Annotated in this window: 92 protein-coding genes, 1 tRNA gene and 1 other RNA gene (1 of these 94 running past the window's edge); 39 read left to right on the forward strand and 55 right to left on the reverse strand. The window is 40.9% G+C overall.

The genetic code is table 11. The features are described 5' to 3' along the window. Positions 1-60: 60 nt before the first annotated feature. The 9 genes from BLQ57_RS08480 to sdaAB all read right to left on the reverse strand — a co-directional run bounded on the left by BLQ57_RS08480 (position 61) and on the right by sdaAB (position 12585). Positions 61-1548 carry a TolC family protein gene (locus tag BLQ57_RS08480; RefSeq protein ID WP_087941008.1) on the reverse strand — a complete coding sequence of 496 codons (1488 nt, stop codon included), beginning with the start codon at positions 1546-1548 and terminating at the stop codon, positions 61-63. A gap of 4 nt (positions 1549-1552) precedes the next feature. After that, positions 1553-5383 carry an efflux RND transporter permease subunit gene (locus tag BLQ57_RS08485; RefSeq protein ID WP_087941007.1) on the reverse strand — a complete coding sequence of 1277 codons (3831 nt, stop codon included), beginning with the start codon at positions 5381-5383 and terminating at the stop codon, positions 1553-1555. An 82-nt stretch (positions 5384-5465) separates the two neighbouring features. Continuing rightward, positions 5466-5879, reverse strand: coding sequence for an HYC_CC_PP family protein (locus BLQ57_RS08490; protein WP_087941006.1), 414 nt, complete (start codon positions 5877-5879; stop codon positions 5466-5468). 119 nt (positions 5880-5998) lie between these two features. Then, positions 5999-6208: a heavy-metal-associated domain-containing protein gene (locus tag BLQ57_RS08495; RefSeq protein WP_087941005.1), complete on the reverse strand. Its 210-nt coding sequence runs from the start codon at positions 6206-6208 to the stop codon at positions 5999-6001. 46 nt (positions 6209-6254) lie between these two features. Then, a complete protein-coding gene (locus tag BLQ57_RS08500; protein WP_087941004.1) occupies positions 6255-8480 on the reverse strand; it encodes a heavy metal translocating P-type ATPase in 2226 nt (741 codons plus the stop codon). 83 nt (positions 8481-8563) lie between these two features. Continuing rightward, positions 8564-9133 (reverse strand): helix-turn-helix domain-containing protein, encoded by a 570-nt coding sequence (locus BLQ57_RS08505; RefSeq protein ID WP_087941003.1) that lies wholly within the window; start codon positions 9131-9133, stop codon positions 8564-8566. 112 nt (positions 9134-9245) lie between these two features. Next, positions 9246-10553 (reverse strand): efflux RND transporter periplasmic adaptor subunit, encoded by a 1308-nt coding sequence (locus BLQ57_RS08510; RefSeq protein WP_087941002.1) that lies wholly within the window; start codon positions 10551-10553, stop codon positions 9246-9248. A gap of 3 nt (positions 10554-10556) precedes the next feature. Further along, positions 10557-11900, reverse strand: a complete 1344-nt coding sequence (locus BLQ57_RS08515) for a TolC family protein (protein ID WP_087941001.1) — start codon at positions 11898-11900, stop codon at positions 10557-10559. A gap of 7 nt (positions 11901-11907) precedes the next feature. Next, positions 11908-12585, reverse strand: coding sequence for an L-serine ammonia-lyase, iron-sulfur-dependent subunit beta (sdaAB, locus tag BLQ57_RS08520; protein WP_087941000.1), 678 nt, complete (start codon positions 12583-12585; stop codon positions 11908-11910). Positions 12586-12749: 164 nt separating this feature from the next. Here sdaAB and BLQ57_RS08525 point away from each other — a divergent pair, with 164 nt between their 5' ends. From BLQ57_RS08525 to BLQ57_RS08545, 5 genes are all read left to right on the forward strand, one after another. Further along, the gene (locus BLQ57_RS08525) at positions 12750-13550 is read left to right on the forward strand and encodes an aminotransferase class IV (RefSeq protein ID WP_087940999.1); all 801 of its coding nucleotides are present in this window, start codon (positions 12750-12752) and stop codon (positions 13548-13550) included. A gap of 126 nt (positions 13551-13676) precedes the next feature. Beyond that, positions 13677-15320 (forward strand): sodium/sugar symporter, encoded by a 1644-nt coding sequence (locus BLQ57_RS08530; protein ID WP_087940998.1) that lies wholly within the window; start codon positions 13677-13679, stop codon positions 15318-15320. A gap of 2 nt (positions 15321-15322) precedes the next feature. Further along, complete coding sequence (locus tag BLQ57_RS08535; protein WP_087940997.1) at positions 15323-16825, forward strand: xylulokinase; 1503 nt, start codon at positions 15323-15325, stop codon at positions 16823-16825. A 37-nt stretch (positions 16826-16862) separates the two neighbouring features. Next, positions 16863-18176, forward strand: coding sequence for a xylose isomerase (gene xylA, locus BLQ57_RS08540; RefSeq protein ID WP_087940996.1), 1314 nt, complete (start codon positions 16863-16865; stop codon positions 18174-18176). Between the two features lie 178 nt (positions 18177-18354). Next, positions 18355-20259, forward strand: a complete 1905-nt coding sequence (locus BLQ57_RS08545) for a sialate O-acetylesterase (RefSeq protein ID WP_087940995.1) — start codon at positions 18355-18357, stop codon at positions 20257-20259. Positions 20260-20273: 14 nt separating this feature from the next. Here BLQ57_RS08545 and BLQ57_RS08550 read toward each other — a convergent pair whose 3' ends face one another. After that, entirely contained in the window at positions 20274-21332 is a 1059-nt protein-coding gene (locus BLQ57_RS08550; RefSeq protein WP_087940994.1) for an alpha/beta hydrolase, read from the reverse strand. Between the two features lie 4 nt (positions 21333-21336). Beyond that, positions 21337-21924 carry a hypothetical protein gene (locus BLQ57_RS08555; protein ID WP_139162697.1) on the reverse strand — a complete coding sequence of 196 codons (588 nt, stop codon included), beginning with the start codon at positions 21922-21924 and terminating at the stop codon, positions 21337-21339. 147 nt (positions 21925-22071) lie between these two features. Here BLQ57_RS08555 and BLQ57_RS08560 point away from each other — a divergent pair, with 147 nt between their 5' ends. Together BLQ57_RS08560 and BLQ57_RS08565 are read left to right on the forward strand one after the other, a co-directional pair. Further along, positions 22072-22638: a hypothetical protein gene (locus BLQ57_RS08560; RefSeq protein WP_087940992.1), complete on the forward strand. Its 567-nt coding sequence runs from the start codon at positions 22072-22074 to the stop codon at positions 22636-22638. Positions 22639-22656: 18 nt separating this feature from the next. Further along, complete coding sequence (locus tag BLQ57_RS08565) at positions 22657-23157, forward strand: hypothetical protein (protein ID WP_087940991.1); 501 nt, start codon at positions 22657-22659, stop codon at positions 23155-23157. A 2-nt stretch (positions 23158-23159) separates the two neighbouring features. Here BLQ57_RS08565 and BLQ57_RS08570 read toward each other — a convergent pair whose 3' ends face one another. The 3 genes from BLQ57_RS08570 to BLQ57_RS08580 are packed head-to-tail and all read right to left on the reverse strand — an operon-like array spanning position 23160 to position 25309. After that, positions 23160-23492 carry an antibiotic biosynthesis monooxygenase family protein gene (locus tag BLQ57_RS08570; protein ID WP_240507865.1) on the reverse strand — a complete coding sequence of 111 codons (333 nt, stop codon included), beginning with the start codon at positions 23490-23492 and terminating at the stop codon, positions 23160-23162. Beyond that, positions 23485-24072 (reverse strand): DJ-1/PfpI family protein, encoded by a 588-nt coding sequence (locus BLQ57_RS08575; RefSeq protein WP_087940990.1) that lies wholly within the window; start codon positions 24070-24072, stop codon positions 23485-23487. Before BLQ57_RS08575 ends, BLQ57_RS08570 begins: the two co-directional genes overlap by 8 nt. Before the next feature lie 19 nt (positions 24073-24091). Then, positions 24092-25309 carry a serine hydrolase domain-containing protein gene (locus BLQ57_RS08580; protein ID WP_087940989.1) on the reverse strand — a complete coding sequence of 406 codons (1218 nt, stop codon included), beginning with the start codon at positions 25307-25309 and terminating at the stop codon, positions 24092-24094. Between the two features lie 213 nt (positions 25310-25522). On the opposite strand from BLQ57_RS08580, the gene BLQ57_RS08585 reads away from it, so the two are divergent. Next, the gene (locus tag BLQ57_RS08585) at positions 25523-26770 is read left to right on the forward strand and encodes an NAD(P)/FAD-dependent oxidoreductase (RefSeq protein WP_087941010.1); all 1248 of its coding nucleotides are present in this window, start codon (positions 25523-25525) and stop codon (positions 26768-26770) included. A 53-nt stretch (positions 26771-26823) separates the two neighbouring features. Continuing rightward, positions 26824-27165 (forward strand): zinc ribbon domain-containing protein YjdM, encoded by a 342-nt coding sequence (locus BLQ57_RS08590; protein WP_087940988.1) that lies wholly within the window; start codon positions 26824-26826, stop codon positions 27163-27165. Positions 27166-27218: 53 nt separating this feature from the next. Here BLQ57_RS08590 and BLQ57_RS08595 read toward each other — a convergent pair whose 3' ends face one another. After that, positions 27219-28247 carry a sugar phosphate isomerase/epimerase family protein gene (locus BLQ57_RS08595; protein WP_087940987.1) on the reverse strand — a complete coding sequence of 343 codons (1029 nt, stop codon included), beginning with the start codon at positions 28245-28247 and terminating at the stop codon, positions 27219-27221. A gap of 136 nt (positions 28248-28383) precedes the next feature. On the opposite strand from BLQ57_RS08595, the gene arfB reads away from it, so the two are divergent. Beyond that, on the forward strand, positions 28384-28809 hold the full coding sequence (gene arfB, locus BLQ57_RS08600; protein WP_175444656.1) for an alternative ribosome rescue aminoacyl-tRNA hydrolase ArfB: 426 nt from the start codon (positions 28384-28386) through the stop codon (positions 28807-28809). Positions 28810-28823: 14 nt separating this feature from the next. Here arfB and BLQ57_RS08605 read toward each other — a convergent pair whose 3' ends face one another. Beyond that, positions 28824-29405, reverse strand: coding sequence for a DUF4136 domain-containing protein (locus BLQ57_RS08605; RefSeq protein ID WP_087940985.1), 582 nt, complete (start codon positions 29403-29405; stop codon positions 28824-28826). A gap of 275 nt (positions 29406-29680) precedes the next feature. Between BLQ57_RS08605 and BLQ57_RS08610 the strand changes: the two genes are divergently transcribed. After that, positions 29681-30265, forward strand: coding sequence for a uracil-DNA glycosylase family protein (locus BLQ57_RS08610; protein ID WP_240507864.1), 585 nt, complete (start codon positions 29681-29683; stop codon positions 30263-30265). Here BLQ57_RS08610 and BLQ57_RS08615 read toward each other — a convergent pair. The 5 genes from BLQ57_RS08615 to BLQ57_RS08635 form a co-directional block, all read right to left on the reverse strand. Beyond that, entirely contained in the window at positions 30251-31132 is an 882-nt protein-coding gene (locus BLQ57_RS08615) for a cation diffusion facilitator family transporter (RefSeq protein WP_087940984.1), read from the reverse strand. The two genes, BLQ57_RS08610 and BLQ57_RS08615, sit on opposite strands and share 15 nt — an antisense overlap. An 87-nt stretch (positions 31133-31219) precedes the next feature. Further along, complete coding sequence (locus BLQ57_RS08620) at positions 31220-32140, reverse strand: EamA family transporter (protein WP_087940983.1); 921 nt, start codon at positions 32138-32140, stop codon at positions 31220-31222. A gap of 156 nt (positions 32141-32296) precedes the next feature. Then, on the reverse strand, positions 32297-32503 hold the full coding sequence (locus BLQ57_RS21460) for a GIY-YIG nuclease family protein (RefSeq protein WP_244887414.1): 207 nt from the start codon (positions 32501-32503) through the stop codon (positions 32297-32299). 108 nt (positions 32504-32611) lie between these two features. After that, positions 32612-32914: a GIY-YIG nuclease family protein gene (locus tag BLQ57_RS08630; RefSeq protein ID WP_087939451.1), complete on the reverse strand. Its 303-nt coding sequence runs from the start codon at positions 32912-32914 to the stop codon at positions 32612-32614. Positions 32915-32957: 43 nt separating this feature from the next. Continuing rightward, a tRNA-Ile gene (locus BLQ57_RS08635) sits at positions 32958-33031 on the reverse strand. Between the two features lie 350 nt (positions 33032-33381). Between BLQ57_RS08635 and BLQ57_RS08640 the strand changes: the two genes are divergently transcribed. Then, the gene (locus tag BLQ57_RS08640) at positions 33382-34011 is read left to right on the forward strand and encodes an HAD family hydrolase (RefSeq protein ID WP_087939452.1); all 630 of its coding nucleotides are present in this window, start codon (positions 33382-33384) and stop codon (positions 34009-34011) included. Beyond that, positions 34004-35113 (forward strand): site-2 protease family protein, encoded by a 1110-nt coding sequence (locus BLQ57_RS08645; RefSeq protein WP_087939453.1) that lies wholly within the window; start codon positions 34004-34006, stop codon positions 35111-35113. The genes BLQ57_RS08640 and BLQ57_RS08645 overlap by 8 nt, the downstream gene beginning before the upstream one ends. A 46-nt stretch (positions 35114-35159) precedes the next feature. Here the strand turns inward: BLQ57_RS08645 and BLQ57_RS08650 are convergent, their stop codons facing one another. The 6 genes from BLQ57_RS08650 to BLQ57_RS08675 all read right to left on the reverse strand — a co-directional run bounded on the left by BLQ57_RS08650 (position 35160) and on the right by BLQ57_RS08675 (position 42592). After that, on the reverse strand, positions 35160-35456 hold the full coding sequence (locus BLQ57_RS08650; protein WP_087939454.1) for a rhodanese-like domain-containing protein: 297 nt from the start codon (positions 35454-35456) through the stop codon (positions 35160-35162). Positions 35457-35458: 2 nt separating this feature from the next. Next, positions 35459-37267: a T9SS type A sorting domain-containing protein gene (locus tag BLQ57_RS08655; protein WP_087939455.1), complete on the reverse strand. Its 1809-nt coding sequence runs from the start codon at positions 37265-37267 to the stop codon at positions 35459-35461. A gap of 6 nt (positions 37268-37273) precedes the next feature. Then, positions 37274-38035, reverse strand: coding sequence for a PASTA domain-containing protein (locus BLQ57_RS08660; protein WP_087939456.1), 762 nt, complete (start codon positions 38033-38035; stop codon positions 37274-37276). Positions 38036-38152: 117 nt separating this feature from the next. Next, positions 38153-41230 (reverse strand): T9SS-dependent choice-of-anchor J family protein, encoded by a 3078-nt coding sequence (locus tag BLQ57_RS08665; RefSeq protein WP_240507803.1) that lies wholly within the window; start codon positions 41228-41230, stop codon positions 38153-38155. Between the two features lie 11 nt (positions 41231-41241). After that, positions 41242-41490: a NifU family protein gene (locus BLQ57_RS08670; protein ID WP_087939457.1), complete on the reverse strand. Its 249-nt coding sequence runs from the start codon at positions 41488-41490 to the stop codon at positions 41242-41244. Positions 41491-41497: 7 nt separating this feature from the next. Continuing rightward, the gene (locus BLQ57_RS08675) at positions 41498-42592 is read right to left on the reverse strand and encodes an Mrp/NBP35 family ATP-binding protein (RefSeq protein WP_087939458.1); all 1095 of its coding nucleotides are present in this window, start codon (positions 42590-42592) and stop codon (positions 41498-41500) included. 164 nt (positions 42593-42756) lie between these two features. Between BLQ57_RS08675 and dnaG the strand changes: the two genes are divergently transcribed. The 5 genes from dnaG (at position 42757) to BLQ57_RS08700 (ending at position 49563) form a co-directional block, all read left to right on the forward strand. Then, positions 42757-44694 carry a DNA primase gene (gene dnaG, locus BLQ57_RS08680; protein ID WP_087939459.1) on the forward strand — a complete coding sequence of 646 codons (1938 nt, stop codon included), beginning with the start codon at positions 42757-42759 and terminating at the stop codon, positions 44692-44694. A gap of 89 nt (positions 44695-44783) precedes the next feature. Beyond that, on the forward strand, positions 44784-45995 hold the full coding sequence (locus BLQ57_RS08685; protein WP_087939460.1) for a bifunctional 3,4-dihydroxy-2-butanone-4-phosphate synthase/GTP cyclohydrolase II: 1212 nt from the start codon (positions 44784-44786) through the stop codon (positions 45993-45995). A gap of 71 nt (positions 45996-46066) precedes the next feature. Then, the gene (locus BLQ57_RS08690) at positions 46067-46717 is read left to right on the forward strand and encodes a hypothetical protein (protein ID WP_092824052.1); all 651 of its coding nucleotides are present in this window, start codon (positions 46067-46069) and stop codon (positions 46715-46717) included. Next, a complete protein-coding gene (gene surE / locus BLQ57_RS08695; RefSeq protein ID WP_087939462.1) occupies positions 46717-47502 on the forward strand; it encodes a 5'/3'-nucleotidase SurE in 786 nt (261 codons plus the stop codon). Before BLQ57_RS08690 ends, surE begins: the two co-directional genes overlap by 1 nt. A 93-nt stretch (positions 47503-47595) precedes the next feature. After that, positions 47596-49563 carry a tetratricopeptide repeat-containing sensor histidine kinase gene (locus BLQ57_RS08700; RefSeq protein WP_139162698.1) on the forward strand — a complete coding sequence of 656 codons (1968 nt, stop codon included), beginning with the start codon at positions 47596-47598 and terminating at the stop codon, positions 49561-49563. On the opposite strand, the gene BLQ57_RS08705 is transcribed toward BLQ57_RS08700, so the two are convergent. The 4 genes from BLQ57_RS08705 to BLQ57_RS08720 form a co-directional block, all read right to left on the reverse strand. Further along, complete coding sequence (locus BLQ57_RS08705; protein WP_087939464.1) at positions 49531-50403, reverse strand: type 2 periplasmic-binding domain-containing protein; 873 nt, start codon at positions 50401-50403, stop codon at positions 49531-49533. The two genes, BLQ57_RS08700 and BLQ57_RS08705, sit on opposite strands and share 33 nt — an antisense overlap. A gap of 225 nt (positions 50404-50628) precedes the next feature. After that, positions 50629-51954 (reverse strand): MFS transporter, encoded by a 1326-nt coding sequence (locus BLQ57_RS08710; RefSeq protein WP_240507804.1) that lies wholly within the window; start codon positions 51952-51954, stop codon positions 50629-50631. A 27-nt stretch (positions 51955-51981) separates the two neighbouring features. After that, complete coding sequence (locus BLQ57_RS08715) at positions 51982-54399, reverse strand: glycoside hydrolase family 31 protein (RefSeq protein ID WP_087939465.1); 2418 nt, start codon at positions 54397-54399, stop codon at positions 51982-51984. A gap of 202 nt (positions 54400-54601) precedes the next feature. Beyond that, positions 54602-55639 carry a LacI family DNA-binding transcriptional regulator gene (locus tag BLQ57_RS08720; protein WP_087939466.1) on the reverse strand — a complete coding sequence of 346 codons (1038 nt, stop codon included), beginning with the start codon at positions 55637-55639 and terminating at the stop codon, positions 54602-54604. Between the two features lie 344 nt (positions 55640-55983). Between BLQ57_RS08720 and BLQ57_RS08725 the strand changes: the two genes are divergently transcribed. The 4 genes from BLQ57_RS08725 to BLQ57_RS08740 all read left to right on the forward strand — a co-directional run bounded on the left by BLQ57_RS08725 (position 55984) and on the right by BLQ57_RS08740 (position 62627). After that, positions 55984-57024 carry a SusE domain-containing protein gene (locus BLQ57_RS08725; protein ID WP_087939467.1) on the forward strand — a complete coding sequence of 347 codons (1041 nt, stop codon included), beginning with the start codon at positions 55984-55986 and terminating at the stop codon, positions 57022-57024. A 73-nt stretch (positions 57025-57097) separates the two neighbouring features. Then, entirely contained in the window at positions 57098-59914 is a 2817-nt protein-coding gene (locus BLQ57_RS08730; protein WP_244887415.1) for an alpha-amylase family glycosyl hydrolase, read from the forward strand. 16 nt (positions 59915-59930) lie between these two features. Then, complete coding sequence (fbaA, locus tag BLQ57_RS08735) at positions 59931-60992, forward strand: class II fructose-bisphosphate aldolase (protein ID WP_087939468.1); 1062 nt, start codon at positions 59931-59933, stop codon at positions 60990-60992. A gap of 81 nt (positions 60993-61073) precedes the next feature. Next, positions 61074-62627: an alpha-amylase family glycosyl hydrolase gene (locus tag BLQ57_RS08740; RefSeq protein ID WP_087939469.1), complete on the forward strand. Its 1554-nt coding sequence runs from the start codon at positions 61074-61076 to the stop codon at positions 62625-62627. A gap of 3 nt (positions 62628-62630) precedes the next feature. Here BLQ57_RS08740 and BLQ57_RS08745 read toward each other — a convergent pair whose 3' ends face one another. Genes BLQ57_RS08745 through BLQ57_RS08755 form a run of 3 tightly spaced genes read right to left on the reverse strand, consistent with a single transcriptional unit; the run spans position 62631 to position 65008 of the window. Next, complete coding sequence (locus BLQ57_RS08745) at positions 62631-63929, reverse strand: D-alanyl-D-alanine carboxypeptidase (protein ID WP_087939470.1); 1299 nt, start codon at positions 63927-63929, stop codon at positions 62631-62633. Continuing rightward, the gene (locus BLQ57_RS08750) at positions 63930-64310 is read right to left on the reverse strand and encodes a DUF423 domain-containing protein (RefSeq protein WP_087939471.1); all 381 of its coding nucleotides are present in this window, start codon (positions 64308-64310) and stop codon (positions 63930-63932) included. It lies immediately after the preceding gene. A gap of 23 nt (positions 64311-64333) precedes the next feature. Further along, a complete protein-coding gene (locus BLQ57_RS08755) occupies positions 64334-65008 on the reverse strand; it encodes a YggS family pyridoxal phosphate-dependent enzyme (RefSeq protein ID WP_087939472.1) in 675 nt (224 codons plus the stop codon). Between the two features lie 218 nt (positions 65009-65226). On the opposite strand from BLQ57_RS08755, the gene BLQ57_RS08760 reads away from it, so the two are divergent. Next, entirely contained in the window at positions 65227-65619 is a 393-nt protein-coding gene (locus BLQ57_RS08760) for a DUF302 domain-containing protein (protein ID WP_087939473.1), read from the forward strand. Between the two features lie 75 nt (positions 65620-65694). Here the strand turns inward: BLQ57_RS08760 and ald are convergent, their stop codons facing one another. Continuing rightward, positions 65695-66813, reverse strand: a complete 1119-nt coding sequence (ald, locus tag BLQ57_RS08765) for an alanine dehydrogenase (protein WP_087939474.1) — start codon at positions 66811-66813, stop codon at positions 65695-65697. A gap of 429 nt (positions 66814-67242) precedes the next feature. Between ald and BLQ57_RS08770 the strand changes: the two genes are divergently transcribed. Continuing rightward, positions 67243-69657, forward strand: a complete 2415-nt coding sequence (locus tag BLQ57_RS08770; protein ID WP_087939475.1) for an alpha-ketoacid dehydrogenase subunit alpha/beta — start codon at positions 67243-67245, stop codon at positions 69655-69657. Positions 69658-69693: 36 nt separating this feature from the next. Here the strand turns inward: BLQ57_RS08770 and BLQ57_RS08775 are convergent, their stop codons facing one another. Further along, positions 69694-70365 (reverse strand): hypothetical protein, encoded by a 672-nt coding sequence (locus tag BLQ57_RS08775; RefSeq protein WP_087939476.1) that lies wholly within the window; start codon positions 70363-70365, stop codon positions 69694-69696. Between the two features lie 65 nt (positions 70366-70430). Here BLQ57_RS08775 and BLQ57_RS08780 point away from each other — a divergent pair, with 65 nt between their 5' ends. Further along, complete coding sequence (locus BLQ57_RS08780; protein ID WP_087939477.1) at positions 70431-71426, forward strand: acyl-CoA synthetase family protein; 996 nt, start codon at positions 70431-70433, stop codon at positions 71424-71426. 189 nt (positions 71427-71615) lie between these two features. Here BLQ57_RS08780 and BLQ57_RS08785 read toward each other — a convergent pair whose 3' ends face one another. After that, positions 71616-72773 (reverse strand): sigma-54-dependent transcriptional regulator, encoded by a 1158-nt coding sequence (locus tag BLQ57_RS08785; RefSeq protein WP_087939478.1) that lies wholly within the window; start codon positions 72771-72773, stop codon positions 71616-71618. Between the two features lie 16 nt (positions 72774-72789). Next, an RNA gene (rnpB, locus tag BLQ57_RS08790) (RNase P RNA component class A) lies at positions 72790-73212 on the reverse strand. A gap of 208 nt (positions 73213-73420) precedes the next feature. Between rnpB and BLQ57_RS08795 the strand changes: the two genes are divergently transcribed. Further along, complete coding sequence (locus BLQ57_RS08795; RefSeq protein ID WP_087939479.1) at positions 73421-75844, forward strand: TonB-dependent receptor; 2424 nt, start codon at positions 73421-73423, stop codon at positions 75842-75844. A 239-nt stretch (positions 75845-76083) separates the two neighbouring features. Then, positions 76084-76647: a DUF3109 family protein gene (locus tag BLQ57_RS08800; protein WP_087939480.1), complete on the forward strand. Its 564-nt coding sequence runs from the start codon at positions 76084-76086 to the stop codon at positions 76645-76647. A gap of 97 nt (positions 76648-76744) precedes the next feature. On the opposite strand, the gene BLQ57_RS08805 is transcribed toward BLQ57_RS08800, so the two are convergent. Next, positions 76745-77890 (reverse strand): acyltransferase family protein, encoded by a 1146-nt coding sequence (locus BLQ57_RS08805; RefSeq protein WP_087939481.1) that lies wholly within the window; start codon positions 77888-77890, stop codon positions 76745-76747. Positions 77891-77999: 109 nt separating this feature from the next. Here BLQ57_RS08805 and BLQ57_RS08810 point away from each other — a divergent pair, with 109 nt between their 5' ends. Then, positions 78000-78881: a PPK2 family polyphosphate kinase gene (locus BLQ57_RS08810; RefSeq protein WP_087939508.1), complete on the forward strand. Its 882-nt coding sequence runs from the start codon at positions 78000-78002 to the stop codon at positions 78879-78881. 27 nt (positions 78882-78908) lie between these two features. Beyond that, entirely contained in the window at positions 78909-81446 is a 2538-nt protein-coding gene (locus BLQ57_RS08815) for a family 20 glycosylhydrolase (protein ID WP_087939482.1), read from the forward strand. Positions 81447-81499: 53 nt separating this feature from the next. Here the strand turns inward: BLQ57_RS08815 and BLQ57_RS08820 are convergent, their stop codons facing one another. From BLQ57_RS08820 to BLQ57_RS08855, 8 genes are all read right to left on the reverse strand, one after another. Continuing rightward, positions 81500-82240 carry a sugar isomerase domain-containing protein gene (locus tag BLQ57_RS08820; RefSeq protein WP_087939483.1) on the reverse strand — a complete coding sequence of 247 codons (741 nt, stop codon included), beginning with the start codon at positions 82238-82240 and terminating at the stop codon, positions 81500-81502. Between the two features lies 1 nt (position 82241). Next, a complete protein-coding gene (locus BLQ57_RS08825) occupies positions 82242-84353 on the reverse strand; it encodes a c-type cytochrome domain-containing protein (protein ID WP_175444657.1) in 2112 nt (703 codons plus the stop codon). Positions 84354-84371: 18 nt separating this feature from the next. After that, positions 84372-85826: a DUF1501 domain-containing protein gene (locus tag BLQ57_RS08830; protein ID WP_087939509.1), complete on the reverse strand. Its 1455-nt coding sequence runs from the start codon at positions 85824-85826 to the stop codon at positions 84372-84374. Between the two features lie 2 nt (positions 85827-85828). Then, positions 85829-88150: a PSD1 and planctomycete cytochrome C domain-containing protein gene (locus BLQ57_RS08835; RefSeq protein WP_087939485.1), complete on the reverse strand. Its 2322-nt coding sequence runs from the start codon at positions 88148-88150 to the stop codon at positions 85829-85831. Between the two features lie 173 nt (positions 88151-88323). Further along, positions 88324-89673 (reverse strand): acetyl-CoA carboxylase biotin carboxylase subunit, encoded by a 1350-nt coding sequence (accC, locus tag BLQ57_RS08840; protein ID WP_087939510.1) that lies wholly within the window; start codon positions 89671-89673, stop codon positions 88324-88326. Between the two features lie 23 nt (positions 89674-89696). Further along, a complete protein-coding gene (accB, locus tag BLQ57_RS08845; RefSeq protein ID WP_087939486.1) occupies positions 89697-90167 on the reverse strand; it encodes an acetyl-CoA carboxylase biotin carboxyl carrier protein in 471 nt (156 codons plus the stop codon). Between the two features lie 87 nt (positions 90168-90254). Further along, complete coding sequence (efp, locus tag BLQ57_RS08850; RefSeq protein WP_087939487.1) at positions 90255-90818, reverse strand: elongation factor P; 564 nt, start codon at positions 90816-90818, stop codon at positions 90255-90257. Between the two features lie 27 nt (positions 90819-90845). Next, entirely contained in the window at positions 90846-91844 is a 999-nt protein-coding gene (locus BLQ57_RS08855; protein ID WP_087939488.1) for a beta-ketoacyl-ACP synthase III, read from the reverse strand. An 89-nt stretch (positions 91845-91933) separates the two neighbouring features. Here BLQ57_RS08855 and BLQ57_RS21560 point away from each other — a divergent pair, with 89 nt between their 5' ends. Next, complete coding sequence (locus BLQ57_RS21560; RefSeq protein ID WP_262481075.1) at positions 91934-92056, forward strand: hypothetical protein; 123 nt, start codon at positions 91934-91936, stop codon at positions 92054-92056. Between the two features lie 2 nt (positions 92057-92058). Here the strand turns inward: BLQ57_RS21560 and rpmF are convergent, their stop codons facing one another. The 3 genes from rpmF to pdxA form a co-directional block, all read right to left on the reverse strand. Further along, positions 92059-92250 carry a 50S ribosomal protein L32 gene (rpmF, locus tag BLQ57_RS08860; RefSeq protein WP_087939489.1) on the reverse strand — a complete coding sequence of 64 codons (192 nt, stop codon included), beginning with the start codon at positions 92248-92250 and terminating at the stop codon, positions 92059-92061. Positions 92251-92268: 18 nt separating this feature from the next. After that, positions 92269-92826, reverse strand: a complete 558-nt coding sequence (locus BLQ57_RS08865; RefSeq protein ID WP_087939490.1) for a YceD family protein — start codon at positions 92824-92826, stop codon at positions 92269-92271. Between the two features lie 86 nt (positions 92827-92912). After that, positions 92913-93938 carry a 4-hydroxythreonine-4-phosphate dehydrogenase PdxA gene (gene pdxA / locus BLQ57_RS08870; RefSeq protein ID WP_087939491.1) on the reverse strand — a complete coding sequence of 342 codons (1026 nt, stop codon included), beginning with the start codon at positions 93936-93938 and terminating at the stop codon, positions 92913-92915. Between the two features lie 106 nt (positions 93939-94044). Here pdxA and rsmA point away from each other — a divergent pair, with 106 nt between their 5' ends. From rsmA to BLQ57_RS08895, 5 genes are all read left to right on the forward strand, one after another. Next, positions 94045-94830 (forward strand): 16S rRNA (adenine(1518)-N(6)/adenine(1519)-N(6))-dimethyltransferase RsmA, encoded by a 786-nt coding sequence (gene rsmA, locus BLQ57_RS08875; RefSeq protein ID WP_087939492.1) that lies wholly within the window; start codon positions 94045-94047, stop codon positions 94828-94830. Then, on the forward strand, positions 94817-96184 hold the full coding sequence (mgtE, locus tag BLQ57_RS08880) for a magnesium transporter (protein WP_087939493.1): 1368 nt from the start codon (positions 94817-94819) through the stop codon (positions 96182-96184). The genes rsmA and mgtE overlap by 14 nt, the downstream gene beginning before the upstream one ends. Positions 96185-96189: 5 nt before the next feature. Further along, a complete protein-coding gene (locus tag BLQ57_RS08885; protein ID WP_087939494.1) occupies positions 96190-97116 on the forward strand; it encodes an NAD(P)-dependent oxidoreductase in 927 nt (308 codons plus the stop codon). A gap of 182 nt (positions 97117-97298) precedes the next feature. After that, a complete protein-coding gene (gene greA, locus BLQ57_RS08890) occupies positions 97299-97772 on the forward strand; it encodes a transcription elongation factor GreA (RefSeq protein ID WP_087939495.1) in 474 nt (157 codons plus the stop codon). A 55-nt stretch (positions 97773-97827) separates the two neighbouring features. Continuing rightward, positions 97828-98220, forward strand: coding sequence for an HIT family protein (locus BLQ57_RS08895; RefSeq protein ID WP_087939496.1), 393 nt, complete (start codon positions 97828-97830; stop codon positions 98218-98220). A 42-nt stretch (positions 98221-98262) separates the two neighbouring features. Here BLQ57_RS08895 and BLQ57_RS08900 read toward each other — a convergent pair whose 3' ends face one another. The 4 genes from BLQ57_RS08900 to BLQ57_RS08915 form a co-directional block, all read right to left on the reverse strand. After that, positions 98263-98697 carry a hypothetical protein gene (locus BLQ57_RS08900; protein WP_087939497.1) on the reverse strand — a complete coding sequence of 145 codons (435 nt, stop codon included), beginning with the start codon at positions 98695-98697 and terminating at the stop codon, positions 98263-98265. 69 nt (positions 98698-98766) lie between these two features. Continuing rightward, positions 98767-99948, reverse strand: a complete 1182-nt coding sequence (locus BLQ57_RS08905) for a class I SAM-dependent rRNA methyltransferase (protein ID WP_087939498.1) — start codon at positions 99946-99948, stop codon at positions 98767-98769. After that, a complete protein-coding gene (locus BLQ57_RS08910; protein ID WP_087939499.1) occupies positions 99935-101332 on the reverse strand; it encodes a high affinity choline transporter 1 in 1398 nt (465 codons plus the stop codon). The genes BLQ57_RS08905 and BLQ57_RS08910 overlap by 14 nt, the downstream gene beginning before the upstream one ends. A gap of 9 nt (positions 101333-101341) precedes the next feature. After that, positions 101342-102961, reverse strand: coding sequence for an ABC-F family ATP-binding cassette domain-containing protein (locus tag BLQ57_RS08915; RefSeq protein WP_087939500.1), 1620 nt, complete (start codon positions 102959-102961; stop codon positions 101342-101344). 162 nt (positions 102962-103123) lie between these two features. On the opposite strand from BLQ57_RS08915, the gene BLQ57_RS08920 reads away from it, so the two are divergent. From BLQ57_RS08920 to galE, 4 genes are all read left to right on the forward strand, one after another. Further along, positions 103124-106264, forward strand: a complete 3141-nt coding sequence (locus tag BLQ57_RS08920; protein WP_087939501.1) for a PKD domain-containing protein — start codon at positions 103124-103126, stop codon at positions 106262-106264. Between the two features lie 173 nt (positions 106265-106437). Beyond that, positions 106438-110001 carry a PKD domain-containing protein gene (locus BLQ57_RS08925; RefSeq protein ID WP_169712738.1) on the forward strand — a complete coding sequence of 1188 codons (3564 nt, stop codon included), beginning with the start codon at positions 106438-106440 and terminating at the stop codon, positions 109999-110001. Positions 110002-110141: 140 nt separating this feature from the next. Beyond that, entirely contained in the window at positions 110142-113150 is a 3009-nt protein-coding gene (locus tag BLQ57_RS08930) for a PKD domain-containing protein (RefSeq protein WP_169712739.1), read from the forward strand. Between the two features lie 66 nt (positions 113151-113216). Continuing rightward, the gene (gene galE / locus BLQ57_RS08935) at positions 113217-114224 is read left to right on the forward strand and encodes a UDP-glucose 4-epimerase GalE (RefSeq protein WP_087939504.1); all 1008 of its coding nucleotides are present in this window, start codon (positions 113217-113219) and stop codon (positions 114222-114224) included. Between the two features lie 42 nt (positions 114225-114266). Here galE and ggt read toward each other — a convergent pair whose 3' ends face one another. Next, a protein-coding gene (ggt, locus tag BLQ57_RS08940; protein ID WP_087939511.1) for a gamma-glutamyltransferase crosses the window boundary here: on the reverse strand, positions 114267-115343 show its 3' portion. The gene runs 618 nt beyond the window's last position; 1077 of the gene's 1695 nt are visible here — the last part of the coding sequence; its start codon lies off the right edge, out of view; the stop codon is at positions 114267-114269.

Below are 115343 nucleotides of genomic sequence, written 5' to 3' on the forward strand. Positions count from 1 at the left end.
GGGATATAATCATCCCCCTGTGTGTCGCGCTCCCGTCATGGATATTTCATGATGTTTCAATCAAAAGGTGAGCAGGGAAGAAGAAACCAAAGCCTCGAGTAAAGCTAGGCTTTGGTATTGATTGTTGATTGCATTGATGCGCTTGAGCTGGTAATTAAGTAGCTGCTGATGTGCTTGAAGCACATTTTCAAGTGTGGTGGCATTACTTGCATAGGCGGTTTCCAAAAGTTGTATTTGTTGGTTGACCAGTTCTATCTGAGCTTCGTAAAGAGAAAGATTACGCTCGCTTTCTTCCCAAGTTCGAAAGGCCTCAGCCCACTCCATCGCAAGAAGGTTTTCAGTTTTATTTCTTTCCAGCCTTTTGGATTCCTGTAATAGCTCCGCTTCTTTTATTTTGGACTTGATTTTTTTCCGATAAATGGGAAGCGTGATATTAACCATGGGCATGATCATATTTTCACCTCCCATAAACATTCCGTTTTCTGGTCTTGGAGCAAAAGTCATATAATTGACACCTGCACCCAGCATGGGTTTCCCTTCCAGATTTGCCATTTTGGCTTGCTGTTGATAGGCTCCAATCTCCGCATCGTACATTTCCAGCATAGGGTTATTTTGCCAGATGCTGTCTAGGATTTCCTGTTTTTGTAAGGAAAGCTGAGGCTGAACCAGCTGTGATGGAAGATTGATTTTTGCATCTATCCCTCTATTGAGTAGCTGATTGAATGTTATTTTTAGTGGTTCTTCATCGGCATGTAGTTGCTCGATGCTATTCTCCAATTCTTTGATCTCAATCTTTATTTGAAGTACAGCATTTATGGTTGTTTCAGAGCTACTCATGGCAGCGGTACCCATGCCTTCAGCTGAAGAAGTCGAAGAGTTGTTAGATGTGTTTCCCATTGCTGACATTCCCGATGAGGCGGAAGATGAATTAGAACTGGCAGCGGGAGTAGGTGAGGAGGGGCTAATTGTATTCCCCGAAGTACCGGATTTGAATCTCATCAAGGCCAATTCTTCGTATTTTTTTAGGAATTCAAGATTTTCCTGAGAAATCTCAATTTCTTCACGTAAACGAATCATTTCATACCAAGTCCGCTTGATTTGAAAGAAAAGCCGGTTTTTCTCTTCCAAAAAAAGCTGGTACTGAGCCTGAGCCATTTGATTAGCTTCTTTTTTTTGGGTGCTAATCATTCCAAACCAAGGAAACATCTGCATCAATCTGAAATCTGCCGATTGATTGCCCATAAACCTTTCCATCGGCTGTAAAAACACTCCCGCTTGCAATTCAGGATCCGGTAAGCTGGGTTGATGGCTTCGCTCAAGTGCCGCTTCATATCGCAAGTAGGAGGCCTTCAGACCTGGATTATTTTCTGCTGCTTCGAGAAGATAATCATCTAAGGATTGCGCCTGGATCTGTTCAGGTAAGAACAAGGAACCTTGTATGAGCAACCAGAGAAGTAGCATACCACAGTGCGGATTGACCTGTGGAAATAATAATTTCCACTTTTCCGTTCTTGGTTGATATTTCAATTTCAAAGTCTTATTTGTCATGACTTTAGGCGTTTAATTCCTCGGTAAAAACCTTGGAGTTGTTTTTAAATTTTCGCTCTGCCCACCAGCAGTAGAGTGTGGGGACTATGAATACTGTGGTGACTTCCAGAATCATCCCGCCCAAAGCAGGAATAGCCATGGGAATCATAATATCTGAACCTCTTCCAGTGGAGGTGAAAATTGGTAGCAAAGCTAAAAATGTGGTAGCGGTGGTCATCATACAGGGAAGAATTCTTCTTTTTCCTGCTTCAAGCACAGCTTCTCTTATTTCTTTGATGGATTTAGGTTCGTTTTCCCTGAAGCTTTGATCCAAATAGGAGGCAACTACTACACCGTCATCAGTGGCTATACCGAACAATGCAATAAAACCGACCCAAACGGCTACGCTGAGATTGTAGACCTTCATTTGAAAAAGGTCTCGCATATTATTTCCGAAAAGACTGAAATTCATAAACCAATCCTGTCCATAGAACCAAATCATTAAAAATCCTCCTGAAAAGGCCATTGCTATTCCTACAAATACAAATAGCGAGGTAGACACAGCCCTAAACTGAAAATAAAGGATCAGAAATATCAAGATCAAAGAAAGAGGAACCACAACCGAAAGGCGCTTTTCAGCCCGTAGCTGATTTTCATAAGAGCCAGAGAACTGAAAGCGCACTCCATTAGGAATTTCCAACTCGCCAGAGTCAATTTTTCCTTGAATGTAGCGCTGTGCATCTTCAACCACAGTTACCTCTGCGAATCCAGGCATCTTGTCTAACAATACATAACCTACTAAGAAGCTGTTTTCTCCACGGATCATATCCGGCCCAGGGCGATAGGAAATTTTTGCCAACTGCCCGAGAGGGATGTAGCTTCCTAAAGGAGTCGGTACTTGTAGATTTTCAATCGCGTAGGGGTCGTCTCTAAACTCCCGAGCGTACCTAACTCTAATTGGAAATCGCTCTCTTCCCTCTACCGTGGTACTGAGTTTCATGCCTCCTATGGCCGTCTCAATAAAATCTTGAACATCGACGACATTCATTCCATACCGGGAGATCTGATCTCTATCTATATCTAGTTCTAAGTAGGGCTTTCCTACGATTCGATCTGCAAAAACAGCTTCTTTTTTGACAGAAGGGACCTCTTTAAGGTATTTTTCCAACTCTAAACCAAAGGATTCAATCGTTTGTAAATCTGGGCCATATACTTTTATTCCCATAGGAGCTCTCATGCCTGTTTGCAGCATGACGAGTCGAGTTTCAATAGGTTGTAGCTTGGGAGAGGAGGTGACCCCCGGTAGATTGACTACGTTGACGATTTCATCCCAGATGTCATCTGCTGTTTGAATATGATCTCTCCATTGGCGAAAATATTCTCCATTTTCATCAGGGATTAGATCCTCCACTTGAATTTGATTGGGAGACATGGTGCCCCGATCATACAGTGACCCATCTTTCAATTCATATTTTCCATCTTTTATTTTAAATCTTAGCCGATTACCGTTTAGGTCCGTGGCATATTCTGATTTATAATTGATGGTATTTTCAAACATATTCATCGGAGCAGGGTCGATGGCGGTTTCTGCTCGCCCTGCTTTGCCCACTACCATATCCACTTCAGGTATCGCAGTGACTAGCATATCAAGTCGCTGTAAAACTTCTTTATTTTCCTCGACACCTGCGTGAGGCATAGTGGTAGGCATTAATAGAAAGGAACCTTCATTGAGTGAAGGCATGAATTCCTTGCCCAATCCAGGGAAAGTATGTGTCAATCCAGACCAAAACCCTGTAGTTCGGATGTTGATTCCTACGCTATCGAAGGCTTTGGGTACGATGCCAAATACACGCCCAAACCCCAACCAAACACTTACACCAAGAAGAATCACTAATAAAGGGAAGAGTAGGAAAGTCCCTTTGTTGGCCAGGCACCAATTTAGGATTTGGGGGTAAATTCGGATGAATCCTGCAAAACTACCCAAGACCAAGCCTAAGAGAAGGGCAATAAATATAAAGTTGGTGAATGTGCTCACTGATACACCTAATGGCATCCACTGCTGTGTCAAAAGCCAGGCAACAAATACTAGGGTGACTGTAATGATGAGCAGGTTTTTATTCTTTCCGATACTTTCTGGAAAATGAAAAGAGAGGCTATGTACCAGCCCGTAGCCGAAAAGTAACCAACCTCCCCATGACCAAAAAGTGAAAGCGATCAAAGGGCCAAGGATTAGTAATCCGTAATTCAAATAACGGCCAATTTTGCCTTTTGCACTTTTCAAACTGAAGATCCAATGTGAAAAAGCCGGCATAATCAGCAGCGTGAAGATCACCGCTGAGATCAAAGCAAAAGTTTTGGTATAAGCCAAAGGTCCGAAAAGCTTGCCCTCTGCTGCTTGTAGTGTAAAGACAGGCAAGAAGCTAATTATTGTAGTACTGACAGCGGTTAGGATGGCACCCGAAACTTCTGCAGAGGCAAGGTAAACGGTCTTGAGTTTGGACTCTCCTTTAGGGGCCATTTCTAGATGTCGAAGGACATTTTCATTGAGAATGATTCCTAAATCTACCATGGTCCCAATAGCAATGGCTATCCCTGAAAGGGCGACGATATTGGCATCGACCCCGGTATACTTCATAAAGATGAAGCACATTAATACTGCTAAGGGTAGTAGGGCCGAAATCAAAAGTGATGCTCTCAGATTATACACCATCACTATTATCACGAGGATGGTAATCAATATTTGTAGGCTGATAGCTTCATAAAGTGTCCCTAATGTCTCATAGATAAGACCTGTACGATCATAAAATGGCACTAGGGTCACCTTGGAGGTAGTACCGTCTGCCAAAGTCTTGGTAGGAAGGCCTTGGGAAAGCTTTTCTATCTCAGCTTTGACTCCTTCTATCACTTGTAGAGGATTGTCACCATACCTAGCAATGACGACTCCGCCCACTGCTTCTGCACCGCTTTTATCCAAGATACCTGACATGTTTCTAGGCTGTGGGCCAATATTTACTCTTGCCACATCCTGGATCCTGATGGGAATATTATTGGTGACTTTTACTACTGCCTTGTCCAAGTCGGCTAACTCTTCCACATAGCCCAATCCTCTGATGAAATAATCTACCCGATTGACCTCAATGGTATTGGCAGAAACGTCAAGGTTTGATTTGCGGACAGCTTCCATTACATCCATCAGACTCACATCGTTAGCTTTCAATGCACTAGGGTCTACATCGACTTGGTATTCTTTGACGTAGCCGCCTACGGAAGCTACCTCAGCGACGCCTTCCACCGCAGTAAGAGAGTAACGGACATAGTAATCTTGGATAGTTCTGAGTTCATGAAGGTCCCATCCTCCCGTGGGATTTCCTTCTTCGTCCCGCCCTTCGAGTGTATACCAAAAAACCTGACCTAAAGCCGTAGCATCAGGGCCTAGTTTGGGTTGTACGTCTTCTGGCAATAAATCGACAGGAAGTGAATTGAGCTTTTCCAAAACACGAGAACGGCTCCAATAAAACTCTATATCGTCCTCGAAAATGATATAGATGCTAGAAAAACCAAAGGCCGAACTTGACCTGACACTTTTCACGCCGGGGAGCCCCAAGAGTGAAGTAGTCAAGGGGTAGGTGATTTGATCCTCTACATCTTGAGGAGATCGACCCATCCATTCAGTAAATACGATTTGTTGGTTTTCCCCAATATCAGGAATGGCATCTACGGGAACAGGATCTCGAGGAAGTATCCCCACATTCCAGTTGAAAGGTGCCGTAACAATACCCCAGCCTATAATCAGTAGGAGGAATAAAATCGTGACTAGTTTATTTTCAAGAAAATACTTGACGATTCGGTTTATCATATATCATGAGGTTTAGCATTAAGAATTTCCCATTCTGTGTAGAAGGGCTTGCCTATGACAGCAGAGCTGCCAAACCTCAGGTCTAGATCAGGTAGGTTTCATACAGGATATGAAGTTCCTGTAGAAGAGGAGGGGAGGAAAAATATTCTTTTTCGTCATTAGCTTGAAAGAAAAAATCACTTCCAAAAGTAATAATATGAAAAAGTGCAACAGCAAAATTTAGGTCTAACGCTATCGTTAATTTTTTAAGCTGAGTTTCTTCATCAACTTGGAGATGCTCGGTAATATTTTCGCAGCAGGTGTTTTCATCCTGCTTATTATCTTCCTTGTTTTCGCTGTGGTCCATCGGCATTGCCATTCCACAGTCCAGGTGCTTTTGACCAAAACCAATTTCAGAATTCATCGCATAACCCATACAAAAATGGGTAGTCTTTGCCATCCCAACGGAGGAAAAGAATACAAATAATGCCATGAATATGGAAATGAAAGGTTTCATCGATTCAAAAGTACGGAAATTAATTTTATTTGTTCAAAATAGCTTCACTACTTCTGACATAAGGCATGAGTTAAGTCCTTGATCTTATGCCTTATGTCGGTTCAGTAGTTTCTTTGCACTTAGATTTCCTCTGCTATAAACCCAGCTCTTAACACCGCTTTTTTTATGTCTGCGGCTTCAAGACTTTCTGTTTGAACACTGAGGGTGCGCTGTGGATCTTCAAGGTTCACTTCCCAATTATTGATTCCACTTTGCTCGTTGAGCTTTGGGCTTACTTTTGAGAGGCAATTAGTACACTGGATGTTGGTTTTAAATTTCAAGGTTTTCATGCTATAATTTTTATTTGGTGAATAAATGGTGCTAACTGTATTGATTTTAAAGAGCTTTAGCCTTTAATCTCAGGCTATTCATGACTACAGAGACCGAGCTGAAAGCCATCGCTGCACCTGCAATCATAGGGTCTAGTAGAAACCCATTGATCGGATAGAGTATCCCTGCTGCTATCGGAATTCCGATCACATTGTAAACAAAAGCCCAGAAAAGATTTTGACGTATCCCACGTACAGTCTGATGAGAAAGCTTGAAAGCCTGTGGGATTTTCAGGAGATCAGAGGTAATCAAAGTAATCTTGGCTACGTCCATAGCGATATCCGAACCGTGCCCCATGGCTATACTTACATCGGCTTGTGCTAAGGCTTCGGAATCGTTGATCCCATCTCCAACCATAGCTACTTTTTTACCTTTTTGCTGAAGTTCTCGGACAATCTGTGCTTTGTCCTGTGGTAAGAGACTGGCCTTAATGTGAGAGATTCCTACCTCGGAAGCTATAGCTGTTGCCGTTTCTAAATTGTCACCTGTAAGCATCCATACATCAATATGTTGGTCTTTAAGCTTTTGAATGGCGTTTTTAGAACTTGCTTTCACTTGATCACGGATTCCAAGAATGGCAATTACTTTATTTTCAGAGGCAAAATAGATGATTGTTTGCGCATTTTTAGCCCAATCATCAGCTTTGGTGGCAATCTCTGAGGGGACAGTAATTCCCACTTCCTGGATGAGCGCGTAATTTCCCGCCCAATAAGTTGTCTCCTTTAATTGGCCTTTTACGCCTTTACCGGTAATACTTTCAAATTGTGATAGCGGAATTTTTTTGATTTTTTTCTCCTGAAAATATCGCTGAATGGCTTCCGCTAGGGGATGTTCGGAGACAGATTCTAATCCATAAAGTACAGAAGAAAGCTGCTCCTCGTCTTCCTTTTCGATAAACCAAGCAATTTCTTGGACGGTTGGCTTTCCAGAAGTGATTGTGCCTGTCTTATCCAATAGTAATGTGTCTATTTCGCGAGCTAACTCTAGGCTCTCGGCATCTTTGATTAAGATTTGATGTTCGGCACCTTTACCCATACCCACCATGATAGCAGTAGGAGTAGCGAGCCCAAGGGCACAGGGGCAAGCAATTACCAGTACAGAAATAGAGGTTAGGAGTGCCTGAGTAAATGCATTTTCTCCGCCTATAAGCATCCAAGTAACGAAGGTGACTATTGAAATCAGGATGACGGTTGGAACAAAAATGCCTGCTATTTTATCTACTAACTTTTGGACAGGAGCTTTACTTCCTTGGGCCTTTTGCACACTTTGGATAATCTGTGCAAGCATAGTCTCTGAGCCTACTTTCTCAGCCTCAAATTGGAAACTTCCCTTTTGATTTAAAGTGCCTGCAAAGACGGAGTCCGTTTTCTTCTTTTCTAAGGGGAGAGGCTCTCCCGATATCATGCTTTCATCCACAAAGGACATTCCTGATAGTACTTTTCCGTCAACAGGGATTTTTTCTCCCGGCTTGACAAGGATATGCATGCCTTTTTTGACCTCCTCGATGGGAATAGTCCGTTCCGACTCACCTTCTAAAATGGTCAAGGTTTTGGCCTGTAGTCCCATCAGTTTTCTTATGGCTTCTCCTGTTCCGGTCTTGGCCCGCTCTTCGAGTAATTTACCAAAAGAGATAAAAGTAATAATCACCGTAGCCGCCTCGTAGTAAACATGAGGACTAAGTCCTTGGCGGAGCCAAAATTCCGGATTTAGTGTATTAAAGACGCTAAATATGAAGGCAATTCCTGTACTCAGTGCCACCAAAGTGTCCATATTGGCTTTACCGTGACGAGCTTGCTTCCATGCATTTACAAAAAAATGGCCTCCAAAATAGAACAAAATAGGAATGGATAAAACGAGAGAAATCCATCTCCCTGCTTGCCAATCCATGAAAAACATTCCAATGATAAAAACGGGAAGCGTCAAAATAGCAGCTCCTATCGATTGTTTTTTAACTTTTTTATAGTGGTCTTTCTGATAGGTTTCCTGTGCATCTTGGGTGTTTTTACTTAAAATAAGTCCATAGCCCACATCTTGAAGTGCCTTATCTAAATCTTCGGCTGTGAGACTGTTTTCAAATTCTACCCAAACAGAGTTGGTGGCGAAATTTACCGAAGCGGCCTTTACTCCTTCGGTATAAGTCAAAATGGTCTCCACGCTTGAGGCGCAGGCTGCACAGGTCATCCCTGTGACTGGAAAGGTTTTCTTTTGGAGATTATTTTCCACGGTTTGCATAGTACAAAGATCGGATCTTTCGTACTCTAGTCTGTTATGAAATTTTGAGAAAAACTTATAAAATTTTGAGGGTTTGAAATGGCTTAAAGCTCATCCAGGTTTTTTCGCTTTCCGGAATTTTGTTTGAATTGGGAAGGAGTCATTCCTGTCTCTTTTTTAAATAGAGATGAGAGGTAAGCGGCAGAACTATAGCCCAGTAGAAAAGCTATTTCAGCCATTCCTTTTTCATCATAAAGGATCCATTCCTTGGCTTTTTCGACCTTTAGTCTCGTAATATACTTCTCGATAGTCAATCCTTCCACTTGAGAAAAAAGCCTACTCATTTGAGCGTAGTCTTGATCTAACTTTTGTTCTAAAAATTCAGAGTAATTAGTGGATAAAATTTCTTCGGAATGATGGATTTGATGAATCAAAGTGTTTTTGATGATTTGAATCAAGGAAGCGTTTTTTGACTCTAAAATTTCAAAGCCCTGCTCTTTCAGACGCTGTGAAAGTGCTTGGTGTTGCTTCTCATTGAGATGTTGATCTAGGTCTATTACACCCAAGTCTACAGATCGAAAGTCAATCGCTAGATCTGTTAAGATGTGTTTTATCGCTTGCACACAGCGCGGACAGACCATGTTTTTGACTCGGATTTGTATTGGTTTCTCCATGGTTAAAAAAGGTATCTGAATTTTAAAAAGTTCACATGCTACAAGAAGGAAGAAAAAAATCCTGACTTCAACGAAGTCAGGATTTTATAGGATCGATATAAGTACTATTGATTTATTTTTTGCTTTCTGTGGGGCGATTTGACTTTTCTATTTTGTCCCCGTCTTTTAGCTCCTTACTCACCGTAAAATAAGGTCCCGAAATCACTTCCTGTCCGGCGGTAAGCCCTTCTACTACTTCAATATTTTGAAAATCAGATATTCCTGTTTTGATTTTCGTCATTTTAGCGACACCGTCTTCTATTAAAAAAACCAATTCTTGTGGACGGGTGGTACCGTCAGATAGAGTGTCTAGTTTATCTTCTCTCGTTGTCACTGCGGCTAGAGGGACAGATAAGGTATTGTCCTTTTGATTGGTGATGATTTCTACAGAAGCTGTCATTCCAGGACGAAATGGATATCGATTGCCTTGATTGACTAGGTCCTGATAAGAGCTGTTTAGAATTCTAATCTTTACTTTGAATTCTGTGACGGCATCGGAAGAGGCTTTCGCATTGGCAGTGTTGGCAATACTAGTCACTATTCCTTTAAATCTTTTGCCATCTGAGGAATAAGCGTCAACATCTATTAGAGTAGTATCTCCCAATGAAAGCCTTACAATATCGTTCTCATTGACATCTACTCGGACCTCCATTTTTGTCAGGTCTGCTATCGTGAGCATTTCTGTACCGGCCATCTGTTGCGTACCCACCACACGTTCACCTTTTTCTACCAATAGATTGGAAACTATTCCACTCACAGGTGAATAGACACTGGTAAGTCTCAAGTTTTCAGCTGCCTCATTGACTGTGGCTTGAGAGCTTTTTACCACAAATTCGGCTGCATTGACACTTTGCTTGGCGGCTTCGAGATCTTTCTGAGCAGTAATGTAATTGGCTTCCGCTTGCTCAAAATCCGCATCTGATATTGCCTTTTGCTCGTAAAGTGATTTCTGTCGCTTGTATTCAAGTTCACTTCGTGTAAACTGGGCCTCAGCTCGTTGTAAACTTGCTCTGGATTGTGCTAGATTAGCTTGCTGCTGATTGAGATTGGCACGGCTTCGCTCAAGGGCTGAGATGAAATTATCTGGTCTGATTTTCACCAATAACTTACCCTCTGAAACTGAATCGCCTTCTTGTATATTTAATTCAATAATCTCACCTGCTACATCTGGACTTAGATTAACTTCTATTTCCGGCTGGATTTCTCCAGAAGCACTTACTTTTTCAATGATTGATTTATTGCCGACTTCGGCTGTTTCTACTTTAGTCACACTTTCTCCACCTATCCAGCCAGCTGATCTGGCGATGATAGCAAAAATGATCAGGATTCCGACTATACCCAGTAGGTAGTAGATAAATTTATTTGATTTTTTTGATGCCATGGTTTAGTTGAGGTTGATGGGATTGCCCAAATAGAAATCTAGAACTTTTACTCGGAAAATATAGGTGTATTTAGCATTGATTAAGTCCGCTTGTGCATTGAAGAAATTAGCTTGCGAAACTTGAAAATCCACTGAATTAATAGCGCCTAAGTCAAAACGCTGTTGAGAAATACGAAATGATTCCTCTAGACTCTTTACTCTTGTGAGTGAGGCCTGATAGGACTGCTCTGCAGCGAGCGCATTGTTGTATGCTGTTTCAATATCCTGTCTCAGCTGGTTTTCTGCCTCTTGCTGAGCGATTTCTGCAAGTCTTTCTTGCACTCTTGCTCTTTGTAGATTAGCCTTATTATTGAATTGAGAAAAGATTGGAATATTAAGCTGCAGATTCACCGATTGGGATAAGTTATTTTGTATTTGCTGTCCTAATGGGTCTGGTTCCCTGCCCGGCGCTGCCCGATCTACATAATTGGAGAAAAGATTGGCGCCTACCCCTAGCGTAGGGTAAAACTGACCTTTTGCGATTTTTACCCCTAGACGAGCACTCTCTAAAGAGGCTTCAGCCGCTTTTATTTCAGGCATATTGTCCACAGCAGCCGCAAATATAGAACTAGCGTCCTCTGTGAGTGTGAGACCTTCGTTGATTTCCAGTTTGGGTTCTATGATTTCAAAATCTTCCGTGTAGGGGATCTGAAGGGCCTGAGCTAAATTAAGCTTGGAAAGATTAAGCGATTGATAGGCATTGATTACCTCCAGTTCATTAGTAGCCACTTGAGCCTCTAGATCTAGTCGGTCCGCTAAAGGTAGCGAACCTGCATCTACCAATCTTGTCGTCCGGTCAAGCTGCTCACGTGTTGTTGCGAGCTGCCGTTCTGCGATTTTTGCCTGCTCTCTGTTAAATACAATGTTGATGTAAAGATTAATCACATTAAGTGTGATCGTATTCTTCGTTGCCTCGATATTATAGGTGCCTGCTTCTAGGTCTATTTTTGCCTGATTGATGGAGTTGGTCAGGCGCTGACCCGCGAAAAGCGTAGCGTTGGAATTGGCAGACACGTTGATATTGCCTATACGCTGCGTTTCAAAGAGGTTGGTTACGGGGTTAATAGATCTACCCCAGCGATATCCCGTACTTGCTCCGGAGGAAAGGGACGGAAGTCGTGCTCCTTGAGATTGGAGTAGTGTCGCTTCATTTGATAGTTGGTTTAGTTCACTTCGCTTCAGTGTCAAGTTGTTTTCAAGTGCTATTTTCACGGCTGACTCAAGATCTATGGGGCCGGTCAATTGTTGGGAATGAGCACTAAAAAAACCACTAACGCTAAAAGCTAAGCCTAGTAAAAGCTTTTTCATAAATTAGTTATAGGTCAATATCTGGTATGTAAATTAGTTCGTTTATCCAGGGTAAAGATTTTAAATATTCAATAGTAATGGGGGCGATTCCCGAGTCCATTTCAATGACATGGCAGGCAAGATCATTTTTTCCTTTTCTCGAGACCGACATGGTCGCAATATTTGTTTTTTCTTGAGCGATGACAGAAGAAATAAAGGCAATAGCTCCGGATACGTCCTTTGCTTTGATAATTAGTGTGTGGGCTTGTGCAGAAAAGTTGGCTACAAATCCGTCAACCTCGGCAATATTGATCAATCCTCCACCTAGACTTTCTCCTACGACTTCAATGCTTTTGCCATTTTTTGTCAAAAGCAATTTGATGGTGTTGGGGTGATGAATAGAAGAATTTCCGATTGACTTAAAGTGATATTTAAGCCCTTTTTCTTTGGCAATTTCTAAGGCATCTCTTATCCGCTCGTCGTCAGTCTTGAAATCCATCAGGCCCCCAATGATCGCTCGATCACTTCCATGACCTTCATAGGTTCTTGCAAAGGAATTGTAGAACAAAATCGACACCTCATCAGGAGTGCCTCCTAAGACTCGAATAGCAGCCCTAGCAATTCTCACTACTCCTGCCGTGTGGGAAGAGGAGGGACCTATCATCACCGGACCTATCATATCAAATACACTACTTTTTCCAGCCATCGCCTTTTGAACCCAATTTTAATGCTAAGGTAAAGTCTATTCTTATTTCTTTGGTCAATTTGTTGAATTATGCGCAATTTGAGCTTCTTTTTGATTTATTTCAAGAAATTTTAACAGTTTAGTATCTAAACATAATTCGATATTGTACGAATACGAACGTATTTATGAACGAATTTGAAACAGTATTTTATTCCGAAGGAAATTCGGGTCTTTGGCAGCAGAACCCCTGCCTAGGATTTCCTAACAGAGCTTTGAGTTTTGGAGATGGACTATTCGAAACTATGGTCTGGGAAGAAGGGACTATTCGATACTTTGACCTTCATGTGGAAAGATTGGTCAATGGAATGAAGCTGTTGGGTTTAGATATTAGTCAAATTGATCCAAATTCAGTCTTGGAACTAGTCAAAGGTGAAAAGCCAAGACGAATAAAGTGGATCGTATATCGGACTGGTGGAGGTAAATACTCGCCCGAAACTTCAGGAATTAATCAGCTTATTGAAGTCTCTGCATTTCAAGCGAGTGGCAAAGTTGTGAGTGAGGCAGTTTTTAGCAAAAAGGTGTTTTTGACAAAAACGATGTTTTCCCATTGTAAAACCTTAAATGCACTTCCCTATATTCTTGCGGCAAAAGAGCGGATAGAGCGCCAAGTAGATGAAATTATTTTGCTGGATTCTTTTGGCAATATTGCGGAAGGTGGTTCTTCCTCTATATTTTGGAGGAAGGGGGAAAAGGTATTTACACCTTCTTTAGCAACCGGCTGTATAGCAGGAATCAGCCGAAAGGTAATTATCCAAAAATTGGTAGATCAAGGGGTAGAAGTGACGGAGGGATTATTTAAAAAGTCTGATCTGCTGACAGCTGATCAAGTATGGATATCTAATGTCACCGGTATAAGGTATATCCAATCTGTTGAAGGACAGGATTTTCATTCTGAGCCCATGTCTAATCTCCAAAACTTATTTTGATTTTTTCAGCAAAAATGTTGAGAGGTTATAGCTCGTTCCTGCTAAAATCTTATATTTATTGCCTTATATTTTATCTATTAGTCTTGTAACAAAAACGTTTGCCCAAAAACTAACCTATTAATCCATATGCTCTTAGAACCCTTAGATTTAGTAGTATTTGTAGGATACTGTTTGCTAATTATTGGAATGGGGCTTTTTGTCTCTAGAGAGAAAAAAGGTCACGTGAAAAATTCCTCCGATTATTTTCTCGCCTCCAAAGCACTACCTTGGTGGGCAGTAGGAGCGTCATTGATTGCTTCTAATATCTCTGCAGAGCAATTTATTGGAATGTCCGGATCAGGTTTTGCACTCGGTTTGGCAATTTCTACTTACGAGTGGATGGCAGCAGCTACATTGTTGGTAGTGGCTATATTCTTCCTGCCCATATATATTAAAAAGGGTATTTATACCATGCCAGGATTTCTCTTGGATCGCTATGATACGCGAGTGAGGACAACTATGGCGATTTTCTGGCTTCTGCTCTATGTCTTTGTCAACTTGACTTCAGTACTTTATCTTGGAGCACTAAGTTTAAATACCATCTTAAATGTGCCGATGGTGTACGGAATCATAGGTCTTGCCCTTTTTGCGATGATCTATTCGATTTACGGTGGTCTCAAAGCAGTAGCATGGACTGATGTAGTGCAGGTGGTCTTTTTGATCGCTGGTGGATTGGCTACTACTTACATAGCGCTTCAGATGGTAGGCGGAGGAGATGCCTGGGAAGGATTGGGCTTATTAAGAAGAGAGGTGCCTGGACATTTTTCTATGATCCTATCCAAAGGTGAAATGATGATTCCTGACGGTAAGGGTGGTACTTACGATGCCTATCAAGATCTACCTGGAATATCGGTTCTAGTTGGAGGAATGTGGATTACCAATCTGAGTTATTGGGGTTTCAATCAGTATATTACACAGCGGGCCTTGGCGGCAAAAAGTTTGGATGAAGCCCAAAAAGGGATGATTTTCGCCGGATTTTTGAAACTATTGATGCCATTGATCGTGGTCATTCCAGGGATTGCAGCTTGGGTGATTGTAAAAAATGGGATCGATGTTGACTTTATCGAATCGATGAAGGATCCTATATCGGGTTTGACCAAGTCGGATAGAGCTTATCCCACCTTATTACAATTGCTACCTGTAGGACTTAAAGGTTTAGCTTTTGCAGCCTTGACTGCGGCGATTGTATCCTCTCTCGCGTCCATGGCTAATAGTACTTCTACGATTTTCACCATGGATATTTATAAGAAATACTTTGGTCAAAATGCAACTGAAAGTAAGCAGGTAAAAGTAGGTCGTATCACAGCAGCGGTATCTTTTATTATAGCAGCACTAGTAGCTCCTGCTTTGGGACAGTTGGATCAGGCATTTCAGTTCATTCAAGAATATACGGGCTTTATCAGTCCCGGAGTCTTTGCTATTTTCTTTTTTGGTGTATTCTGGAAGAAAACCACATCAAATGCCGCGTTAGTAGGAGCAGGACTTAGTATTCCGCTTTCTATTATATTGAAAGTTGTTTTTCCTGCACTTCCTTTTATAGACCGAATGGGTGTGGTCTTCTTAGTCTTGGCTACCTTGATGATTATCATCTCTCTAATAGAGGGTAAAGGAAAAGATCATCCCAACAGCATTACCATTGACAAGGAGTTGTTTAAAACTAGTACTGCCTTTAAAATCGGAGCATTTATCATATCGGGGATTATTGCAGCACTTTACATTGTATTTTGGTAATCATGAGAAAGCTTTTATTAGGAATAGATATTGGGAGTTCAAGTGTCAAAGCTTCTCTACTAAGTGCAGATACGGGGAAGGCTTTGGTGTCCAAAGCTTTTCCCTCTGAGGAAATGCCTATTGATGCTCCTTCTGATGGATTTGCAGAACAGGATCCTGAAATGTGGTGGAAATATGTGCAGCAATCCACACAATACGTACTCGATCAAGCCTCAGTCAAAAAAGGCGAATTGAAAGGTATAGGAATCGCTTATCAAATGCACGGCTTGGTCGTAGTGGATAAAAATCAAAATGTCTTACGCTCCTCTATAATATGGTGTGATAGTAGAGCAGTAGGCATAGGAGATCAAGCTTTCAAGAAATTAGGGGAGGATTATTGTCTAAATAATCTATTGAACTCTCCCGGAAATTTTACGGCTTCCAAACTTCGTTGGGTGCTAGAAAATGAGCCGGAGGTAGCTTCCAAAATCCATAAAATCATGCTTCCTGGTGATTTTATTGCCATGAAACTCACAGGAGAGATCAAAACCTCCGAAACAGGACTTTCTGAGGGGGTTTTTTGGGATTTTAAAGAAAATGGCCTAAGCAAAAAGGTACTGGATCATTATCAAATTGATCCGGACTGGATTCCTGAAGTAGTTCCCTCGTACTCTCTACAGGGAAATGTGATTGCTTCAGCTTCAAAACTTACAGGAATAGAAAAGGGAATCCCTGTGTCCTACCGGGCAGGAGATCAGCCTAATAATGCCTTTTCACTTCAGGTGCTTAAACCAGGTGAATTAGCCACTACGGCGGGTACCTCCGGAACGGTTTATGGCGTTTGTGACACGCCTCTTTATGATCCATTATCTCGAGTGAATACATTTGTCCATGTCAATCACACCAAAGAAAAACCTTCCTATGGAGTTTTACTCTGTGTAAATGGGACGGGTATTCTAAACAGTTGGATCAAGCGCCTGATGGGAGGGAGTCATATCTCGTATGATGAGATGAATAACTTGGCTTCGCCTGCCGGAATCGGTGCAGAAGGCTTGGTATTTATCCCCTTTGGGAATGGAACAGAGCGGATCATGCAAAATCAACCTGTGGGAGCTCACCTTCTAGGACTGGATTTGTTAAAGCATAGTAGAAACCATATGATTAGAGCTGCTCAAGAAGGTATTGTGTCGGCTTTAACTTTTGGCTTCAGAATCATGCAGGATATGGGTATGACATTGAATACAGTGAAAGCCGGGAAAGCCAATATGTTTTTGAGTCCTATCTTTAGAAAGACGTTTATCCACATGAACCGTGTCAACTTGGAGCTTTACGATACAGATGGAGCGCAGGGGGCCGCTAGAGGAGCTGGAATCGGAGCTGGAGTCTTTACTAATGAATCAGAGGCTTTTGAAGGTCTTGAACTATTGGAAACTTTTGAGCCCAATGAAAATTTCTTTGAGCCATATGAAGAAGTTTACCTCCGCTGGAAAAATCATCTGGAGCAAATCCAGAAAATGAAGCTATAATTAATCCTTAAACCTTTTAAACCTAAATAAACCTAATATGTCGAAGACTTATTTTAAAGGGATCGATAAGATTCCATTCGAGGGAAAAGAAAGTGATAATCCACTTGCCTTTCGATACTACGATGAAAATCGAGTGATTGGAGGAAAAACCATGAAAGAGCATTTTAAGTTTGCTATCGCTTATTGGCACTCGTTCTGCGGTACGGGAGGAGATCCCTTTGGTCCAGGCACCATCAATCATCCATGGGATGCTAATCCTGATCCAGTACAAAGAGCAAAAGATAAAATGGATGCAGCTTTCGAATTCATTACGAAAATCGGAGCACCTTACTATTGCTTCCACGACATAGACTTAGTGGATGAAGGCTCCAACCTTTCGGAATATGAAAGAAGAATGGAAATCATCTCCGACTATGCCTTAGAAAAGCAAAAAGAGACAGGCGTAAAACTGCTGTGGGGCACTGCAAATGTCTTCAGCAATCCACGCTACATGAATGGAGCCTCTACCAATCCAAATTTTGATGTGTTGGCTTTTGCAGGCACGCAAGTGAAAAACGCAATAGATGCTACTATTAAATTGAGTGGAGAGAACTACGTATTCTGGGGAGGAAGAGAAGGGTACATGTCTCTTCTCAATACGGATATGAAAAGAGAAACCGAGCACCTCGCTCGTTTCCTTACAATGGCCAGAGATTATGCACGTAAGAACGGATTCAAAGGCACCTTCTTTATCGAACCCAAACCGATGGAGCCTACCAAGCATCAGTACGATTACGATTCGGCCACTGTGATTGGCTTCCTCAGACATTTTGGACTGGATCAGGATTTTAAATTAAATATCGAAGTAAATCACGCTACCCTAGCTGGTCATACCTTTCAGCATGAGCTACAGGTCGCTGCAGATGCCGGTATGCTTGGGAGTATTGACGCCAACCGAGGAGATTACCAGAATGGTTGGGATACAGACCAATTCGCTCTGAACTTACAGGAATTGACTGAATCTATGCTTGTCATGTTGACTTCGGGTGGACTACAAGGTGGAGGTGTTAATTTTGATGCTAAAATCCGTAGAAACTCCACCGACATGGATGACTTATTTTTGGCGCATATCGGCAGTATGGATGCTTTTGCCAGAAGTATGTTGATTGCTCAAGATATTTTAGACAAGTCTGATTACTTGGAGAGAAGAAAACTACGCTATTCAAGCTACGATTCTGGCAATGGAAAGGCCTTTGAAGAAGGTAAACTGACTTTGGAAGATCTTAGAAATCATGCCATGGAAGTTGGAGAACCTCTTCAAATCAGTGGTAAGCAAGAGTACTACGAAAATCTTTTGAATCGATTTATTTAATCTTTTCGAAATGAAAGTAAGCTATCCGGTTCAGTTTTGGACCGGATATTTTTTTTCATGAAGTCAAAGCTTTGGCATTTTATTAGTGACTTGAGGTAAGTATTGCCAAAGGATTATTTTAACTTGTAGAAAGCTTAAATTCTGAAAAAATCCAATCACCCGCACTTAGTCTTAGACCATGAAGAATGCCCTCTTTTTATTGATTTTGACCTTAATTGTTTCTTGTCAATCTAACAAATTTGAATCCGATGTGGAATTGCCAAGATTGCTTTCCGATGGGGTGGTATTACAAAGGGATCAGGCGGTGAAGGTTTGGGGTAGGGGAGTTCCAGGTAAAAACGTGAGGGTCGGTGTGGCTGGTACCGTAGCTAGTTCACAGGTTGATGCAGATAGCACTTGGAAAGTGACCATTCCGGCTACTCCTGCGGGTGGTCCGTTTCTTCTTACAGTCAACCAAGAGACTGTAAAAGATGTCTATTTTGGAGATGTATGGGTAGCTGGCGGGCAGTCCAATATGGAGTGGCCCATGAAATCAGGAGTACTAGGTGCGGAAGTAGAGATAGATAGTGCTGATTTTCCTCAAATACGCTTTTTCAAAGTTGACAAGAGTTATTCTGTATTACCAAAGCAAGATGTTTCTGGCGGTAAATGGACGCTTGCTGACAGTACTCATTTGGGGGGTTTCTCGGCTATAGCTTGGTACTTTGCCAAACAAAATCATCTGGAGAAAAATGTCCCCATTGGCATCATAGAGTCCAATTGGGGTGGTACACCTGCAGAAGGCTGGACACCTGCATCCCTACTAGCTGGAATGGAAAACATGAGTTTTACAGAGGAGGCAAAGGATATAATAGAGAAGCCTGAGAAATGGGAAAGAGAAAATCTCGCCAATAAAAAACGAAGTGAGATGCGGGATTTGCTGGTCAACCGTCCCGATTCAGCCACCGCTTCTGAGGTTTCTTCGGTGAGCTACAATGATTCTCAATGGAGAAAAATCCAATTGCCTCAGAATAATCCTTTAGCACATATCGCGTGGCTAAGGAAAAACTTTACGCTTAATCAGAAAACAGGATTGTCTCTTTTTCTTCCTGATGTAAATGATATGGCCTATTTCTATATCAATGGAGTCCAAATTCACCATAAAGACTGGGGACAGAGTATGCCTGAACTCAGTATACCTGAAGAAGTATTGTTTCAAGGCAAAAATACACTCACAGTTCGATTAGTAAAGACTTGGAATAATCAACCAGTTTTGGGCTCAGCGGGTAAAATGTACCTTGCTCAAAACGGCAATAAAATCAATCTTGAGGGGACTTGGTCCTATTCCAATGATTTGATAGAGCCTCAGCTTCCAAAGGTGGAGAATTTGAACTGGAAGCCCGGTATGATGTATAATGCAATGATTCATCCGCTTACACATTTTGGAATCCGTGGTGTGATTTGGTATCAGGGAGAAAGTAATGCAGGAAGACATGGGGAATACAAAGGATTGTTTACGACATTAATACAAAGCTGGAGACAAGCTTGGAGTTTCGGAGATTTCCCTTTTCTTTTTGTACAACTGGCAAATTTTATGGAGCGCCAAGAACTTCAGCCAACTAGTGATTGGGCGGCACTGAGAGAAGCACAAAGAGAGGCTTTAGTGTTGCCTAAAACCGGTATGGCAGTTGCCATAGATATTGGGGAAGCAGAAGATATTCATCCTCGCAATAAGCAAGATGTAGCAGATAGATTGTGGAGAATTGCAAAAAAAATATCCTTTGGAGATAGCGTCATTAGTCAGGGACCCCTATTGGAGTCTGTAGAAAAATTAGGTGCAGAGCTGCGATTGGTTTACACTTCTGTAGGTGGGGGATTGAGCTTGAGCTCAGGAGATGAAGTCTTGGGCTATGCGCTCCAAAACCAAAATGGTGCTTGGAAATCTTTTCCGGGTAAAATTACAGGAGTAAATGAAATCAGAATAGCCATGGAATCGGGTTTTGATCCGGTCGAACTTCGCTATGCTTGGGCTGATAATCCCGCGGTTAATTTATATAACTCCGAGAACTTGCCCGCTGTACCTTTAAGGTTTCAGATCAGGTGAATTGATAAGAGATTTTATTTAGTCAACTCATTGGCTTTAATCATATCCTCGATCATATCTTCAAACTCAGGCCTTGGAGGAATTTTGACGACATTTTCTAAGAAATCAATGGTTTCAAACAAGACTCCCTCCCAATCGTCTGAAGTAATGGAACTTGCAATCACATGGTCGCCGGATTTAGGAAATGCTTTCTCTCTCTTGAGTGCCTCAGGCGTATTTACCTGCTGATACATTTCAAGCATTCTGGGGACGGATACTACAAAATCCTGCTCCTGTGCACTTTTATAATAATACCCTAAAAATAGGGGTTGATTGATCTTTTTGAAGGTATCCTCATTCATCATGCTGTATAGCAAAACGGCCAAGCTTTCGTATCCATTGATATGGTAATCTTCAGACCAAAAAGCAGCCTTTTCACCTTCCCGATTCTGATGAATTACCTTATTTTCCATAGCGCTGACTTCCATCAAAAACTTTTGCCAAGGTTTGAAAAAGCCTCCGAGCCGTTCTCCGTTTTCTCGGATTGCAGGTGAATACAGCGCAATGGCTTTGATTTCGGGCTGTTGGCTAGCTAGCAATAATGTTAACGCACCACCCATTGAAGTACCCACAACGATCACTTCATCTCCGAGACTTTTTCCGATTTGAAAAGCTTCTCCAGCAGCATCAGCTAGCTTTTGAGCAGATAGGTATTCCATTCCATTTTCTCTTCTGATCCCATGCTCCGGAAGTCGAGTTACGAATAAATTGGCACCAAAATGATTGGCCAAAAATCGATGGACCGGATCACCCTCCATAGGACTTGCTCCAAAGCCGTGAATATAAACAATGGAATAGGGTGTTTTTCGCTTATTGGAAGAGTCTGCCCATACGATATAGGCTTCGTTACCCGGCTTGAGACCAACTACAGAATCTTCCCGGCTGTGGATGTAATTTTCCAATTCTTGGATACGGGTAGGTATCTCTGGAAAATTTATACTTAATTCTTGTTTTTCGACCTTTGGTCCCAAAACGTACACAATGGCGAAAACCATTGCAAGAGCAAAAATTCCAAGGAAGAGTTTACGAAGCATATTTTCAACTGGTTTGAAGTAGGGGACTTTGAGTTTCTTTCACCAAAGCAGTTCCATCTTTTAGAAATACGAAAGTACGGGTTTTTAATTGTGAAAAATTAGTCGGTCTTAGTTTTAGATCCAATCCAATCACAGGTTCTATCTGACTGAAATCACGAAATTTTGCAAGAGTTTCTTTAGAAGTAGTCTCTAGTAAATAAGAAATATCTGTGCCCGCAGGAAGTCCCTCGAATGGCGCTGTCAAGACCACCGAAATATTTGAAATATTTCTTAGGTTTAATTGGGGAATGCAGGATAGAGCCATACTCTCCCAAGGGAATGAGAAGTTATTTCTGTAAAGATTACTCAATCTTTCTGGAGTGAATTCCAAAACTACCTGGAACTCTTCGAAGTCAACAGTGTCTGAAGAAGATGAATATTGATTATTGAGGTAGGGAGTGTAAAACACCTCGAAATCAATGAGATTAGCATTGACTGGATCAGGACAGCGGGCGTAAAGATCGGGGAGTTGCTCTTGTACACAAGCAAGTGTCACCATCAATAGTAGATAGCTACCAATTACAAAAAACGTGAACTGAATTTTTTTAACCATACCTGCCATATCAACTCTGATAAAATTAAGGATTCTCTGAATTGATTAATAAAATTTTAACCTAGATCGGAGAAATTTAACATTTGCGAATGAACAGAAGTATCAAAATGCTTCCTACTTTCGTATTGTATTGAAATAGCTACCTTAATGAAAAAGACTTTACTCCCGTTTTTGTTTTTATTTATTGGTTTTCAAGTTTTTGGCCAAGAAAAATTACCCTCTCAATCTGTTTTTCTCGAAGTAGGAGGTGCTGGCCTGCCTTATAGTTTTAATTACGATTTTCGTTTTGACCCCTCAAATATGAATTCATGGGGAATGAGAGTTGGTGCAGGTGGTTATACGGTTTCTGGAGGGGATTCTTTTTTCTCTTTACCGATAATGGCAAACAAGCTTTATGGAAAAGGGCCACATTACTTCGAGTTTGGAGCGGGGATGACTTTTTTCACATTCAGTAGAGATGCTTACACTTACTGCGAATCTGGTTATTTTGATAATAATTCGGGCCAATATATTTGCTCTTCCTATGCTCAAGATAATTTCAATTTTATCTTGGATGTGGATGGTTCTCCTAGCGTGATGGGTGTTTTGAATTTTGGCTATAGAAAAATCCCTGTGGATGGGGGCTTCACTTGGAAAGTCAATGTAAATCCGATTTTCAATAATAATGGTTTCTGGCCTTTATTCGCGGGTGTTGGATTTGGATATGCATTTTAAACTAAAGTAATTCAATTGATGAAACAGCTTTTATTGTGTTTTATTCTATCTCTATTCATATTTAATCTCGAGAGTAAAGCTCAAGAACAAGATCGAGAGCAGGGCAAAGCTTTTTATGTGGAGTTATTGGGAAATGGTATTTCCTACTCTATGAATTATGATCAACGATTCCAAAAACGGCTAGATGGTTTAGGTTTTCGTGCAGGGGCTTCTTTTTTATCTATCGGAGGGTCTTCGGTTGGAACAGTTCCGATTGGTTTAAATTATCTTTTAGGCAAAAACGGACAATATTTTGAAATGGGATTAGGCAGCACTTTTCTATTTGGAGGTGCCAGTACCGATTTTGCTGTTGGTGACGGAGAAGCTTTGAGTACTTATTTGGTAGGAACTATGAATTTTGGATACAGAAGTGAACCTACAGATGGAGGCTTTTTGTTTCGCGCCAATTTAACTCCTGTTTTTGGAGGGTTTGGATTTTACCCTTTTTATGGAGGGGTTAGTTTTGGATATGCGTTTTAAGTTTAGATTTTTTCAAAACCATAATCCTTTTCCACTAAGCAAATTCTTGTTTTGAAGGACTGATACCATTTGCTTTTTCCTCTTTCTTGTGCAATCTGATGTGCTGTTTGTACTTTCCATTTTTGGATAGCTTCTAAGCTTTCCCAATAGCTAACCGTGATACCCATCCCTTCTCGGGCGCTTTCATGGCCTAGATAACCCTCTTGGGTCTTGGCCAGTTTTACCATGAGCTCGGCAGTCTCTTCGTATCCCTCATCGATGCTGGTGCGAAGATTAGTGAAGATAACAGCATAGTAGGGAGGTTTTGGCGTATTAGCTATCATTTCTTTAGTCATTAAAGATTGGATACTCCATGTAATCCGCGACTGATTTCGCCAAATCATAACCCCACGTTTTACTAACCAGATTTAGCGATAGATCAATACCTGCCGATACTCCCGCCGCTGTAAATAGCTTTGAATTTGCCTCTACAAATCTCCTGTCAGGCTTAGGATTTCCATTTTTTACCAATTTTTCCAGATCAGCATAGACCGATCGATGGGTGCAGTATTGATTTCCATCTAATAGACCCAATTTGGCGGGGATTCTTGCTCCTGAGCAAACTGACATCGTCCATTTGGCCTGCTCAATAAGTTGATGGAGGACCTCCATGGAAGCTTGATTTTTTATGACTAGTTTACTCCCCTCTCCTCCAGGGATGACTAAGTAATCTATAGGAGGCAATTCAGAAAAAGCCATAGAAGGAATCACTTTCATTCTACCAATCGTGGTAATTGGTAATATTTTTTCGGAAAAAGTAAAAACCCTTAATTTTTCACTCTTGAGTAAGTCTGAAGCAGTTGTAAATACCTCAAAAGGTCCAACAAAGTCGAGCGGCTCTACTTGATCAAAAAGGTAAATTCCAAGATTTTTCATGCTATATAATGCTGTTTTGTTATTTGGGTAAGCTTTCTAAGATAAGTTCTATGAGTTTGGCTTTTTCGCTGTTGGGAATCCATCGTGCTACGATGACCAAATCATTTTTCTGATCTACATAAATCATATTTGTACCTGCACCTATATGAAGAAAAGCTGATTTAGGACCTTTAGGAACTTGTTTTTGATCTTCATTGAGAAAATAATTCATAAATCCATACCCAGGGTTGGCAGGGGTAGGGGTTTTTGATTTGAGCAGCCATTCTTCAGAAATCAGTTGTTGTCCTTTCCAATTACCATCTCGCAGTGTCAAATAACCAAATCTGGCCTGATCCCATGCGGAGAGCATCATACCACCACCCCAGTGAGAACCTCCTGAGACAGACTGTACGATTTCTCCGTCCAAGATGATGAAGGAATTTTCGTAACCTGTCCATCTCCAAGTGTCAGAGGCGCCTATGGGATCCATTATGTGCTCCTTGAGTACTTTAGGAAGTGGTTTTCTCCATACATTTAATAGCGCCAGTGCCAATACATTTACCCGTGTATCATTGTATTCGTAGACTGACCCAGGCTCATTTTGTGGGCGGGCTCTTTTCTGTGCAACACCTTCAGCAGGACGATCACCCCAGTCGGGCTTGCCCCACAGCGTTCCTTCCCAGTCTGATGTTTGACGAAGGAGATGATCCCATGTGATTTTGCGATTATGATCTGTATCAAACAGTTCAAACACATCATCTTCCATCACATGATCCGATTTGTTCATTAGTGTTTTATATGGCTCGTAGGGGTAAATAGGAGCCATGTAGGGGTATACTAGATCCTTCTCAGATTGGATTAGGCCTTTTTCCACCGCTAGTCCTGCTGTGGTAGATAGGAAGCTTTTTGCTACTGAGAAAGTCAAATCTACTCTATCCGGCTGTCCCCATTGACCTACCAAGTATCCTTTGTAAATAATCAAACCTGTGGCAGGACCTCTTGTTTTCATAGGTCCTACAGGATAGCCAAAAGGCTCTCTGCCGAACGCAGACTCATAATGTGCAATTTTTAAGTTTGGGTTTTGATTACTTTCATTGGCTATAGCGAATTCAATAGCTTCTTTGATTTTTTCAGGATTTAAGCTTAATTCTTCCGGAGATTTTGTTTCCCAATTTCCCTTATCAGGAAAGTAGCTTTGAGATCTGCCAACGCTTACAAGAAGAAGGGACAGTAGGAGGGTGCTTATTGTCTTTATCATATGATTGATTTCAAAAACCTAATTTGACACTAGTTTAAAGATTTTATCTTTGTTTTTGGAGTGAAATCGGATTTGATTTTGATAGTCGGGGAATGTATCTTTTTTTTCTGGGTAAAACCCTTTTGAATTTACCTAGTTGAAAAGATGACTACGGCAATCAATATTCGCAAATTGATTACATGTTTTTTTGATACACAACCCAGTAAAATAATTATGGAAAAGGAAAAAGTTTACATTGTAGGTGCAGGAGTCTCAGGTTTGGTAGCGGCCTTGGAGCTTGAAAAAGCTGGTTTTTCTCCCATCATTCTTGAAGGTTCCGATACTATCGGGGGCCGAATGAAAACAGATGAAGTTGATGGATTTTTATTGGATCATGGTTTTCAGGTGCTCAATACGGCTTACCCTGAGGCTAAAAAATACTTGGATTTTCAGGGGCTTAAACTCAAAACCTTTGATCCTGGAGCGGTAATTTTTGATGAGAAGGATTCTTATTTGATTTCGGATCCCATGCGCAATCCACTGAAGGTAGTTGGGATGGCTTTTTCCAAGGTTGGAAATTTTTTAGACAAGGTGAAAATGTTTAGTTTAACCCAGGAACTAAAAAAACAAAGTAATGAAGAGATTTTCAGCAAGCCGGCTGTCCCCACACTTCAATATTTAAAAGACTACGGTTTTTCGCCAACCATTATTGAAAATTTTTTCAAGCCCTTTTTCAGAGGGATTTTTCTTGAGAAACATTTGAATACAAGTAGTCGAATGTTTGAGTTTGTGTTTAAAATGTTTGCACTTGGCCATGCTGCAGTGCCTGAGAAGGGAATGGGTGAAATTCCTAAAATGCTACGAAAGCAACTTAGCAGCACGCAAATCTATTTTGAAACCCGAGTAAAAGAAATTCAAGGTAACGCTATTCATCTAGAAAATGGAGAGGTGATAATTGCTGACAGAATCATCGTTGCCGTACAACCTGATCGGGTTATGAAACAGTTGCAAGGACAATTCGCACCGTCCAGAAAAGTGATAAATCTTTATTTTACGCTCCAAAAATCCTTCATGGCTAGGCCTATGATTGGGCTAGTGAAAGGAGACCATCTGGTTAATAACTTGGTTTTTATGGATGATGTCTCACCGGCCTATTCCAAGGGTGATCGCTCACTTTTATCAGTCACAGTTTTAGAGTCTGATCTTGAAGAAAAGGATTTGGTGAAAGAAGTACAGCTTGAGTTGGCTGGAATTTCAGGAGTAAAGGCCGAGTATTTTAAGTATTTGAAAGGGTATTGGATTGACTATGCCTTGCCTAATCTAGATGATCTTAGGTATTCAATGCCTTTGACAGAATGTAAAATCACAGATCAAGTTTATTTGGCAGGAGATTATTTACTCAATGGCTCCATTAATGCAGCAATGACTTCGGGAAGAACGGCTGCTGAGGCGATTGTTCATTCCTACATGAGGACTCATTAAGAGTGAATTGACTTTTTGCGGCTTTTCTAAAGTAAAATCACGATCTTTAGCCAATGAAAACAGCCCCCCTTTGCCCTTCATGTCAATCTCCCTATGCCTACGAAGTAGGAGATAAATTTATCTGTCCTGAATGCGCATTTGAATGGCATCCAACCGATGCTTTGGATACTGTTGAGGAATCAAATGAAGTCAAGGATGCAAATGGTAATCTACTACATGATGGGGATTCGGTGGTAATTATCAAAGATCTTCCAGTAAAAGGAGCCCCTAAACCTATTAAGGCAGGTACGAAAGTAAAAAATATACGCCTTGTAGATGGAGACCACAATATAGACTGTAAAATAGATGGATTTGGCTCGATGGGTTTAAAGTCTGAATTTGTAAAGAAGGCATAAAAAAAAAGCAGAGAGTCTAGCTCGCTGCTTTCATATGTTGAGTTTAATACTGTCTAGGCTAAACTTTTTCGGCAAAACTCCAGACATTTTTGAACTTCCTGAATAGGGTTAGAATTTTCGGGTACTTCATACTCCAGTTCTATCGTAGCTGGGAATTTATACCTGTTTTTTTGCATCAATTTGAGTACTTCTCCAATGGGAGTGTCTCCGCTACCCCAGACTACATTTCCTTTACCATTTGCAGGGGTTTGGCGGTCTTTAGTGTGCATACTAAGGATCCGATCATGCTGTTTTTCAATGAGAGCAATCAGATCAGTATGTCCAGCGGCAATATAATGCCCCATATCTAAATTCAAGGTATTTCTTTTACTTTGAAGCAGTGCTGTATCCCAAAAGTCAAAGGTTTGCTGTTCATGCCCATGATAGGCTACATTCATTTTATTTTTCTCACCTAGCTGTCCGAGTCTCATGGTATGGGCATCATCGGATGGATGTTCTAGCGTTACATGAGAAGCTCCTAGGGCTTTTGCGGCTCTCATGCCATAGCTTATTTCTGCATCGGAATTGTTTTGACCAAAAGCAGCTGGCTTAAACGCATAGATTTCCACACCTGCCTGTTGGTACATTTTTCGAAGCTCTTCGAAGGGCTTCATGCTGGCCTTGGATCTCCATTCGGCTACTATTTTGGAGTAGGCATCAGCTTCTTTCTGAAGTTCTGCCAACTCTTTGGAATCTTCTTCACTCAGGGATTCTCCTCTACGGACTTTGCCACCTAGCTGCCACATTCGCATTCGATTGATAGGGGAAGCGGGCATTCCTGCAAAGCTTTCTGCAGGATCTCCCATGAGCTCGATGGCGGATATTCCGCATTCTTTGACGTACTTTAGGGTAGCCTCCGCACTTTGATCTGGGAGACTTCTAAAGGAATACGTGATACATCCAATTTGAACACCATTGATGAGTGAGTTGGGCTTTTTAAGGCTTTTGATCAGGTTAGGAGCACCTTGTAGCCATGCAGGGGCGAGTGCCAATCCTGCAGCACCAAGAGTGGATTTGAGTAGAAACTCTCTTCTGTTTTTCATTCTAAAATAGGTTTTAGGTCTATTGTTTCAAGAAAACAAAATAGGCAATTCTTAGGAAGAATATTAAATAATTTATCAAAATGGCTAAAATTGCTGTTGTTAGGTAGGATGAGGTACGATAGAACCAAAGTTTAAAATGATGAGTAAACTAGAGGATAAGATACGATCCGGAGAATTTTACAAAGAGCTTAAATTTCAAACCGCTCGTAGTGGAGGAGCAGGGGGGCAGCATGTCAATAAAGTAGAGACGAAGGTTCAGCTGTTTTTTGACATTTCAAACTCACAGTTATTGGATGATCTGGAAAAACAAAGACTCATGGAAAAGCTCCAAAATAGGATTGATCAAGAGGGAGTCTTAAGCATTCAAAGTCAAGAGAAGCGGTCCCAAAATCAAAATAAGGAAATCGCTGTGAAGAAATTTTACGACCTAATGCGAAGTGCTTTTCGAAGAAAAAAAGTGAGAAAGGCAACCAAACCTAGTAAGTCAGCTATAGAAAAAAGACTGAAAGAAAAGAAAGCCCGATCGGAAAAGAAATCAAATCGGGGCTGGTCTATGGACTAAATTTTTATTGGAAACTACTCCATGAATCGATTGACTACTTTAAATTCATTCATAACTCGATAGGCAGCTCTAGTGATTTCGGATTGAAAACTAGGAGAATCAAAATCGAAATTGGCAGCAGTATACCCTTGCCAAATTGTACTTCCTCTTTTGGAGTCGATTACATAAATCACAAGCATCCCATTGTTTTCCTTGTATTTGACCTGATTATAAGTTTCATCTTTTTCTCGCTCTTTGTCATCTTCATTGGCTTGAATGACCTCTACGCCTCTACGCTTAAGCCAATAATCAAATTCTGGCTGAACATACCCTCTGTATCGAATAGAGTCGGTAAAAATCTTATAACTGACCAGCATATCAGGTTTTTCGGTCTTCTCTCTAAATCCCTGAGAGCCGAGTCTCGCACCTATAGTCGCATTGAGTACAGGTCTTAGTGCGGCATTAGCTTCTTCTGCAGACTCTACAAATGCAAAAGTTTTGTATCGCTTAAAGGAGCCTTGGTAATTGTAGTCGTATTCTGCGATGTAGTCTTTCTGCGTGAAACAAGAAGTAGCTACAATTAGAAATATGAAAAATGTCAATTTGGAATTTTTCATAGGTTGATGGTTTAGGTGGTTAAATGGATATTCTCACTTGATTTAAACATGAAGAGGTATATATTGTTTTTCAAAGCGTTGATTAACAGGTTTTTCTCCTTTAATTTAAAAAGAAATACGAAGAACCTTTTCAATTTGGATGTATAAAATCATTATTCTTTTGCTCGATCTCTATTTCTAGCGAGTCTAGCAGGTGATTTTAATTCTTCTAGGAATGGCTGGAATTTGCTTTGAGCTTGAATCTTTAGAAATTAGAACAAAATCAATTGCCTATTGTGGAAGAAGACCAATCCTTGATTTCAGCAGTTAAAAATTGTAGAATTTGTGAACCATATCTGCCACTTGGACCTCGTCCAGTAATAGCTGTTGCGGCTGAAAGCAAAATTTTGATTATAGGGCAGGCACCAGGAACTCGCGTACATCAAACTGGCATACCTTGGAATGACCCAAGTGGAGATGAGTTGCGTCGATGGCTTCAAGTGGATAGAGATCAATTTTATAATCCTTCTATTTTCGGAATAATGCCTATGGGATTTTGCTATCCGGGGAAAGGGGGGAGTGGAGATTTGCCTCCTAGACCTGAATGTGCTGTTCATTGGCATTCAAAATTGATGGCTATAATGTCAAAAGTGGAATTGACTCTGCTTATAGGCGCTTATGCACAGTCGTATTATTTGGGGAAAATGAAGAAGAAAAATTTGACAGAAACGGTTAGGTCCTTTGATCAATATTTACCTGATTTTTTCCCATTGGTTCACCCATCACCAAGAAATAGAATCTGGATGAAAAGAAACCCATGGTTTGAAGATCTTGTACTGCCAGCACTTAGAGACAGGATAAAAATGTTAATCCGTAAATAAATCCATGCTACAAGTGTCCTCGGGAAGCTCCCATTCGATGGTAAAGTGGTAAAAGGACTGGGTTGGGAGTACTTTTTGAATTGATTTTTTTGCTTGGATAAAGTCCTGAAAATTAGTAATGTCCTTGAGACAGATATGTGCAGTAAAAACGTTTTTTTCTCCATCCATAGACCAAATATGAAGATGGTGAATGGTTTTTACTTTTGGATGCTCTAGAATTTGTTTTTCGATTTTATCAATCGAAATACCCGAGGGAGTCCCTTGAAGAAAAATCAAGGAAGTCTCTTTCAAGTTTCTGAATACGTTCCACAATATAAATAAACTGATCAGGATCGAAAGTGTGGGATCTAACCACAAGATTTCATAAAAGTAAAGCACTATTCCACCGATCAAGACAGCCACCCAGCCAAATACATCTTCCAAAAGGTGCCAACTAATCACTTTTTCATTTTGGCTTTTGCCATGACTTACTTTCCAAGCCGCAAATCCATTGACCACTACTCCGAGCAAGGCAAATAATATCATCCCTGTTGCATCGCTTTGCTCCGGATTTTTAAGTCGCTCAAAAGCTTCTGAAAGAACAAAAAAGGATCCCAGGATTAATATGATGGCATTTATCAATGCGCCTAGGAGGGAAAAGCGGCCATAGCCGAAGGTGTAAATTCTATTAGCTTTTTGATGAGCTTTATGATCTAAATACCAGGCTAAACCTAAAGAGGCACTATCTCCCAAATCATGGACAGCATCTGATAAAATTGCCACAGAGTTGACCCAGATACCTCCGATAAACTCCACGATCGTGAATCCTAAATTCAAAAAAAAGGCAAGCTTTAGGTTTCCACTTGTATGATGATGATGTCCTGACATTTATTTGATAGTTGACAGTCACAAACACTGAAAATTCTAAGCATAGAAAGGTAATAAATCAGAAGGGCTTTTGAAGTGAAAACTCTGTTAAATGGAAAGTTTTTTCCTTTTGGTAGCCAGTGTTAAAATTGCAACAGTGCCTAAAATCATAAAAGTACTAACCCAGTCCAGAAAAGTGAGGCTAACACCTAACCAGATAACGGCCATAAATGCTGCCGATAGCGGCTCAACGCTACAAATCAGCGAAGCTGTCTGAGCACCAATGAGAGGAAGAGAAGACATGAAAAATAAAAATGAAAGAATACTCCCAAAAAAGACAATGAATAAGAAAGCTGCAAAGGATTCCAAGTCCCAAATACCCATAATAACCCAAGGCTTAGCATAAAAGGAAAAGAAAATGCCTCCAATTAGCATGGCCCAACCCGTGACTCTTATAGGACTAAAACGAACCAAAAGGTCTACGGGAAAGATGGAGTAAAAGGCAAATGTTATCGCTGATAGAATACCCCAAATCAATGCTTCAGGAGAAATCACTAAGGAATCTACGGTACCATGGGTGACCAATAAAAATGTACCGCTAAGAGCTAAGGCAAGGGATAAAAACTCGATAGCGATTGGCCATTTTCTATTTTTAATGGCAAAATACGCCACGATAAACAGTGGTCCCAAATATTGGATTACTGTAGCTGTAGCTGCATTTGATAGCTGAATAGAATAAAAGTAGGTAAACTGAACTGCCAGCATCCCGACTGTAGCAAATATGAGGATGGATATTATATCTTTTTTATTCTTCCAAATTTCAAAAACCTTTACTCCATGTCCTTTGAAATCAACTAGGAGCAAAATAACTCCAGCTAGAAGCAATCTCCAAGTGACTAACCATGCGGGCTCTAACTGTTTTTTCTCGAATAGAAATTGAGCGCAATTGCCTGCCACACCCCAAAAAATAGCCGCAAAAAGTGCCAGAATCAGACCTTTTTTTTGAGCGGCTTTTGGAGAATTTTCCATATCGTATTTTGAAATCGCAAAGAAAGAAAAAAGTGCTTAAAAATTAGAATGAGTCAAAAAAATAAGTTTTGATGAAATTTTGGCCACCAAAGCATTCAACTCAAAAGGGTTGTCTTTTAGTTTTCGGATATAGGCAGCACTTTTCATTTTTTTGATTTAGAGCTCCATTCTCCTGGCGTGTGCATAATCATCAGCTTCGATAGCGAGAAATAATTCCCAATCGGAAGCTTTGGCGGTATATCGGTGATTTCCGTATTGTTGGAGATTGTGTTTTTGGATCCTGGAATCGATACTTTCTTGAGTGATTCCAGTGTAAAATTTACCCAATGAGGGACTGAAAAGGATATAGCAATAACAACACATAGGCGAAGAAAAAAAAGAGGCTGGCTTAAAAACCAGCCTCTAGTGGGCCCAGCTGGGCACTTCCGATTCATCGGAACAGCGACCTCCTGCCCCGACGAGTCGGGGGAGTCAGAAGCCTCTACTTTTTTTGGCCACCAAAGCATTCAACTCAAAAGGGTTGTCTTTTAATTTTCGGATATAGGCAGCACTTTTCATTTTTTTGATGTAGAGCTCCATTCTCCTAGCGTGTGCATAATCATCAGCTTCGATAGCGAGAAATAATTCCCAATCGGAAGCTTTGGCGGTATATCGGTGATTTCCGTATTGTTGGAGATTGTGTTTTTGGATTCTGGAATCGATACTTTCTTGAGTGATTCCAGTGTAAAATTTACCCAATGAGGGACTGAAAAGGATATAGCAATAACAACACATAGGCGAAGAAAAAAAAGAGGCTGGCTTAAAAACCAGCCTCTAGTGGGCCCAGCTGGGCTCGAACCAGCGACCTCCTGATTATGAGTCAGAAGCTCTAACCAACTGAGCTATAGGCCCATTATACTATCAAATTACCTGCGACCTCCTGTCCCGATGAATCGGGAGAGTCAGAAGGGCAAACCAACTAGTCCCGATCGGTATCGGGATTCCATTACCTTATCAATTTTCAGCGTTCTTGAATCGCGAAGAACTGAAAAGATCAGAATGCCAAGTCTATTGATTTCAATTGGTCTTGAATTCCCATTAACTTCATTAATGGGTAACTTTCATTCCCGTTGGAGTGAAAGCCTTTTCTTCCGCTGAAAAGAGTGATTTTAAATTTCTTTTCGTTTGCTATTTTGCCCAAATCTTGGTTTTGGGATTGCAATGTTACATATTTGAAGGGATATTCACAACCATAGTTTTCAATGAAAAAAACACTTGATGCAGATTTTTTAATTTTTGATTTGGGAAATGTCATCATCGACATAGACTATCAAAAGTCCATTCAATTGATTAAGAATGAATTGGAAGAAAAATACCATCCTCTGGTAGATGATTTGTACAAGACAAATTTTCATTATGATTATGAAAGAGGTTTAATTGATTCAATGACCTTTAGAGATGCAGTAAGGGATTATTTCGAGCAGGCTTGGTCAGATGAAAAAATAGATACACTTTGGAACAATCTCCTCGGTACTATTCCTTCGGAAAGATTGGAGTTGATTAAAAAACTGAGAAGTAATTACCAAATTGGAGCCCTTAGTAACACGAATTTGATTCATATTCATGAAGTCAATTCAATATTGTTAAGAGATCACGGGCTGAAAAACTTTGACCCGGTTTTCGACTGGGTTTTTTTCAGTCATGAAATGGGGCTAGCCAAGCCTCAACCGGAGATCTATGAAAAAATGTTGACTGATCTAGGCACTTCAGCTGAGCGAGTCGTTTTCTTTGATGATTTAGCGGCCAATGTAGAAGGTGCCAAAGCACTAGGTATCCAAGCAGTACATGTGACGGGGCCGAAGGTGATTTTTGATTTCTTTGGAGATGTATAAACCCAAAGAGTATCTAATTCACGGTCTACTGTTTGTTCTTACGCTCGTAACCACCACTTTGGCTGGTGGGGAGTGGGTGTATGGGAAATCTGTACTAGCAGATGGTGAAGACTTTCTCTCATGGAAGATATTTATGAAATCCACAGCGTTTTCCTTTTCTTTTATCGGGATTTTGTTGATTCATGAGTTGGGGCACTTTTTTACATCTATTTATCATAAGGTTAAATGCTCTCTTCCCTTCTTTATTCCTGCATGGTTAGGTTTTATAGGAGCCCCCTCAATTGGGACTTTCGGCGCTATCATTCGAATGAAGGGCTTTATAAATTCAAGAAAAAAGTTTTTTGATATTGGTGTAGCAGGACCTTTAGCAGGTTTTGTGATAGCCATATTCGTTTTATCCTATGGTTTTTTGACTTTGCCTCCTGCGGAATATATTTATGAAATTCATCCTGAGTACGCGGATCCTAACTTTGAGGGTTACGATGAAGAGGTTCTTGATTTCAGACTTGGTGATAACTTATTATTTGGCCTAATGGGCAGCCTTCTTGCCGATCCTGAGAGACTACCTGAAATGTCAGAGGTCATTCATTATCCCTATCTCTTTGCAGGTTATTTAGCTTTGTTTTTCACGGCTCTCAATCTTCTGCCCATTGGTCAACTCGATGGAGGTCATGTTATTTTTGGTCTTTTTCCTAGAAGACATGCCCATATTTCTTTGGTAGCTTACACATTATTCATAGGTTATGCAGGGCTGGGTATGATTAGTCCTTACATGCCTTTTGAGGATTTGATTTTTTGGATCCCGTTCTACTTGGCATTTTTGTTTTTCTGTTTCCAAAGGACAGGACTTGAGTTACAAACTCGATTAACCATTATTTTCACTTTAGCAGCAGTACAATACGCCATTTCTTATTTTCAGCCTCAATTAGAAGGGTATCAAGGATGGTTGTTTTTTGGCTTTCTGTTGGGGAGATTGATGGGGGTGAGGCATCCTGAGGTTAGCGGCTTCAAACCATTGGATAGAAAAAGAAAAATAATCGGCTGGCTGGCTTTGTTGATTTTCATTTTGTGCTTTTCCCCGCAGCCATTTATATTTGAGTAGAAGCAAAAAAAGCGGGCCATCAACCCGCTTAGCTTTTAGTTTATTATTAAAGGTCTCTAAAAGCGATAATTCCGCCCAAGACATTTCTGACTTTTGAAAAACCCTTTGATTCTAAGAATTTCTTGGCGTTTCCGCTTCTTGCACCACTTCGGCAGTGAATGATGATTTCATCCTCCTTATGATTTTCTAACTCGTCTAGTTGACTGGGAAGATCGGCTAGGGGGATATTTTTTGCTCCGAGATTATCATCGTCATATTCCCATTCTTCTCGCACATCTAGAAATACGAATTTATCTTTTTTGTCCAGTCTCTCTTTGAGTTCACTTACAGTAATATCTTCCATGATTATTTAACTAGTATTCTTTTTGTTTTCAAGCCTGAGGGTGTCATCACATGTAAGACGTACACCCCAGATTTTTGTCCAGTAAAATTAATAATTTCTCCTTTGGTAGTCACCTCTTTTGCAGGCAAAATTTCTCTTCCAAAGGAGTCAAATAGTTGGCTGTAAAGAATGTCAGCCTCTACCGTCAGTATAGTAGACACAGGGTTAGGGTAAATTCGCAACTCGCTATCAGGCAACTCAGCGTCTCCAAATGGAGAGGTTAAACTAAGGTGTGGTCGAATCATCAAAGCTCCTCTAACCTCTTCATTTTGAGCCCATGCTCCACGCACATTGTAGAAGATTTCCTCTCCTTGATCGTTGTTTTTATCTAATCCTACGTGGATAAATTCATTAGTAAACTGAGCAAATCCAATATAAAATTCCTCGGTTACTTGAATGGTGGTGTCTATAGGGAAATAAGCCAAACTTCCATTTTCAGATCTTGGTACCAAAACTTCCTCGCGATACACCGCTGGCTCATCCAAATCCTGATAAATCAAAATATCAATAGGTTGGTCGGCCTGACTGGGATCGGTGAAATTTATGGAAATGCCCTGAATGTAGAGGGATTGTGGTATTTCGTATCTAACTACCAATTCTCCCGATCGTTGATTGATTCCAGCTGCATAATCAGGGTTTCCTGTATCATAGGCCAAGTAATCTCGTAATGGAAATGTGCTTCTGACAGTGTCGTTTGCTCTAAGATCAATATTGGAATAGAAAGTAGTATCTCTTTCTAGTATGGTAAAAAATTCCCGGTCACCTGTGGTAAGATAGGTTTCTAATATCAGTTCAGTTTCAGATTCAAACTTTTCAAAAGAAGAAAGATCGTTGCTTATGAAAGCGCGTCTTTCTGAAGCATTGGGCACAGGGTTAAATGGCGTATTTTGGTTGATGGGAATTGTATTTTCGGCGTCGCCCACGAATACCGAGTATTCCATAGCCCGAAATCTGTTCTCTAAGTTGAAAAACTCATTAGATATTGGGCTGAAATTTTCAGCGGAAAATGAATCTAACAAGAAATAAGGTATCGCCCCATAGTTTCCAATTAGAAACTGATTAGGCTGGGTCAAGGCTCGGTCAGAGATGGAAGGAGGCGCTCCTATAGGAGTGGGGGTAAGCAGGATATAATTTACTATCCATGCATCAAATGGCCCGGACAGCCTTGCTTCATTATAGAAGCGAAATTTAAAGTTTTCGTGAAAATACTCAGCTTCTACAGAAATTGTCTCTCGAGTAAAGTTTTCTGAGTCTCTTTCTATTCCTCCATTTACTGACCAGACGGTAGTCCAAAGACTATCAGCATCCAAAAATTGAAGCACTAGCCGGTCATTTTCATCGGGTAATTCTGCTTTGCCTCCAGCTTGCCAGAAAAACGTCAAAGTAAGTGTATTGACATCCAATGGTGTCAAATCAAATTCCTGTGAAGTCAAAAGATCTGCAAACCCCTGGTCTCTGACCTCTCTGGAGTAGGGTCTGCCTGATGCGTCTACACCATCAAAAACAAGAGCCCCGAAGGAGGGTAAATTATTTCCAATGGTTTCTGAATAAATCACTCCATCGAAATCCCAAGCTAGGGTGTCTAGGCCTTGACTAAAATCATCCCAAAATGGGATAAGAGCTGTATTCGAAATTCTTGAGTGTTGATTTGCAAGAGCGGCTTTGAATTTCTGCTGAGGAATTGCCTTGAACTCCACAAACTGGCCAAAAGCAACCTCAGATCCACAAAGGAGACCAATAAATAAAAGAGGTATGTAAAGGGTCTTTCTCAAGTTGTATCAATCAGGATCTTTTGATATCCATAAATCTACGATTTCTCCTGTTTTTACTTGGCTGTCTCGCTCGGGACTTTGTCGGAAAACAAAGCCAACGGGAATTGTATCGTTTTGGAGATAATTTTTGTTTCCAATTCTTAGCCCAGAACCCAAGATTAAAAATTCTGCGTCCACCTCATCTAAACCAATAAAATTAGGTACGCTGAGTACTTGATTTCCAATTCCGTCTCCCACCACCAAATCAATTTTAGCGCCTTTAGGAACCTCAAAGCCTTCTTCAACATTTACGCCGCGGTATTTTTGTTCTAAGACCACATTGATCCCTATATCTGGCACATAAATGAGTTCTCCTCGCTCCAGACCGTTATTAGCTAAAATTTCCTGGACATTTTTAAGCTGCAAATTGACAAGATTAGGCATCTTAATTAAAGGTGCATTTCTGGCATTTAGAGTCAAATAAATTTTTCTTTCTTTTTTGACCTGCTCCTCAGCAGGGGGAAGCTGTTTTAAGACAGCGAGAGGCTTTTCATCTGTACTAAAGGCGGAATCTGGTGTCACCACATAGTTGAGCCCGCTGGCTTCTAAAATCTGAACGCTTTCTTCAAATGTATACCCTTCGAGATCTGGAACTGAGACAGTCTCTCCATGATGCGTATACATGGGTAAATAAATCTTTAAAAGAAAGAACCCCAGCAATAAAGAGAATGCAATAATGAGGGAAAGATTGATGAGGATTTTTTTCAAGGAGTGACCCAAGGTGCTCATTTGTTTAGTGTGCAATAAGTAAAGATAATCGGAATTAAATAGTCTCCCAAGCGTAGGCTGGAACAGATTTCTAGTGACAAAAAATAAGCCGAAGAGTTCGTTTCGGCTTATTTTAATTTATCTTAATATGATTCTTCTAACTTCATTGACAGATCTACTGGTAATTTTGACAATGTAAAGACCCGGTTTAAAAATATCTCTGCTAAAGGTGTAGGTCTGATTTAGGGTAGATGGGTAACTTACTTCATGGACTACCGCACCGGTACTTGAAATGATTTGAATGTTGACTTCCTCATAGACTGGGAGATTAAAGGCAATGTTGAAGTAGTCTGTAGCTGGATTTGGATAGATTACAGCACTTCCTTCTCCTGGGATTACTGGTTCTGGATTGGCGCTGAGGAATAACTCAATATTATCAAGGTAGATGCTATTGTTTCCTTCAGAGGCTTGATCGATTACCAGAGCAAGTCTGATTTCTGAGCCAGAGGCACCAGTAAAATCAGTTAGATTGATATAGGTCCTACGAAAATCTTCTCTATTATTTGGATTTGCTTCCCCCCCTGTTACTGTTGTTAAATCACTACCTGTTAATTCGAATACATCTTCGTAATTGTCACCTCCATCTCTACTCACCAAAACACTCAATTTGGTATCAGGACTAACTTGTCCAGCAGCTAAGTCAAAGAATAAGCTAGCTTGGATTTCATTGGATAAATCAAAAATCGGAGAACCTAACCAATAAGATTTGTCACTTATTTGCTCCCGAAGCTCCAGTGCTCTACTAGAAGTAGGTCCAATAGCAACGGCTAGTGGTTGCCAGGAGGTATCATCTGATTCCGGATTTAGCACTGCCCAACCTCCTAGACTTGGTGTAGAATTAAAATTTTGTCTCCAAGGAATGGTCACTGTTTCACTACTCTCAATAATGTATCTAGTCAGGTTACTTTCTGTATCCGAATTTTGATCAAAATTTGGAAGTAATAAAGTATAGTCTATCCTGTTTTTACCTGTTCTAGTGGTGTTTGTCCCGTTTAATATGAAAGTTTCTCCTGGTAAAACTGAGCCACCAGTAGCTAAAAAGCTGCTTATATCTCCTCCATTTGTTTGCTTAGATAAAACTAGGCTAGATATTGGTAGATTACCTGTATTTGTGACTGATAAGGATTCGTTTTCATATCGACCATCTGAAATAGGCGAGGGTACTAACAATTCATTTAAAGTTAATTCGTAACGGAATTCCTCTGAAGGAAGAATACGGATATTTTTGAGGAAAATATTGTTTCCATAAGCGTTTTGCGTAATCAAACCTATTCTCACTTTTCCTAGATCTGCAAAGTCCTTTAGATTGACTATTTCTGTCCTAAATTGAGAATTATTAGTAGGAAAAAACTCTTCTAGAGAAGGAGGGACCGTCGTTAAAGATTGTCCTGCTTTTTGATAGGTAGCGTTGGCTATGTCAAAATTATTTCCACAATCTTCTGATACGGCTACAAAAAGAAAGTCTTGAAACCCGCCTTGATTATAGGTGGAATGAGCCATTTCAAAAACCAGTTGAGCGTCGGGGTATTTTTCCAAATCGATGACAGGGGTGATTAATAGATCCTGCTCTCCCTGAGCCTCATACTCGAAGTGTCTGATGTAAATAAGTTCTTGAGATTCGCCTGAAATAGTCCTTGTTATAGGTTCCCAACCAAAGCTACCGTCTGGATTCTGATTGGTCCATCCTTCTGGAAGCACAGGTAAATTTAAGGCAAAAGGTAATTCTATTTCCTGCTGTATTCTTGGAGATGAACTTACCGTGTTATTAGCGCTATTTTCATCAGGCTGATTATTGACGGTAACAATTTGGAATTCAACTTCATTATTGGAGCCTAACGTAAATCCGTTAAATTCTAAAACTTGATTTTCTCCAGTTTCTAGGTCAAAAGAGAAGTTCTTTGATTCGACTAGCGCATTATTGACTCTAAATTCAACTACCGTGGATGTCAGCGTATTACTTCCGGCGTTGGTAACCTCAATAGAAGGAATTATAAAAGGATCGCAAGCGAAATCACCTGGGCTGATTAATTGAGTAATGGCGAGGTCAAAGTCTTCCAGAACAGGCTCTTCAGTTGCGAAATTATTCACTAAACTTACCCTTCTCGGACTATTCTCTAAAACCACATCAAAACGCTCAACTTGTCCTAGGGTAAACAGATTCATGCAAGCATCCGGAGTATAATCCATGAAGTTTTGAATCATATCATTTGATCCACAGCTATTCCTCGAAATATTAACCGAACAAGAATTATTTGAATTGTCTTGTCTGGGAGTGTCCTCCACAAAATCATCAACATCACATCCACCATCACCCCAAATATGTCTTAGACCAAAAAAATGCCCTACTTCATGGGTGGCTGTTCTTCCTAATGAAGCACTAATTGCACTGCCTCCCGTACCGAAAAACCTATAATCCACGGTGACTCCATCAGCAATTGAAGTCGACGGTGAAAAGTTTAAACCAGGGAGATCTGAAATAGGAAAAGAGGCATACCCAATAAAGGGCTGCTCCAGAGGTACCACCCACAGGTTCATGTAAAATTCAGGATTCCATTGGGAAGTTTGCCCTATTAAAATGGCGTCCTGCGGATTGTAAGTATTTTGTGGTCCTTCCACTCTGACGATTCCGTCCGTTGGAATTCCATTTGGATCACGGGTAGCTAATACAAACTCAATTTGTGAGTCGGCAGCGACGTCCTGAAATTCAAATGGAGTTCTGTTGGCATCGGGATTTTGCCTTCTGAAGTCCTCGTTTAGAATACGGATTTGAGATTCAATTTGAGATAAGGGGATATTCGTGCCTGTGCCGACTGCCTCACCTCGATGGATGACATGAACGACCACGGGGATTTTACGTACTTCGTTTTGGGTCCGACTGAAAAGCTGAGGCTGGGATCTCTTTTTTTCAATCTCACCTTGCATCCAGCTTTCCAGGAATTCTTTTGACCCGAAATAGCCCATCTCTTTTTCGATCAACTGCTCTAAGACACCATGAGCACACTTTTCGGTATGTTCATGTGAATCCCTAGAGCCTACTCCTGAAAACTGATCAAAAGGTTTTAATTCGAATGTTTGAGCATAGCCAAGAGTAGAAGCAAAAAAAGCTCCCAAGAGGAGCATAGTAGTTTTTGCAAAAAATCGGAAATCAATATTCATTCAAATAAGGCTTAAGCAACAGTTAAATTTACAGCCTCTACTCGAGTGATTTCAGGAATAGCTCTTTTAATCGCCTCTTCCACCCCAGCTTTCAATGTCATGGAAGACATAGGACAAGATCCACAATTACCAAGCATTTCGATCTTGAGCACCATATCCTCCGTCAATTCTACAATCCTCACATTGCCTCCATCTGCCTCTAAATAAGGTCTGATCGTATCAAGGGCAAATTCAATCTGTTCTTTTAATTCTTGTTGCATTTTGTATTTATGCTTTAATTTCTACTATTTCTGTCTTTTTTGCTGAGGCGTTGCGAATAGCAATTTGTCTTGCGACAGCTTCGGCTAGATTCATATACGCATTCTTGGTGATTCCGTTTTTCAGCACGGCTGGAAAACCTGTATCACCACTCTCCCTTATACTCTGAACGATGGGGATTTCTCCCAAGAATGGCACCTGATACTTTTCAGCAAGCTTTCTTCCTCCTTCTTTTCCAAATAGGTAATACTTGTTATCGGGAAGTTCTTCAGGTGTAAAGTAAGCCATATTTTCTACAACACCTAAAACGGGGACATTAATTTGAGGCTGTTTAAACATCGATAGCCCTTTGCTCGCATCCGCTAAAGCGACTTTTTGGGGAGTGGTCACGATAACTGCTCCAGTCACAGGAACCGTTTGCACCATGGTCAAGTGGATGTCTGAAGTCCCTGGGGGCAAGTCGATTAATAAATAATCTAACTCTCCCCACTCTACATCGGATATAAATTGTCTCAAAGCCGAACTAGCCATTGGACCTCTCCAAACCACAGCAGAATCAGTTGGGGTCAGAAAGCCAATAGACATTAATTTCACCCCATATTGCATGATTGGGATAATAATATTTTTATCACCTACTTTTTTGACAGAGGGCTGCTCTCCTTCTACATTAAACATGGTAGGAATCGAAGGCCCCGAGATATCCGCATCTATCAAACCCACTTTGGCTCCAGTTTCTGCCAAAGAAACAGCTAGGTTTACTGCTGTGGTAGATTTTCCTACACCGCCCTTACCTGAGGCAATTGCGATGATATTTTTTACCTGGGGCAAAATCGGAGTCGCATCTCTGATGGTAGTGACTTGAGAAGTCATATTGATTTCCCACTGAATTCCTTTTCCAAAATCATCCTCCAAAACTTCCAAACAATTATTCTTTATCACTTCCTTTAAGGGACAGGCTGGAGTGGTCAAGACTACATTAAAGCTTATTTTTCCCTCCGTAATTTCTATCGCTTGGATCATTCCCAAAGTGACTAAGTCCTTTTTCAGATCTGGATCGTCTACTTTGGAGAGGGATTTTAATATGGCTTCTTTGGTGATTTGCATGGATTCAAGGCTAAATTTTTCGCAAGTTAGGATTTAGACTTTGCTTTGTGAAACTTAGTACTAACAATGATGCTGCTTTTTTAACTTACCAAAGCCCCAAATAGTTATTGATTTTGGTAGTCTAATTGGCAGGCTGCATTAACTTTGTCCTAATTCAAGCAAGGATGAGCATTAGTAAAACAACCTCTGATAAGGTAAAAGAGCGTATGGATATAGAGGAGGTCGTAGGAGACTATCTTCCTCTCAAAAAGAAAGGTCAAAACCTCTGGGCTTGCTGTCCTTTTCATGGTGAAAAGACTCCCTCTTTTTCTATTTCTCCTGCTAAACAAATATACAAGTGTTTTGGCTGTGGAAAGGCAGGAGATCCGATCCAATTTATCATGGATATCGAAGGAGTCGGTTTTCAGGAAGCTATTCGGCACCTTGCGGGGAAGTATGGAATAGAAGTAGAAGAGGACGAAACGCGTACACCTGAGCAAGAGCAAGCACAAAGCGAGCGAGAAAGCTTATTGATTGCCTTGGGCTTTGCGAGAGATTTTTTTGTAAAAAATCTAAGTACATCAGAGGGGAAGTCCATCGGTCTGAGCTATTTTAAAGAAAGAGGGTTTTCGCCTTCGATTATCGAAAAGTTTGATTTGGGTTTTGCCTTGGATGGTTGGGATCATTTACTCACAGCTGCTAAAAAATCCGGCTACAGCGAGGAAGTTTTGCTAAAAGCTGGGTTGGTATTGCAAAAGGAAGGAGATCCGAGTAGGATTTATGACCGCTTTCGCAATAGAGCTATTTTTACGATACACAATATCAGCGGGAAACCCATTGCATTTGGAGCGAGGATACTGACCAAAGAGAAAAATCAACCCAAATATATTAATTCTCCAGAGACCCCTGTTTATCATAAAAGTGATGTCTTGTATGGGATGTTTCAGGCCAAGAAAGCAATTCGGGACCAAGACAATTGCTATTTGGTGGAAGGCTATACGGATGTCATCTCCATGCATCTCTCTGGAATAGAGAATGTGGTGGCTTCCTCCGGGACTTCCTTGACTGAGGGGCAGATTAAACTTATCAAGCGATTCACCAATCAAGTTACAGTTCTTTACGATGGAGATGCGGCAGGTATCAAAGCTTCCCTGAGAGGGATAGATCTATTATTGGAAGGAGGCCTGAATGTCAAGGCAGTGGTCTTTCCGGAGGGTGAAGATCCTGATAGCTACTCCAGAAAAGTAGGTTCTCAGGAATTTCAAACCTATCTTGATAAGCAAAGTAAAGATTTCATAGGCTTTAAAATCGGTCTATTTAAAGAAGAAATCAAAAATGATCCCATTCGAAAAGCTGATGTCATTCGAGAGGTCATTCAAAGTATAGGCAAAATTCCAGATCCACTCATTCGGTCGGTTTATGCCAAGGAAGCCTCAAGTCTACTGGATGTAGAGGAAGAAATCATCCATGCTGAGCTCAATAAATCTTTGCTCAAAACCCAAAAAGACCACTACTTCAAGCAAAAGGAAGAGCAGGAAGCGGATCGGGCTTTTGAGGAGTTTTTGCCTGTAGAAAAGGAGTTTTCAGTTTCGGAGGCTTTAAGGCTTCAAGAGAAGGAGATGATCCGGCTTTTGGTAAATTACGGATGGGAAAAACTCGACGGTCAAGAGATGCATCTTTCTCAGTACCTGCTCCAAGAGACGGAAGAGTTGGAATTTGAAACACCGATATATTCCAAGATTCTCAAATTATTTCGATATAAATTAGCCCAGAATGAAATCCCCGGTGCTGATTTTTTCAAAACATTGGAGGATATTGAAATCAAAACCGAAATCATCGATCTGATCACCCCGAGACATGAAATATCCACTCATTGGGAGGCTACTCATCAGATATTAATCAATAGAGAAGAAGATGATCTAGCACTTACAGGCTTTAAATCCATATTAAGGCTGAAGCGCAAATTTGTCAGAAAGATGATGGAAGAGGCTAAAATGAAAATAAAAAATGCTGAGTCCGAGGGATTAGGAGATGAGGAGATTATCGAATTTCAAGAATTATATTTTACGCTAAAAAAAGTGCAAATAGAAATCGATAAAGAGCTGGGTATCGTAATTGGATGATCGCCAAACTTTCTTTGGTTTTAAACTGTTTTCAATCCGAAAGACCCTAAATTTGTCCTTTAAAATACACGAATTCAAACCCAAATAGTGTGGAAAATTATCAATTGGATTCAATAGAAGATGCTATTGAAGCTATCAAAAATGGAGAAGTGATCATCGTGGTAGACGATGAGGATCGTGAAAACGAGGGCGACTTTGTTTGTGCGGCCGAGAAGGTTACTCCTGAAATTATCAATTTTATGGCTACTCATGGCCGTGGTTTGATTTGTGCACCGCTGATCGAAGACCGATGCGAAGCGCTCGGTTTAGAGCTGATGGTGGGGCAGAATACTGCCGCTTTCGAAACTCCCTTTACTGTTTCAGTAGACTTGATTGGGCATGGATGTACCACTGGCATTTCTGCCTCTGATAGAGCTAAAACCATAAAAGCTTTGGTGGATGATTCTATAGATCCTTCAGAATTGGGTAAGCCGGGACACATTTTTCCTCTCAAAGCCAAGCGTGGAGGAGTTCTCAGAAGAGCGGGTCATACCGAAGCAGCTATTGATTTCTCAAGATTAGCTGGCTTATCCCCCGCAGGGGTTTTAGTCGAAATCATGAACGAGGACGGTACTATGGCTCGACTTTCTGACTTGATCGAAGTGGCCAAAAAATTCAAGCTGAAATTGGTATCTATTAAAGATCTGATCGCTTACCGTTTGAAAAATGAATCATTGATTAAGCGGGAAATAGGAGTAGAACTTCCTACCACATGGGGTGATTTCGATTTGATTGCTTTCCGTCAGACTAATACCGAAGAGCTTCACCTTGCTCTGATCAAAGGAACCTGGGAGAAAGATGAGACGGTTCTTGTGAGAGTTCATTCCTCCTGCATGACAGGAGATATTTTTGGCAGCTGCCGCTGTGATTGTGGCCCTCAGCTTCATGCAGCCATGCAGATGGTAGAGAAAGAAGGAAAAGGATTGGTTCTTTATATGAACCAAGAGGGTAGAGGAATTGGTCTTATTAATAAATTGAAAGCCTATAAATTGCAAGAGCAAGGGATGGATACCGTACAAGCCAATTTGGCGCTAGGGCTTCCGATGGATAGTAGAGACTATGGGGTAGGTGCCCAGATATTAAGAGATTTAGGGGTAGGTAAAATTCGGTTGATATCGAATAACCCGCAAAAAAGAGTAGGTTTAATCGGCTATGGACTGGAAATTATCGAGCAAGTGCCGATAGAGATCGCACCCAATCCGCACAATGAAAAATACCTACAGACCAAACGTGATAAAATGGGGCATTCTATTTTGAAATAGTTTGGGTGAAAGGAATGAGCTTTATAGTAAAATTCGCTCAACCAGATTAAAAAAAATGCGTAAAATCAAACATGAAAAAGATTTTAAAGCGATCCTTATTAATATTTGCTCTGCTAATGACTGCTGCAGGCTTAGGCTTTGCGCAAAATCAGTTTCCATCGCAGATTTGGCATAAAGGAAATATTTATGGACTGGATGGACAGAGTTTTACTGGCTTGGTAAAATATGATCTAGATAATAATCTGGTGCAGTTGCAGACTGACCGTATAGAGACGTTTACTGCCTCCAATGTGACCTATTTTGAAATATTTGACGAAGTCTATGGCGGAGTACGTAAGTTCTACAGCTTACCCTATTCACTAAATGGTGATTATGAAACCCCCATCTTCTTTGAGATTTTGACGGAGGGGACAGATATTGCTTTGCTTTGTAGAGAATACATTGCAACAGATTCCAGAAACATGGGCGCTTGGGGTCCAATGAGTATGAATCCACTCTGGGGACCTCAGACCATGGCGGGTTACCGTCTTGCATTCAACTATTATTTTTTCAAGGACAATCAAATACAGAAATATAGTTTGAAGAAAAAGGATCTCTTCACTATGCTTTCTGATTATGAAGAAGAAATCAATCTTTTTATGCGAAAAAATCGCCTAGAACATGACAAAAGGGGAGATTTGTTGCGAATCACCGCTTATTATAATGAACTCAACAATAACTAATGAGTAGACCTTTAATTCTCGTTTCAAACGACGATGGGATTACCTCCAAGGGCATCCGTGTATTAGTATCTATCATGAAGCGTCTCGGTGAAGTCATCGTAGTGGCACCCGATAGTCCACAGTCAGGTATGGGACATGCGATTACAATAGGGGAGACCCTGAGATTGTATGAAGAGGATATTTTTGAAGAGGTAGTGGCTTATAAATCCAGTGGTACGCCCGCTGACTGTGTCAAGTTGGCCAAGCATTATGTGTTAAAGGATCGAACCCCCGACTTGGTGGTAAGTGGTATTAATCACGGTTCTAACACTTCAATCTCGGTGCTTTATTCGGGTACTATGTCGGCCGCTATCGAAGGCGCTTTGGAAGGCCTGCCTTCCATTGGGTTTAGTTTATGTGATTATTCTTCGAAGGCTGATTTTTCGCACGTGGAGGAATGGGTAGAAAAAATAGCCAAGCAAGTACTGGAAAATGGAATACCGAAAGGTATTGCTCTGAATGTCAACTTTCCTCCGATGCAAAAGGAAGCTATAAGAGGAATAAAAGTTTGTCGTCAAGCCGATGCTAAATGGCAGGAAGAATTTGCCGAACGATTTGATCCCAATGGTAGAAAGTATTTCTGGATGGCTGGTAATTTTGTGAATTTTGACAAGGGGGAGGATAACGATGAATGGGCAATTGCCAATAATTATGTGTCTATTGTGCCTTGTCAATATGATTTGACAGCTCATCATGCTATTACCCAAATGAACAAAGACTGGGACTGGGAAAGCCTAAAGCGCTGATAAGCTTGTATAATAAAAATAAATATTGAATTATTTTTATGTTCCGTTTCGCGGATTCTAACTATTTTGCAGCTTAAAATCAGTTAATTATCAGTGAGGTTTACAACGCCACTTATTTTATACTTTTTATTGAATATCAGCTTTTTTCAGTTTGCTTGGTCTCAACAAGCAGATTTGGATAGTCTGAGAGAGGTTCTTCCATCTTCAACTGGGATTGAAAGGGTGCATATTTTGAATGAGTTGGCCACCCAACTAAGAGAAATAGCCTCTCAAGATGCGATGGATTATTCCAGGGAATCAGAACAGCTTTCAGAGCAGCTCGACTACTTGGCAGGTGCTGCTAGGGCCAAAGAAAATATTGGCTGGATTTATTACCGTAAAGGACGATGGCAGCTTGCTTTTGAGTATTCGGAAAAAGCCTATCAATTAGCCCTGGAAATCAAGGATAAGAATCAGTCTGCTCGTATACTCAATAATATGGGGGCGCTATACTATGAGCAGCAGAATTACCAAATGGCCATCAAGCAATTTAGAGCAGCTTATGAAATAGTAGCTGGTACGGATGACCTCTACACACAGATTAGAAGTTTGAATAATGTGGCTTTTAATTATAGTCAAATAGGAGTTTATGATTCGGCTCTTTATTATGCTCGAAAAGCAATACAAACCAATGAAGAATCAGGATCTCCTTATTTGACTTCCTTTTCTAACCGTGTCATTGGGGATGTTTATATGGCCCGTCAAGAGTATGATAGCGCTGTGATGATTTTTGAAAAATCATTGGATATGGCAAGAGAGCAAGGTATCTCTACTTTTAAGGCAAGTGTAATGCATAGACTTGGCAATGCGTATTTGGAACTGGGACGCTGGAAGGATGCTGAGGAAATCTTATTAGAAGGAATTTCGCTTTCGGCTATTAACAATTTCAGAGACGAGTTGGCCAAAAGTCACAAATACCTAGCGAAAGTTTATGAACAGAGAGGAGAAATCGCATTAGCTTACCGTCATCTTAAGGACTATAATTTAAACAACGATTCACTTGTGGACCAATCGCTGAGAGATAGGATTGCTTTGATGCAGGGAATGTTTCAGGATAACCTAGAGAAGTCTGAACTGGAATTACTCAAGGCACAAAATCAAAATCAGGCGGATCGTCTTGTATTGGTTAATAGGATAGTATGGGTAGTTAGTATTGCCGGTCTTCTTGTATTTATTTTGGGTGGATGGCTATATCGATTGAATAGGATTGTCAAAAAGTATAATAAGGATTTGATTTTTCAGCAGCAAAAAATAGCTGAGCAAAATAGAGCCTTAGAACAAAAGTCTCTTCAGCTCGAGAAAATCAATCAGACTAAGAACAAGCTTTTTTCGATTTTGGGGCATGATCTACGTGGGCCAATAGGTTCTGTGAAAGGGCTAATAGACCTGACCCTGGAGGGGTCTATTTCTCAGGAGGAATTTATGGAAATTCTCAATACCCTAAAAAAGGATGTAGATTCTGTACATTTTACTCTGACTAATACACTCAAATGGTCGCTGGCACAGATGGAAGGTTTCAAAGTCAATCCTGTTCAAGTTAATGTGAATGAGTTGATTGAGAGTAATATTCAATTGTTGGCGCAGCAGATTCATGCAAAGTCTTTGAAGATTAACAATGAAATGCCCAATGATTTGATCCTGACAATCGACAAGGATTTAATCGAGGTGATTACAAGAAATATTTTGAGTAATGCCGTGAAATTCTCTCCTGAATTTGGTGAGATCAATATTCATTTTCAGCATACCCGTGAGGATGTTCTCTGGTGCGTGGAAGATCAGGGCAAAGGAATGAATCAAGAAGAGATAGAAAATATTCTTGCCCATGACTATACGATTACCAAATCAAAACCAGGTACAAAAAAGGAAAAGGGATCTGGTCTTGGTCTTCAGGTATGCAAAGAGTTTGCTAGATTGAGTAATGGTAGTCTGACTATAGCAAGTCAAGCAGGTTCAGGCTCCAAAGTATGTCTTCGTTTGCCAATAAATGTGTTAAGGAATCAGTCTCAGGCGATCAGCGATTAGAAAATCCTCTACTTTTTGTTCCTTCTGAAGGATATTATAGTTGATCATTTTTTTAATATTCGACTGCAATTCAGAAATCGAGACGAGCTCATCAGTAGCCCAAGTTGTTTGTGATAGCCAGGCTTTGACATCTTCGGATTTCAATTGATAGAAACCTGCTATTTCTGCCACAGTACTTTCTGATTTTTGTAACTTTTTGGATTCTTGATAAACAAGATTCCTTATTTGGAATAATTCATTTTCAAATTTTCTAAGGGCGTTTCTTGAGGCCACTAGGGTAAAGCAGGGCCAAGGACTTGGAATTTCGCCTATTCTTTTGATTAACCCTAGATCTACCCAAGGCTTGGTGGTGTACTTTTCCCATAAAAACAAGGCATCAGGATCAGATTGATAAGCCTCCAAAGCTCCCTCAAGGTTATTTACAGTTTGGAAACGTATTGTCTCGGAAGACCAGTTTTCCCTATCTGACAAAACAGAAGCCATCAAATGGGAGCCTGAACCGAAACGACTGATCAAAAAGTTGGGTTTCCTAACTTTAGCTATTTCCTCCAAATTACTTTTTGACCCGGTATGAATACCCCAAATCAAAGGGGACGTAACGTGAAATCCGATCATTTTAAGCGGTTTTCCCTGCTCAAATGCCTTTAGGAAACTCTCCGTCAGTAGGATGGCCAAATCCGCTTTTCCTTCTGAAAGAGATTCTATCATTTGTCCCGAGCCTCTTGACTCATCTTGCCAAGTGAGTTCGATTCCTCTCTCACGAAGTGGTTGTCTATCAACTACTTTTCTCCATGGATAATTGAAATGCTCAGGTACACCTATTATTCGAAGCTGCTTCATGAATTTTTCTGTTGAGGATTTTTAGAATCTTATCCAATATGTAAATGTCCTGATCGAAAAGCTGAAATAGCTATTAGAGCGGATTTGGCAGTTAATATTAACCCGCGTACCTGTACCTAATTGTCCGAGCCTATAGAATCAGAAAGCGACTAGCCTCATGCTACAGCTATAAATGTATTAAACTAAAGGAAAGGCCTTTTGACTTTTTTGATCGAATGCTAGGAATTAATCATGAATGGCTTTTTTGTCCGTAATCAACAGGTTAGATAATCCTGCCAAAATTAAAAAGGTACCAGCCAAAAGCATGGTATTGATGACTGCCTCTCCAAAGAGTAGTTTATAAAGGAAATTGACGCCTCCCAAAGCAGCTACAATCTGAGGGATGACAATAAACATATTGAAAATCCCCATATAAACTCCCATTTTCTTAGGCTCTACAGAGCTGGAAAGCATGGCGTATGGCATGGATAAAATACTTGCCCAGGCTATCCCCACTAAGGAAAAGCAAAGGTGTAGCATCCATGGCTCTGTGATGAAGTAGATTGAAATAAAACCAAAACCACCTAAGATCAAACTGACTAAATGAAGTAATCTTCTATTAATTCTAATTTTGCTAGCAATGAAAGCCAAAATCAAAGCATATACCATTGAAACTAGGCCATAGGTCCCAAGGTAGCTGCCTACACTGTCAGCAGCGTCATTATAGATTGAAGAAGTGGTATCTGTTGCACCAAAAACATGCTCTGTAATCGCAGGAGTGGCAAAACTCCACATGGTAAAAAAGGCAAACCATGAGAAAAACTGTACGACTCCCAGTTTCTTCATCACCGCAGGCATATCTGCTATGTTTCTGAATATTTCTTTGATACCTACCAAAAAACCTTTACTCGCCTCTTTTTCTTTCTGAAAACTTTCTAAGTCTTCTGGTGGATACTCGTCTGTGGTGAGAATGGTGTAAAGTATCGAGCTAAAAAGCACCACCGCACCGATTCCAAATGCATATTTAACTGAGTCTGGCACCACGCCTGCTGCAGCTGTATTAGGCACACCTAACTGTGTCATCATCCAAGGAAGATTAGAGGCTACCCAGGTGCCTATCCCGATGATCAGCGTTTGTACTACAAATCCGTAAGAGCGTTGGGAATCCGGTAATTTATCAGCAACTAAAGCTCTGAATGGCTCCATACTGATATTGATAGAAGCATCCAAAATCCATAAAGAACCTGCTGCCATCCACAGCGCGGAGGAGTAAGGAGCAAAAAAGAGAGCTATCGTACTTAATACCGCACCAATGAAAAAGAAGGGTTTGCGACGGCCAAACTTAGGGTGCCAAGTTCGATCGCTTAAATAACCAACGATGGGTTGGACCAAAAGTCCAGTAAGCGGAGCTGCAATCCAAAGGAAGGGAATGGTGTCTTTATCTGCCCCAAGAGTCTGAAAAATCCTAGACATGAAGCCACCTTGGAGGGCAAAGCCAAATTGAATACCGAGGAATCCAAAACTCATGTTCCAGATTTGCCAAAAGCTCAGTCGTTTTTTTTCTTGATTCATAGTGGGTCTGCAGATGAAGGTCTTGGATCAGAGAAGTCCAGTAATTTCAATAGCTTGATTTGAGTTTTTAAATTCTACGACAGAAAGACCTTTGATCTGATAAAAAGGGTGCTCATGCTCAGGAAGGGGATCAAATTCTGTCAATTTCCCTAGAAATGCAAAATCTTTCTTCTCCGTAGCATGCATCACCCCGTTGACAGAAATTACCTCCGTCTTAAAACCATGAAGGTAGAGTCTAATGGAATGAAATTTTGAACCAAAATTCCCTGTAGCCTCCTCCAAATTTAACTGCATCTCGCTAGGAGAATAGCGAATGTTTCGCTTATGGTAGTTCATTTCTTGGTAGTCAAAACTTTCTCCATCATCTTCATAGTGCAGAAATTCATTTTCTTTTTCGCCTTTGTAAAGATGAAGGGATAATATTCCATTATGCTGTTCCTGAGTATGCGATACAGTGGACTGCATGGTGAAAATTGATCCTCCTTTGACAAGTACGGGCAAATAATTGAGCGGGGTGTCAAGGTAGATTTCTTGATTACCTGGGTAAAATGAGTCAGAATATAAAAAATACCAGGAGCCCTCAGGAAGGTAAACTTTGGCAATCTCTCGGGTACTCTCCACGGGTGCCACCATAAAACTATCGCAGAAAAGGTATTGATTCTGATAGGCAGTTTGGTAGATTTTGGGATCTAGGGGGTAATTAATAGCCAAAGAACTAGCTACTGGCAAGCCATCTAAAGAGGCTTTAAAGAATTTAGAATATAAAGTTGGTAATAGCTGATAGCGCAACTTCATGTAATTGCGGGAGATCTCTTCTACTTCCTCTCCAAATGCCCATGGCTCAGCGTCATTACTATTGATCATGGAGTGTGCCCTGTAAAGTGGTGCAAAAGCCCCTATACTCATCCATCTCGCAAAAAGCGACTTACTCGACTCTCCAGCAAAACCGCCAACATCATACCCTGAAAAGGCGACTCCACTGATTCCTAAACTATTGACCAAACGAACGCCTGCAAGCATATGCTCTTCACTAGCCACATTATCCCCTGTCCAGGCTGCCGCATGACGTTGTATGCCTGCAAAACCGGATCTTGTGAGTACAAATGGTCTTTTGTCTTTATTGTTTATGACAGCTCCCTCTTGGGCGCTTCTGGCCATCTGCATACCATAGATGTTACGCGCTTTGCGATGGGACACTTTTTCACCTTCGTAGGAAAATTCTAATAGATTGGGAGTAAACTGTCCCCAAGAGGCCGGCTCATTCATATCTGTCCAGAAACCATCCACTCCTGCCTCTGTGTAGTACGCCATCTTTTCTGCCCACCAAGCTCGTGTTTTTTCGGCTGTAAAATCAGGAAACGCACACCATCCCGGCCAAACTTGCCCTTGGTACTCTTCACCGTCAGGATATTTCACAAATAAACCCTTCTTTTTTCCCTCTGAGTAGGGGAGGTAATCGGATTTGGCTTTGATACCTGGATCCATTATGACTACCACTTTGAATCCTTTTGCCTTAAGTTCCGCTATCATTCGCTTTGGGTCAGGAAATTTTTTTCCGTCGAAGGTAAAAACCTTATATTCCTCCATATGGTGAATATCCAAATAAATCACATCTGCAGGCATATCCTTATCCCTGAAGGTTTTGGCAAGTGTGATCACTTCAGAATCTGGATAGTAGCTATAGCGACACTGCTGAAATCCCAACGACCAAAGCGGTGGGAGCTCCATTCTTCCCGTCAGTTTGGTGTAGCTTGAGATGATTTTGGGGATTGTATTTTCATAAATGAAAAAATAACTCATATCTCCGTCCTCAGCCGAAAAATAAATAAACCTATTGGTGCTAGCCCCAAAATTAAACACCGTTTTGTGTGTGTTGTCAAGATAGATTCCATAAGCTCCTTTTTGGTGGATTCCTATATAAAAAGGAATACTCATATAAAGCGGGTCATCATTCACTCCGTAAGCGAAATAGTCGGTGTTCCAATTAGTGTAAGCACTTCCCGCCCGGTTGAGGTTGCCTGTTTTTTCTCCAAGTCCTATGAATTTTTCTTCAGGCTGAACTTTCTTGTAGCAGCTAACCTCAGTCCCAATCCAGGCAATGCCTAAACTATCGTCCTCATTAAGTAAATTACCTTCGAGGTCTAAAAAGCGAATCTGGAAACTTGAAAGTATAAGTTCGGCTTTTATCTTGCCCGTGATAAGCTGTATCTTTTTTGAGTCGCTTTTTACTGAAAAAGTCACAAACTCCGGAGACTCGATTACTGAGTAGGGATTAATTTCAAATTCCTCAAATCGACTTGCTTGTACTTTTATTTTACCTGCCTCGAAAACAGTAATCTTAAAGTAGCCCAAAGCAGTGCTTCCTTTGATCCCTTGATCAAATTGCTCCCAATTGATAACTTTTCCTATTCCCAAATGGGTAGCTGAAGATTTTTGATGAGTCATATTTGATATTCTATTTCTTTCCCTAAAGTGAAACAGTTTAATGCTGGATCGCTAATTTAGAAACGATTATTAAACCTAAAAATCATCCTTATGTATAGTAGAAGCTGGTTTTTCGTGTAATTAAAGATATAATATTGCCTGAGATAAGAATTTAGCGCTATTCAATCGATTGCACCTTTTTTTGAAAAAAACGAAAAAAAAATCAGGAATGAGATCGAACAGAAGACTTTCTTATCAAAAGTTCTGTATCCAAGGTTACGGGAAGGTTGATTTTTTCGGGATCAACCTTTTTTTCAATGATATCAAGAAGTATTTCAGTGGCCTTAGCACCCATGTTAAATCCGGGTTGAGCCACAGAAGAAAGACTGGGGTCGATCATAGAGCAAAATTGCCAATTGCTAAAACCGACAATTCCTACCTCCTCGGGCACTTTCATTCCTAAAGCTTTACAAGCTAGCATAGCACCTACAGCGGCCATGTCATTATTGGCAAAAAATGCGTCGGGCTTTACGCTAGATTTTTCATAAAGTTCCCGCGTGATTTTCTGACTCTCATCGTCAGTACCTATGGGGCATTCTACGATCATTTTGGGGTCTATACTTATCCCATGGTTCGTTAATGCATCTCTGTAGCCCCTTTCTCTTTCCTGACTGATAGTGAGATTTCTGGGCCCAGCCAAATGAGCAATTCGCTGGTAACCCTGTTGTATCAGGTGGGTGACGGCGTCATAGGCCCCTTGGTAATCATCGACCATAACATTGATGGCTTTTGGGATATCAGGTACACGGTCAAAAAAAACAATGGGGTAACCTTGATCAAGCAGTTTTGAGAAATGTTCAAAATCTGTAGTTTCCTTGGAATAACTCACCAAGAATCCATCAATCTGATTGGATAGCATGGTTTCTATACTGGATTTTTCTCGAGTCAGTTTTTCGTTTGTTTGCGTGAGAATGACATTATATCCACGAGAATAAGCCACCTCTTCGATTCCGCTGATCACTGTCGAAAAGAAAAAATGTACCACTTCGGGGATAATTACCCCAATAGTGAATGAGCGGCTTTTGCGTAAAGAAAGTGCGATGGCATTGGGACGGTAATTTAACTTTTCGGCCACTTCTTTTACCTTTCGCTTGGTCTCGTCCGAAATCCCAGGGTAGTCTTTTAAGGCCCTAGAAACAGTGGATGAAGAAACATTGAGCTCTCGGGCAATATCTTTGATTGTGGCTTGACCTATTTTCATAAAATTATATTATTCCGAGAATTCAATTTTCAAGATGTTGAACTAGTGAAAAACGAGTTTCCAAGATAGTTTTTTATCGAGAATCCTAAAATATAGATTTCGTTTCATTTCAGCCAAATTTTTTTTACGTAAATGCAAACGTCAACGCAATCGTTTGCAATAAAAAATTAGTCATTTTTTTAACTAGGGCTATTGAGAATTTAATTTTTGATAGATATACTTCTTTTCGGATTTCTTGAAAAGTAAGACGATTCCCTACTGCTGAGTGATTTTCACAGATTGATAAACAGTAGGGTATTGGACAAAAACAAGAAAACGGTTTTTATCAATTAACAAAAAATATTATGAAAGTAACTCGAAAACTAGTGTGGTTAGCGGCTTTAGTCCCGGCCATTTGGGCATGTGAAAACTATGAAATGCCCCCAGTCGTGCCTCAAACTGGCGCTTCCCTGAGTAGCCCAACTAATGGAACTGCTTTGGTTTTAACCAATGAGGGTGCTGAGGACCTGATTGAGTTTCAGGTAACCGCTGCAGATTTTGGAATGCAGGGAACGGTAACATATGCTTTAGAAATGGACCTTGCTGGAGCCAATTTCAGTGATCCAGTTGAGCTAGGCTCATCTCCCTCTAACATTATCGAAGTAGTAGCACAAGAAATCAACGAAGAACTGATAGGTAAGGGAGCCAGTCCAGATGTGGCATCAGAGGTAGAGTTTCGAGTAAAATCAAGCATCAATCAGCCCCTCTCTCCAATTTACGGAGATGTGGTGACGCTATCAGTAACTCCTTTTAGCACGCTTGTAGAGTACCCTGTATTATATTTGCCGGGTGACTACCAAGGATGGAATCCGGGGAATGAGGCTACGACCTTGAAGTCTGTCAATTTCGATGATACCTATGAGGGTTTTGTGCATATTTTACCGGGTGGTACAGGTGAGTTTAAAGTCTCAGAAACTAATGAATGGGTAGATGGGAGAAATTATGGTGATAACGACGCGGACGGAGATCTCGATGCGGATGGCGCCAATATCAAAGTGACAGAATTCGGTACTTTTTTTATGACTGTTGACTTAGCGGCTAAAACTTACAGCCTAAGCGATCCTTTGTATTGGGGAATTATAGGTGATGCTACTCCAGGAGGATGGGATTCGGAAACAAAGTTGCAGTTTGACAGAGATCAAAACGTACTCACCATCACAGAAGATCTGACTGCAGGGGAAATGAAGTTCAGAGCTAATCAGGATTGGGCGTTTAATTACGGTGGTGCTAATGGAGAGCTCACTGCTGATGGGGCTAATATCGCAGTGGAGGAAGATGGTAACTATACTATTACTTTGAATTTTACCGAGCCGGGAGCTGTATCCTATACAATCACCAAGAATTAATCTGATTATCAGATATTTCGACTAATTTTAAAAGACCGGTTTTGGAACTGAATGTTTTTAAAACCGGTCATTCATGCTTAATTTGACCTTAATGAAAAACATCCTGTTTCTGTCTAAAATAATTTTTGGGCTGTTTTTGAGTTTTCCACTTTTAGCTCAGGTAAGTACTGAGCCTACGATTCCCAATGCTTCTGAGTCGATCAAAATTACCTATGATGCCTCTCTAGGGACTACTGGGCTTGAGGACTGCAATTGTGATGTTTACATTCATATCGGAGCCGTCACCGAAGGCCCAAATTCAACTACCTGGTCCATTGTGCCATTTGATTGGGGGCAGGATATCCCTGAGGCAAAAATGAGCAAAGTAGCGGGTGAGGATAATCTTTACACATTTGAACTCATTCCTAATGAGTTTTTTGATAATCCAAGTGGGCAAACCATTTACCGATTGGGAATGGTATTCAGAAATGTGGATGGGTCTCGAGAGGGGAAAACTTCAGCGAATGCCGATTTTTTTGTGGATTTGGCGCAAGGTTTTGCCGTGCAGTTCACAGAGCCTCGAGGAACAAGGCTTTCTCTTGAAGTAGGTGAAATGTTTAGGGTAAAGGCAGAAGCCTCGAGAGAGGCAATGATCAAGTTTGAACTGCAAGGGGAGCCTGTCAAATCTGCCTCAGGAGTGAAAGAATTATTTTATGATTTTGAAGCCAAAGAGGCGGGTACCTATACGTTGACGGCCATCGCAGAATCTGGAGATGAAACAGATTCTCAAAGTTTGCAGATTGTGGTTTTTGGAGCATCGGAGGTGGCCGAACTACCAAATGAGGCTCGTCTTGGAATTAATTATTTGTCAGACACGGAGGTGCTCTTAGCACTGTTGGCGCCAAATAAAAAACTGGCACATGTGATTGGTGATTTTAATGATTGGCAGATTTTACCAGAATATCAAATGAAAAGAACTCCTGATGGGGAGATTTTTTGGCTGAGGATTGATGGGTTAACCCCAAAGCAGGAGTACATTTTCCAATACTTAGTGGATGCAAGCATAAGAATTGGGGATCCCTATGCGGATAAGACTTCTGACCCTTTCCATGATCAAGAAATTATTCAAGATGGTAGATATCCTGGGCTGAAAGCCTTTCCCTCCGGGAAAACAGAATTTCAAGCTACCTATTTACAAACAGCACAAGATCCATTCGAATGGAAAAATATTGATTATCATAAACCAGCACCGGAAGAATTGGTCGTTTATGAACTGTTAGTCCGCGATTTTGATGAAAAAAGAACCTATCAGGCAGTAATAGATCGCTTGGATTATCTACAAGAATTAGGTGTCAATGCCATCGAATTAATGCCGGTGGGGGAGTTTGAGGGTAATTTATCTTGGGGTTATAATCCTTCATTCTTCTTTGCTCCTGATAAGTACTACGGAACAAAAAACGATTTGAAAAGGCTCATCGACGAGGCTCACGGAAGAGGCATAGTGGTGATTTTGGATATGGTGCTCAATCACGCCTTTGGTCAAAATCCTATGGTCAGGCTCTATAACGATGGAGATTATGGTGCACCTACTGAGGACAATCCTTGGTTTAACCGTGTAGCTAAGCACCCTTTCAATGTGGGCTATGATTTTAACCACGAGAGTGATTATACTAGAGACTTCGTGGACTCGGTAAATAATTATTGGTTGACAGAATATAAAATAGACGGTTTCCGGTTTGATCTATCCAAAGGTTTTACGCAGGTGAATTCAGGTGATAATGTGAATTTTTGGTCACAATATGACCCGAGTAGAGTTCAAATCTGGAAGCATATTTACGACCGTATCAAGACCAACCATCCGGAGGCTTATGTGATTTTGGAGCATCTCTCAGCCAATGATGAAGAAAAAGAGCTTGCGGATTATGGGATGATGTTTTGGGGGAATATGAATAGCGATTTCCGAGAAATGGCCAAAGGGGAAAATCGGGATTTCAATTGGGCTTACCATGGGTCTCGAGGATGGCAAAATCCCAATTTGGTCGCTTATCAGGAATCCCACGATGAAGAGCGGGTGATGTGGGAATCGCTTAATTTTGGAAGAACATCTCCTGTAAACATTCGTCAACTGGAAAATGCTGTCAACAGAAATCAACTATTGACCGCTTTCTATTTTGGAATACCCGGTCCTAAAATGATCTGGCAGTTTGGTGAATTTGGTTATGATGAAGAGTTGAATAATGATAGACTTGGGATCAAACCTACTCGATGGGAGTATTTGCAAAATCCTCAGAGAAACCGGCTTTTCAGACTTTATCAAGAGATGATTAAGCTCAAGAAGTCCCATCAAGTATTTACTAATCCAGAGAAGGTCACCCTAAATCTCAGTGCTGCTATAAAATCAATAGTTTTAGAACATTCGGACTTGGATATAGTGCTGTTTGGTAATTTTGGATTGGGAAATGCAGGAAATGTTCCAGTTTCTTTCCCATCTACCGGGATCTGGTATAATTATTTTACGGGTGAAGAATTGACCTTGACCAATACTACGGTTGACTTCAATTTAAGACCTTCCGAATTCTATTTATTTACGAGTGAGCTACTTCCAACTCCAGACTCTGGGATTTTGCAGGAAGACTTTGTCACTTCTATTCCCATTGAACCCTTCGATGATTCTTCATTCTCAGTTTATCCTAACCCGAGCACAGGCAAGCTTTATGTCCAATTACCTGAGGGAATGAAGGAAACAAACTTTAGGATCATTGATTTGACGGGAAAAGAGATCAGAGGAGGGCAATCAAGGCCTGGAAATCAGATTTTAGAATTCGATTTAGGGGATATTAAAGCGGGTCTTTATATCTTTGAAGCGTTTGATAACAGACGAGTGCTTCATCAGCGCTTTATTAAAAATTAACCAAACCTAATTTAAGATGAAATTTAAACCTGGAGTAAAGTACGGGCAAGAACTCAGAGATCTCTATGCATATGCAAAAGAGAATGAATTTGCTATGCCCGCTGTAAATGTGATAGGTACCAATTCTGTGAATGCAGTAATGGAGACAGCCAAAAAAGTAAATTCTCCCGTAATCATACAGTTCTCCAATGGAGGTGCTCAGTTTTTTGCAGGTAAAGGATTAGCTAATGATAAGCAGCAGGCGAGTGTAGCCGGAGCAGTTTCCGGGGCTCATCACGTGCACCAAATGGCAGAGGCCTATGGAGTACCTGTTATTTTGCACACGGATCATGCCGCTAAAAAATTGCTTCCTTGGATCGACGGCATGCTAGAAGCAGGTAAAGCCTATTTTGACACGCATAAGCGTCCGCTTTTCAGCTCTCACATGTTGGATCTTTCTGAGGAGCCTTTGGAAGAAAATGTAGAAATATCCTGTAATTATTTTCGTGAGTTTGAAAAACTTCAAATGGCGATTGAAATCGAACTTGGAGTGACCGGCGGAGAAGAAGACGGGGTAGATAATACAGACATAGATTCGTCCAAGCTTTACACACAGCCCGAAGAAGTAGCCTATGCTTATGAGCATCTCAAGCAAATCGGAGATTTATTCACAATTGCTGCTGCTTTCGGTAACGTCCACGGAGTGTATAAGCCTGGTAATGTGAGTTTGAAGCCAATTATTCTGAAAAATTCTCAGGATTACATCAACTCCAAATATGGAACAACCGGCAAGCCTTTGAATTTTGTATTTCATGGAGGGTCTGGCTCAACTGTAGAGGAAATCAGAGAAGCCAATTCCTATGGCTCCATCAAAATGAATATCGATACCGATATGCAGTGGGCTACTTGGGAAGGTATCTTGAATTATTACAAGAAAAACGAAGGTTACCTTCAGACCCAATTGGGTAATCCAGATGGACCTGATAGTCCAAATAAGAAGTATTACGATCCAAGAGTATGGCTTAGAAAAGGAGAAGAAAACTTCGTGAAAAGACTGGAATTAGCTTTTGATATGCTAAATGCTGTCAATAAGAATTAATCAAAAGCCGATTAGTTAGTACAAAAAAGTCACTTTAATCGAGTGACTTTTTTTCTTGAAGACACCAAAATGAATATTAATATGAGAAAATTTACTTTTTCCCCCTTTTTCGCCCTACTTATGGTCATACATTCCTGTGAGCAAAAACAAGAAGAATTGAAGGTGCAAAACTATTGGCCTGAGGCAGGCGTAACGTATGAGATTTTTGTTCAGTCTTTTTACGATTCTGACGGGGATGGAATTGGAGATTTCAATGGTGTAAGTCAAAAGCTGGATTATGTGAAGGAATTGGGAGCAAATGCAATTTGGTTTATGCCTATCATGCCCTCGCCAACTTACCATAAATACGATGTAACGGAGTATAAGGCGGTACATCCTGATTATGGGACGATGGATGATTTCAAAAATCTTTTAGCAGAAGCACACAAGCGAGATATCAAAATAGTAATCGATATGATCATCAATCACACTTCCAACCAACACCCTTGGTTTCTGGAAGCTAAATCAGGGAGGGATAATTCATACAGAGATTACTATGTATGGGCTCAAAAGGATACCATCGCCGACTACTTGAATAAGAAAGTCATCACTTTGGATTCTGATAATATACGGCAGTGGCATGACCCAGGAGAGGGTGATGACTACTACTATGGATTTTTCTGGGGAGGGATGCCGGATTTGAATTTTGACAATCCAAAAGTGAGAGAGGAGATTTATGATATTGGACGCTTTTGGCTAGAAGAAATCGGAGTAGATGGTTTTAGATTAGACGCTGCAAAGCATATTTTTCCGGACGATCGTCCCTTGGACAATCATGAGTTTTGGAAAGAATTCAGAGCTGAAATGGAAAAAATCAAACCTGATGTCTATTTGGTAGGAGAGGTATATGATAAGAAGGAGGTCGTAGCTCCATATCTACCAGGTTTGCCTGCATTGTTTAATTTTGACTTTCACTACACCTTGTTGGAATCATTTGCCGCTGAAGATGGTATGCTCCTCGTAGAGAAGCAGAAAGAAATCCTGGATTTTTATCAGGGAATAACTTCCGAGTTTATTGATGCTACTATTTCATCTAATCACGACCAGCCCCGATTGCTCAATGAACTTGATGAAGATCCAGTAAAGCAAAAGCAGGCGATTACAGTGATGATGTCCATGCCAGGAGCTCCGTACATTTATTATGGAGAAGAGATTGGAATGAAAGGGTTAAAGCCCGATGAGTATATAAGAGAGCCATTTCTCTGGGATGTCTTGGAAAAAGATCAGGGAAGAACAACTTGGATTGAGCCAAAATACTCTACAGAGGAAGAGGTAATCCCTCTTGCCTTGCAGCGTGAGGATCCTGCTAGTTTTTTCAATCACTATAAAGAACTGATCGCTTTACGAAGTAGTTATCCTGCGCTGGCGTTAGGTAGCTTAGAGTTGCCAGAGGGGAACTACCAGAAAGCTATCATGGCTTATGAGCGGGTTTATGAAGAGCAATCGCTTTTTATTTTCCATAATCTGGGAAAAGAGGAATTAACTGTTACTATTCCTGAAGCTTACAGTCAGCAGCTTTATCAGTTTGGTGAAGTGACCCTCTCAGGTACTACACTTACATTATCTGCGCAGTCCTCTGTGATTCTTAAAAAATAAAAATCAAAAATTATCTCGAATAATTAAAAATACTTTCTCCATTTCTCTCCTAATTTCGGAGGCTTTGTGGGGATAATTCGAATTCATAAAGGCAAAACAATAGGTTTTGCCTTTATTGGTTTTGATGAGGCCCACTAGGCTATGATTATTGCTCATGGTACCAGTTTTTGCAAAAATATAAGGCTGTTTTGCCTGATAATTTGATTTGATGGTACCAGAAACTCCTCCTGTTGGGAGGATTTCATAAAGTTGCTTATCGGGTAGGATACGGTAGATTTTTTCGAAAAGAGCTACCATTGCTCTCGGAGTAAAGAGATTATACCTACTCAGCCCACTCCCATCTACCCAAATAGGTTGGTCAGGGAGATCAGAGAGGTAGGTTTTTAGGACAAATTCAATAGCCCTTTCTATGTCGATTTCTTCAAAAATTCGATCCGAAACCATGTACATTAGCTGCTCCGCTAGAAAATTATCGCTTTCTAGCATCATTTCTTTGAGGATAGGAAAGAGCGGGGCAGCTCTCCATAGTTGGTGGTTTTTAGGGAGTGAGTCAGGGCGATAAATCCAAGTAGTACCTGTCTCGAGAGCGGCTAATTGGATAAATATTTCTGGGGAGGTGATGAAAGGAATAAAGTCTTCTCTTGCTCTGTATTTCTTGGGATTGAAATAAAATGTATTGGTGTGGAAATCCCTCTCTAAATCTTTGATATCCCGAGTAGAAGATTGGATCGACTTTTGAAAATAGGAGGGGGAGACCACCGGAGGATTTCTGGATTGCTCAGCTTTTAAGAGATTGCCATAGATAGGTAATGAAGATCGCTCTGCCGAGAAATAATACAAATAATCATCCCATTGCCAACCACTTCCAAATGCGCTTGACTTTAAATTGGCATCAGAAAACTGAACTACTTTTGCGGATTGGAAAAAGCCTTTGAAATCAGGCTGATAAAGGTCTAAATACTTCCAACTAGGGTCTCCAGTACCCCAAATTTTCAAGGTATCTCCAGATCGGGTATATCTTAAAGTTTGGGTGCTATCATTAAGAATGGCTACACTAGAAAATAAAGTGAATAGTTTTGTAGTGGATGCAGGAGTAAATCTCAAATGAGAGTTTTTTTCAAAAAGCACACGCTGAGAATCCAAGTCATATAACATAAAGCCTGTCAGGTGACCACCAAAAAAACCATTATCGCTCAAGACTGACTCCAATTTGAGGTATTGTTCTCTATTAATTTGGGCAGAGGTAAATTCGAGGCTAAAAAAGAGAAATATAACTAGAGGAATCAATATTCTTTTTTTCATCTACCGTCTTTTAACCGTCCAGAAAATCCCTATCCATCCAAAAATAAATGCAACTCCACCAAGTGGGGTAATGGCACCTAGCCACGTGATTCCCGAGATGGAGAGTAAATAAAGTGAGCCTGAAAAAATCACTATGCCGATAATAAAATTAATGGCAGAAAAAGACATACCTCTTTGATAACTAGGCTTTGTTTGGGCTAGAATGCCGACTAGAAGCAAAGCAAGAGAATGATAAAAATGATATTTTACTGCCGTTTCGAAAGTATCAAGTCGTCCATTTTGAGTCAATAGTTCATTGAGTCCATGGGCGCCAAAGGCCCCAACTCCTACGGCTATTGCACCAAGGATGGCGGCTATTTGTAAGATATGTTTTGCATTCATTTCTTTTAGTTTAAAGAGTGTATTTAATTGTAATTTCTAGCTCCAAAAATAGAGGAGCCTATCCTCACCATGGTGCTACCTTCCTGTTGTGCGATCAGGTAGTCACTACTCATTCCCATGGAGAGTTCTTTCATTTTGACAAATTCGGGTAGATTTTCTGATTTGAGCTTTTCAAAAAGTTGCTTTAATCCTTTAAATTCTTTCCGGATTTGACCTTCGTTTTCGGTAAAAGTAGCCATGCCCATGAGTCCTATGACATTTACATGACTTAGCTCCCTGAAATCAGCAGAAGCTAACATCTCATTAAGCTCAGCTTGGTCAAAACCAAATTTGCTTTCTTCCTCTGCGATGTGAATTTGTAGTAAAACTGAAATTTGGCGATCGACCTTTTTTCCTTGTTTATCGATTTCTTTTAATAGTTTAAAAGAATCCACGCTATGAATTAAATGCACAAAGGGAGCAATGTATTTCACTTTGTTTCGCTGCAAATGCCCGATCATATGCCATCGAGTATCATCAGGCATATCTGGCTGTTTAGCCTGTATTTCTTGTACTTTGTTTTCTCCGAAATCCCTTACCCCTGCTTCATAAGCTTCGCGCAGATCTTCGATGGGCTTGGTTTTACTTACCGCTACCAATAGACATTCAGAGTCAAAGAATGTGGCCTTAATATCTTCTAGGTTTTTTGCTATGGACATGATCAAAATTCTTGGTCTATTCGGACGTAAAGATAAAGTCTCTTAGTTGACTTATCGAATAGTAAACAATTAATACACTCTCCGTACGTGAAATTTTATTAGTGAAGGTACGAATAATATCGATTCTCTTGGATTTGATGGGTCAGGGAAAGTGATAATACTCACAGATTGGGTCAATAGAATTTCGTATCTTAAAAATTAAATCAAAAACTAGCACTATGACCTACTATCAGCATAAAATTATCAAAAATAAATCGATAAGTGAGGTAAGAACCGAGGTAGAAAGCGCTTTGAAAAATGAAGGTTTTGGTATTCTCACAGAAATAGACATTCAAGCAACTATGAAAAAGAAGCTTGGAAAAGATTACGCGCCTTATTTGATTTTGGGAGCATGCAACCCTGTATTTGCGGATCAGGTGCTGGAAGCAGAGCCACATATCGGTACTTTACTTCCTTGCAATGTCACGATCAGAGAAGTTGGTACAGGAGAGTATGAAGTAGCTATCATGGACCCAGCGGCTGCAATGTCCGCGGTAAATAATCCAAAAATTGAAACTTTGGCCGGTGAGGTAAGAGAAAAATTGATTCGGGTTTTAGAAAGTGTTGAATAAGATTATTTCTAAGAATTGCATAAAAAAAGGCTGATTACTTAGTTAATCAGCCTTTTCGTTAGTTTTATTTTGCTGTTAATCAGCGATGTATTTTTCTACAGGAACATATGACAGGTCAAAAGCCTCAGCTACGGCTTTATAAACGATCTCTCCATTAATCACGTTTAATCCCGGTACCAATTCTGGGTTTTCCTGAGCTGCTTTTTTCCATCCCTTGTCCGCCAATTGGATAGCGTAGGGTAGTGTAGCGTTGGTAAGTGCAAGTGTAGAGGTGTAAGGAACCGCTCCTGGCATATTGGCTACACAATAATGTACCACGTCATCAATGATGAAGGTTGGGTTCTCATGAGTGGTAGGTTTACAAGTTTCAATACATCCTCCTTGATCTACAGCCACATCAACCAATACCGTACCTGGCTTCATCTCTTTTAGCATGTCTCTAGTGATCAGATGAGGTGCTTTGGCTCCAGGAATTAATACGGCACCGATAATTAGGTCGGCAGACTTGATCATTTCTCGAATATTGTATTCGTTGGACATCATGGTGTTTACATTGGCGGGCATGACATCGTCAAGGTATCTCATGCGTTGAAGGGATACGTCCATGATGATCACGTCTGCGCCTAGTCCTGCAGCCATCCAAGCTGCTTGGGTTCCTACTATTCCACCTCCAAGTATCAAAACCTTTGCCGGTAGTACGCCCGGTACTCCTCCGAGTAAAATACCTCTACCTTTCAAAGGCTTTTCTAGATAATTAGCTCCTTTCTGAACGGACATTCGGCCAGCTACTTCTGACATAGGAACCAAAAGTGGTAAGCTTCGGTCCGCTTTTTCTACTGTTTCATAGGCTAGACAAACAGACTTGCTCTCTACCATAGCTTTGGTCAAGGGCTCATAGGAAGCAAAATGAAAATAAGTGAACAACAACTGACCTTCTTTGATGAGTTTGTATTCAGGTTCGATTGGCTCTTTCACCTTCATGATCATCTCAGCGATTTCGTAGGTCGCCTCGATCGTAGGCAAAATCTGAGCACCTGCATTTTCGTAAGCTTCATCACTGAATCCGCTACCTTCACCTGCGGTGTGCTGTACATAGACGGAGTGTCCTCTCTTTACTAGTTCTTTAGCACCAGCGGGAGTTAGAGCAACTCGGTTTTCGTTATTCTTTATTTCTTTTGGAACACCTATAATCATGGCTTGTCTATTTGGATTTATATTTCGTCGGCAAAGATACTAAGGAGGCGCATTCAGAAAAGCACAAAAACGAATAGAATTTGGTCTGATTTTGAATATTATTTTTTTTCAAAAGTTTATTCTAAAAATAAAGCTGTAGATGTATATTATTTCAAAATTTAAATTTTAAGCATTAATAATTTCGAAAATTTATTTTTGTTCAAATGCAAAATATCCAAATAAAACCCTTGTAAGAAAATAGAATAATTTTAAGCTTTTTGAACATGTGTCGGAATAAAATTTTACTTTAACCTGATATGAATCAAAAATTCAGAATAATTGTTTGAAAAATATCGATTGACAGATTTGTATAGAAAAAGGATTTGGTTATTTTTGAATAACGCTATTGATTTAGCAAAACCCAAATTAACCAGAGATTAATAAATACCTATGGCAGAATTAAAATCTTTATCCAAAAACCGAAAAGGAGTAGTCCCTAGTCACGAAGAGGTAATCAAAGATTATCGTCTTGCAATGATTAGCAGGCACGCCTCTCTTATGGGGCGCAAAGAAGTCTTTATGGGAAAGGCTAAATTCGGAATTTTTGGAGATGGGAAAGAGTTAGCTCAATTGGCTATGGCCAGAGCTTTTCAATTAGGTGATTTCCGATCCGGATATTATCGCGATCAGACCTTTATGTTGGCCTTAGGTGAATTGACAGTTCAGCAGTATTTTGCTCAGCTATATGCTCATACTGATGTAGATGCAGATCCTGCAAGTGCAGGAAGATTGATGAATGGTCATTTTGCCACAAGATCATTGAATGAAGACGGTAGCTGGAAGTCATTGACTAAAAGCTACAATTCTGCAGCAGATATTTCCCCCACAGCGGCCCAGATGCCTAAGTTGTTGGGGCTTGCTTATGCATCCAAAGTCTACAGGGAAAATAAGGGGCTTAAAAACTCAAAAGATTTTTCCATTAATGGAAATGAGGTCGCATGGGGTACCATAGGCAATGCATCTACTTCCGAAGGGATCTTTTTTGAGTCTATCAATGCAGCCGGAGTTTTGCAAGTTCCCATGGTAATTTCGGTTTGGGATGACGCTTACGGCATTTCAGTTCCTAATCAATACCATACTACCAAAGGTAATATTTCCGAAGCATTAGCTGGTTTTGAGCGGAATGAAGAGAAAGCAGGATTTGAAATTATAAAGGTGAAAGGTTGGGATTATGAAGGGCTCCTTGAGGCTTTCTCCAGAGCGGGTCAAGTCGCCAGAGAATCGCATATTCCAGTGCTTATTCATGTAGATGAAATGACTCAGCCACAGGGGCATTCTACCTCAGGATCTCATGAGCGATACAAATCTGCAGAAAGATTAGAATGGGAAAAGGAATGGGATTGTAATATCAAGTTCAGAGAATATATACTAGAGAATAAAATCGCCACAGCAGACCAACTGGAAGAAATAGAAGCAGAGGCTAAGGCATTGGTGAAAAAGGAAAAGGAAGCCGCTTGGTCTGCCTTTAGTGGAGCCATAAAAAAAGAACTTGCCGAGGCAGTCACATTAATTAAAGATGCAGCAAAAGAAAGTAGTAGAAAGGTAATTCTATTGCAGATGGCAGATGAGCTTGCCAAGACTATCAATCCGATTAGAAAAGACGTCATTTCTACCGTTCGGAAGGTTTTGTTAAATCTTCGTTTTGATCAAAGTGCTGCAAAAGATGAGCTTAAATCTTGGTATGAAGAGCAAATGAAGCTCAATTATGATCGCTACAATAGTCACTTGTATTCAGAGACTGCGTGGTCGGCTTTGAAAGTAGACGAAATTAAGCCTGTTTTCGATGAAAATGCACCGGCAGTGGATGGAAGAGAGGTATTACAAGCTTTCTTTGATTATCAATTAGAGCATGATCCTCGCTTTTTCGCTTTCGGAGAAGATGTTGGTAAAATCGGTGATGTGAATCAGGCCTTTGCTGGTTTGCAGGCTAAACATGGAGAGATCCGTGTGACTGATACCGGAATCAGAGAGGCGACAATCATTGGTCAAGGAATCGGTGCTTCACTCAGAGGCTTGAGACCGGTCGCGGAGATTCAATACTTAGATTATTTACTTTATGGCATACAGATGCTCTCTGATGATGTAGCTTCCCTTCAGTACCGAACCAAAGGTGGACAGAAAGCTCCTATGATAGTGAGAACAAGAGGTCATCGGCTGGAAGGCGTATGGCATGCCGGTTCACCCATGGGAATGATTCTGTCTTCCCTTCGAGGTATGATTATAGGTGTGCCAAGAGATATGACTCAGGCTGCAGGTATGTATAATACTATTCTGAAAGCGGATGAACCCGCAATGATAATAGAATGCTTGAATGGTTACAGATTGAAAGAAAAGCTCCCTTCTAATATTGGAGAATATACTGTGCCAGTGGGTGTTCCCGAAATTCTTAAAGAAGGAAAGGACCTCACTTTAGTTACTTATGGATCTATGTGTCGTATCGTGATGGATGCGGCAAAGGAATTGAGTGAGATAGGTATTGATATCGAGGTGATAGATGTGCAAACCTTACTACCATTTGACATCACTGGTATCATTGGAGAGTCTATCAAAAAGACCAACCGTGTGATTTTCGCGGATGAAGATGTGCCTGGAGGAGCTTCTGCATTTATGCTTCAGCAAGCGGTGGAAGGACAGGGAGTTTTCCAGTATTTGGATTCCGAGCCACAGACCTTGCCAGCTAAAGCACATCGGCCTGCTTATTCCTCTGATGGTGATTATTTTTCAAAACCAAGTGTGGAAGACGTAGTAGAAAAAGTCTATCAAATGATGCATGAGGTAAATCCTAAAAAATTCCCTCAGATTTAAAGAAAAAGGCAGCTTCTATAATGAAGCTGCCTTTTTTTATTCTTTCGTGATTTGCCTGAGTGTCACTTCGGAACTTGAGATCTCGTTGCTTCTGTTTAGTTGTCGATCTTGGATTTGTACATCTACCCGAATTGTATCAGTTCTGAAGATAGACTGCCAGCCTGAGGAAAGCATGGCGTATTTAATATTACCTTCTACCGATTGACCTTCTTCGGTGGTCAGAATTCTCGGAAATCTCCCATTGAAGGTGGTGAAAAAAGGTGGATCTTCCCATCTAAACTCAGAGAACTGACCGTTTCTTTTGATGAAAAATTTAACAAATATATTATACTGATTGGGGTTTTGTACCACCCATACCGTGTCTCTCACTACTTGATTATTGATAATAGGATTAATTACCCAATCTATAGGGTTGTACCTAGGCGCTTCAGGAGGACGGCTACCAAAAGTGATCAAATTGCCTGTGGCATCTCTTTGGTAGTTTAGCGCATTAAAGGGAGGAAAAACATCCGTCGCAGATAGGCCCAAATCTCCCTCTGCATCTTTAAAATTAAAGCCAAAAATTAAGGAGTCAGGACCGGCTGTAGGGACAAATTCAAGGGATTCGAATTCGATCTCTGGAATAGACGGGAAATTTTCAGGCGGATTAACACAAGAAGCCATTAATAAAAAGGAGAAGAATATTCCCAAATAACTTTTCAAACGCATAGGGCGAGTTAAATTTACAACCGAGTAAAAAGCAACCCGATATTTAGGATGCAAAATATAAAACGATGAATGATTTTAAAAGTTTTTCAAGGGAAGTAGATGATTTGACCGAGAAGGGGTTTGAAAAGCTTGCTTTGGAGCTGTTTTATTTTCAAGCAAAGGAAAATAAGGTCTATAACTCCTATTTGGCTGCTCGTAATATTGATTTTAAATCTGTATGTTGCCTTGAAGATATTCCTTTTTTACCAATTCGATTTTTTAAGGATTTCTCTGTAGTCTGTGGTAATGTATCGGATTTCACCTCATACTATTCCTCATCAGGTACTACTGGTATGATCACGAGTAAGCATTATACTTGGTCAGAACAATGGTATTTGCAGCATAGCCAAAGACTTTTTGAAAGAGCGTATGGGTCCCTTAAAGAATATCATATACTGGCACTGCTTCCTTCATATCTGGAAAGGCAGGGGAGTAGCCTAGTCAGTATGGCAAATCATTTTATTCGAGAAAGTCAATCGACTCACTCAGGATTTTACCTTTACAATCAAAAGGATTTGGTGGAAAAAATAAGCCAATTAAATGGAGACAGCCGAAAAATTTTATTGCTTGGAGTCACTTTTGCACTTTTGGATTTAGCAGAATCGGGGTTGGTTTTTCCAGGGATAGAAAAATTGATCGTAATGGAAACCGGGGGAATGAAAGGCAGAAGGAAGAAGATGATTCGCGAAGAAGTACACGATCTACTGAAAAGTTATTTTAAAGTGTCTTCGATTCATTCAGAATATGGAATGACAGAAATGATGTCCCAAGCGTATTCTAAAGGGGAAGGGAAATTTCAGTTGCCGACGTCTATTCGAGTTTTGCTCCGGGATGTAAATGATCCTTTATCTTGGAGTCAGCGTAGTCAGGGTGGAATAAATATCATTGACCTTGGTAACTTTCATTCTTGTGCATTTTTAGAGACACAAGATTTGGGAAGGATTGACGACTCAGGGATGTTGGAAGTCCTAGGTCGGTTTGATCATTCTGAAATTAGGGGCTGTAACTTATTGGTGCAGTAATTGCTAGATTAAATTAAATTAAACATATTTGAACCACACTAGATTTTAACCCTATGAAACGTTTTGCCACTTTAGCTTTATTGATCGGGATTTTAGCTCTTGGTGCTTGTGCGTCAAGCAAGCCTTGTCCGGCCTATGCCAAAGCTCCTGCAGCTGAAAGAATTAATAGTTAAAAAAAATGCTGACCAATTAATAGTCAGCATATTTTTTAATGTCTTCTAGGCAAATTGTAGGTTCTCCTAAAATCACAAGCCGCTCGACTACGTTTCGCAATTCACGGATATTGCCTGTCCATGGAAACTCCTGAAGTTTAGCTATAGCTTCTTTGCTGATTTTCTTTTTTGCTTCTCCGCTTTCTTGTGCGATGTCATCTAGAAACTTATCTACCAAAAGCGGAATATCACTTTTCCTATCCTTCAAGGCAGGAACTTGGATCAATATGACGCTGAGTCGATGGTAAAGATCCTCTCTGAATCGTCCCTCTTCTATTTCTTTTTTAAGGTCTTTGTTTGTCGCGGCTAAAACCCGAACATCTACTTTGATATCCTTGTCACTTCCCACTCTATTGATTAGGTTTTCTTGTAGTGCTCTGAGGACTTTAGATTGTGCAGAAAGAGACATATCGCCAATTTCATCAAGGAAAAGAGTACCTGCTTGGGCTTGTTCAAATTTCCCCGCTCGCTGTTTGTGGGCGGAAGTAAACGCCCCTTTTTCATGACCAAACAGTTCGGACTCTATCAGTTCGGATGGAATAGCTGCGCAATTAACCGCTACAAAAGGCTGTGCGCTTCGGTTACTCTTCTGATGTACCCAGTGGGCAACCAGTTCTTTTCCAGTTCCATTAGGACCGGTTATCAAAACTCTAGCCTCTGTAGGTGCCACTTTCTCTATGGTCTCTTTTACCAGCTTGATAGGGTCAGACTCACCTACCATATCCAGTTTTTTGGAAAGCTTCTTTTTCAGAACTTTAGTTTCTGTCACTAGATTTTTTTTCTCCAGTGCATTTCTTACCGTGAGTAGTAGACGGTTCAGGTCAGGAGGCTTAGGGATAAAGTCAAATGCGCCTTTTTTGGTAGCCTCTACAGCCGTCTCAATACTGCCGTGAGCAGAAATCATGATAAATTGCGGAGATTTTTCAAGGGATTTTGCTTTGTCCAACACTTCAATGCCATCCATTTTCGGCATTTTAACGTCACATAGGACTAAATCAAACTCTTCCTCTTGAAGTTTAGCCAATCCCTCTTCGCCATCTTTGGCTTCGGAGACTTGGTATTTTTCGTATTCTAAAATTTCTCTAAGTGTGGCTCGGATGACTTTTTCATCATCAATGATCAGAATCTTTGACATAAGGCTAAATTAAAATAAAAAGTGCAAGTCTGTAAGCCGGGTTCTGTTTCCTTTTAAGGAATCTTGTCATTTATCTAGCCCCAATTTCACAATTGGGGTCTATCGGTCTACCCACCTCGGAATCTACTCCGAATCCGATAAATCGGACCGTATGCAGAATCGAACGAGCAGCTCTTTGCCCGAGGTCTATTTGACCTTTCAACCCATAAGGTTTACCATGCGTCCTATGTCACCATAGAACCGGTGGGCTCTTACTCCACCTTTTCACCCTTATCCCGATAGCTATCGGGACGGTATATTTTCTGTGGCACTATCTGTAAACTGACCGTCACCAGTCAGCCCCCTTCCCGTTAGGAAGTATGGCGCTCTCTGTTGCCCGGACTTTCCTCTTTTCCAAACCAAATACTTGGTCTAGAACAGCGACAAGCCGACTTGCACGTTGCAATTTACGGCAAAATATCCGAACTGGTTTTTAAACTTTTGATTGGTGGTAGATCGGATGTCCTTTTTCCCATTTGTTTAGGGATAAGTAAAGGTTGTTTTATCTATAAGTTTTTCATTTTATTGCTCCTTTCTATTTGGATTAATTTTAAATAGAGTCTATGTTTGCATCTAATTATAATTAATCTAAATAAATAGATTTTAAAATGAAACGGTTTTACCCCTTGTTTATTCTGCTGTTATTAATTCAGATTACAGGTACATTTGCTATTGATAAAAAATCCAAAGATAATTTTCTTTCTGTTCAGGGTCTAGTTCTGGATGTAGAGGGTAGTCCTGTCTCTTATGCCAACGTATTTGTCAAGAATACGGTGAAGGGGACATTGAGTAATGCGGAAGGAGTATTTCAGATTTTTGACTTAGAGGAAGGGAATTATGAGCTTCAAATTTCAGCAGTAGGATATAAGACCATATCGACTGCTGTAAGTCTTAAGAAGGGAGAATTCATTGATTTAGGTTCACTGATGATGGAGATAGGGGTAGAGATGCCTGAATTTTCTATCATAGCCAATAAAGACAGGATTTTTAGCCAGGTTCCAGGTGCGGTCAACTATCTAGATCGAAAAGAAATTCAATCACTGAAGCCACTCTCAGGAAACGAGGTATTTAGAAGAGTGAGCGGTTTGAATGTGGTCGATGAAGAAGGTTTGGGAATGCGAGTCAATATTGGAATAAGGGGCTTAAATCCTGATCGCAGTAGAAGTGTTCTGATGCTGGAGGACGGAGTACCTGTGGCTTTAGCTCCTTATGGAGAGCCTGAGATGTATTATAGCCCTGCTATAGACAGAATGGCAGGGATAGAGATTTTGAAAGGATCTGGACAAATTTTATATGGACCTCAAACCATAGGTGGTGTTATCAATTATATCACCCCAAATGCTCCCGAAAATGAAGAAGGCTCTATTTCTCTTCAAGGTGGTCAGGGTGGATTTTTCTCTGGATTGATCAATTATGGAAATACACTAGGTAGTACTGGTTTTCAAGTGAATCTTCTTCGTAAATCTGCCGAAAATGTCGGCCCTACTCAATTTGGAATCACAGACTTTAACTCAAAAGTTCTATTCAAACTGAATGATCGAAGTGAATTAGGTGCGAAAATCGGTATTTATGACGAGGAGTCTAATTCGACCTATATAGGACTAAATCAAGTAATGTACGATCAGGGTGGGCAGGATTTTGAAAGGCTTGCTCCAGACGATCGATTGAATGTTTCAAGGTATTCTTTGAGTTTAAGCCATCTTTATAGATTTCAGCCAAATATCAAATTAAGGACCATTGCTTATGGTTATACCACGACTAGAAACTGGAACCGTCAAGATTTTAGTATAAACTCCACCAATACACCTCCGTCCAACTGGACTGGAGTGCTCTGGGGGGATGAAAGTATACCCGGTGGGGCTATATTTATGCGTGATGGTACAGGTCAGCGTAATAGACAATTTGAGGTTTTAGGTATAGAGCCTAGATTAGAACTTGATCATGAGTTGTTCGGCGCAGTTAGTGAGTTGAAGGCAGGAATACGATTATTGGCAGAAAATGCAAAGGAGCAAAGGGTAAACGGCACCAAGGCAGGAGTTAAAAGTGGTGATCTAATCGAGGATGAACTGCGGACAGGTAGAGCATTTAGTGCCTATTTTCAAAACGAAACCAAGGTTTCTGATGCGCTTACCTTGCATGGAGGACTTAGGTTGGAAAGCTTTAATTACAAGAGAAATATTTACCGGAGAAATTTTTCTGGCATTGGGGTGAGAGACACAACCTTAGTTGCGGAAAATAGCGTTCAAGAAATCATCCCTGGAGTAGGATTTACCTTTAAACCATCTCCAGTAATTACAGTATTTGGGGGGATTCACAAAGGTTTTGCTCCTCCTCGAACCAAAGACGCCATCACATCCACAGGAGATGCATTGGATTTGGAGGCCGAAAGAAGCTGGAACTATGAGCTGGGGCTAAGGACCGAATTAGCTCATTGGTTATATCTAGAATCCACAGCATTCTTGCTTGACTTTTCCAATCAAATCATCCCTGTAGCCGAATCTGCTGGGGGCTTAGGGTTTGGAGTAGTCAATGCGGGAGCTACAAGGCATCAAGGTTTGGAGAATTCTATAATTGTAGATTTTGCCAAGGTATTTGGATTAGAAAAATGGGCCTTAGATTATGATGTTCAAGTTACCTATGTTGACGCTTATTTTTCAGAAGATCGATTTAAAGGAGATATAAATATTAACGGAAATAAAACCCCTTACGCTCCCGAGTGGATCATCAATTCTACACTTTCTGTCAAAAATGAAAAAGGCTGGTCTGGAAAATTGACATATAATTATGTCGGTGATCAATTTGGTGATGAAACAAATCAAATCCTCCCCTCAGTAAATGGAAGAATTGGTCAAATCCCATCCTATTTCACTTTCGATGCAGTTTTGGGCTACGAATTGATGGAAAAGAACCTCAGTTTTAATGTGGCTGTTAAAAACCTAACCGATCAGCGATACATCTCTACAAGAAGGCCTCAAGGCATAAGAGTGGGACTACCTAGGTTTATCACAGCAGGGATGAATTTTAATTTTTAAAAAAAAAGTAAGGTTTTTATTCATTTGCTTCAAACCTTTTTCACAAACCCATGTTAGTTATATCAAAGGCTAAATATAGCTTTTCTTCATAGTGCTGGGTTGAGCCGCTCCTTCAGGGAGCGGTTCTTTTTTTTTCCCATTTTTAAGAATAAAGGTTATCTAAATCCTCTTAAATTGGTAATTCAAGGTTAGTCTTTTTTAGGAACTGATTTGATTATCTTTGGGAAAATTTAGAGCATATGATATTGGTAGGAAATGCGGTACTCTCTGATGATATAAAGGAAAATTTTTTCGTCTGCGATCTGGAAGCTTGTAAAGGTGCTTGCTGTGTAGAAGGAGATGCTGGGGCCCCTTTGGAAGATGAGGAAACCGAAATCATCGAAAGGATTTATCCTATAGTAAAGGATTACATCACGGAAGAGGGGAGAAAAGTAATAGAAAGTCAGGGAACTTGGGTATTCGATAAAGATGGAGACAAAGGAACACCTACTATCGGAGATAATAGGGAGTGTGCTTATGCTTTATATGACGAAAGAGGCATATTAAAGTGTGGCATAGAGCAGGCGTACTTAGATGGGAAAATTGACTTTAAAAAGCCGATTTCTTGTCATATGTATCCGATCCGAGTGACCAAATACGAAGAGTTTGATGCCTTGAATTATGACCGCTGGCACATATGCGATCCGGCTTGTCAATTGGGCAAAAGCCTTCAAGTGCCTCTTTACCGATTTTTAAAAGACGCCCTTGTGAGAAAATACGGAGAGGCCTGGTATGAAGAACTGCTTCAAGAAATAGAATCATAAAAATTGCCCTCTTACTACAAGAGGGCAATTTTATTGTACTCGATAGGAAGTTTTATACTTGACCCCGTCATCTATTAATTGACGACTTTTTTGAGCTTTAAACCTTAATATATATTTTTTTCTTGTCCATGATGTATCCTACCAGCCAAATCAAAAGCATGTAAAAGATTGCAAATAAGAAAGATGCATTTTTTGGGCTTAACCAGCTGGTGAACAAATTACTATAGATCATACCTTTTAATGAACTTTCTCCAACAGGAATCATGTAGAAAATAGAAATAAGAACCCCAGAAAGCACATAGAGAATTAATGGATTTCTTCCAAAAGCTTGAAAGAAATACGTCCATTTAGTCATCTTTTTTATCTCTATCAGCCCTACAAGCCCAGACAGAAGAATCAAGTCCCAACCTACGGTTAGTAAGACATATGGACTGGTCCATATTTTTTTATTGATTGGAAAGACGGCGTCCCAAAGGTAGCTTCCTGCAATCAGTACAACTCCAGTAACTAGGAGCAACCTTACAGTAGCCATAGTATTTCCCATTTTTTGGATTAGACGACCTACAATGAATCCTGCCAAAACATTGACGATCGAAGTAAGCGTACTCAGGATGCCTTCCGGGTCAAAGGGAATCCCTTCTCCGGTGTACATTCGCTCTTCTCCAATCATCCATAGATCCAGTTTAATTGCTGCATTGCCTGTCAGACTATACGGATCAGCACTATCACCAAAAAAGTACATGATCGGCCAATAGATAAAAAGAGCTACTCCAGAGAAAATCCATCCCCACTTAACACCTCCCCAATATAAAATCAAGGCTGCGAAGAAATAGGCGAGTGCAATTCGCTGCAAGACACCGAACAGCCTTACCTCAGACAAATCGATGAATTGGACTTGACCTGCTTCATTGTAGTCAAAAAATGGAAATGCGTTAAGCAACCAGCCAATGATGAAAATCAGAAAAGTTCGCTTGATTACTTTCCTGTAAAATTGTGCTTTGGGCATTTCCTGAAGACGTTTCATGGCAAAGCTCATCGCGTTTCCTACCACAAAGAGGAAAGTAGGGAAAACCAAATCAGTAGGGGTGAATCCATGCCAGTCTGCATGTGCGAGTGGTCCATAAAGATGACTCCAATTACCCGGTGTATTGACGATGATCATGAAAGCAATCGTCATCCCTCGGAGCACATCAAGGGCTAGGTACCGGCCTCCAAGGCCAGATTTAATAGGAATTTCTGTCATTTTGGGTGATGGGTTGGTGGAAATTGATAATAGGTACTTTGAGCCTGAAGATAAAATATTATCTTGTTTTTACTTTTATGAACGTCTGAAAACCTTTCAATTTCTCAAAATGAAAAATATTCCAATAGAACAATTTCAAGCAAAGAATAAAGTTTCACTCAGTGAAATACCCACCCAATTAGATGAGGAGCTTTCTAAAAAAGAGAAAAAATCTATTCTAAATGACTATCGGGAACTACTCAGTGAGCATCAAGATATCATGTATGCCCATGCAAAATACGGTGTGCTAATCTGTCTTCAGGGAATGGACACTGCTGGAAAGGACAGCTTAATCCGAGAAGTTTTTAAAGAATTAAATGCGCGGGGTGTGGTGGTGCATAGTTTTAAAACACCCACTAGCTTGGAATTAAAGCATGATTACCTTTGGAGGCATTACATCGCTTTACCTGCAAGGGGGAAATATTCGGTATTTAACAGAACTCACTACGAAAATGTCTTAGTCACCCGGGTGCATCCTTATTATATCTTAAATGAAAATATCCCAGGCATAGAGTCGGTGGAGGATATTACCGAAGAATTTTGGGAAAGGCGATATGAACAAATAAGAAACTTTGAAAAACACATCGCTGAAAACGGGACGGTTATCTTTAAATTTTACCTTCATCTAAGTAAGGAAGAACAGCGTCAGAGATTGTTGAGAAGACTAGAAAAGAAGCAGCATAATTGGAAGTTTTCCCCCGGGGATTTAAAAGAACGGGCGCTTTGGGATAAGTATCTTCAGTACTATGAGGAAGCTATTAACGAAACCTCCTTGCCTCATGCACCTTGGTATATCATTCCTTCAGACGATAAAAAAATAGCTCGGCTACTCGTAGCAAAAATTATCTATGAAACTATGGCTAAAATCGATGGTATAAAAGAGCCTGAACTGGATGAGAAAGTGTTGGCAGATATTGAAAAGTATAGAGATATGTTAGCAAAAGAGCATTAATTCTAACGGCTTAAGGTGTCCAAGTCCATGAGAGTAATTGTACTATTTACAGTCATTTTTCTGCTTTTTTCTTGTAATCCCTCAGAGGATCTTCAAGCGGGAGAATTAAGTGTCGAGTGGAAACTACTTGAAAATGAGTTAACCCCAAGGTCCTCCCATAAAGCTGCTTTCATTCTCCGAAATCATACCATGAAAGAAATAGAGGAGGGGTGGAAGCTGTATTTCAATACTATTTTTGTTTCCGTATCACCTGAAGTTTCTGACGATAGATTTCAAATTCGACATTTGGCTGGAGACTTCTTCGTCCTTGAAGGAAGAGGTCAAAAAACTCCTATGATAAGGGAAGGAGAGAAGCTGGAAGTGACTTATGCATCTAACAATCCATTTCTTAAAAATAGTCATGCCCCTGAAGGTTTGATTTTTCAAGAGAGGGACGGTACTTTCCAGGAGGTATCTAGCTATGAAAAGTCAGCATTGGAGCTCAAGGAATTAATTGCAGTATTTGGCTCCACGGAAGTCTTTATTCCGACAGCAGAAGCTATTTATGAGATGAATGAGGAGGTTTTTTTATTGGATAAAGAGCATGTCCCTCCTTTTTTGCCTATTCCTAAATCATGGGAATACCTCGGAGAGCCTCTGCTAATCAAAAATGCAGGAATAGGTGTCTTGGGAGACAAAGCTTTCGAGAAGGCTGCAAAAATGGTAACCAAGCAAATTCAGCTGGGGTATAAACCAGAAAATGACCGAAGTATAAAGCCTCTTCAGATTCGGATTGCGAAAAAAGAAGGAATACCCTCAGAAGGATATCATCTGGAAATCCGAGATCGAAGAGTTTTAATTCTTGCTTCAGATGAAAGAGGAGCATTTTATGGTGTTCAAAGTTTTTTAGCATTGCTACCCCCCGGATTTTGGGAACAGCCTTCTAATGAGATTTTGCTTCCTCAAATTGAAATAGATGATGCTCCTGATTTTGGATATCGTGGGTTATTTCTGGATGTAGCCAGAAATTTTATTCCGAAAGAATCTATTTTTAAGATTTTAGACCTGATGTCATTTTATAAATTGAATACTTTTCATTTCAATCTAGCCAATGATGAAGGCTGGAGAATTGAAATTAAAGGACTTTCAGAACTAACCGATTTTGGATCAAAAAGAGGTTTTTCGATCGATGAGTCCACCATGCTTTGGCCTTTTTATGGTTCGGGAGCAGCGACTAACAATGGACTTGGTTCTGGATTTTATTCTGTTGCCGATTTCCAAGAGATTTTACGGTATGCAGATGAGCGAATGATCGAGGTGATACCGGAAATTGGTGTTCCGGCTCATTCCCGAGCAGCAATCCGAGCCATGGAGAAGCGCTACCAACACTGGATAGGCAAAGGCAATGAGGAGGAGGCTAATCGATATCGTTTGGCAGATCCTCAAGATAGCTCAACTTATCTTTCTGCTCAGAATTTCAGGGACAATACTATTGCTGTATGCCGAGAAAGTGTATATGACTTTTATGAAAAAGTAGTCAGTGAAATCAAGAGTATCTATGATGAAGCTGGAGTTCCTTTGAAAACTTGGCATACTGGAGGAGATGAGATCCCTAGTGGAGTATGGGAATCTTCGCCTCTTTGCGATAGTTTTTTGGTTGATCAGTCGCATTCCTCTCAGCATAGCTTGGAGAAGTATTTTAGATTGAGGGTTTCGGAGATCTTAGCCAAATATGGACTGAATACAGCTGGATGGGAGGAAATAGGTTTAGAAGAGGAGGAGGGTGAAGTTGTACCTGTGAAGAAATATGCTACAAAGGGATGGAGTTTGTATGCTTGGAATGCCGTCCCTGGTTGGGGAAGTGAAGATCGGGCTTATAAATTAGCAAATGCAGGCTATCCAGTGGTAATCAGCTCCAGTGCCAATTTCTATTTTGATTTGGCCTATAATTGGGACCCGAGAGAGCCCGGTCATACCTGGTCAGGTGTGGCTGATATGTATCAGGCTTGGAAAGCTGTGCCGCATAAAATGTATCTTTCCCATGATCAGACGATTGATGGGAAGACTTGGCCTTGGGAAGAGAAACAAATTGATTTTGAAAAGCTAACAGAGCAAGGAAAAAAGAATATTCTGGGTGTCCAGGGGCAGCTTTGGACAGAGACCATTCGGTCAGTAGAAATGGTAGAATATTATCTATTTCCCAAAATGTTGGGACTGGTGGAGCGAGCTTGGAATGGTGATCCAGAATGGTCAGAGGCTGCGGAAGTGAAAGATATGCTTAAGAAAAGGGGCCAAGAATGGAATATTTTTAGCAATGTAGTTGGTCAAAATGAGTTGCCTCGTTTAGCTACTATTTTTGGTGGAGTAAATGCAAGAGTTCCTGCACCGGGATTAAAAAAAATTGCACAAGAGATATGGGCAAATGTAGAAAACCCGGGACTGGAAATCCGCTGGACCGATGATGGGACTGTCCCATCTTACAAATCCAAACTGTACACAGAGCCACTTTCTTATCGGCCAGGTTTACGTTTTCGTGCATTTAACAAAAAAGGCAAAGGTGGGCATGTCTCCATGATGGAGGAGTAGTACTTTTAGTGTTGGGTAAATAAAGAAGAAGCCAAAAGAAAACTTTACTCTCTCTAAAGCCCCTTAACAAGGGGGTGGTATTTGCGAAGTAAATCAAGGTTATGTTTCTCACCCTGATCTGAATTAGAGCTAGAAAAAATCTCAGGCTGCTTCTTATTTTGCAAAAGGTATTCTGCCGCTTGTACCATAATCGACTGCAAGAGAGCTGCACCGATGACAGTAGAGGTAGGGCCCATGTTGAGGTTTTGGCCTTCTAGAGCGATGCATGCATCACCTATTTCCCCAAAATTATCCAGATACAAGTCCGATATTTCAAAAAGTTTTTGGCCGGATGAATGTCTTGATATTACGGACTGACTATGTTTTAGATTAGTGATAGAGATGACTTTAGCACCTCGATCTTTTGCTTCCAGTGCCATCTCGATACTTACTGTATTTCTTCCGCTATTTGAAGCAATGAGAAAAACATCGTTTTTCTGAATCGCCACATCTTTAAAAAGTTTAGAGGCGAGATTTTCTTGTCGCTCTATCGAGGAGCTTTCGGAAGCACTCTGATGAAGCATCAAAGGCTCGTGGAAAATCGGACGAATTCTTGCAAATCCACCTGCTCGGTAAAATATTTCTTCTGCTAAAAGATGAGAATGTCCGGTGCCAGAAGTGTAAATCCACCCTTCTGAGATTAGACAATCTGCAATCCAAGTAGCTGCTTTTTTTATTTTATCTTCCTGAGCAAAAGCAGCCTTTAGGCGAATTTCAATTTCTTGATAGTATCTCAAATAAGCGGCTACTTTCATTTCAGTTCAGTAAAATTTCATCTACAAAAACCCATCCAGGAGCCCCTGCACCTGGGTGCCATCCTGGTAGTGATTTAATGGGATAAAGTTTGATTCGAATTTTTTGTGGAGAGTTTTCCTTCAAGGAGTAAGTCAATAATTCCGACCTTATTTCAAGGATTTGGGTAGATTGGATTGGCTTTTCACTAACTAATTTTTTCCAAACCCCATTTTCAAAAATGTCAATTTCTACGCGTTCTGGAGGGAAAATGTAGGCGCTCTCATGGTAGAGGAGAGAAATACCGATGCTTTCAAACCCTTTGGATTCATCTAAGTCTATTTCGATGGAAGCTGGTCCTGAGGTATAACCTAGCCATTCTCCTGAGGTATGATTATTTTTTCCTTTAACGCGGTCAAACAGCGTGGTCGCTCCACTTCCTTTATAATTTGGACTTGGGGAAGTTAGTAATCTGTACCCTAGTGGAGAACTACCTGATTTCATAAAAACAGCGGAATTGGCAGGAGACGAGATCCAGCCTTTTGAATAGGCCTTTGCCAGTATTTTTCCAGAAGATTTTACCCATATGGGCTTTTGATAAAGGCTTCCCGCTAAACTATCGGGCATTGTCCCATCTAGGGGATAATAGACTTCTACATTTTTAATGGGATGGCTAAGCGTGATTTCCAAGCTATCTTCAAACAAGGTTTTGTCCTGTTTAATTTGAGGTGGATTTAGGGGGTAAATGACGGCAGTATCGTCAAATCCAAAATCGATGTTGACCTGAGGGAGTGAACTTTGAAGTAGGTTTTGCTGATCCTGATTGATTCCCGATTGCCATAAATACAAATTTTGAAGGTTTTCAAGACCTTGTAGTGCTTTAATGGAACCTTCGCTCAATTTCACGCCTGCCAGAGAAAGTGACGTTAAAGACTGAATTTTCCCAATTTGAAGAATTTGAGATTCTTCTAGATCTGTGAAATTGAGTCTTAATGTGCTGAGGTTTTTAAAGTTTTGGAGAAAGCCCAGATCAAGACCTTTCAAGGGCATTTTATCCAAATTGAGTTGAATCATTTGATCTTGGATTATCCGAAGATCCTCCAATGAACTGGGCTCAAAAGCAGAAATCCCAAAATAAGAAACGATCAAGGCAGGAGATTCCGGGTAGAGGGGCTCCACTCTCCGGTAATGATTGTTTAAGCTACTGATTACTGATTGATCAGCAAATTCAAAGTCATAGCTTGTGGAAGGCTCAAACCTCTGAGATACAAGCTCAAAAAGGGGTTCGTCAGAGGGTAATTCTACGAGTTTTTGATCCAAGCTTCCACCTGATTTCACCCATTCGGTTAAAATTTCAATTTCTTCGTCTGTTAGTTGTGTTTTTTCTTTGGGAGGCATATGCTCTTTTTCTTCCAAAGGAAGATGAATACGCTGCGTGAGAAGAGATTTTTCGGTGTTTCCAGCGAGGATAAACGGCCCAGTTTTTCCACCTTTTCTAATTCCATCTAAGTGGTCCAGTCTCAAGTCCCCCTTTGTTTTTCCCTCTTTGTGGCAGCTTAAGCATTTGGATTGGAGAATGGGCTGAACAACATCTCTAAAGACTTCGGCATCTGCTAAGGAAGGTTGAGATTGAGTTTCCTTGAGGATGGGGGCCAATAAAAAATCCTCCCCATGAGTGAGCGATGCACCCCAGTGACCTGCAAGCAGAATCACCAGAGTCAAAGTTAAGGTGCCTATTTTATACAGACTTCTAGATAGATTAGAAATAAAGTAGAGGCCTGTGGAAATTAAAAAAACTGCCCATCCCGACCATTTATGAAGATCAAGAGTATCGCCACTGTAGTCTTCCTGTGAAAGAATTAATCCTGCCAAGACGGCTATTCCTGCAAAATTGAGCCCAAAAAGCCAAACATAGTCTAATAGTTCCTTAATGGGAGATGTGTTTTCATTTTTGGGAATAAAAGAAAGCACCACTGCCATCAACAAAAGAACGATAGGAAAATGAAGAATCATGGGATGTAATCTTCCCATCACTTGCAGCCATTCGGGAAGTACTATTTGATTTTCTGCCAAAGTGAAAATAAGCCCAAAACCTAACCAGACAAAAACTAGGTTTTCTAAAAATGCTTTACTCAAAAAGTTTTTGAACATAGTCTATGCAATAAGATCTTGGATGACCTTGCCCGAAACATCTGTCAATCGATATCTTCTTCCGAGGTGTTTATAGGTTAGCCGCTCATGGTCAATTCCTAGGAGATTCATGACAGTGGCCTGAAAATCATGAACGTGTACAGGGTTTTCGACAATATTGTAGCCAAATTCATCCGTCTCGCCATAGACCATCCCAGACTTGACCCCACCACCAGCCATCCAAATAGAAAAGGCTCTCGGATGATGATCTCTACCGTAGTTGTTTTCCTGTATTTTACCTTGGCAATAATTGGTACGGCCAAACTCTCCTCCCCAAATCACCAAAGTTTCGTCTAGGAGTCCACGCTGTTTTAGATCGGTGATTAAAGCTGCAGATGCTTGATCTACATCTTTTGCTTGCATAGCCATTTGGCTGGGTAGATTATCGTGCTGGTCCCAACCCTGATGGTAAAGCTGCACAAATCTCACCCCACTTTCACTTAATTTTCTAGCCAGTAAACAATTAGCTGCGTAAGTCCCCGGCACAAGACAATCAGGGCCATAAAGCTTGATGATAGAATCGGGTTCTTTGGATACATCTGTAATTTCCGGCACTGCTGTTTGCATTCGAAAAGCCATTTCATATTGCTGGACTTTTGCTGTAATACTGGGGTCATTGAATTCGCGGTATTGTAAGTCATTCATGGACGCGATCTGATCCAGCATCTTTCTTCTTTCATCCCTGCTTAGGCTTTTGGGATCCTTAAGGTATAGCACAGGATCTTCTGAACTTGAAAATTGAACGCCCTGATGGGTAGCATCCAAAAAGCCGTTGCTCCAAAGTTTGGAATAGACACCTTGTCCATTGCCTTTGCCTCTGCTCAAAAGAACACAGAAAGCGGGGAGATTATTATTTTCACTTCCCAATCCATAACTTAACCATGACCCAAAACTAGGACGGTTACCTACCTGAGCCCCGGTCTGGAAAAAGGTCAATGCGGGGTCATGATTGATCGCTTCTGTATGCATGGATTTGACTATACAGATATCATCGACAATACTTGCTGTGTGCGGAAAAATAGATGAAATCCATGCCCTGCTTTCTCCGTATTGTTCGAAATCAAAAAAAGACCCAACTAAAGGAAATTTGTCCTGACCAGAAGTCATTCCTGTCAATCGCTGTCCCATGCGAATGGATTCTGGAAGGTCCATTCCATAACTTGATTTAAGCAGAGGCTTGTAATCAAAAGATTCTAGCTGACTGGGTGCTCCATTTTGAAATAGATAGATTACCCGTTTTGCTTTAGGAGCAAAATGCGGCAGAGCAGCCATGATGGCCTCTTCCGAGTTATTTTTACCACTGAATAGATCAGGTATTAGCAGTGACCCTAGGGCCGCACTCCCTAAGCCCAAACTAAGTTTGGAAAGAAACTTTCTTCGATTGAGGTTTAGCCCTTGCTCCAGTAGTTCTTTTTCCATTTTCATATCTTAGTTATGGTTTCTTCTAAATTGTAGAGGCTGACAATGACCTGCATCAAAGCCGCGACTTGGGGTTTTAGATCTTGCTCTCTAAGTGGGTACTCTCCGATGTTTAGGGTAGGAAATATTTCCTCAGGATTATCGGTAAAACGATCCAACTGATCTTGATAATAGCTCGAGATCAATTGTTTTTCCTCGGAGCTCATGCTACGACAAAGGATTCTTTTAAAGGCCTGATCTAAAGCTTCTTCAACTGTTTGCTCTTTATCAAAAACCTGAGCAGCCATCACTCTCGACGCTTCTAAAATCATCGGGTCGTTCATCATTACAAGTGCCTGTAGAGGAGTGTTGGTTCTCCCCCTACTTAGTTCGCAACGGTCCCGATTACTTGAATCAAAAATGATCGCTTTGGGAGGGGGAACTGTCAGTTTGATGAAATTGTAAAGCCCTCTTCGATAGAGGTCCTTACCATTGTCTTGAATGTAGGTAGCTAGCTCCCCTCTTCCCGATGAGGCAGATTCCCATATTCCAGCTGGCTGATAAGGTTTCACACTCGGACCGCCTATCTCATGATGAAGAAGACCGCTACTAGCTAAAATTAAATCCTGAATATGCTCTGCCGTCAGTCTTAAGCGAGGAGCTCTTGCCAAATAAAGATTGTCAGGGTCTTTTTCTAGATGTTCTTTAGTGATTTTGGCAGATTGTTGGTAGGTGGCAGAGCTCAGGATTAGCTTTAGCAAGCGCTTGATATCCCATCCATTTTCCATAAAGTCTACGGCCAGCCAATCTAGTAATTCAGGGTGAGTGGGTAAATCTCCCTGCATCCCAAAATCTCCTGCTGACTTGACGATTCCCATCCCAAAAATTTCCTGCCAGATTAAGTTGACAAATACTCTAGCGGTGAGGGGATTATCTGGATGCGTGGTCCAATTGGCAAGCCCTAGTCGGTTTTTTTCAAATTCCTCTGGAAATTCAAAAATAGAAGCAGGAGTGGATGGGCTTACTTTTTCTGCAGGAGAGTCATACATGCCCCTGTCAAGGATATAAGTGGTTCGGCTTTCGGATTTATCTAATTCTCCCATTACCGACACCGACAGGCTAGTGGTATCCTTGTGGTTTATAAACTGTAAAAGTTCATCTGTATCCTTTTGATCAATCCAAAGTATCGGAGTTTTTGCAGGTTTTGAGATGCTTACATCTCCTTCATATCCTTTTTCAGGGCTGTTGTTGAAAAAGGCGTAAAGCTCAAAATACTCTTTTTGGGAAAAGGGATCGTACTTATGATCATGGCATTGTGCGCACTCCATGGTGATGCCAAGGACTCCTTTGCTAAAGGTGTTTGTCTTGTCCAATACATATTCTACGCGGTATTCTTCATCAATGACTCCACCCTCCTCGGTGTATTTGTGGTTTCTATTGAAGGCAGTGGCTAGAATCTGTTCTTTATTTGCGTCGGGTAAAAGGTCACCTGCCAATTGCCAAGTGAGAAATTGGTCGTAGGGGAGATTTTGATTAAAAGCATGAATGACCCAATCTCGATAGGGCCACTGGGATCGAATATTATCATCTTGGTATCCGTAGCTGTCTGCATACCGAGAAATATCCATCCATAGTACAGCTAGTTTCTCTCCGTAACTATCCTGTTCCAGAAGGTAGTCCAAGTATTGCTCATAGCCTATTTCACCATTAAACTCATCTAAACGACCCAATATCTCCGGACTAGGGGGGAGGCCGATCAAGTCCAAGCTTGCTCTCTTTATGAGTTCATGTGGCTTTGCCTTGGGATTGGGTGAGAGTCCCTGTTGCTTAAGTGCTTGCTCTATGAAAATATCAATCGGGTTTTTTGCCCATTCTGACTGGATATCTGGTACGTTTTTTTGAGGTTTTACAAAAGCCCAGTGAGGTTCATACTTGGCACCTTGCGCTATCCATTTTTTAATCAAATTTATTTCCAGATCAGAGAGCGTGAGGTTAGAATTGGGAGGTGGCATTTGCTCGCTGGGATCCTCACTGATGATCCTGTGATACAGCTCGGAATTGTTTGGTTCACCGGATACGATGGCGAATTTTCCAGGGCTTTCTTCTAGCGCTTGATAGGCAGATTCCGCTTGATCGAGTCTGAGGTTACTTTCTCTTTTGTTTGCATCAGGCCCATGACATGCAAAGCATTTATCAGAAAGGATAGGACGTATGTGAAAGTTATAGCTTATCTGCTCACTTTCAATTAAGATATCTGGTTCATTGTTTTTTTCTTTCTCACAAGAAGAAAAGATGCAGACCGCAATAAAAAGTACAATAGAAGACAGCTTTACCCTATTTTTCATCAGAGACAACCTAAATGACAGGCAATAAGTTAGGGAAATTTATTTCAAAATTTACCCAGCTTCTTTAAAAAAAAGTGAAAAGAAAAAATAGTGGAGGGGTCTTTAGGGTAGGTATAAAAAAAGCCATCCGAATAGATGGCTTTTGAATCTTTTAAGAAAAGGAATATTCCTCTTTATTTTTTTATGACTGAAAAGTCAAAGTCTTCAAGAAATTTCGTGGTAAAATTGCCTGCTTTGAATTCTTCATTTTCCAATAATGCGATATGGAAAGGGATTGTTGTTTTGATTCCATCGATGACAAATTCCTCAAGGGCCCGCTTCATTCTTACGATGACTTCCTCTCTAGACTGACCGCTGACAATCAGCTTCGCAATCATAGAATCATAATTAGGAGGAATCACATAGCCCGCATAGACGTGCGAATCCACTCTTACTCCTCTACCACCAGGAATATGAAGGTTCTGAATCTTTCCAGGGCTAGGTCTAAAACCATTAGCAGGATCTTCGGCATTGATTCGGCATTCCATTGCGAATAGCTTAGGAAAGTAGTTTTGTCCGCTGATTTTTTCGCCAGCGGCTACTTTTATTTGCTCTTTGATAAGGTCAAAGTCTGTCACTTCCTCTGTGATAGGATGTTCTACCTGAATCCGGGTATTCATCTCCATAAAGTAGAAGTTTCTATTCTTGTCTACCAAAAACTCTATGGTGCCTGCACCTTCGTAACCTATGGCTTCCGCCCCCTTGATGGCCGCTTTTCCCATAGCTTCCCGTAGTTCGTCGGTGATAAATGGGGAAGGGGTCTCTTCTACGAGTTTTTGATGTCTTCGCTGAATAGAGCAGTCGCGCTCTGAAAGGTGACAGGCTTTCCCACTAGAATCACCTATAATCTGGATTTCTATATGTCTAGGTTCTTCGACAAATTTCTCGAGATAAAGTCCATCATTTCCAAATGCGGCGCCAGATTCCATTTTGGCATCGTCCCATGCTTTTTTAAATTCTTTATCTTCCTTGACGATTCGCATGCCTCGTCCTCCTCCGCCTGCAGTTGCTTTCAAAATTACAGGATACCCCATTTCGTTGGCAATCTTAAGTCCTTGCTCTATGGAGTCAAGAAGACCTTCTGAACCAGGAATAGTCGGTACACCGGCAGCTTTCATGGTAGCTTTTGCAGTAGCTTTGTCGCCCATTTTGGCAATCATTTCCGGAGAAGCTCCTATGAATTTGATCCCGTATTCGTCGCAGATCTGAGAGAATTCCGCATTTTCTGATAGAAAACCATATCCCGGGTGGATAGCATCTGCATTGGTGATTTCTGCTGCAGCAATGATTCGTGGAATATTCAAATACGAATCTCTACTGGGAGCAGGTCCTATGCATACAGCTTCGTCCGCAAATCTAACGTGTAAACTGTCCTTATCTGCCGTGGAATAAACTGCTACTGTCTTGATACCCATTTCCTTGCAGGTCCGGATAATTCTCAGAGCAATCTCTCCTCTATTTGCTATTAATATTTTTTTGAACACAGCGTAATGGTTTGGGTTTAGACTCATCCTGCAGGATCAACCAAGAATAATGGTTGATCGTATTCTACTGGTGTAGCATTTGATACGAGTACTTTTACAATTTTTCCAGAGATCTCTGATTCGATTTCATTGAAAAGTTTCATCGCTTCGATGATACATACAGTTTGTCCTGCTTTGATGGTGTCACCTACATTGACAAATGGGTCGGAATCTGGATTGGGAGTGACATAAAAAGTGCCAATCATGGGAGATTTGATTTCTACAAGATTGGAGCTAGGAGCAGCGGGTTCTGGAGCTGGTGAAGGTGCCGCTGCCGGAGCCGCAGGTGCGGGACTAGGAGCCGGTGCTGCGGGTGCTGCTTCTACTACTCTGACTTGTGCAGACTCTGCGTATTTTTTGATTGAAAGTTCAAATTCTTCTGTTTTGATTTTGACTTCGGCCAAACCGGAATTTGAGATGTAATCGATCAATTCCTGAATTTCTTTTGCTTTCATAAGGTTCGTTGTTTGTTTGCCAAATGGCTAGATAGGTAATAAAACACTAAAGCTGTGTAATTTACAAAAATCACACAGCTTTCTCTATTATTTTACTCGTTCGGAATAGGACCCGTCTCGAGTATCAACTTTAATGACAGTATCTTGCTCCACAAATAAAGGCACCATTACGGTGGCACCGGTCTCTAGGGTTGCTGGTTTGAGTGCATTTGTAGCTGTATCTCCTTTGATCCCTGGTTCGGTGTAGGTGATCATAAGCTCTACGAAAGGAGGGAGCTCAACAGAAAGAGGAGTCTCCGTCTCATCATGAATCAAAATGTCGCAAAGTTGACCGTCTTTTAGCAAGTCTGCTCTTTCGATGAGCTTTTCTTCAATGATAATCTGCTCGAAGGTATTAGTATCCATAAAGTTATATCCCATGTCATCAGAATACAAATATTGATGGGGTCTTTTCTCTACTCTGGCGGTAGTTACTTTTTCACCGGCATTGAAAGTCTTGTCCAATGTCTTCCCTGAGGTTAGGCTTTTTAGTTTGGTTCGAACGAAAGCCGCTCCTTTACCAGGTTTTACATGCTGAAAGTCTGTTATACTCCAGATGTCATTGTTCATTTCAAGACATAGTCCATTTTTGAAATCCGCGGTACTTGCCATATACTATTTGAGTTTATTTCTAAATGATTATTTAGGATCGTAGGCCCATTTGACATAAATGGCACCCCATGTAAATCCACCTCCGAAGGCTGCCAAAATAAGGTTATCACCTTTTTTGAGTTGGTTTTCGTAATCCCAAAGACAAAGAGGAATTGTCCCTGATGTCGTGTTGCCGTACCGCTCTATGTTCATCATGACTTTATCCGGTCCGACTCCCATTCGATTTGCAGTAGCATCTATGATTCGCTTGTTTGCCTGATGAGGCACCAGCCAGGCGACGTCATCCCCACTGAGTCCATTTCGCTCCATGACCTCGGCACTGACATCTGCCATATTGGTTACGGCAAATTTGAAAACAGTAGATCCCTCTTGGTAGGCAAAATGTTCTCGTGCTTCGACTGTTTCGTGGGTGGCTGGCTTCCTACTACCTCCGGCTTTCATATGAAGGTAAGGTTCACCGGAGCCATCTGCTTTTAAAATAGCGTCACGTATTCCGAATTCGCTTGTAGTAGGCTCTAGCAATACTGCCCCTGCACCATCACCAAACAAAATACAGGTAGTGCGATCCTGATAGTCTACGATAGAGGACATTTTATCTGCACCTACGACGATTACTTTTTTGTGAGTTCCGGCTTGTATAAATTGTGATCCTAACTGTAATGCATACAAAAATCCAGAACAGGCAGCAGAAATATCAAAGCTAAAACTGTTTTTTGCACCCACCTTATCTGCAATGATATTAGCAGTAGCAGGAAAGGGCATATCAGGGGTGACGGTAGCACAGATAATCAGCTCGACATCGAGTGGATCCGTTCCGGTTTTTTCCAGTAGTCCTTTTACAGCACCGATTCCCATGACGGAGGTTCCTTGATTTTCTCCTTTGAGAATGCGGCGCTCTTTGATGCCGGTACGAGAGGTAATCCACTCATCGTTTGTTTCTACCAGCTTCTCAAGCTCTTTGTTGGTCAACCTGTATTCAGGCACATAGCCTTGAATACCCGTGATCATCGCTTTGATATTATCCATTCTGTTTGATTTATTTCAAAAAGCAACGCTTGTCTTTTTGACTTCATTTATTTGCTAGGTTTCCCGAGGGAAGGCCAAAAATATTATAAATGCTTCTTACCACCAAAATAAATCAACCTTACCTGATCCAAGAGGCTGGTAACAAAGCGCTTGTACTTTTCCAAAAAAAAATCCATCTCGGTGAGGAGATGGATTTTGTGGATTTTAGCTAAGATTAAGCCATAATTTCTTTTTCGATAATTACCTGACCTTTGTAGTACAGTTTGCCGTCGAGCCAAAAAGCTCTGTGAGGAAGGTGCATTTCGCCTGTGGTAGGACATTTTGCTAGTCCAGGAGCCTCAAGCTTATAATGAGTTCTTCTTTTATCTCTTCTGGTTTTCGAAATTTTTCGTTTAGGATGTGCCATTTTATGCGTGGTTTATGATTATTCTTTTTTCTTTAAGTTTTTGAGCTTTTCCCATCGGGGATCCACTAATTCTGTATTTTCTTCTGTTAATTTTTCCTCTTCCGAGTTTTGAGATTCTAGGTAAACGTACTGACCTTCGGCATCTTCGATCTCATGGAGTTCGTTTTTGTAATCCGGGTGGATTTTTTTTGCGGGAAGAGCCAGTAGAATAAACTCATAGATCAACTGAGCCACATTTACCTTGGGAGTGTCTCGGGTGATCATGATGATGTTTTCATCTATTTCTTTTTCTTCAGAACCGTATTTATAGAGGATTTCTTCTTCTACAACCAACTCATGCTGAAATTCTTCCAAGCTTCTGTCACAGATCAATTGAACTGTTCCTTCTATTTGAAAGATCATTTCTAATACGTTAGCTCCTTTATTCAATTTGACCCTTGTGGTCAAATTCCCTTTTTTTACCAATTCATTGTCCTCGAATGAATCAAAAAAGGTATCATCAATTTTGAAATCGATCTCATGAATACCTTCCGTGAACTTAATCACCTCAATATCAAAGCCTCTCAAGAATTTCACGATTCCTCCTTTCGATTTAAGACCGCAAAATTAGTAATATTTTTGTTTTCCTGAAATACTTCGTGCAATTATATTTCCTTTCTTCTTTAGTGGGTGAATTCCTCGATCTCTTGATGCTGCTGTACGATGTCTGCCGCAAGAAATATAGCCGCGCGCATGGAATTTTCGTCAGCAAGATTTTTGCCGGCTATGTTATAGGCAGTTCCATGATCGGGAGAAGTGCGTACTACGGGCAATCCTGCGGTAAAATTTACTCCTTCGCTAAATGCAATTGATTTAAACGGGATTAAACCTTGGTCGTGATACATGGCCAAAATGCCATCAAATTTAGTCTGATGCATCATGCCAAAGAATCCATCAGATGGGTAAGGACCAAATACCAATTTGTTTTCCTCCTTCAGTTCATTGATGGCAGGTTTGATAATTTGAATCTCTTCATCTCCTAAAAGTCCATCTTCACCAGCATGGGGATTGAGGCCTAATATTGCTACCCTAGGTTTGGCTATACCAAAATCTTTCTTGAGGCTGTTGAGCATTAGGTTTGCTTTTTCCTTTATGCTTTCTTTAGAAATGCTTTGTGCTACTTTGCTCAGAGGTATGTGACCTGTGACTAAACCAACCCGCAACTGTTCGGCCACTAAAAACATCAGACTGTTCTTAGAACCTACTGTTTTGGTGATGAACTCAGTATGACCAATAAATTTAAAATCCTCCGAATTCATGTTATTCTTATTGACTGGAGCGGTGACAAGGGCATGAATTTTTTTATCTTTCAGATCATTTACGGCAGCTTTTAGTGCCTCAAGCGCAAGTTTTCCTGATTCTTGGGTCTCTACTCCTGGAATGACTTCGGGACATTCCTCCAATGCATTAATTACATTGATTCGCTTAGGCTGTAGCTCGTCCAAACTTTTTATTTGCACAAAATTAAAGTCTTCAAGTTCGAGAAGTTTCCTGTAAAAGCTCAGCGCTTTACCATGACCATAGATCAGAGGAGTAAAATTTTTGTAAGTTCTCTGATCGAGTAGCGCTTTCATAGTGACTTCGGCACCGATCCCGTTGATATCACCAATACTGATTCCGATAATGGGCTTTGCTAGTTTTGCACTCATATAGTAGGTTTATTTAGAAAAGGAAAGGTTCAAAATGAGCCTGCAAACCTTTTGGAATAATGTCTTAATTTAGCCGCAAGTTATAAAAATTTATTAGAGCTATTCGATGGAAAAAGTAAGACCCAAAAAACATCTAGGACAACATTTCTTGACAGATTTGGGGATTGCTGAGCAAATAGCAATGGCTGTTCAGGGACACATGGGAGTTCAGCAGCTCTTGGAGATTGGTCCCGGGATGGGAGTACTGACTGACTACCTCCTCAAGCTCCCGATGGAACTATATTTGATTGATATTGATTCTGAATCTGTAGTTTATCTGCAAAAAAAATATCCTCAACTCGGTTCTAAGATTATAGAAGGGGATTATTTGAAAGAAAACTTTGATGAGCAATTGCCTGAGCAATATGCCATTGCAGGTAATTTTCCCTACAATATTTCTTCTCAGATTTTATTTCGTGTATTGGAAGAGCGGCAAAAAGTCACCGAAGTAGTGTGCATGCTACAAAAGGAAGTAGCAAAGCGCATTGCCTCTCCTAAAGGAAATAAAGACTATGGAATTCTGTCGGTGCTTTTACAGGCCTACTATGACATAGAGTACTTATTCTCAGTTCCTCCAAGTGTTTTTAACCCTCCTCCAAAAGTTAATTCCGGAGTGATCAGGCTAAAAAGAAATTCTATCGAAAAGTTAGAGTGTAATGAACGGTTGTTTTTCCAAGTGGTGAAGGCCGGTTTTGGCAACCGTCGAAAAACCTTGAGAAATTCCTTAAAGTCCTTTCAATTAGCAGAGGATTTCAAGTCACATCCCATCTTAGACAAACGAGCCGAACAATTGGATGTGGCAGATTTTGTTTTTTTAACCCAACAAATTGACGCTTCTCGTGGAAATCATTAAGCAATTTGAACTGTCCAAAGAGTATCTTGAAAGTCTCCGATACGCTATCGAGTCGGAAGATCTCGAATTTATAGTAGATTCTTTCGAAGGCGTTAACGTAGCGGACATAGCAGCTATTCTAGACGAATTGTCGATGGAAGAGTCAATCTATGTCCTTAGGGCGGTGGAGAAGCAAATTGCAGCTGATATATTGATTGAGATTGATGACAATACGCTGTATAGAGTTCTTCATGAATTTGAGCAACCGGAAATAGCTTCCTACATCGAATTGATGGATTCGGATGATGGGGCAGATATTTTAAAACTTTTTGGAGAGCGGGAGCGGGAAGATGTCATCTCGCACTTTCAGGATAAATTAAAATCAGACCAAGTTCTAGACCTCTTACGCTATGAAGAAGATACGGCAGGGGGGATCATGGCCAAGGAATTTATCCGAGCCAATAAAAACTGGAATATTATACAGACTATCAATGAAATCAGAAGACAGGCTGAAAATGTTGAAAAAATTTTTTCGATTTATGTAGTTAATAATAGACAGCAGCTTCTTGGAAGAGTCTCTCTGAAAAAAATCATCCTAGCCGGTGAAAACACCAAAATTGAGGACATTTATGAGGAGGATGTAATTTCCGTTCCTACCTATATGGATCAAGAGGAAGTGGCGGCCATCATGAGAAAATATGACTTGGAATCCGTCCCAGTAGTCAATGCTAAAAACAAATTGGTAGGGAGGATTACTGTCGATGATATCTTGGATGTGGTGCAGGAAGAAGCAGAAGAAGATATTCAGGCCATGGCAGGTATCTCTGGAGATATTGAGGAGTCCGATTCAATTTTTATGATTACTAAGGCGCGGCTACCTTGGCTTCTGATCGGAGTGATGGGAGGCTTGATGGGAGCAAAGATCATCGGATTCTTTGAAGACGGACTTAATAAATATTTGGCTCTAGCCTCTTTTATCCCTCTGGTAGCGGCTACGGGAGGTAACGTGGGGATTCAGGCCTCATCCTTGATTGTGCAGTCGCTTGCTTCCAAATCTGTATTTGATGATACTCCATTTCAGCGATTTGTCAAAGGACTTTTAATTGCCCTAATCAACGGATTGGTGTTGGGTTTATTTGTGTTTTTGGTGGTGGTTTTCCTTTACGGGTTTGACCCTATTTTTGGAGTTACTGTTGGTTTTGCACTTTTTTGTGTGGTTTTAATAGCATCCTTTATGGGTACGGTGACCCCATTGGTGTTGAATAGATTTGGAATTAATCCTGCTATTGCTTCAGGTCCATTTATTACCACTACCAATGACCTTTTGGGACTCGCTGTATACTTTGGGATTGCGATGCTTTTGCTTAATCTTTGATTTCTATGAGGATTTTGATTATTGATGAGATGCACCTCAGCATCATCAGTTTGCTTGAAAAAGAAGGACACACTATCCACTACGAGCCTAAAATCACACGTGCGGAAATCCTAGACTGTGTGCAGGACTACGAAGGGCTGATCATTCGGTCCAAAACTCCTATGGATAGACAACTTTTAGAAAAAGCCATAAACCTGCAGTTTATAGGAAGAGCTGGTGCAGGACTCGATCAGATTGATCTGGATTACCTTGTAGAGCGCGGAATAAAGCTTTTTCATGCCGCAAAAGGGAATCGTGACGCTGTGGCAGAGCATGCCATAGGTGGTCTTCTGGCGCTTTTCAATCATCTTATGAAAGCAGATGCCGAAGTAAGAAAAGGTATCTGGGATCGTGAAGGCAATAGAGGCCATGAGCTCATGGGGAAAACCGTAGGGGTTTTTGGTTATGGTAATATGGGAGCCGCTTTTGCAAAACGACTCCGAGGTTTTGAGGTGAGAGTGATGGCCTATGACAAATACAAAACCGGATTTGAGAGTAATCATGTAGAAGAGGTTATTTGGGAAAAAATTAAGGCAGAAGCAGATATTTTGAGTATTCATGTGCCGCTCACCTCAGAAACTCGAGACTTCTTTAGCTATGAAGAACTTGCAGGGTTTCAAAAGCCCATTTGGTTGATCAACACTGCGAGAGGAGAGGTGATAAGTTTCAACACCCTAAACCGCGCTTTGGATGAAGGATTACTCAAGGGGGTCGTTTTGGATGTGCTTGAAAATGAAAAATTTCAAAAATTCACCGTAGCTCAAAAAACTGAATTCGAACGGTTGGCTGCTCGTGAAAATGTGCTATTCTCTCCTCATGTGGCAGGTTGGACTTTTGAGTCCTACGAAAAAATCAATCGGGTACTGGCAAAGAAAATTAAAAAAGCATTTTAAATTAATTATCACAGCTAAGAGACCTAAAAAGGTACTTCTATGGAATTGAAAATTTTTCTAAAAATTGCTTTCTGATTAAGTATTTTATATTTTTGTTCATCAAATAAGGAAAAGAAACAAAGTAACGGTCTCCACCACGTGACCGTTACTTTGTTTTTTGTGCCTACCTAAAATATCAAAGTATGTCCAAAATACAATATTACACCGAAGAAGGATTGAAGAAACTCAAGGATGAGCTTCATGAATTGAAAACAAAGGGGAGAACTGATATCGCTAAGCAGATTGCAGAGGCAAGAGACAAAGGTGATTTGTCCGAAAATGCTGAATATGATGCCGCAAAAGATGCTCAGGGGCTTTTGGAATTAAAGATCGCGAAGCTTGAGGCAGTGGTAGGAAATGCCCGTGTTCTAGACAATTCAAAAATGGATACTTCTAAGGCGGGGATTCTTAGTACCGTAAAAATCAAAAACGTCAAGAATGGCATGGTGGTCAGTTATACTTTAGTTTCCGAAGAGGAAGCGGACCTCAAGGCGGGAAAGATTTCCTTGGCTTCTCCTTTTGGGAGAGGGCTAAATGGCAAAAAAGTAGGTGACATTGCGGAGATTATAGCTCCTGCAGGTAAGCTCCAATTTGAAATCCTTGAAATTAGCTATTAAAATTTTTATCAACTTTAATCCCGGTATTCGCCGGGATTTTTTATTTTAGGATATTATGGCAAGTATATTTACAAAAATCATCAATCGGGAAATTCCCGCGCATATCGTTGCAGAAAATGATCAATTTATCGCCTTTTTGGATATCATGCCTTTAGTCAAAGGGCATGTGTTGGTAGTGCCAAAGCAAGAGGTGGATTACATTTTTGATCTTGAGCCGGATGTGCTTTCAGGACTTCATCTTTTCGCACAGCAAGTAGCCAAAGCAATGGATAAAACCATCAAATGCACTAGAATAGGGGTGGCCGTCATTGGTCTTGAAGTGCCTCATGTCCATGTGCATTTAGTACCTTTAAAGTCCATGGATGACATTAATTTTACCAGACCTAAATTAAAACTTTCACAAGAAGAGCTTGGGGATATTGCTCATCAGATCAAGAAAGGATTCTAAAATAAAAAATCCGGTTCATCTACTGAACCGGATTTTTTTTGCTTACCCCAACCAGGAACTCCAAGGTATCCTACTTAGAATCAGTACTAAACCAACTGCATAGAGCATATAAATACTTCTAAATTTTGCTCTGGAATCTTGCAATTTTTTAGCTCTGCTATAGCCGATGGTGATGATCACGATGGCAACAATATTGATCAGTGGATGCTCCAGGGCAGTCAGTCTTGCGGCAGGATCTGACATGGCACCGCCACCTTTGAGTAGGTCTAGACCTACTGGACTGATAAAGTAAAGCACTAGTCCTACTAAAAGTTGGATATGTGCTAGAATAAAGGCAATCATGGCAATTTTTCTGTCTTTTTCAGAAAAAGGCTTTCCGCTGAGTGAGCCAACGAGCATTAAAACTATGACCACCACTAGTGCGATCAAGGCCAGGTAGGCCAATCCTGAGTGAAGATGTTGTATTCCAGTGTACATGTTGTTTCGTTATTTTTGTTTGAAAATACTCCAAAAGGTAATATGCTACCTACATTTTTGTTTTAAAATTTATTCCACATAAAGGACAAGTCCCTTTAGGTATTCAGTTTCAGGGTGAAAAATATTCACCGGATGGTCGGCAGGTTGGGTAAGTTGATGAAGAATTTTGACTTGTCTTTTTGATTCTAAGGCCGCAGCAGTAATCGTATGAGCAAACAAAGACTTATCCACTACTTGCGAGCAGGAAAAGGTGAATAGAATTCCCCCAGATTTAATCTTTTTTAAAGCTTCAAGATTCAATCGTTTATACGCTTGCACGGCATTGTGGCGGGCTTTGATATTCTTAGCAAAAGCAGGTGGGTCTAAGACAATAATATCATAATCCTCCCCAATCTCTCGGATGTACTTGACTACATCTGCTACTTTGGATTCGTGCTTGCCCTTAATAGAAGGGTTTAAAGCAATGTTTTCTTCAGTCAACTCGATTGCTTTTGGAGAAATATCCACTGAATGAACTTCAGCAGCACCTTCCAAAAGCGCCAACACAGAAAAGCCTCCTGAATAGCAGAAAGTATTGAGTATTTTTTTTCCTGAGGCCAAAGAGGCTAGGAGCTTACGGTTTTCTCTTTGATCAATGAAAAACCCTGTTTTTTGTCCTTTTTCCCAATCTATTTTATAAGTAGCACCATATTCCTGAACCAAATCTGTTTTTGGTTGACCCCAAAGCCATTTGTTGCCCTCCATGGAGGTGTTTTTTGGGAGTGTTTCTGCACTTTTATCGTAGACAGCACTTACTTTATCCCCGAGAGTCTCTCGAATAGCCTCCCCGATTTCATGCACATGACGGTACATTCCAATATTGTGCGCTTGAATCACAGCCGTACCTTTGTAATAATCCACAATCAAGCCCGGTAATAAGTCTCCTTCACCATGAATCAAACGAAAAACATTGGTTTCCTTTTCAGTTCCGATCTTCATGGCTATTCTGAGTTCGTAGGCTTTTTTTACTCTTTTGGTCCAAAAATTCAGATCGATAGCTTCTTGCTCAAAACTAATAATCCTTACCATAATGGATCCGTGAGAGAAATGTCCTGTCCCTAAAAATGTACCTTTATAAGAAAATACAGACACCAAGTCACCCGACTCCAAGGAATCATCTTTATCGGCAATCGCTCCAGAAAACACCCAATGATGTCTTCGAATAAGAGAGATTTCCTTTCCGCGTTTTAAAATTATTTTAGGATAATTCATCGAATTGTAATTTTTTTTCAGGAAAAGCATAGCTTCCCACTATCATAGATAATATGCTGATAATCAGACCTGAAATATGAGATGGTATTGCCATTTCTAGATTTGAAAGTAGCAAATATCCCAACATACCCAATATCATAGAAAGTAAAGCGCCAACCCGTGAGGCTTTGGACCAATACAATCCCGCCGTCAACGGTACGAAGAGGGAAACCAACATCAAGATAGAAGCACCTGCCACTAGCTCGTAGATATTAGATTTCCAACTTGCCATTATTGTAGCAATAATCGCAACCGCGATCACATTGGCCCTTAAGATCCACAACAAATTTCGGTCTTCTAACTTGTCCCCAAAATAGGGTTTGATAATATTTTCGGATATAATCGCAGCCGGGGCTAAAAGCCCAGAACTGGTCGTACTCATGATGGCAGAGATCAGGGCTCCAAAAAACAATATTTGGATCGGAAGCCCCCCATGCTGCAATACCATAGAGGGTAAGAGCATCTGTTTGTTTTCTAGGTATAGCTCCGGATATAAGACTTTTGCTCCTAGTGCAATAAATAATGGTAATAAACCAAAAGTAAGGTAAAAACCGCCGGCTAGGTAGGTTGATCTGACAGCCACTTTTTCGCTTTTTGATGCCATGACTCGCTGATAAATGTCCTGGCTAGGAATGGAGCCTAGACCTATAATCATCCATGCACCTAGGTAATTCATCCAGTCATTGAATTTGGGGTCTGGAAAAAACTGAAAACTTTCCTCAGGGGCACTGGAAAGGATGACGTTGATTCCTCCGGCATCCTTTGTGATCATCACTGCCACCCATATCAATCCTACCACTATTACAGTGGTCTGGATAAAATCAGTGATAGAAATAGCCCACATGCCTCCCAAGAAGGTATAGAACACTACAATACCTGCCGAAATTAATATTCCCTCCAGAAGACTCAGGTCAGTCACTGCCCCAAATACCAGGCTTAATGCGACCAGTTGGGCGGCTACATAGCCAAAGTAAGCAGGCACCATCAAAATGGATGCGATCAATTCTACCTTTTTACCAAAAATCCTTTTAAATACGTCTCCTATGGTCAGTACATTCATTTTGTACATAGGTCTGAGATAAAACATCCCAAACAGCACTAGACAGAGGGCTCCCCCAAAGGGATCTTCGATTACTCCTAGGAGCCCCTCCTCTAAGTAAACAGAGGAAGCACCAAAAATAGTCTCGGAGCCAAACCAGGTTGCAAAGAGGGCAGAGGCAGATAAAAAAAGCGGGAGAGATCTTCCCGCTAGGACAAAGTCATTGGAGTTTTTGACAAGCTTAGAAGACCAAGCGCCTATGGCTACAGTTGCGCCAAGATAAATAATGATCGAGGTCAGTAGCAAGGCCTTGGCTTAACTATTTCCATACATTTTTTCCCGAATAGCTTTGATCTCGTCACTTTCCAAGTAGTCATCGTAAGGCATTCTTCTATCAATGGTACCGTTAGGAGTGAATTCGATGACTCGGTTGACACTAGACTGCACAAAAGCATGATCATAGGAGGACATCAGAACCGTGCCAGGGAAATCTATGACGGCGTTGTTAAAAGCAGTGATTGATTCCAAGTCCAAGTGGTTGGTAGGCTCATCCATGACCAAAAGGTTGGGATTTTGAAGCATCATTTTGGAAATCATACAACGTACCTTTTCACCTCCAGACAAGACTGTACACTTTTTCAGTGTTTCCTCCCCTGTGAAGAGCATTCTTCCCAAAAAGGTCCTTACATAAGCTTCTTCTTGATTGGTGGAATATTGTCTTAGCCAGTCAATAAGATTCAATTCCGAATTGAAATAACTGGAATTATCATTGGGAAGGTAGGCCTTGTTGATGGTGACTCCCCATTTGAAGGAACCCTTTGTAGCAGGGATTTCCTCCATGATAGTTTGAAAAAATTTATTGACTGCTTGTTTTGTCTTAGATATAAATGCGATTTTGTCACCCTTGTCCACCATCAGATTGACATCTGTGAAATAGGTGACGCCATCCGCTTTCAGCTCCAGATTTTCGGTCATGAAAATCTGATCTCCGGCCTCTCGTTCGGGCTTAAACATGATGCCAGGATATTTTCTGGAAGAAGGCTCAATATCATCTACATTGAGTTTTTCGAGCATCTTCTTTCTAGAGGTTGCTTGTTTTGATTTGGCCACATTGGCCGAGAACCTGGCAATAAACTCCTGAAGTTCTTTTCTTTTTTCCTCTGCTTTTTTATTCTGATCAGACCGCTGCTTTAATGCCAGCTGTGAAGACTCGTACCAGAACGTATAATTTCCAGAGTAAATTTTGATTTTTCCAAAGTCAATATCTACGATATGGGTGGCTACGGAATCCAAGAAGTGACGATCGTGAGACACCACGATGACCAAATTTTTAAAATTGACCAAAAAATCCTCCAACCAGTTGATGGTTTCAGAGTCCAAATCGTTGGTAGGCTCATCCAGGATCAAAATGTCAGGATTGCCAAAAAGAGCCTGGGCAAGTAGAACTCTTACTTTTTGATTTCCTGCCAAATCTTTCATAGGTAGGTAATGAACTTCCTCGCTGATACCTAAGCCGGAAAGAAGCGCAGCTGCATCAGATTCGGCATTCCATCCATCCATTTCGGCAAATTCTGCCTCCAGTTCTGAAGCTCTGATACCATCCTCTTCTGAGAAATCCGCTTTCATATAGATGGCGTCTTTTTCGGACATGATGGAATAAAGCTTTTTGTGTCCCATGAGGACGGTTTTTAATACTTCGATTTCATCAAACTCAAAGTGATTTTGCTTCAATACAGCCATCCGCTGTCCAGGAGTAATGTTGATAGCTCCGGAAGTACTGTCAATTTCACCTGAAAGTATTTTTAAAAAAGTAGATTTACCCGCTCCATTTGCGCCAATCACTCCATAGCAATTACCGGGAGTAAATTTTAAATTGACATCTTCAAATAGGGTTCGCTTTCCAAATTTGAGTGATAGATTATCTACTGAGATCATTTAATGCTTCTGTTTTTTTGAAGGCGCAAAGTTAAGTATTTAATTAATGCTATCACTGATATGAGCAGCAAATCCTAAAATCAAACGGTTTATAGCAATTGATTAGCACTTTTTAGAGAGTTGCTTATATTCGAAAATTACTTTAGGTTTTCTGTATAGCAAATGATAAGAGTTTTAGGAGTAGTTGTGGGGTTTATCTTATTTTTTGGAATGAGTGCTGATGGCTATGCACAGCTGTCTACCGTCGGAAGAGAGTTCTGGGTTGGCTTTATGGAGAATAACCGTATTGCGCCAGGCCCCAATACCAACGGGGCACCGGATTTTGCTGTCATCATCATCACAGCAGATGAAGATGCAACCGGTGCCATCGAGTATCAAGGAGAGACAGCTTCTTTTAACCTGAATGCGGGTCAACAATATACCTTGCGAATACCCACTGATCAACTGGACCTTTTGCACAGAAGGTCTGGCGTCACTGAAAATAAAGGGGTTTATATTTCAAGTAGTGGAAAGATCGCAGTTCATGCATATAATGAACGCTTTAGGAGTGCAGACGGTACTGTGATTCTACCCGTTGGGGCCTTGGGGACTGATTATTATGTCACTTCTCATTATGAACTACTTACTGCCAATGTTAATTACAATGCAAATTCTAACGACGAAAGTACACTCCTGGTAGTTGCTACAGAAGACCAAACACAAGTAGAGATTAACACAACTGTCCCCACACAAGGAGGGGCTCAAGCCAATACACCGTTTACTATTACTTTGAATAGAGGACAGAGCTATCAGCTGAAAGCGAAAGATGATCTAACTGGTACTAGAGTTCGAGTGGTAGGAGCAAATGTAGATGAGTGCAAAAGAATAGCTGTTTTTGGTGGGAATAAGTGGACATCGGTCGGAGATTGTGGGGAAGCCAATGACCACCTTTTTCAGCAAGCCTATCCCGTCACCACCTGGGGGACGTCTTTTGTTCATGTGGCATTATCTGGACGTACTTCAGGAGAATTGGTGAAAGTCCTAGCGGCAGAGGATGGTACAGAGGTCAGAGTAAATGGTGATCTGCAAGGCTCGGTTAACCAAGGGGAGTGGCTACCATTGGAATTTGGCATCAATCAGTCAGGAAAAATTGAAACCAGTAAACCTGCCTCTGTTACTGTATTTTCCAAAAGTCAGGCCTGTAATCAGCCCAATTCACCTAATGCATTTACAGGTGATCCATTCATGATTACCTACAGTCCTAGCGAACAATTTTTAAAGACCTTGACTTTCAATTCCCTCGATTTACCATCTATAGAAAATCATTATGTCAATATTGTCATCAAAGCAGGAACGGAAAATCTGACTGTTTTGGATGGACAGGTCATCGCTACTCAGTTTCAGGTTTTGCCAGGAGATGCCAACTTTCTATACGCCCGAGTGAATATTTCCAGAGGAGTCCATAGGTTGTCAAATCCAGAAGGTTTTGCTGCTTACGCCTATGGTTTTGGGAATTTAGAATCTTATGGCTATGCTGCAGGGGCTGCTTTAGACAATCTCAATTTTCAAACCGAAGCGGAGTATGATTTTGATGTGGTTGGAGAAAACGTTGCCTGTCTCAATGTGCCCGGAGATTGGGTAATCGAGCCGGACAATCCCGATTTCACCTATTTTGTATGGGACTTTGGAGACGGGTCAGCTCGAGAAGAGGGTAAGAGTGTGAGCCATACTTTTTCTGATCCCGGAGATTATGAAGTCAGTGTCTTGGCTGCTTTAAGTCCCAATTCTTGTGATCAGCAGGAGACCATTACTTTTAGCGTTTCTGTAGTGGAAACTGTGGGGGAAATAATTGGTTCCTCTTCGGCTTGTCCAGAAGTAGAGGAGCTGTTGTATTCCTACAAAAGCTCCCAAGCCTTTTCTAAGGTTGAGTTTTTTCCCGTTGGAGGTGATATCGTAGAGTCTACGGATGCTTCTGTGGTGATCAACTGGGGTGTAGCTAATCCCAATGCCTATCTCGAAGCCATTCCTTACTCCGAAAATGGCTGTCCGGGAGATCCTATCATTTTTTCAGTTGTGGTCAATGAACAATTAGAAGCAGAGCCCATTCAGGGGCCAAGTCAAGTGTGTTTTGATTCCAATGTGGTGCATTTTTATGCTGTTCCACAACCTAGTGCAGGAAGAAATTACGAATGGACGGTTTCGGGAGGTCAACTTATCGGAGGTCAGGGTTCGGGGGAAATAGAGGTGATTTGGGATGAGCCAGATATGGAAGGAATAGTTTCTTATGAGGTATCCAGCCTAGTGGATGAATCCTGTCAGGGAGTTTCAGAGCCCTTGCGAGTTCGGGTAGAAGATGAATTTAATTTAACTGCAGCTCAGGTGACAGCTGTAGCTTGCTTTGGTACTGCTACAGGAGAGATACGCTTAGCTATTGAAGGAGGAGTGGCTCCTTTTACTTTTGATTGGTCTCATGACAGTGCTTTAGATGATGTCATAGCAGAAAACTTAGCAGCGGGTACTTATTCAGTAAGAGTAACCGATCAGTTGGGCTGTGAGCGATTACTCGAAAATTTAGAGATTTCAGAACCTGAAGTTTTATCTATTAGTGAGATTGCTCCCATTTCGGTGTCCTGTTTTGGCAAACCTGACGGGCAATTGGATTTGGAGATCGCTGGCGGAATGGCTCCTTATACTATAAATCTTGATGGAGGTCTCCAATTTTCTTCAACGCTTAATCTTTCCGGACTTTCGCAAGGAGATTACGATTTGGAAGTTGTAGATGCTAATGGTTGTATACTTCCTATACAATTTCAAATAGGATCTCCACCCCCATTAGAGGTAGATGTGCGGCTTCAGCAGGCAGCCTGTCCTGGAGGTGATAATGGGGAGCTTATCGCCATGACTATGGCTTCAGGAGGTCCGTTTATCTACGAATGGCAGGGAGAATCCAGCTCAAATAATGAACTCATAGCCGTGCCAAAAGGGAATTATGAGGTATTTGTGACAGATCAGCAAGGCTGCGTAAGCATTGGTATAGGGGAGGTGAAAGAAGCTGCTCCAGAAGTTCGCTTTCCCACAGGGTTTTACCCCGATCGAGATGGGGATTTTTTTCAAGCGGTTTCAAATTGTGAATTGGAATTTGAAATTTGGATTTACAATAGATGGGGAGAGTTAATATATTCGGGCACTGAGGGATGGGATGGCATGATTTCTGGTGTAGATGCTCCTACAGGAACCTATAGTTATACAGTGCAGTATTCTTATGTGCTGGAAGAACAAGTAATTACAGAAAACAAAAGTGGGGCTTTTGCCCTTTTAAGATAAATTACCCAATAAATCACCCAAGTATATCGCCCAAATTAATCACCATGTCAAACGTATAAATGAAGCACTTCAAAAGATGCTTTTTCGTCTTTTTTGTGTGTTTTTCATTTTTGCTGAGTTACCCAACCCTTGCTCAGCTTAGCACTGTAGGTAAAGAGTTCTATTTCGGGTTTATGGAAAACAACCTGAAAGAGAATAATGAGGATAAGGCTTTAATCTCCATAACAGCCTCTGAGAATGCTATTGGGGTAATCGAATACCTCGATCAGTCAGTGAGTTTTTCTCTGAATAGTGGAGAGGTGTTCACACACGAGATTTTGACTACAGTGCGGGATATTATTCATCGCTCTTCCGGTGTGGTGAGGGATAAAGGCGTACGTATCTCTTCTTCTGGCAGCATTGCAGTACATGCTTTTAATTTAAGGAGCACGAGTTCGGATGGTTCGGTTATTTTGCCCGTTTCAGCTTTAGGCTTGGACTACTTAGTGACATCCCATTTTAATGATTTAAGCCTTTCTGAAAATAACTTCGAAAGTACGCTTCTGGTCGTTGCCATAGCTGATCAAACCACCTTAGAAATTATTCCTACTGCAACCACTACCAATGGCTTTGCTCCAGGTAATTCTTACCAAGTAACCCTAGATGAGGGGCAAAGTTATCAATTAAAAGGATTGGGAGACTTGACAGGTACAAGAGTGCGTGTCGTCAATGCTAATGGAGATAATTGTAAAAGAATTGCTGTTTTTGGTGGAAATAAAATGACACAATCAGGGGTCTGCGGAACTACCGCGGATCACCTCTTTCAACAGACCTATCCGCTATTTACTTGGGGCACTTCCTTTACGCATATCCCACTTTTGGATCGGACTGCGGGTGAATTGGTTAAGGTTTTGGCTTCAGAGAATGGTACCGAAATCACCCTCAACGGAAATCGTATCCTTACTTTGAATGAAGGTGAGTTTTATACGTTTGATTTCAATGGGATAGATATACAGCTAATCGAAGGCTCAAACCCTATAGCCGTTACTGCGATTTCTAAAAGTCAGGACTGTGATTCTAATGCTGAAGTAAGACTTGGGGATCCTCTTATGCTCACCTACAACCCTGATAATCATCAGGTAAAATCCATAGTTTTTAACTCGTTACAATCCTATGGCTTTAATCGTCATTATATCAATATACTGGTAGACTCTGAATTCTTTGACCTGACCAGATTGAATGGTATTTCTATAGCTGATGAGTTTGACCCCGTTCCAGGAAAGCAGGAATACATGTATGCAAGAATCCAACTCAATGGAGGTGTCAATTCCTTATCAAATCCAGAGGGTTTGGTAGCCTATGCTTATGGGGCAGGAATAAGAAATTCCTACGGGTTTTCTGCAGGAGCTATTTTTGAGGATAGCGATTTCGAAGTATCAAGCGATTATGAGTTTGAAGTGATTGGAGATCGGATAGCTTGTTTTGGTCAAGAGGGGACATGGGAAATTCTACCCGAAAACCCAATTTATACTCAATTTGAATGGAATTTCGGAGATGGGTCAGAACCTGTCTTAGGGCAAGTTGCTACTCATCAATACCTGGAAGAGGGCGAGTTTACCATCAGCGTCTATGCTTCAAATTGGGAAAGTGCTTGTCCGATAGAATACGTTTTTGACTTTGATGTAGTAGTGGATAAGGTGGAGTTTGAGCTGCTGGGTGAAAGCAATGTCTGTCCCGGAGCTATTGAGACCTATACTTTGGGAGAGAGAAAATCAAATTTTGAATCCATAGAATGGCAGACCATCGAGGGAGGGGAGATCCTAGAAGAGACTGATCAATACATTATAATTCAGTGGGGAGATGCTTTGCTTACCACCACAATAGGTGCTTATGGCTATGCTCCCAATGGCTGCAAAAGCGAATTGTATTCCAAAGAAATAATAATTGGGGAGCAGCAAATTGATATTTTTCCTGAGGGGGTGAATGAAGTTTGTAAGGGTAGTGCTATCCCCGATTCTTATATAATCCCCCTATCGATCCAAAATACAGGCACAGTAGAATGGATGGTTCAAGGGGGTGAAATCACAAAAGGTCAATTTGAGTCTGAAGTATTTGTCCTTTGGGACTCAGAAGCTTTTGAGCGTACCATTTCCTTTACACTTACTGCCAAGGATGAAAGTTGTGGTAAAACCTCAAAAGCACTCGTTGTTGATATGATAGATGAGGTACCTTTTGAAGATGTGGTGATTGCCGGTGAGGATGAGGTATGTCTAGGATCTGAGGTTCGATACACTTTTACATCAAGTACTTCTTTTATTGATGTAAAATGGTCTCTGCCATCCGGTGGAAGGATTGTAGAGCAAGATGGGAATTCAGTCCTTATTCGCTGGGAGGAACATACTTCGGATATGGGCTTAGGGGTTACTCCAATCACTGATTCTGGATGTGAAGGACGCGAATATTTCAAAAGAATTTCGTTAAAAGAAGTCGCACTTCTTCCAGTTGCAAGTGGAAATTTCCTGCTTTGTGGACCGGAGTTTTTTGACCAAGAATATACAATTCCTCAAGTCGACTCAAACTATCAATACACTTGGGAGGTAGAGGGAGGAGAGATTTTAGGTAACGCTACCGGAGAAACTATAAGCGTCAAATGGGAACCTTCGGTGTCTGAACGATGGATTAGCTATACTCAACTCCCAATCAATGCTGAAGAATGTCAAACACTATCTAAGAGGCTTTTAATTGAATACCTTGAGCCAATCCAACTGATAGAAAAAATAGAAAAAATCCCATCATGTGCTTCGACGGCGGATGGAGCTTTGGAAGTTATTTTGTCAGGAGGATCTGGCGAATTTGAATACGAATGGGAAGGCTTCCCTGAGGAGATTACTTCTCTGCTGAGTGGGATAGAAGCGGGAGAATATAAGTTAAAAGTTAAGGATAAATCAGGCTGTGGCTTTGGAGAGTTTATCCTTTCCTTGGAAGAAGCAGAATCTATTCAGTTGACAGGAGATCTTGAAATTCTGCCGACGAGCTGTGTAGGAGCTGGAGATGGAGGTTTTAGAACGTTGGTCAGAGGAGGAATGCCACCTTATCAAGTGATGGGATTGGAATCTTTTTGGGATGGGGAAAGGCTCACAGTATTGGGGCTTAGTAAAGGCCCGTTTTCACTTTTTGTAGAAGACTCCAAAGGTTGTTCTATTCCAATAGAAGGTATTATCAATGGACCTGAAGAACTTCAGGTTAGTTTTGTTCAAATGAATGAGAGTTGTCCGGGAGGCAATTTTGGTCGATTGGAAGTTAATGTAAGTGGAGGCGTGAAGCCTTACACTTATTCTTGGGATCAAGGATTAGAAATTGCCAGTTTGAGCGCATCTTCTGCTAGTAGTTTTGGAACTAACTCTATCTCTAATATGCCATCAGGAGATTATCAAGTCAGCATCACCGATGCCAATGGGTGTCAGGTCACCGCCTATGGTAAGATTATGGAAACAAGCCCTCAAGTGCGAATGCCCACAGGTTTTCTTCCCAAAGATGGCGTCTATAGTCCTGTTTCCAATTGTGCTTTGGACTTTACTATGAAGATATTTGATCGGTGGGGAAATCTTATTTTTGAAGGGAAAAAGGGGTGGGATGGATTTATTTCTGGAAAAGAGGCTCCTATTGGAACATATACCTATGCGGTGAGTTACACCTTCAATAATGAAAATCAGACAGTAATGGAAGAAAAATCAGGAGTTTTCACCTTAATCAGGTAAATTTCCTATCCTGAAGCGTAACAGATATGAGGAGTAGGCTGATTTTATGTATCGTTTTTATATTCCAATTCACTTTTTGGATATCTCATTACGCATCAGCACAAATATCTACTATCGGTAAGGAATTTTTCATTGGTTTCATGGATAATAATCGACGTAATATCCAGCCTGATGGTGTATTCATATTGATTACCGCAATGGAAAACACTTCTGGAGTATTGCAAACTCCTATTCGATCTATTCCATTTACTTTAGTGGCAGGTGAACAATTCGTCCAAGAGTTTGATGGAGAGGATGAGGAAATTATCCACAGAGAAAGTGGTCGAGTAGAGTATCGCCCTGTTAAAGTTACCACCTCAGCGGATGTAACAGTCCATGTGCTAAACAGCAGGGAATTTAGCACAGATGGTACAGTGATTTTGCCAATAACAGCACTTTCTTCAGATTATTTAGTCACTGCCCACTATGACAGATTCGGACCTGATCAGTCTCCCGGGTCAAACAGGAATTTTGAAAGCACCCTCTTAGTCATTGCGACAGCAGATGATACTGATGTGGAAATCATCCCGAGTGCGAGGACAGTCAATACCATACCAGCAGGCGCGCCTATTCGAATTAGGTTAAATCAAGGGGAAAGCTATCAAGTTAAAGCATTGGATGATTTGACTGGAACTAGTGTAAAAGTAATGAATCCGGATCCTGATAATTGCAAATTATTAGCAGTGTTCGGGGGGAATAAAACGAGTAGTGCAGGAGATTGTGGAACAAGCGGTGATCATGTTTTTCAGCAGGCTTATCCTTTGGAGAGTTGGGGTAAAGAATACCTCCATATCCCATTTGCAGGAAGAACTTCAGGGGAAATTATAAAAATTTTGGCAGCACAAGATCAAACAGAGATTTTCATCAACGGTGAATCTCAAGGTATTTTGAATGCAAGGGAATTCAGAAGGTTTGAATTCGAAAAAGAAGAGTTTGGATTGATTCAAACTTCAAAACCCACAACTGTTTCAGTCATCACCAAGAGTGCAGCTTGTAATGATTTTGGTCTTGCACCATTTGGTGATCCATCTTTGGTCACTTTAAGCTCTACCAATCAGCTATTGAAAGAAGTCAGTTTTTCCACCGGAAAGCTAACAGGTTCCCAAGACATAGATTTGATTCACTTTGTCAATTTGATCGTTCCTGCAAAAGGGCTTAATGAAACTTTCCTAAATGGACAATACATTGCTTCACAGTTTAGTCCCGTCCCAGTTTTTCCTGAGTTTTACTATGCTAGGATAGCTGTGCCCGAAGGAGTGAATACTATTTCTAATTTCGTAGGTTTTTTTGGGAATATGTATTCTTCGGGAAATATAGAATCCTACAGCTATGCCATTGGGGCTCGATTGGATAATATTCAATATGAAACGGAAACCAATTATGATTTTGAGGTAGATGGCGACAGAGTAGCCTGCTTGAATCAAGAAGGGGAGTGGACCATTCTTCCTGAGGACCCTAGATTTCAATTCTTTGAATGGGATTTTGGGGATGGTAAAGGTATTGAACCTGGGCAGACAGTCTCCCATATTTTTGAAGAAGAAGGGGTATTTACTGTTACTGTTTTTGCAAGTACAGGGGTAGAGGCTTGCGATTCCACGACCGAATATGTTTTTGAAGTAGAAGTAAATGGAGTTTTTGGAGAGTTGGAGGGACCTTCCTCTCTATGTCCTTTTACTGAGTCGGTACTTTATACTTTTTCGGATACTGACAATGTATCAAAACTGCTTTGGGAGGTAGAAGGTGGAGATATTGTAGTGGAGGAGGAAGATTTTATTCGTGTCAATTGGAATGAAGAACGATCGGATGCTTTCGTAAAAGTCACCCCTGTTGGACCTAATGGATGCCAGGGTGAAATTCAGCAGATAGATGTTGAGCTTATTGAAACAACTACACCCGCGACCCCTGCTGGTCAACAGGGGATTTGTGAAGGAGGATCTACCCTCTTGGAATACGAGGTGCCTTTCCCTTTGGACGAAAGGGTGTACGAATGGTTTATAGAAGGTGGAGCAATTCTTAACGGACAAAATTCCACTCAAGTAGAGGTAGAATGGGATCTGACTGCCACTAACCGTTCCATTTATTATGAAGAAAAGGCAACTTTTGGAGATTGTTTTGGAGTATCTGAAGTGCTACAAATAGACTTATTTGATTCGATTGCAGTGGGTGAGGAAGTGATTGAATCTCCCTCCTGCCCGGGACAGAATGACGGGAGTATTCTGCTATCGGTTCAGGGTGGATCTGGCAATTTGAGTTTTCAATGGCTGCATGATACTGAGCTTTCTGGAAATTCAGCTGATGGTCTCTCTGCAGGTATTTACGAAGTAACCGTGATAGATCAATCCGGCTGTGGAGAACAAACATTGAGAGTAGAAGTCAAGGATCCTGAACCTTTAACTTTGTTGAATGTAAGTACGGAGCCTACTTCCTGTTTTGATGCAGGAGATGGAGGAGGATCCTTAGAAATCATAGGCGGTACTGCTCCCTACTTGGTCCTAGGTTTAGAATCCTCTTGGGACGGCAGTAGACTTTATTTTTCTGGTCTCGGAAGAGGTGATAACCAAGTGACTGTTCAAGATGCAAAGGGATGTAATCTTCTAGTTGATTTGGTGATCGATAGTCCTGATGTCCTACAACTGGAATTTGAGGAAATCCAGCCGGGATGCCCTGGAGGCATTGATGGAGCTTTACAAGCCCGGGTAGCAGGAGGCACGGGACCCTACGAGTACCTATGGGAGGATGGAAGCCAAACTATCCGATTGGAAGGCCTTTCCTCGGGAGAGTATGAGTTGCTGGTAATCGATAGTAATGGATGTCAGGTAAGTGGAGTGGGAATAGTCTCACAGACCAAGCCGAGTGTAAGGATGCCCACTGGATTTAATCCTCAGGAGGGGCCGTATCAGCCGATTTCCAACTGTAGTATATCTTATCAATTGGCAGTCTTTAACCGATGGGGGCAGTTGATTTTTTCTGGCCAAGAAGGATGGTCGGGGAATTTTGAGGGAAAAAGCGCACCTGTAGGTGTTTATACTTTCTTATTAGTCTATGAATATTCCTTGGAGCAAGGTGTTGGTCGTGAGCAGCTCAGAGGAAGTTTTACCTTGATTGAGTGATTTTTCTGTTTTGTCTCGTCGTAAATCATCTTATCTCTTAGCTTTGCTTAAATTATTTTTGAATCAATGAAAAAGATATTAATCACAGGAGGAGCCGGATACATTGGTTCCCATACCGCTGTAGAACTAATTAATGGGGGATTTGAACCTATTATTTTGGATGATTTATCCAATTCAGAAGAAAAAGTTCTCGGTCGATTGGAAGAGATCGTAGGAAAAAAATTAATCTTTTATAAAGGAGATTGTAATGATCCAGCGATTTTGGATCAAATAGGAAAGGAGCATGAGCTCGCAGGTGTGATTCATTTTGCAGCCTATAAAGCGGTAGGTGAAAGTACAGCATTACCTTTGAAGTACTACAAGAATAATATTGGTTCACTTTTAGTTTTACTGGAGTTTATGCAAAAGCAGGAAATCAAAGACATAGTATTTTCCTCATCCTGTACTGTTTATGGCCAGCCCGATCACCTACCTGTCACCGAATCCACTCCCCGTAAAGAGGCCGAAAGCCCCTATGGAAATACCAAAAAAGTATGTGAGGATATTTTAGTGGACTTTGTGAAAAGCAAACAGGGAATCCGAGTGATATCTCTTCGATACTTTAACCCGGTAGGTGCTCATCCGAGTGGAAAGATAGGGGAGTTACCTTTAGGGACACCAAGTAATTTGGTTCCTTTCGTAACACAAACCGCAGCTGGAATACGAGAAAAGTTGACAGTTTTTGGAGACGATTACGATACTCCTGATGGTTCTTGTGTCAGAGATTTTATCCATGTGATGGATTTGGCTGATGCCCATGTCAAAGCCCTGAGTTTTTTGGAGAGTAAAGAGGACGACTATTATGAGGTTTTCAATGTAGGATCAGGAAATGGTAATACCGTTTTGGAAGTGATCGAGACCTTTGAAAAAGTGAATGGTCTTAAACTGAATTATCAAATAGGACCTAGGAGACCCGGTGATGTGGTAAAGATCTGGGCTGACACAAAGAAAATCAATCAAGTTTTAGGCTGGAGTCCTCAAAACTCTCTAGCAGACTCTATGAGAGATAGCTGGAACTGGCAGAAAAGTCTATAAAGGAAAGGCCGCCATTCTCTGAAAATAGCGGCCTTTTGTTTATCAATAACCTGCGGCTTGACCGTCTTTTCGAGATTCGGATGCGCCGTAGTATACTTTTCTTATGGGATCAAATTTTATGGCTTGATAGCCACCATAAGGCCCTATGCTAAACTCTACGCGATGACCTTTTTCTTCCAGACTTCGGATCACTTCCCAAGAAAAGCCACTTTCCAAGTTTAATGAACCTCCCGAAGTCATGACCGATCCGGTAGGTTGGGATGAGCCTACATGCCGCATTCTGGGGGCATCACCGGCTTCTTGCAGGTTCATGCCAAAATCAATCATATTGACAATAATCTGTGTATGACCCTGTGGCTGGACAGCGCCTCCCATCAAGCCAAAACTCATAAAAGGCTCTCCATCTTTAGTGACAAATGCCGGGATGATTGTGTGAAAAGGTCGTTTTCCCTTAGCTAATGAATTCCAATGGTTTTCATCTTTGACATTAAACATCTGTCCGCGGTTTTGAAGGACAAATCCCAATCCATCCGGAACCATAGCCGATCCAAATTCATCATAAATACTTTGAATCAAAGAAACCATATTTCCTTCGGAGTCCGCGACTGTAAGGTAGGTCGTGTTGCCTTTTTCTATATCACCAGCAGGATACTCCCTGGCTGCTTTATCCAAATCGATGTGTTTTCTTCGCTCTGATGCATATTCTTTCGATATTAAATATTCGACAGGAATTTGATTGAACTCAGGGTCAGCATAGAATTTAGCACGATCTTCATAGGCCAGTTTTTTCGCTTCTGTTAATACATGAAGATATTCGGCACTACCAAATCCCATAGATTTTAGATCATAAGCCTCCAGAATATTCAGCATTTGTAAAGCAGCTATCCCTTGTCCATTGGGTGGGAGTTCCCATACATCGTAACCTCTGTAATTGGTACTGACAGGATCTACCCACTCGGATGTATGATTGGCCAAATCCTCATAACTCAAATAGCCCTCATGCTTTTTCATAAAGGCATCTATGGTCTTGGCGATCTCACCTTTGTAGAAGGCATCTCTACCACCCTTTGCGATCAGGTCATAGGTCCTTGCCAAATCTGCATTTCTGAAAACATCTCC

The organism is Algoriphagus faecimaris (assembly GCF_900101705.1).
GTDB lineage: Bacteria > Bacteroidota > Bacteroidia > Cytophagales > Cyclobacteriaceae > Algoriphagus > Algoriphagus faecimaris.

Bases quoted from the DNA above. Each gene is read 5' to 3' on its own strand.
- BLQ57_RS08480 (WP_087941008.1), bottom strand. From the start codon at position 1,548: ATGACAAATAAGACTTTGAAATTGAAATATCAACCAAGAACGGAAAAG.
- BLQ57_RS08485 (WP_087941007.1), bottom strand. From the start codon at position 5,383: ATGATAAACCGAATCGTCAAGTATTTTCTTGAAAATAAACTAGTCACG.
- BLQ57_RS08490 (WP_087941006.1), bottom strand. From the start codon at position 5,879: ATGAAACCTTTCATTTCCATATTCATGGCATTATTTGTATTCTTTTCC.
- BLQ57_RS08495 (WP_087941005.1), bottom strand. From the start codon at position 6,208: ATGAAAACCTTGAAATTTAAAACCAACATCCAGTGTACTAATTGCCTC.
- BLQ57_RS08500 (WP_087941004.1), bottom strand. From the start codon at position 8,480: ATGCAAACCGTGGAAAATAATCTCCAAAAGAAAACCTTTCCAGTCACA.
- BLQ57_RS08505 (WP_087941003.1), bottom strand. From the start codon at position 9,133: ATGGAGAAACCAATACAAATCCGAGTCAAAAACATGGTCTGTCCGCGC.
- BLQ57_RS08510 (WP_087941002.1), bottom strand. From the start codon at position 10,553: ATGGCATCAAAAAAATCAAATAAATTTATCTACTACCTACTGGGTATA.
- BLQ57_RS08515 (WP_087941001.1), bottom strand. From the start codon at position 11,900: ATGAAAAAGCTTTTACTAGGCTTAGCTTTTAGCGTTAGTGGTTTTTTT.
- sdaAB (WP_087941000.1), bottom strand. From the start codon at position 12,585: ATGGCTGGAAAAAGTAGTGTATTTGATATGATAGGTCCGGTGATGATA.
- BLQ57_RS08525 (WP_087940999.1), top strand. From the start codon at position 12,750: ATGAACGAATTTGAAACAGTATTTTATTCCGAAGGAAATTCGGGTCTT.
- BLQ57_RS08530 (WP_087940998.1), top strand. From the start codon at position 13,677: ATGCTCTTAGAACCCTTAGATTTAGTAGTATTTGTAGGATACTGTTTG.
- BLQ57_RS08535 (WP_087940997.1), top strand. From the start codon at position 15,323: ATGAGAAAGCTTTTATTAGGAATAGATATTGGGAGTTCAAGTGTCAAA.
- xylA (WP_087940996.1), top strand. From the start codon at position 16,863: ATGTCGAAGACTTATTTTAAAGGGATCGATAAGATTCCATTCGAGGGA.
- BLQ57_RS08545 (WP_087940995.1), top strand. From the start codon at position 18,355: ATGAAGAATGCCCTCTTTTTATTGATTTTGACCTTAATTGTTTCTTGT.
- BLQ57_RS08550 (WP_087940994.1), bottom strand. From the start codon at position 21,332: ATGCTTCGTAAACTCTTCCTTGGAATTTTTGCTCTTGCAATGGTTTTC.
- BLQ57_RS08555 (WP_139162697.1), bottom strand. From the start codon at position 21,924: ATGGTTAAAAAAATTCAGTTCACGTTTTTTGTAATTGGTAGCTATCTA.
- BLQ57_RS08560 (WP_087940992.1), top strand. From the start codon at position 22,072: ATGAAAAAGACTTTACTCCCGTTTTTGTTTTTATTTATTGGTTTTCAA.
- BLQ57_RS08565 (WP_087940991.1), top strand. From the start codon at position 22,657: ATGAAACAGCTTTTATTGTGTTTTATTCTATCTCTATTCATATTTAAT.
- BLQ57_RS08570 (WP_240507865.1), bottom strand. From the start codon at position 23,492: ATGACTAAAGAAATGATAGCTAATACGCCAAAACCTCCCTACTATGCT.
- BLQ57_RS08575 (WP_087940990.1), bottom strand. From the start codon at position 24,072: ATGAAAAATCTTGGAATTTACCTTTTTGATCAAGTAGAGCCGCTCGAC.
- BLQ57_RS08580 (WP_087940989.1), bottom strand. From the start codon at position 25,309: ATGATAAAGACAATAAGCACCCTCCTACTGTCCCTTCTTCTTGTAAGC.
- BLQ57_RS08585 (WP_087941010.1), top strand. From the start codon at position 25,523: ATGGAAAAGGAAAAAGTTTACATTGTAGGTGCAGGAGTCTCAGGTTTG.
- BLQ57_RS08590 (WP_087940988.1), top strand. From the start codon at position 26,824: ATGAAAACAGCCCCCCTTTGCCCTTCATGTCAATCTCCCTATGCCTAC.
- BLQ57_RS08595 (WP_087940987.1), bottom strand. From the start codon at position 28,247: ATGAAAAACAGAAGAGAGTTTCTACTCAAATCCACTCTTGGTGCTGCA.
- arfB (WP_175444656.1), top strand. From the start codon at position 28,384: ATGATGAGTAAACTAGAGGATAAGATACGATCCGGAGAATTTTACAAA.
- BLQ57_RS08605 (WP_087940985.1), bottom strand. From the start codon at position 29,405: ATGAAAAATTCCAAATTGACATTTTTCATATTTCTAATTGTAGCTACT.
- BLQ57_RS08615 (WP_087940984.1), bottom strand. From the start codon at position 31,132: ATGTCAGGACATCATCATCATACAAGTGGAAACCTAAAGCTTGCCTTT.
- BLQ57_RS08620 (WP_087940983.1), bottom strand. From the start codon at position 32,140: ATGGAAAATTCTCCAAAAGCCGCTCAAAAAAAAGGTCTGATTCTGGCA.
- BLQ57_RS21460 (WP_244887414.1), bottom strand. From the start codon at position 32,503: ATGTGTTGTTATTGCTATATCCTTTTCAGTCCCTCATTGGGTAAATTT.
- BLQ57_RS08630 (WP_087939451.1), bottom strand. From the start codon at position 32,914: ATGTGTTGTTATTGCTATATCCTTTTCAGTCCCTCATTGGGTAAATTT.
- BLQ57_RS08640 (WP_087939452.1), top strand. From the start codon at position 33,382: ATGAAAAAAACACTTGATGCAGATTTTTTAATTTTTGATTTGGGAAAT.
- BLQ57_RS08645 (WP_087939453.1), top strand. From the start codon at position 34,004: ATGTATAAACCCAAAGAGTATCTAATTCACGGTCTACTGTTTGTTCTT.
- BLQ57_RS08650 (WP_087939454.1), bottom strand. From the start codon at position 35,456: ATGGAAGATATTACTGTAAGTGAACTCAAAGAGAGACTGGACAAAAAA.
- BLQ57_RS08660 (WP_087939456.1), bottom strand. From the start codon at position 38,035: ATGAGCACCTTGGGTCACTCCTTGAAAAAAATCCTCATCAATCTTTCC.
- BLQ57_RS08665 (WP_240507803.1), bottom strand. From the start codon at position 41,230: ATGAATATTGATTTCCGATTTTTTGCAAAAACTACTATGCTCCTCTTG.
- BLQ57_RS08670 (WP_087939457.1), bottom strand. From the start codon at position 41,490: ATGCAACAAGAATTAAAAGAACAGATTGAATTTGCCCTTGATACGATC.
- BLQ57_RS08675 (WP_087939458.1), bottom strand. From the start codon at position 42,592: ATGCAAATCACCAAAGAAGCCATATTAAAATCCCTCTCCAAAGTAGAC.
- dnaG (WP_087939459.1), top strand. From the start codon at position 42,757: ATGAGCATTAGTAAAACAACCTCTGATAAGGTAAAAGAGCGTATGGAT.
- BLQ57_RS08690 (WP_092824052.1), top strand. From the start codon at position 46,067: ATGAAAAAGATTTTAAAGCGATCCTTATTAATATTTGCTCTGCTAATG.
- surE (WP_087939462.1), top strand. From the start codon at position 46,717: ATGAGTAGACCTTTAATTCTCGTTTCAAACGACGATGGGATTACCTCC.
- BLQ57_RS08705 (WP_087939464.1), bottom strand. From the start codon at position 50,403: ATGAAGCAGCTTCGAATAATAGGTGTACCTGAGCATTTCAATTATCCA.
- BLQ57_RS08710 (WP_240507804.1), bottom strand. From the start codon at position 51,954: ATGAATCAAGAAAAAAAACGACTGAGCTTTTGGCAAATCTGGAACATG.
- BLQ57_RS08715 (WP_087939465.1), bottom strand. From the start codon at position 54,399: ATGACTCATCAAAAATCTTCAGCTACCCATTTGGGAATAGGAAAAGTT.
- BLQ57_RS08720 (WP_087939466.1), bottom strand. From the start codon at position 55,639: ATGAAAATAGGTCAAGCCACAATCAAAGATATTGCCCGAGAGCTCAAT.
- BLQ57_RS08725 (WP_087939467.1), top strand. From the start codon at position 55,984: ATGAAAGTAACTCGAAAACTAGTGTGGTTAGCGGCTTTAGTCCCGGCC.
- BLQ57_RS08730 (WP_244887415.1), top strand. From the start codon at position 57,098: ATGCTTAATTTGACCTTAATGAAAAACATCCTGTTTCTGTCTAAAATA.
- fbaA (WP_087939468.1), top strand. From the start codon at position 59,931: ATGAAATTTAAACCTGGAGTAAAGTACGGGCAAGAACTCAGAGATCTC.
- BLQ57_RS08740 (WP_087939469.1), top strand. From the start codon at position 61,074: ATGAGAAAATTTACTTTTTCCCCCTTTTTCGCCCTACTTATGGTCATA.
- BLQ57_RS08745 (WP_087939470.1), bottom strand. From the start codon at position 63,929: ATGAAAAAAAGAATATTGATTCCTCTAGTTATATTTCTCTTTTTTAGC.
- BLQ57_RS08750 (WP_087939471.1), bottom strand. From the start codon at position 64,310: ATGAATGCAAAACATATCTTACAAATAGCCGCCATCCTTGGTGCAATA.
- BLQ57_RS08755 (WP_087939472.1), bottom strand. From the start codon at position 65,008: ATGTCCATAGCAAAAAACCTAGAAGATATTAAGGCCACATTCTTTGAC.
- BLQ57_RS08760 (WP_087939473.1), top strand. From the start codon at position 65,227: ATGACCTACTATCAGCATAAAATTATCAAAAATAAATCGATAAGTGAG.
- ald (WP_087939474.1), bottom strand. From the start codon at position 66,813: ATGATTATAGGTGTTCCAAAAGAAATAAAGAATAACGAAAACCGAGTT.
- BLQ57_RS08770 (WP_087939475.1), top strand. From the start codon at position 67,243: ATGGCAGAATTAAAATCTTTATCCAAAAACCGAAAAGGAGTAGTCCCT.
- BLQ57_RS08775 (WP_087939476.1), bottom strand. From the start codon at position 70,365: ATGCGTTTGAAAAGTTATTTGGGAATATTCTTCTCCTTTTTATTAATG.
- BLQ57_RS08780 (WP_087939477.1), top strand. From the start codon at position 70,431: ATGAATGATTTTAAAAGTTTTTCAAGGGAAGTAGATGATTTGACCGAG.
- BLQ57_RS08785 (WP_087939478.1), bottom strand. From the start codon at position 72,773: ATGTCAAAGATTCTGATCATTGATGATGAAAAAGTCATCCGAGCCACA.
- BLQ57_RS08795 (WP_087939479.1), top strand. From the start codon at position 73,421: ATGAAACGGTTTTACCCCTTGTTTATTCTGCTGTTATTAATTCAGATT.
- BLQ57_RS08800 (WP_087939480.1), top strand. From the start codon at position 76,084: ATGATATTGGTAGGAAATGCGGTACTCTCTGATGATATAAAGGAAAAT.
- BLQ57_RS08805 (WP_087939481.1), bottom strand. From the start codon at position 77,890: ATGACAGAAATTCCTATTAAATCTGGCCTTGGAGGCCGGTACCTAGCC.
- BLQ57_RS08810 (WP_087939508.1), top strand. From the start codon at position 78,000: ATGAAAAATATTCCAATAGAACAATTTCAAGCAAAGAATAAAGTTTCA.
- BLQ57_RS08815 (WP_087939482.1), top strand. From the start codon at position 78,909: ATGAGAGTAATTGTACTATTTACAGTCATTTTTCTGCTTTTTTCTTGT.
- BLQ57_RS08820 (WP_087939483.1), bottom strand. From the start codon at position 82,240: ATGAAAGTAGCCGCTTATTTGAGATACTATCAAGAAATTGAAATTCGC.
- BLQ57_RS08830 (WP_087939509.1), bottom strand. From the start codon at position 85,826: ATGGAAAAAGAACTACTGGAGCAAGGGCTAAACCTCAATCGAAGAAAG.
- BLQ57_RS08835 (WP_087939485.1), bottom strand. From the start codon at position 88,150: ATGAAAAATAGGGTAAAGCTGTCTTCTATTGTACTTTTTATTGCGGTC.
- accB (WP_087939486.1), bottom strand. From the start codon at position 90,167: ATGAAAGCAAAAGAAATTCAGGAATTGATCGATTACATCTCAAATTCC.
- efp (WP_087939487.1), bottom strand. From the start codon at position 90,818: ATGGCAAGTACCGCGGATTTCAAAAATGGACTATGTCTTGAAATGAAC.
- BLQ57_RS08855 (WP_087939488.1), bottom strand. From the start codon at position 91,844: ATGGATAATATCAAAGCGATGATCACGGGTATTCAAGGCTATGTGCCT.
- BLQ57_RS21560 (WP_262481075.1), top strand. From the start codon at position 91,934: ATGCTTCTTACCACCAAAATAAATCAACCTTACCTGATCCAAGAGGCT.
- rpmF (WP_087939489.1), bottom strand. From the start codon at position 92,250: ATGGCACATCCTAAACGAAAAATTTCGAAAACCAGAAGAGATAAAAGA.
- pdxA (WP_087939491.1), bottom strand. From the start codon at position 93,938: ATGAGTGCAAAACTAGCAAAGCCCATTATCGGAATCAGTATTGGTGAT.
- rsmA (WP_087939492.1), top strand. From the start codon at position 94,045: ATGGAAAAAGTAAGACCCAAAAAACATCTAGGACAACATTTCTTGACA.
- BLQ57_RS08885 (WP_087939494.1), top strand. From the start codon at position 96,190: ATGAGGATTTTGATTATTGATGAGATGCACCTCAGCATCATCAGTTTG.
- greA (WP_087939495.1), top strand. From the start codon at position 97,299: ATGTCCAAAATACAATATTACACCGAAGAAGGATTGAAGAAACTCAAG.
- BLQ57_RS08895 (WP_087939496.1), top strand. From the start codon at position 97,828: ATGGCAAGTATATTTACAAAAATCATCAATCGGGAAATTCCCGCGCAT.
- BLQ57_RS08900 (WP_087939497.1), bottom strand. From the start codon at position 98,697: ATGTACACTGGAATACAACATCTTCACTCAGGATTGGCCTACCTGGCC.
- BLQ57_RS08905 (WP_087939498.1), bottom strand. From the start codon at position 99,948: ATGAATTATCCTAAAATAATTTTAAAACGCGGAAAGGAAATCTCTCTT.
- BLQ57_RS08915 (WP_087939500.1), bottom strand. From the start codon at position 102,961: ATGATCTCAGTAGATAATCTATCACTCAAATTTGGAAAGCGAACCCTA.
- BLQ57_RS08920 (WP_087939501.1), top strand. From the start codon at position 103,124: ATGATAAGAGTTTTAGGAGTAGTTGTGGGGTTTATCTTATTTTTTGGA.
- BLQ57_RS08925 (WP_169712738.1), top strand. From the start codon at position 106,438: ATGGAAAACAACCTGAAAGAGAATAATGAGGATAAGGCTTTAATCTCC.
- BLQ57_RS08930 (WP_169712739.1), top strand. From the start codon at position 110,142: ATGGATAATAATCGACGTAATATCCAGCCTGATGGTGTATTCATATTG.
- galE (WP_087939504.1), top strand. From the start codon at position 113,217: ATGAAAAAGATATTAATCACAGGAGGAGCCGGATACATTGGTTCCCAT.